Source organism: Mesoflavibacter zeaxanthinifaciens DSM 18436, assembly GCF_000422365.1.
Taxonomy (GTDB): Bacteria; Bacteroidota; Bacteroidia; order Flavobacteriales; family Flavobacteriaceae; genus Mesoflavibacter; species Mesoflavibacter zeaxanthinifaciens.
The window spans coordinates 403,701-519,043 of record NZ_AULQ01000001.1 but is presented as its reverse complement, the minus strand read 5'-3'; the positions used below and the strand labels follow the sequence as shown (position 1 = coordinate 519,043).

Here is a 115,343-nt window from a genome sequence, read left to right as displayed (position 1 = left end):
ATGTCTTAAATTTGATTTTTAGCAAAAACATCCTAACTCTTATGAACGCTAAGCTTCAAGCACTTTCCAAAAACTTAGACGGAACACTTCATTTTGACCAACTATTAAAAACATTATACGCTACAGATGCTTCTGTTTATAGGATTTTACCACTTGCGGTTGCTTATCCAAAAACAGTAAATGACATAATTAAACTTATTGATTTTGCTAAAAACAACAAAACTTCATTAATACCGCGTACTGCAGGTACATCACTTGCTGGTCAATGTGTTGGTAGCGGAATTGTAGTTGATGTTTCAAAGCATTTCAATAAAATAATAAGTTTAGATAAAAATAATAAAACAGTAACCGTACAACCTGGTGTTGTTCGTGATCAATTAAATAATTATTTAAAACCCTTTGGGTTATTTTTTGGTCCAAATACATCTACGTCTAATCGTTGTATGATTGGCGGAATGGTTGGTAACAACTCGTCAGGAACAACATCTATTAAATATGGAGTGACAAGAGATAAGGTTATTCAACTAAAAACTATTTTAAGTGATGGAAGTGAAGCTGTTTTTAATTCAAAAACTAAAAGTGAAATTCAGCAATTAAAATCTAATAATACCTTAGAAGCCAATATTTATAAGGTTTTAGATGAAATTATTTCTTCAGAAGAAATCGTAAACGAAATAAAAAAGAACTTTCCAAAACCTGAAATTCATAGAAGAAACACTGGTTACGCAATTGACGAACTAATAGAAAAAGAAGATATTAACGTCGCTAAATTATTATTAGGAAGCGAAGGTACATTAGCGTTTACCACCGAAATCACCTTGCAATTAGACGCTTTACCACCAAAACATCGCGTCATGGTTGCTATGCACTTTAAAACTATTGAAGATTGTTTAAATGCAGTAAAACCTGCAATGCAACACGATTTGTTTAATTGCGAAATGATGGATAAAACCATATTAGATTGTACAAAAGCCAATAAAACCCAACAAGAAAATAGAAGCTTTATAGTAGGTGATCCTGTGGCAATTTTAATGTGCGAAGTTAGAGCAAACACATTAACAGACGCCAAAGACAAAGCAAATGCTTTTATTATTGATATTGAAACACATAATTTAAGCTACGCTAATCCTATTTTAATAGAAGATGAAATAGATAAAGCTAACAATCTAAGAAGTGCAGGTTTAGGATTATTAGGTAATATTGTTGGCGATAAAAAAGCGGTTGCTTGTATTGAAGATACAGCTGTAACTGTTGATGATTTAGCCAATTACATTAATGAATTTACTGCTTTAATGAAGCGTTACAACCAGAATGCAGTGTATTATGCGCATGCTGGTGCTGGCGAACTTCATTTACGTCCAATTTTAGATTTAAAGCAATCTGAAGACGTTAAATTATTTAGGCAAATTACAACCGATGTAGCCAAATTAGTGAAAAAATATAATGGCTCTTTTAGTGGCGAACATGGTGATGGTATTGTACGTGCAGAGTTTATCGAGTTAATGATAGGTAGCAAAAATTACCAAACACTAAAGCAAATAAAGTACACTTTTGATCCTGATAATATTTTTAATCCTGGTAAAATTGTAGATGCATTACCAATGGATAAAAACTTACGCTATCAACCCGATAGAGTAGAACCTAGTATTGAAACTAAACTTGATTTTTCTAAATCTTTAGGGATTTTACGCGAAGCTGAAAAATGTAACGGATCAGGAGATTGTAGAAAATTGCCAGAATTTGGCGGTACAATGTGTCCAAGTTACAGAGCTTCAAAAAACGAAAAAGATACCACAAGAGCTAGAGCCAATGCGTTACGTGAGTTTTTAACGACTTCGGATAAAGAAAACAAATTCAATCATAAAGAATTAAAAGATGTTTTTGATTTGTGTCTAAGCTGTAAAGCTTGTGCTAGCGAATGCCCAAGTAGTGTTGATGTTGCTAGTTTGAAAGCCGAGTTTTTATATCAATATCAAAAAGAGAATGGAGTTAGTTGGCGCACCAAATTGTTTGCTTACAACAATCAATTAAATGTATTTGGAAGACGTTTTAAAGGTGTAACTAATTTTATGTTTTCTAATAAAATTTCAGCTTCATTAATTAAAAAAAGTTTTGGAATTGCGTCTAAAAGAAGTTTGCCTTTATTATCAAGTGTTAGTTTAGATAAATATTACCTAAATGCTAAAAATCAATTAATTGAAAATAATTTAATAAAAAAAGTATATTTATTTAATGATGAGTTTACCAACCAATTAGATAGCCAAATAGGTCAAGATGCAATAACAGTGTTAAACGCGTTAAATTATCAAGTTGAAATTGTAAATCATACCGAATCTGGTCGTTCGTTTTTATCCAAAGGATTATTGGACCAAGCAAAAACCGTAGCAGATAAAAATGTTGAAACTTTTAAAAAGTTAATTACTGAAAACACACCTTTAATAGGCATAGAACCTTCAGCTATTCTAACGTTTAAAGATGAATATTCTAAGTTAGTAGATGATAAAATTTCAGCAGAACGTATTGCTAAGCACACCTTTTTAATTGAAGAATTTATTAGTAATGAAATTGCTAAAGGACACATCACTTCAGATCAATTCACTCTTGAAGAAAAAACAATAAAATTTCATGGGCATTGTCATCAAAAAGCATTGTCTAATCAAATACATAGTTTTAACGTTTTAAACCTTCCTAAAAATTATAAAGTTACAATCATACCAAGTGGTTGTTGCGGAATGGCAGGAAGTTTTGGGTACGAAAAAGAACATTTTGATATAAGTATGCAAATAGGCGAGCAAACTTTATTTCCAGCAATAAGAAAAGCTGATAAAACTACTGTAATTAGTGCAAATGGTACTAGTTGTAGGCATCAAATAAAAGATGGAACTCAGAAAACTGCATATCATCCAATAACTATATTAAAAGAAGCTTTATTGTAAAGTGTAACTTGTCAATTCTTGTGTGTTTAATATTGACGTGCTTGTTGGTAGCATGCTTAAATCTACACCTAGTTGCTGTAAAATGGTTACTGTATTTTCGTTTAAAGAATAACCAATATTAGCATTAGCGGTAATCAATCCTATATCTTTTGCATAAAACGCATCTACAGATAAGACATTTTGAGTATCTAAAAGACTTATGGTTTGCGTTAAACCAAATACAGACACTTCTGTAGATACAGATAATTCAAGTGAAATATTAGCAGATGTTACAGTATCAAAATTTGCACCTAAAACTTCCAAATTTTCTAGGTTTTCTAACTGTGTGCTAAACAAAGAATAATTAATAGTTATTGGGTATCCTTGAAAGTCTTGAGCAAAAGTACCTGACTGTGTATATAGTATTTCGCCATTTGGTGCTTCAGTATTGTATAATAACGCATTTTCTAAAACAATATTAAAATCAAATCCGTCAATAGGTAAGCCTATTGTTCCGTTAGAAACTAAAGTGGTTTCTGTTAAAGATAAATCTCCAGTGGTTAAAATGCCACTCATAGTTCCATTAGCTACGCCATTATCATTAACTGATAAAGAAAATCCTGAGGCATTTTCACTTTCAACCTTTAAAACGTCTTGACTATTTGTAGTTTCGTTTGTATTGTTATTTGTGTTTTCTATATCATAATTCCATTGGTTATCAATGGATAATGGTAAAAACTCACCAGAAAATTGAATTTGATTATTTATTTCTGAATCATCACTATCATCAGAACAATTAAATAAAAATAGACTTAAAAATAAGAGTAAAATAGATTGCGTAAGTTTCATGTGGTACGTTTTTTACAAAGTAAAGAAACTTAATCTATTTTAAAAAACCGAATTATTTCATTGGTTTCATAACTGTAATTGCCGCAATCAATTCGGCTTCTGTCATTTCTTTAAGATCTTCATCAGCATAAAAAGCAGAAAGTTTATCTTCGCTGTATTTGTATAGTTTCCAGCGTTTAAACTGATATTCTAAAGCAGTAAAGTTTTCAACCCAATCACCAGAATTTAAATAGTGTGTTTTTCCTTTTTTAGACTCTACGATTTCATTTTTTGGCTGGTGTATATGACCGCAAATCACATAATCGTAACCGTTTTCTATAGCTAAATCAGTAGCTGTCTTTTCAAAATTACTAATGTATTTAACTGCAGATTTTACGCTGTTTTTAATACGTTTTGATAAAGAATATCTTTCTTTTCCTAAGTTAACTAACATCCAATTAGTAAAACGGTTTATTAAAATTAAAAGGTCATAACCATAACCACCAAGTTTTGCTAACCATTTAGCATTTTGGATTGAGGCATCAAAAACATCACCATGAAAAATCCAAGCTTTTTTATCGTCTAATTCTAAAACTAATTTATTAACAACTGCAATGTTACCAATTTCGGTATCAGTAAACTTTCTAAGCATTTCGTCATGATTTCCAGTAATGTAAGTTACTTTTGTTCCTTTTGCAGCAAATGATACAATTTTTTTAATCACTTGCATATGTGATTTAGGAAAGTAACGCTTACTAAACTGCCAAACATCTATAATATCGCCATTTAAAATTAAATGTTTTGGTTCTATACTATTTAAATAGGTAAGAAGTTGTTTAGCATGGCAACCATAAGTACCAAGATGCACATCAGATATAACTACAATTTCAACTTTTCTTTTAAATTTCAATACTTTAGATTTTTTACATTACAAATATTGATAATGATTGTTAATTCAACGTGTCTAGACAATTATTTAATTATCAGTATATTGTTAAGTTAATATTATCAATTTTTTAAAGTTGAAATAAAACCTGTTTTGTTTAGGCATTTTTTATGATTACATTAGCGTAAATTAAATATTTATGGCAGGAAATAGCTTCGGAAACTTATTTAAACTTACCACATTTGGTGAGTCACACGGAACTGCAATTGGCGGAATTATAGATGGTTGTCCACCAGGAATTGAATTAGATTTTGAAGCAATCCAGCACGAAATGAATCGTCGTAAACCAGGACAATCAAAAATTGTAACTCAACGTAAAGAACCAGACGAAGTCAAATTTCTTTCTGGTATTTTTGAAGGTAAAACTACCGGTACACCAATTGGTTTTGTTATAGAAAATGCCAATCAAAAATCTAAAGACTATTCGCATATTAAAAATGCATACAGACCAAGTCATGCAGATTTTGTATACGATAAAAAATACGGGTTTAGAGATTATCGTGGTGGCGGACGCAGTAGTGCTAGGGAAACTGCGAGTAGAGTAGTAGCTGGAGCAATTGCTAAGCAAATGCTTAATACTATACAAATTCATGCTTATACATCTTCTGTTGGTGATATTTTTCTTGAAAAACCGTACCAAGATTTAGACTTTTCTAAAGTAGAATCTAATATTGTACGTTGTCCAGATGAAGAATATGCTGATAAAATGATTGAAAAAATCAAGCAAATCAGAAAAGAAGGTGATACTATAGGAGGAACAGTAACTTGTGTATTAAAAAATGTGCCAATTGGATTAGGCGAGCCTGTTTTTGATAAATTACATGCCGAATTAGGTAAAGCTATGCTATCAATAAACGCCGTAAAAGGCTTTGAATATGGTAGCGGATTTTGCGGCGCTAAAATGAAAGGTAGTGAACATAACGACCAATTTAATATTGACGGAAGTACCAAAACAAATCTTTCTGGTGGTATCCAAGGAGGAATAAGTAACGGTATGGATATTTATTTTAGAGTTGCTTTTAAACCTGTAGCAACAATTATGCAAGATCAAACCACTATTGATAAAGAAGGGAATGAAGTTGAAATGCAAGGTAAAGGAAGACACGATCCTTGTGTTGTACCTCGTGCTGTACCCATTGTAGAAGCTATGGCTGCACTGGTTTTAGCTGATTATTTTTTGATCAATAAAATTTACTAAAAATATAATAAGCTTATAAAGAACTATAAAATAACTAATTACAGAATTTATCTAAGGAAAAGAAATATATTATATGAAGAAACTAGCGTTACATTGGAAGATTATTATAGGAATGATACTAGGGATAATTTTTGGTTTTTTAATGAATACCATTGATGGCGGAAAATTATTTACAACAAATTGGATTGCACCATTCGGTAAAATTTTTATTAATCTTTTAAAGTTAATTGCTGTTCCTTTAATCTTAGCATCATTAATTAAAGGAGTTTCCGATTTAAAAGATATTTCAAAAATTAAAAAAATGGGCTTACGTACCATTGGTATTTACATAACAACAACTTTAGTAGCTATTGTTATTGGTTTAAGCATTGTAAATATTGCAAAACCAGGTACAGGAATGCCAAAAGATACCATCGAAAAAATTAAAATGAAGTATGAAAATGATGCAGGTGTTGTTGATAAATTAAATAAAGCAAACGCAACTAAAGACGCTGGTCCTTTACAACCTTTAGTAGATATTTTCCCGAGTAATATATTTCAATCTTTTGCAGACGCTTCAATGTTACAAGTCATATTTTTTGCGTTATTTGTTGGTATCTGTTTGTTGCTAATTGGAGAGAAAAAAGCCAAGCCTATGGTAGATTTTTTCGATTCACTCAACGAAGTCATAATGAAAATGGTCGATTTAATTATGCTTTTTGCTCCATACGCAGTATTTGCACTAATGGCAAACGTAATTATAGCTTTTGATGATACAGAAATTTTACTAAAACTTTTATTATATGCATTATGTGTTGTTGGAGGATTGTTTTTAATGATTTGTTTTTACTTGATTTTAGTTAGTGTTTATGCTAAAAAATCACCATTATGGTTTTTAAAACAAATTAGTCCAGCACAATTATTAGCATTTTCCACCTCTAGTAGTGCAGCAACTTTACCAGTAACTATGGAGCGTGTTGAAGAGCATCTTGGTGTAGATAAAGAAGTTTCTGGATTTGTATTACCTGTTGGTGCTACTGTCAATATGGACGGCACAAGTTTGTACCAAGGTATAGCAGCTGTTTTTATTATGCAGGTAATTTGGCCAGAAGGATTAACTTTTACCAATCAAATTGTTATAATTTTAACCGCATTATTAGCTTCTATAGGTAGTGCTGCTGTGCCAAGTGCAGGTATGGTAATGTTAGTTATTGTTTTAGAGTCTATTGGTTTTCCCGCGGAATTATTACCAATTGGATTAGCCTTGATATTTGCAGTAGATAGACCTTTAGATATGTGTCGTACTGTGGTAAATGTAACTGGTGATGCTACTGTATCAATGTTAGTTGCAAAATCGTTAGATAAATTGCATGAGCCACATCCAAAAGAATGGGATGACAATTATGAAGATGTAAAATAATCATGTATTATAATTATTCTAAATTTAAACAGATAAAACTTAATATCTAATTATGGATGGTTTTGATAATATTGTTTCTGTAAAGTGGTTAAAAGATCATTTAAGCCATCCAAACGTTGTTGTTTTAAATGGAACGATTCAAAAAGTTTCTAGCAACTTTCAATCAGAAGAACAACAAATAGAAAATGCTAGATTTTTTGATATAAAGAATGCTTTTAGTGATGCTTCAGCAGAATTTCCTAATACAATTCCTTCTGAAATTCAATTTCAAACCGAAGCACAAAAATTAGGAATAAATCACGATGATTTTATTGTTGTTTATGATGAATTTGGAATATATTCAAGTCCGCGTGTTTGGTGGTTATTTAAAACATTTGGACATAACAATGTAGCTGTTTTAGATGGAGGTTTTCCTGAATGGAAGGCTCAGAAATTTCCAACAGAAGTTAAAACTGAAAAACAATATAACTCAGGAAATTTTATAGCTAAATACAAACCAAATAACATTGTCTATTTTGAATCTTTAGAAGCTATAAATAAAGATCCAAATTTTAAGATTATCGATGCAAGGTCTAACGATCGTTTTATGTGTCGCGTACCAGAACCAAGAGAAGGTTTACGCTCAGGACATATACCAAACTCGGTTAATTTACCATATCAAAATATCTTAAACGAACATAAATTTCAGCATAAAGAACAAATAGCTTCAACTTTTAAAGATTTAGCAAACAATAATCAACATTTAGTGTTTACTTGTGGCTCTGGTATTACAGCTTCAATTTTAAGTTTAGCTGCAACACTATTAGGTTATAACAATAGCGTTTACGATGGTTCGTGGACAGAATACGGAACTTTAACAACAGGAAACATGCAAGATCCTAAACAATGGTCTAAAGAAGAATTATTAGCATACATTTTAATTTTTGTAGCTCATTCTGATTTAGAAGAAACCAAAAAAGAAAAAGAATATATTTTATCTAGAGTTGATAAGGATATTTACAAAAGAGTAGAAGAGAAGTTTAACCAAGATAATGACTACCAAAGCATACAAAATATTATCGAAGCTGTAAAAACACATGATTATTACCGTAATGATTTAGCAGATTTATTTGCTGATATAAAATTAATGGCTTTTGCAGATGGTGGTTTTGATATCATGGAAAAAGAAGCTTATCATTATCTAAAAAAGATTTTAAAATAATTAAATGTTTAAACCTCTTTACCTAAAAAATAAATCTCAAAACATTACATTGTCCATTAGTAACCTAAGCTAAACAAACGGTTAGACATGCCTTTTGTTTAGAACTTAACTCGTTCCTTACTAACAGAAGTAAGGGTTAAGTTAACAGTAATGCTTTGAGATCTTTTATTACTTACTCTCAATGCTAAATTAATTTGAAAGTATAAACTAAAAAAATTGTAATTAGGGAAGTGAACTTTTTATTAAGTAAACTTATACTTTGGGTGAGATAAAGCTTTTCGATGCATTTTTCTCATTCTTCAAAAAACACTCGAGGTGTCGTGGTTTTATATATCTTAAACTCGTCGATTCGAGTATTGCGACAATAGAAGTATTGTATCGAGAACAATATTACTCCAAAAATTTGCTCTTTAACTCTGGTGTAGGAATCATACAAGCTTCTTTTTTACCGTACCATTTGTAGCGGTTTTTGGCTATAAAATCGTAAACCATATTTCTGATAAAAGCAGGAACAATTAAAAACACAGAAAGTAGAGCGTAAGGAAATCCTAAATCTTTAGCTATATATAATGCTGCTGTAGATTTCAACTTAAGTCCTTTTTCTTCAGAATATAATAAAATTGAATCTTTTTTTGCGGTATTAATATTGTATTTTCTAATGATTTCTTGTCCAGCCTTACCTTGTAAAGGAGCAAACATAAACTGATTCTTTTTGTCATGCTTTATTACAAATTGAACAGAGTTATTGCACAGGTTGCAAACGCCATCAAAAAGTATTAATTGTTTATGCTTTGGTAAGTGATTCATAATAACAAAAATAATTTAATATATTTACAAAAACCAATTATATGAGAACAGCTAAAGAATGGTTTGATAGTTACGCAGTAAGCCATCAAAATCCAACAAATATTTCTATTCACTTTATTTGTGTGCCTGCAATTTTTTTAAGTATAGTTGGTCTGTTTATGTCTATTCCTAGTGGTTTTTTAAGTCGTTTTTTACCACATCCTATTATTGCAAACTGGGCTTTTGTTGTATTAGCTTTTGTTTTAGTGTTTTTTTATTTTAGAATGTCTTTAAAAATTGGTTTACAAATGCTGTTTTTTTCTGCATTTTGTCTAATAGTAAATTACTTTATAGCTCAATATTTTAATTTAGCAATTACATCTATAATAATTTTTGTCTTAGCATGGATTGGGCAATTTTATGGACATAAAGTAGAGGGTAAAAAACCTAGTTTTATTGATGATTTACAGTTTTTATTAATTGGTCCAGCTTGGGTTATTTACAAAATGTTTGGTAAATAATTTACTTTTTTACCGCTTCTACCAATTCTAATTGGTCTAAGCTTACGTTAGTTGTAAACACACCATAATTAACAATAGCTTTACCTTTATCGTCAATATTATCAATACTTCCTACTGCTTTACCATCTTGCATACGTACGCGGTCTCCAACTTTTAAAACTGGTTTTGGTGGTGCAGGTTTTTCGGCTTCTTTTTTCTTCGCTTCTTTCTTTTTCTTACGTATAGCTTCTACCTTTTTCTCTGCTTCTTGTTTTACTTTTTGTTGTTTTGCTTTTTCAGCTTTTGCTTGTTTGGCAGATTGTTTTTTACGTTTAGAATTTTCAATTTGGACAAGCTTAAACAGCTCAGCCATCAATTCGCGTTTACGTTTATTGTTAAAGTAACCTTCGGCTAAATCATTTACTTTTTGACCTAAATAAATTAAACGCTGATTGCTATCATACAATTCTTGATAGCTTTCTAATTTTTTCTGAATTTTAGCATTAATTTCTTCTAACTTATCTGCTTCAGATTGTTTTTTCTTTTCGTTTTTCTTTAGGTTTTCACCTGTTTTTTCAAGCTTTGCGCGTTCTTTTTGAAGTTTAGCAATTGTTGCGTCAAAACGTACTTTGCTACGTTCTATCTTCTTTTTAGCGCGATTAATTAAACTATATGGAATTCCATTTTTTTGTGCAACTTCAAAGGTAAAACTACTTCCTGCTTGTCCTAATGCTAGTTTGTACATTGGTTCTAAAGTACGCTCGTTAAACATCATGTTGGCGTTTATCATTTCGTCTTTTTCATTAGCTAACAGTTTTAAATTAGCATAATGTGTTGTGATTATTCCAAATGCTTTACGGGCATAAAACTCTTCTAAAAATGTTTCGGCTAACGCGCCACCAAGTTCTGGATCCGATCCTGTACCAAATTCATCTATTAAAAACAGTGTATTCTTGTTTATTTTCTTCAAAAAATAATTCATCTGTTTTAAACGATAACTGTAAGTACTTAAATGATTTTCAATAGATTGATTATCTCCAATATCGCTAACAATACGGTCAAATAAACAGACTTTACTGCGTTCGTGTACCGGAATTAACAATCCGGATTGTAGCATTACTTGTAATAAACCAACAGTTTTTAAGGTGATACTTTTTCCGCCAGCATTAGGTCCAGAAATAACTATAATGCGACTATCTTCTTTAAGCTGGATAGTTTGCGGATGTGTTGTTTCCTTTTTTTCTAAATTATTTAAATAGAGTAGTGGATGAAAGGCATCACGTAAGTATAGCTCACGATTTTCTGTGATTTCTGGTAAAATCGCATTCATCGATTTGGCATATTTTGCTTTTGCCGAAATCACATCTATTTTAGTTAAAAACGATTGGTATAACTCTAAAAGCGGTAAATAAAACCTAATGTAATTGGTTACTTCTTTTAAGATACGTACAACTTCTTCGCCTTCTTCGTATTGTAAATTGTTAAGTTCTCTAGTGTGTTGTAAGGTGGTTTCTGGCTCTATATAAACAATGCTTCCTGTTTTGCTTCCGCCCATAATTGCGCCTTTAACCTTGCGTCTGTACATTGCTTTTACAGCCAATACACGTTTATTATCGACTACAGATTCTCTAATATCATCCAGATATTCTAAATTATGATAATGGTTTAAAGCGCTGGTAAAACTAGAGTTTATTTTACCTTTTAACTTGTTTATTTGTTGACGTAACTCATACAAGGTTGGTGAAGCGTCGTCTTTAACCTCATTAAATCGGTTTACTACACTATCTATTTTGTTTATAATATCTGTAGTAACTTCAATTTTATTGCTAAACTGTTGTAAAGTTGGATAATAGGTTTCAAACTTTTTAAAAAATTTGATTAAATCGTTACTGGTTAATGATATAGAAACTAATTTTTTTAGACTATGTGGCTCTAAAAAAGTGTTTTCAATTTTTAGTAGTTTTAATTCTTTTGTAATTGAATCGAAACCGTGATTTGGTATGCGATTATCGTTATAAAAGGACGAAATATACTCGTTAGTTAATTGTAACGAAAATAGTAAGGTCTCTTTGTCTTTGTATGGCGAAATAGAAAGCGCAGCTTCATTACCCAAAGCAGTGATACAATACTCACTAACTTGGTTTAAAACGGTTGCAAACTCTAAGTCTTGTAATGTTTTTTGATGAATGTTTATCATGTCTATCCTGTCTGCTTTTGCAGAACTTTCAACGCTAGGTTAATTCTTATATAGCGTTGCAAAGGTAGGGAATTGTGGTGGGAAAATTAAAATCATTAAACTCTAATAGGCATGTAATCTTTTTTTGTGTTTATAAGTAAAAGTTTTTTTAAATTTTCAGAATCAATTTTTACAAATATTAAATTATCTTCTTTCATTAAATTAACAATATCTTTTTCACCTCTAATATCAATTAAATTTAATAGTAATTGTGATTTTGATTTTTCTGTGTGATAAATAACTACTATTTTTTTAATTTGTGATTTAACACTATTTATAAAACTGAAGACTTCATCTATATATTCTTTATCAGATTTATCTAAAGAATGACCCCAAAAGAAAATCATATAATAATTACTTTTTTTGTTTTCAAATTCTTTTAAAAATTTAAAATCAGTATCATAATCTAATTTTTGATACGTCTTGGTAAAAGGGATAAAATATTTATTTTCTAAAAAGCTTTCATCAATTTTATTAATACCTAATACAATTTTATTATTTTCAGAATTTATATTACCATGTAAATAATTTACATTGGTGTTTTTTAATTCAACAAATCTTTCAAATGTTGGGGTATAATTAAAAGTATAGTAATTATTGAAATCTTTAAAAAACAACTTATCTATTACATTCTTTTTATTTTCATAAAAAGGGAAAACAAAAATTTCAAAATAATAATTGAAAATTTTTTTAAAATTATATAGACTTTTTTTCAAACAATTTGAAATTGCTTCAATATCTAAATCTATATGGTGATCATATTTGTTTACTAAAAACTCTTCGTTTAAAACAAAATAACCACTACGTAAATCTCTGTATGAAATAATTTTAAAATTTTTTAGTAATTCTAAATGTTCGATATTGTTTTTAAAATAGGTGAAAGGAAAAGATTCATTGTTTTTTATTAATATCGATTTTTTATCAAAAATTTTATCTTTTATAATTTCAGCAGTTTTAAATATTATACTTAAAACTTTTTCAATTCTATTTTCAAAATCAATCCAAGAATCAATTTTATATTCATTACTAAAAAAATTAAACCATAAATTATCATTCAATAATTTTTTTAATTTTTCAATTCGAATAGTATCTAATTCAAATGAATTGTAATCATTTACAATGTCTTGATATTTGTTAATTTTTGAATATATTTTGTGAAATTCATAATTTTTATCTCTTTCGATAAAATTTAATATATTAATGAAATCAGAATAGTGAGTTGGTAAATTATAATTTAAATCAAATCCATTTCCTGTAATTAAAATTTTAGGCATAAATCTTTTATTTAATCACTAATTTAACAGAACAATTAATCAAACACAATCGATTAAGTGAATAAGTTATTGAAAGTTATTAACTCTTAAAAAAAATTAACAGCTAATTTTTTATAACAAAATTAAAAAGTAAACCAACAGCTATAGCGATACCAAAGCTTAACAAGGTTCCTATTAGGACATATTCGGTAAGTTTTCTGTTTTTAGCTTTAGATAAATCACCAAATCTAAATACAGATTTTGCAGTTATTAGCAATCCAATAGCGCTCCATTGATTTAACACGATAAATCCAAAGACAAACAAACGCTCTAATATGCCTATGTATTTTCCTGCTTTATCTAAAGAGTTTTCTGCATCGTCTTCATCTAACTTCCATTTATTCATTATTAGTTGCATAATTACGGAAGAAACTGAAGTTAATGTCATTAATGCTAATAACAAAGTTATGACTTCTTTAGAGTAAATACTATTAATATCAAACTTATAGTTTGTATATAAAGCTGAAACAATTAGTATTACTATAATATGTGCTATTTGGTCTGCAATAAACAGATAGTGTGCTTTTATTTTATTATTTAGATAGAGTTTTATTAAATCTATTATATAATGAGATATTGTAATAACTAAAATACCTATCCAGAAACTAAATTTAAACTTTAAAAGAATTATTAAGGCTAAAGCATGTATAAGGACATGAAAATAAAGGTATTTTGATTTATGCTTCTTTTTATTTTTTTGCTTGACCCATTTTTTTGGTTGTAACACAAAATCACCAATTACGTGAGCTAATAATAGTTTTAATAAAAGTACAATCATAGGTTTAAGATTTGTTCTTTATAGAACGTGTTTAACTGCATAATTTCTTCATATCCACCTCTTTTTAAAGCTTCGCTAATGGTGCTTTGAGATTTTCCTAAAAGTAAAGCAATGTCATTTTGGTTTTTTTCAGGATTTTCTATCACTGTACTAATTACCTTTGCAACAGTATTACTCCAATTATTGGCTGTTAACAAAGCTAGATTAATCATAATATTAATCGTGTTGTCCCATTTTTTGTTTTCAGATACAACTGTTAATGTTTGTTTTTTAAGAGATTCAAAACCTTCACCAGAATTAACAAAAGCAGTTCCGTTAGATTCAGATATAGTTTTACTATCATAAGATTGTTCTCCTAAACCTATTGCAATACGTACGTCATAAGGTTTTACTTGTTTTATTACAGCCTTAATATGCAAAGCTATACGTAATGCATTTTCTGGATTTGTTTTTAATTGAAAACTATCGCCTCTAAATATTTCCCAATCTTTTGGTGTCTGTCCATAAAGATTAAGCGTTGATTTTAGTTGATTTAACCACAACGATGTTTGACCTTGTCTAGAATTAATAATATCTCCTGTTAATACTGCTATCATGTATATTTTTTTATAAAGATATCGTTTTAAAACACGATTACCAAAAAAATCGTCTTTAAGACCGATATTTTAAAATATCGTCATTTAAGACTATAATTATAAGTAGCAAGATATTGTCATTACGATTAATGTAAAAACAACTAGAGTAATAAATAGAGGCATTATAAACTTTAACCATTTATCAAAACCAATTTTCACTACTGCTAAAGAGGCTAATATTAAACCTGTAGGATTAATCATGTAAAATAATCCCATACCATATTGGTAAGCATTAACTACAATTTCTCTTCCAATTCCCACGCTATCTGCTAACGGAGACATAATAGGCATAGTCAACACAGCCATACCAGAACTACTAGGTATAAAAAAAGATAAGCCTGCGTAGATTGCAGTCATAGTGCTTGCAAAAACACCTTTATTCATGCCTTCTGTTGCAGAACTAGCGTAATATAATAAGGTGTCACTTATCAAACCATCAGCCATAATTACGGTAACACCACGAGCAATACCTATAATTAATGCAACACCTAATAAATCACTTGCGCCTCTAATAAAAGTATCTATAAAGTCACTTTCATTAATTTTTGCAATAACACCTATAATAATTGATCCAACTAAAAATGTAGTAGTCATTTCTATAAACCACCATTCTAAAAAGACAACACCATAAATCATAATTACAAAACATAATGCAAATACAAATAAGGCTAAACGTAATCTGCTATTAAAATTAACTTTCTTTTTGTCATGTTTAAATAGCGCAGCGATTTGTTGTTGCTGGTCGTAAACTATAGATTTAGTAGGATCATTTTGTACACGTTTACCATAACGTATAATATATATTAATGAGATGGTTAAACATGCTAAAAGCATTATAAATCTTCCCCAAATACCTGTTGTCCAACTAATACCAGCAGCATCGCTTGCTATAATAACACTAAACGGATTAACTGTAGAACACATGGTGCCAATTGTACTCCCTAAAAAGATACACGCAATACCAACAATAGCATCATATCTAGCTGCTAAAAACACAGGGATTAAAATAGGGAAGAAGGCAATAGTTTCTTCAGCAAAACCAAAGGTTGTTCCTCCAGCAGCAACCAATATTGTTACAAAGATGATTAGGATAAATTCGCGTCCTTTTAATGCATTAGCCAACCAACCAATTCCTGCATCAAAAGCTCCTGTACTATTAATAATACCAATTAATCCACCAATAATTAATACTAAAAAAATGATATCTGCTGCTTCTATAACTCCTTTAATTGGCGACTTTACAAAATCAAAAAAGCCTTGTGGTTTAGCTTTTAATTGATGGTAAGTGTTAGGAATATTTATTGGTTTATAAATATCTCCGTTAGTAAATTTTTCTAAAGGAATTTTAATATTTAAGTTTTCTAAAGTTTGTTGAGTTGCTGGTAAATTTTCAGTTTCAGTGATACCAGTTTTAGTAAATGTATTGTCAGCACTGTTATAGCCTAAAGTTTCATATTTACCTGCAGGAATTACCCAAGTTAATAAAGTTACTAATCCTGCAATGATTAGTAAAATAGTTTGTGCTGAAGGGAATTTTAGTTTTTTCATATAGAAGAAATACTGTAAATTTTAAAAAATAAAGATAGTATTATTTTTATCTTTGAAAGTACTTCAGTAATTAGAAGACTACCATTTTATTTACAAACTTATGAACGTTGATATTAACCCTAGCTGGAATCCTTTTTTACAAGACGAATTTGATAAACCGTATTTTAAAAAATTAGCTGAATTTGTAAAGAAAGAATATAGAGAACATCAATGCTTTCCGCCAGAAAACCTAATATTTAATGCGTTTAAAAAATGTGCGTTAGATCAATTAAAAGTCGTGATTATTGGTCAAGATCCTTATCATAATTACAATCAAGCAAACGGATTATGTTTTAGTGTAAATGATGGTATTGCGCATCCGCCATCTTTAGTTAATATTTTTAAAGAAATTGAAACAGATGTAAAAAAAACATATCCAAAAAGTGGAAATTTAGAACGTTGGGCAGAGCAAGGTGTGTTTTTATTAAATGCAACGTTAACTGTTAGAGCGCATGAAGCTGGCAGCCATCAAAAACACGGTTGGGAAACTTTTACAGATGCTGTTATTAAAACAATAAGTGATCAAAAAGAAAATGTCATATTTTTACTTTGGGGCGGATTTGCTAAGAAAAAAGTCAAACTAATTGACAGTGAAAAACATCATGTTTTAACATCAGGTCATCCGTCGCCATTAAGTGCTAATCGCGGATATTGGTTTGGGAATAAACACTTTAGTAAGACTAATGCTATTTTAAAGAACAATGGGTTAGAGGAGATAGAGTGGTAATCATTTTAAAACACGTTTACCAATCAAAATCACTAGAACTAACGGTATAAAATAGACTATGAGCTGAAACCAAAGTGTTGATGATAATTCAGTTGTATTTGTTTTTGAGTCAAATAAAGAAAAGGAGATTTTAATTAAAAGATAAACTATAAAAAGATAGAGTAGTGCTAAGCCAAATATTTTAACAATTGTTTTCATATTCTACAATTCGGCAACAAGGTCTTTATAACTCCACTTTTCTTCTATAATATTCAAATCAAATAGTTGATCTTGTACTTTTTTTATAGTCGCTTCAGAGATGTTTTCTTGGCTCCATTCGGTTAGACTTAACCATTCTTGTACATCTTCTAATTCTTGCTCATATCTATTAGCAATCATACGATCAATACTTGGTATATCTTTAAACTCAGATGTAGTAGCGTTTACAATATCTAAAATGGTTTTTACTTCTTCTTTATTCGTTTTTAAAAACTCTTCTCTAACCGCTATTACAAAGCATGGCCAAGGCGAAGGACAATTACCAACGCGTCTAAACGTACCGTTATCTACTAAAGGTTTTGTGGTAAATTTTTCCCACATAAAATAATCGGCTTTACCTTCTGTAAGACCTTCAACAGCGCCATCTAAGTTTTTTATGACTTCAAAATCAAGATCTTTTTCTAAATCCCAATTATTATTTTTTGCGTTAACATAAGCCATTAAATGAGAACCAGATCCGTATCTACTTATTGCTGCTTTTGTGCCTTTAAGACTTTCTATTGTATTATAATCTGATTTAGAAGCTACGTGAATTCCCCAAATTAATGGTGACTCTACAAAGACTTGAACAATTTTAGACTTATTACCTGCTATTATATCTTTAATAATCCCTTCTGTTAAAATAACAGCCATATCTATATCACCATCGCGTAAACCTTTGTTCATTGCGCCTGTTCCGCCAAAATAATCTTTCCAACGTAGATTTATGCCTGCATCTTTATATTCTCCATTTTTTAAGCCTAAATACCAAGCCAGATTGAAATGTTCTGGTACGCCACCAATGTTTATTTGTTTCATTTAATGTATTGTTATGTTTTTCCGCGAAAGCGAAATACTTAGATATGTTTATAAAGTTTAATTACTTAACAAACTTATCAAGCGTGTATTCTATTAAGTTTTCGACTACTTTTTTTGGATCTTTACTGAAAGTTCCATTAGCACGATTTGCAATTATTGCATTAAGTGATAGTGCATTGTGGCCTAAAAGTTTTGATAGACCGTAAATTACAGATGTTTCCATCTCTAGGTTTGTGACTCTAAAACCTTCATGGTTAAATGTATCCATTTTTTGGTTTAAATCTGCATCAAAAAGAGGTAATCTTAATACTCTACCTTGTGGACCGTAAAATCCTCCAGCTGTTGCTGTCATGCCTTTAAAAATATTTGACCCTTCAAATTGTTTTTCTAAAGCTTTGCTATTATTTATGATAATTGGACGTGCTTTTTTACTGTCCCAATTTGTAAAGTTTATAAATGCATCTTCGATTTCTGGGTTACTAATATGATCTATCTGATAAAAGTGTAGCATTCCGTTTAAATCTAAACCGTGAGACGCCATTACAAAAGAATCTACAGGGATATCTGCCTGCAAAGAGCCAGAAGTACCAACACGAACAATGTTAAGTGATGTTAATTGTTCTTTTGGTTGTCTAGTCTTTAAATCGATGTTTACTAAAGCGTCTAACTCGTTTAAAACAATATCTATATTATCTGGTCCAATACCTGTAGAAATAACGGTTAAGCGTTTTCCTTTGTAAGTGCCCGTTTGTGTTTTAAATTCTCTTTTTTGAATAGAAACTTCTACGCTGTCAAAGTGTTTTGTTATTTTTTCTACTCGGTCTTGATCACCAACAAAGATGATGGTATCTGATATATGTTCTGGTTTTAAATTAAGGTGGTAAACACTACCATCTGGATTTAAGATTAGTTCTGATTCTTGTATTGCCATTATTTGATGGTATTTACTAATTTACTTTCGGTTTTTAAATATTGGAAATCTGACTTTTTTACGCCTCCAAATTGGAAGTCTGATTTCATTTCTTCAAAGAAGTTTTTTTGATGCTCTAAAGCTAAATGTCCATTTCTGTTAAGGGTTAACTGTTCTTCTTTTTCGTCATAGAATATTGAAATATTATCAATTATTCTTTTTATTTGGATATCTCCATAACCGTAATAACCTTGATAATGCAAGCCATAACCAAGTAAATGATGGCGATCTTTTATTTTATACTCATTAATTAGCTTTAAAAGATTATACTCCATCATATTTAATCCTGATCTTGTATCTGGAAAACGTTTCATGTGCGCTTTTAAACAATTGCTCATGTAAATGTAATTTGATGGACGTACGATTAATTCTTTTAATAAATTATGGTCGTTTTCGCAGTAAATACGCCATGCTTTTTGAGCAAAAGCAATATCGTCAACATTTAATTGAATTCTGTTTTCGTAATTTAACTGAATTTGTTCTGGAGTTAACTCACCAAAGCCTTTAAGTTGTTTTTCTCCTTCAATTTTCCCACAATTAACTAAGTAAATAGGTAATTGACATTTTTTTTGTTTTAGAAGACTTATTGCGGCTATCATATTGATATGGCAAAACAGATCATATTCAAACCAAAGGATAACTTCTTCGTAACTTTCTAATTCTGCAAGTTTATCTAGCTCTTTTTTAAAAACTTCTGCTTTGTAAGGAATATTATAAGTAGACTCGATAAAATTTTTTCTAATACTGAAAAAATTATCATTATCTATTTCTTTTGTAGTAGGTCCAACGCATAACATTTCGTGCCATGTTAGCATGTCGCCTTCAAAATCTAATTTGGTTAAATACTCTGTTAATACACCACCATTTGTAATATGAAGCGTTTTTTTACTCATAATTAGCCTCCAACACGTTTTACATTAAAACCTTTATCTTTTAATATTTCCATAATTTTATCACGATAATCACCTTGAATAATGATTTTATCGTTTTTAAAACTACCACCAACGCTTAGTTTTTGTTTTAACTCTTTGGCTAGTAGTTTAAAATCTTCATCAGCACCAGTATATCCTTCTAAAATTGTAATGGGTTTTCCTTTACGTTTTTCGTATTTACAAATTATAGGATCATCTTGTAACCAAATGTTGCTTTCTTCTTGCTGTTCTTCGGTTTCTTCAGGGACGTGATCAGGAAATAGATTTTTTAATTGATCTTGTAAATCCATGTTGTTTAGTTTACAGTATCAGTTTGCAGTCACAATTATTTAGAGGAAACAACTAAGACTGCGACTGAAAACTATTTTTTTAATCCTAATTCTCTTAATCGTTGGTCTAAAAATTCTCCAGCAGTAATATCTTCATATTGCTTAGGGTTGTTTTCGTCTACACAACTATCTAATACATCTAATTTCATTTCGCTAATTGGATGCATAAAGAAAGGAATAGAGTAGCGAGATGTACCCCATAATTCTCTTGGCGGATTAACAACACGGTGAATTGTAGATTTTAATCTATTATTAGTATGGCGTGATAACATATCACCAACATTAATCATTAATTCATCAGGTTCAGCAATAGCATCAATCCAATCTCCATTATGGTTTTGAACTTGTAAACCACGACCTTGTGCACCCATTAATAAAGTGATTAAATTAATATCACCATGTGCTGCTGCACGAACCGCATTATCTGGTTCTTGAGTAATTGGTGGGTAATGAATTGGTCTTAAAATTGAATTTCCGTTATGGATATAATTATCAAAATACGTTTCTTCTAAACCTAAGTGAAGCGCTAAAGCACGTAATACATACTTAGCCGTTTTTTCTAAAGTTTGGTATGCTTTTTTTCCAACGACATTAAAATTAGGAACTTCTTTAACTTCTACATTTTCTGGGTATTCTTTGGCGCGTTTTGGATCATCTTCTACGTATTGTCCAAAGTGCCAGAATTCTTTTAAATCACCTTCTTTTTTACCTTTTGCACTTTCTTTTCCAAAAGACACATATCCACGTTGTCCACCAATGCCAGGTATTTCGTATTTCTGCTTAGTTTCTACAGGTAATTCAAAAAAGTTCTTTATTTCTTCGTATAAATCGTCTACTAATTTATCGTCTAAAAAATGACCTTTAAGAGCTACAAAACCTATCTCTTCGTAAGCCTTACCAATTTCATCTACAAATTTTTGTTTTCTCTTAGGATCATCAGATAGAAAATCCTCTAAATTAACACTAGGTATTTTATTCATAATGTGTAAAAATTATAATCTTCTAACTACAAATGTAACGAAAACTAAGCAAAAACAGTAGTTTATTTTATTCGTAATTATACTATATTTGGCATAGTATATATTATCATATTTTCAATTTTTGAAAGCTTATTAATGAAATTTGACAAATCAACCCTAAATAACGATACGCTGTTAGATCTTTACAAGCGTTTACTTAAACCTAGATTAATTGAAGAAAAGATGCTTATTTTGCTTAGACAAGGTAAAATAAGTAAATGGTTTTCTGGTATTGGGCAAGAAGCCATAGCTGTAGGAGTAACATCTGCTATGCAAGACGAAGAGTATATTTTACCAATGCACCGTAACTTAGGTGTTTTTACAACAAGAAACATCCCGTTATACCGTTTATTCTCGCAGTGGCAAGGAAAAGCTAATGGGTTTACAAAAGGTAGAGACAGAAGTTTTCATTTTGGTACACAGCAATATAAGATTGTAGGTATGATTAGCCATTTGGGACCACAATTTGGTGTAGCAGATGGTATTGCTTTAGCTTCTAAACTAAAAAACAAAAACCAAGTAACTACAGTGTTTACAGGTGAAGGCGGAACAAGTGAAGGCGATATACACGAAGCCTTAAACGTTGCTTCTATATGGCAATTACCTGTGCTATTTTGTATAGAAAACAACGGTTATGGTTTGTCTACACCAACAAAAGAGCAATACAACTGTGAGAATTTAGCAGACCGTGCTATTGGTTACGGTATGGAAAGTCATATTATAGATGGCAATAATATTTTAGAGGTTTACACAAAAATTTCTGAAATTACAGAAAGCATCCGTAAAAATCCTCGTCCTGTATTAATTGAATTTAAAACCTTTAGAATGCGTGGTCATGAAGAGGCTAGTGGTACCAAATACGTACCGCAAGATTTGATGGATCAATGGGCTAAAAAAGATCCAATTGAAAACTATCAAGAATTTTTAAAAAATGAAGGTATTTTAACCGATGAAGAAGAAGTTAAAATTAAAGAAGATATTATCCACGAAATAAACGAGCATTTAGAAATCGCTTTCGCGGAAGAACCAATTACGCCAAATTTAAGTACTGAATTAAATGATGTTTTTCAAGGGTTTAAATACCAAGAAGTTAAGCCAAAAGAAAACACGTCAGAATTACGTTTAGTAGATGCTATTTCTGAAGGGTTAAAACAATCTATGCAACGTCATGAAGATCTTGTAATTATGGGACAAGATGTTGCAGAATATGGTGGTGTTTTTAAAATAACAGAAGGCTTTGTCGAAGCTTTTGGTAAAGAACGTGTTCGTAATACTCCTATTTGTGAATCTGCTATTATAGAATCTGCAATGGGATTAAGTATTGCGGGTATTAAAAGTGTTGTAGAGCTACAGTTTAGTGATTTTGTAACCTCAGGTTTTAATCCAGTAGTTAATTATTTAGCAAAATCACATTACCGTTGGAGCCAAAATGCAGATGTGGTATTACGTATGCCATGTGGTGCAGGTGTTGCTGCTGGACCATTTCATAGTCAAACTAATGAAGCTTGGTTTACAAAAACACCAGGTTTAAAAGTTGTGTTTCCAGCGTTTCCTTATGATGCAAAAGGTTTATTAGCTACAGCTATTAATGATCCAAATCCTGTATTGTTCTTTGAGCACAAAGCGTTATATAGAAGTATTAGACAAGATGTACCTACTGATTACTATACATTACCGTTTGGCAAAGCTTCATTATTAAAAGAAGGTAATGATATAACAATTATTACTTACGGTGCAGCTGTACATTGGGCTTTAAATACATTAGACGTACATCCTAACATCTCAGCAGATGTTATAGATTTAAGAACACTTCAACCTTTAGATACAGAAGCTATCTATACTTCAGTAAAAAAGACAGGTAAAGCTATTATTCTGCAAGAAGATTCTTTATTTGGTGGTATTGCTAGTGATATTTCATCTTTAATAATGGAACATTGTTTTGAATATTTAGATGCACCAGTAAAACGTGTAGCCAGTTTAGATACACCAATTCCTTTTATAAATCAGTTAGAAGAACAATATTTAGCAAAAGGAAAATTTGAAGAAGAACTATTAAAATTATTAGAGTATTAAAATAAAAAAGCAAGTGAGTTTCACTTGCTTTTTTTATTAGTGTGCATAGCGCTTAACGCCTCGCCATAATCCGTTTTTTGTACAACTAAACCTAAAGATTTCTCTATTACAGTGTACGTTTGATAAAGTATTTTGATTTAGTCTTCTTATAATTTTTGGTGTTTTCATGATCTTTGTGGTTTAGTTGTTATTTACTTAGTGTCTATAACGTCTTTTACTATTCCAAACGTTACTTTTAGTTCCTTTTAAAGTTTCTGATAATTGATTGTTGTTTAAAGTTCTCATAATTAATAGTTTTATTTGATTGATTTAAAATGATTTACACCTATATGACGAGTATAAAACAAAAATGTTACAGTACTTTGTATAACATAATACTGTTTTAACAATTTTTAACATTTATGTATATTGTAAAAAAATTAATAAAACCCTTTTGCTTATAGTGTTAATAGTAAATTAACAAGGATTAATATAATTTTAGTATTTAGGTATAGTTTTTGAATTAATTTAGTACCAATTAATTTAAACATGAAGATTTTAATTTCATTCTTAATATTTTTTTCAATAACAGTATCAAGTTTTTCTCAAATTGATAGTGAAAGAATTGGTATTGCAATACCTGCTGAAGAAACTGAAGATCCAAAAGATGATCCAGAATTAATTATTGAACCTGTAGAAGAGCAGCAAAATGATATAAAACCAGACGATAACGATAATGTAGTAGCTGCACCAAAAGATGCTAAAACAGAAGCTCTACCTAAAAAAGAATTTTCTATGGTAGAAAAAAATAATTTGAGAAATCCTGGTGAATTATTTAAAAAACAACTTGATAGGCAATTAAAATTTAAAGAAGACGACGAAAAAAGTAATAACGGTAGCTTAGTTAATCAGTTTTTAGGTGAATATCGCACCACAGCAAAAGCTGTAAATATCATTTATCGTGATCATCAATATCCTGATGGTGATAAAATTAGAGTATTTATTAATAAAGACATTGTTGTACCTAGCGTTGTTTTAACATCTGGATTTAATGGGTTGCTCTTACCTTTAGATGAAGGTATTAACGAAATAGACTTTTTAGCTTTAAACCAAGGGACTTCTGGTCCTAACACAGCAGAGTTTCAGGTGTTAGATGAATTTGGCAATGTTATTGCTGTTAACCAATGGAACTTAGCAACAGGTGTAAAAGCAACGATTATTGTAGTAAAAGAAAAAGATAGTCCGCTAAAACTAAAGTCTCAAAGCGTAGAAAAAAATGATTCTACACAAACTTCAAATAATAAATCTAATTAGGTAATACGCCTAAACTATTAAACAATTTTGCTTTAGTTGAAAGAAATTTATTTTCAAGTTTTACAGCTTTAACCTGTACTTCAATTAATTTATTTTCTCGTGTATTAATTAAAAATACAGAGCTTTCTCCGAAACTAAATTTACGTTCTTCTGCTTTTAACATAGCATCATAATCTTGGACTATGTCTTTAATAAGTTTGTTTTGTGTAACGTAAGATTCTAACTCTTTAGTAATAGCATCTATTTTATTTTTTAATTGTAATTCTGTATCAGATAATTCAAAATTAGCATCTTGTACTTTTAGTCTAGATAGTTTTAAATCACCACGTTCTTTTCTTAAAAACAAAGGAAACGCAGCGCTTATTTTTGCTTTGTATGCTGATGAATTAAAGGAATTTGAAATATCTGGTGTTTCGGTTAAAAAGTTATATTCTAAATCTATTTTAGGTAGTAATTTATTAGCTTTTAATTTTTGATCTACGCCTAAACCATCTATTTTTCTTTGCAAAGCAATTAGTTTTGGATGATTATTTAATTGAAAACTTTCTAATTGATTTAAAGCTAAAACATTATCAATTTCTTCTTCATTAATTGTTACTGGTTTTACAGTTTCGCTAATATCTACAGGTGTTTGGTTTAGCCAAATGTAATTTGAAGCTTCAAGCCTTGCTTTCATTAATTTAACTTTAGCTTGTTCTAATTCTAATTTTCTGTTTTTCACTGTTATACCAGACTCTAAACTATCAATAGCTGCTTTATCTCCAGCTAAAACACTTGATTTTACACCATTAAATCTAGTTGTGGCGTTATTTAAAAAATTCTCATAAATTTTAGTTTCATTATAGGCTTGAACCCAATTAAAATAGGCTATAGAAGCATTATAAATAACCTCATTAACCATTAGTTTACGCTCTGCAACAGTTTGTTCTCTAAAAAATTTGGCTTTTCTTAAATCTGCCATTCTTTTATTGATAAATAACCCTTGTCCAACCGAAAAAGCTACACCAGCACTAAATAAGCCATCTTCAGGAACTGTATTTTCTGGATTTAAATAATATCCTGAATTTTCTTCAAAGTTTGCTTTTAACTCTATACCGTACCATGTTGGGACTTTAAAAGTTGCGTTTAGTCTTTCGTAATATTCTGTGTTTTTGTAGTCTTTTTCGTTAAAACTACCTTCAACTTTAGGGTCAAATCCTCCACGAGCTTTTAGTAAAGTCGCTTCACCAGATGCCAACTTTAAATCTGCTTGTTTTGCTATAGGATGATATTGTTTTACATAACCCAAATATTCGGTATAACTTAAACTATCTAAAGTTTGACCTAGTAATAGGATAGGTAAGAGGCTAAATATGAAAATAAATTTGTTTTTCATTTTTATTTTTTAGTCTTTGTGTTTGATGCATCTTCAGGTTGATAGTAATTTGGAGGGAAATCATTAAGCTGTCGCCATAATTCAAACCAAATAGGCACATCTTCTAATAAACCTATTGTTCTGGCTCCAGAACCAACTCTAATAGCTTCTGGCCAATCATAATCGTTTTCATCTGGAGCTAATAGTATTCTAAACTTGCCGTTTGGACTTATAAAACGTTCTATAGCTACAACTTTTGCACCGTATGTTCCATAAGATACGTTAGGCCAACCACTAAATATTATTGCAGGCCAACCATCAAACTGTACTCTAAATTCTTCACCTAAATGTACTAAAGGTAAATCTATAGGGTCTACAAATGTTTCTATAGCTATATCATATTTAGAAGGCATAATACCTACTAATTGCTCTCCTTCTTTAAAAGTTTCGCCAATACCACCTTTTATAGCTTTATTAATAAAACCATCTTGTGGTGCTTTGATATAATACATATCATTACGTATAGAATAATTTGTGTAGTCGCTTTCTAATTTTGATACTTGAGCTTCGGCGTCAAACTGATTAGATTGCGCAGTAAATTTATCACTTCTTGCTTTTGAAATTTTATCTGCATACTCGGCATCTATACGATTTAACTCTACTTGTGCGTTAATAATTTCATTTTTAGATGCTAAAAATTTATTTTCTTGCGATATTAATTTTGCTTGAGTTTCTTGTAATTTTAATCGTTTAGCTTCTACATCTGTAATTGCTTTTAAACCTTCTGACTGTAATTGTTGTGTACGATTAAATTGAGTTTCAGCAATATTTAGATTTGTTTTTGCAGCTTCAAAATCTATACTATCACTTTTGGTTTTTAATCTTGCCTGTAATAGTTTGTTTTCTGCTTGTTGCAACTTTAACTTCTTTTCGTTACTTAATGCAGCTATCTGTGTGTTAAGCGCTTTAACTTTTTCGCTGTAAGATGAAACTGAAGATGATTTGGCTTTTATTTGTTGATCGGTTCTTTCAACTAAATTAGGGTCAAAATATTCATTCTTAATTTCAGAAATATGAAGTATTGTATCTCCTTTTTTTACAAAATCACCTTCTCTTACGTACCATTTTTCTATACGACCAGGTATTGGTGATTGAATAGTTTGCGGACGTTGATCTGGTGTTAAGGTTGTAACCTTACCTGCTGCTGTTATATTTTGGGTCCATGGTAAGAATAATATTATTATACCTACAACACCAAAGGTTACTAAAAAGCGGTTAAACGCTTTAAAATGCTCTTTACCAAATGCTTTTTTACCGCACTCGTACTTGGTTAAATCTAACCTATTATCAAGCTTATTATTTGAAATATTTAACATCTTATTTATTGTTAATTATTTGACCGTTATCTAATGATACTACTTTACTTAATTTGTTTTCCCAAAGTTGATTTTGGCTAACAACAATTAATGACCAATCATGCTTTTTGTCTATTAAAAAGTCTATTATTTTTGACGCTTCTTTTTGATCAAAATGATCTAATGGTTCCTTTAAAACTAATAGTTTTGGCTTTTTTATTATGGCTCTTGCTAAAATGATTTTTTTAGCTGTAGTGTAAGAGATTTCTTTTCCTTCTGGACGTAAAATAGTATTTAAACCTTTTGGTAAGTGCTTAACATAATTAGATAATCCTACACTTTGTATTGCCCAATCTAAGTCTGACTTTGATATTGACGGATCACCAAAAGTAATATTATCTTTTAACGTACCTTCAAAAGGAGTTTCTTCTTCTAGTGTTTGCCCTAAATGAGCACGATATTGATTAAGGTTTAAACTAACAAGAGAATGATTATTAACAAAAACATTTCCTTTTGTTGGTTGAATGATGCCAGATATTAGTTTTAATAAACTTGTTTTACCAGATCCATTTGTACCGTTAACTAAAATTCTATCTTTATTATTAATTTTAAGGTTTATATTTTGTAGGATAGGTGTTTCTTTATCAGGTACTTCGTAATAGATGTTTTCAAATTCTAAATTGAATTCTTTATTATCAAAATCTATAATCTCTCCATCTTGTGGCTCTAATTCTTTATCAACTACTTTTCCTAATTTTTCAATAGAAGTAAGTACATCATAAAACGTTTCTAAACCAAGTATTAATTTTTCTACAGAATTAATTACTAATAGAATAATAATTTCGGCAGCAACAAATTGACCAATATTCATTTGCTGATTTAAAACCAATGCGCCACCTATAACTAAAAGCCCAAAAGTTACTAAGACTTTAAAACCAATTAATTGCATAAATTGCATAACCAGTACTTTAAAGTGAGATTCTCTTGCGTCTAAATAATCGGTGACTAATTGGTCGTTTTTAGAAAGCGCTAAATTTGTTTTTCCTGAAAGTTTAAAACTAACTATAGATCTTGCTATTTCTTCTAACCAATGTGCAACACGGTATTTGTGATCTGATTCTTTTATGCTTGTCTTTAAGCCTTTTTCTGCAGTATATTTAAATACAATATACATTAGTACTATTAGTAATACACCATATATGATAAAAAATGGATGGTAAAATGATAGTAGTAATAGGCCAAAAATAATTTGAAGTATAGCAGCAGGAAAATCTACTAAAATCTTTGCTAATCCTTTTTGAACAATTACGGTATCAAAAAAACGATTTACTAGTTCTGGAGGATAATAACCTCTTAATGCGCTCATTTTAATTTTTGGTAATCGATATGCAAAATCAAAAGATGCTCTTGTAAATATTTTTTGCTGAATATTTTCTATTATTCGTATTTGCATTAATTGTAAAACACCAACAAATATGACTCCTAAGGTTACTAAAATGACTAAAACAATCCAAGATGTACTTACTTGAGCTGCTTGTAACAAATTAATAATTGCCTGAATACCTAAAGGTAAAGATAGGTTAACTAATCCAGCAAAAATGGCGTAGAAAAAAACTTGTTTTAAATCTTTTTTATCAAGCTTTAATAGGTTGATAAAGCGTTGCCATGCTGTTAATATTTTTTTACTCATTAGGTGAAATATTTAAAGTGTTAAACACTAAATCTTTATAAAATTCTGTCGGAGCTTCATTTGGTTTTAATCCAGAAATGGATTTAAAATGATCTTTTAAATATTGCTGATGTAAAGATCCTTCTATAACTGTATTAGCTAAACAAAAAGCATATTTATAGTCTTTATTCGCTTCTTGTATTAATTCTTTAAGCCTAATTACTAGTCTTTTGTAAATCGAAAAGTAACCTTCATCGTTATCTAAGTCGACCTGTTTTGTTAGATAGGATTTACTGTATTCGTTAATAATAATGCGTTTTAAAACAACTTCGTCTATATGTTTAAAAGTGCTATCTAAAGTTGTAGTCTTTGTCAAAACTTCTATAGCTAAGTCTAATTTTTTTAAAGGATCTGCAATATTGTTTATAGCAAATACTAATTGGTATTCTGTCCAACTCCAATACCATGATGCTAAATAGACTAGTAAATTATGCTTGTTTTCAAAATAACGATATATACTACTTTCATTAGAGCCAATTTTAGCTCCTAATTTTTTAAAAGTAAAATCGTCAAAACCTATTTCGTCAATTAATAAAATGCTGTTTTCAACAATACGTTTTCCTAAATCTGAAGACTCTGGATCTTTTAGAAAAATATTCTCGTTAATTGTAATTTTTAAATTAGATAGTAACTTTTGCATATAACATCTATTTATTTGCAAATTTAATAGTATTACTATCGGTTTTGAAATTAGTTAACTATAAATTAACGTTTCCCTTGTTACTTAGACTTTTAAAAGTTGAATTATCTGGAAATTCAAAAATTTCTAAATCAAAATAAGGCACTGCTGCTAAAAAGTGATCAAATAAATCACTCATAACATATTCGTAATTTTGCCAACGTTTATCTTTACTAAAGCAATAAATTTCTATAGGAATACCTTCTGCAGTAGGTTGTAGTTGTCTTGCCATCAATAACATTTGGTCATTTATCGCAGAGTGTTGTTCTAAATAGGTTTGTATAAATTTTCTAAAAACACCTACATTAGTTAGATTTCTACCATTAATTAATAAAGACTTATCTGCATTGTTAGCTGTATTATATTGCTCTATTTTTTGTTGCATATTAGTTAGGTAGCTTTCTATAATTTGAATACCTTTTAAACGTTCTATATCTTCATCAGTTAAGTATTTAATAGAATTTTGCTTGATTAACATATGTCTTTTAATACGTCTACCATCAGAATTTGTCATACCACGCCAGTTCTTAAAAGAATCTGAAATCATGGCATAAGTAGGTATTGTGGTTATGGTATTATCCCAGTTTTGTACTTTAACCGTTGCTAGATTAATTTCGGTTACTTCACCATCTGCACCATATTTTTCAAAAGTTATCCAGTCTCCAATTCTAACCATATCATTTATAGCGACTTGAATACTTGCTACAAAACCTAAAATAGTGTCTTTAAAGATTAATAAGATAATGGCAGATATTGTACCAAATCCTGCTATAAACTTTGTTAACGACAACTCTATTACAACAGCTATTGCTAATAAAATACCAGCAGACCAAGCAAAAATCATAAAGACCTGTATATAGCTATCTATTGGTTTATCTTTAAGTCTTGGCAGAGTTTTAAAATAACTTTTTAAAGTATTTAGTAAGCTTCTAACTATCCAAAGACCTAAAATTATAGCAATGATTGTAGTTATTTTTTCAAGAACAATATGAAGGTTTTCAAAGTCATGAAAAACAATCGGAATACTCTCATGCACTAAATATAAAGCAGGCACATGCGCCGTATTTGCAGGAACACGATTAGAAATTAATAAATCGTCAAAATTAGATTTTGTAGTAGAAGCAATTCTTGCCGAAATAAATCTTAGAATCGTTCTTACAATCAAATCGACAATAAATATACCTACCAAAGCTATTACAAATAGCAAAAGCATATTCATGTATTTTGCAGAAGTGTCTGTAAAACTTAATTCTTTAAAATAATCGTAAAAAAAGTGTTGATATTTATTCATGTTAATTGTTTGTAACAAGCAAAAGTACAGAGTTTTTGATTATTTAAACAACTAAATAAATTAAAGATACGTTAAAGTATTTCTGGTAAATTTTCTAATAAAACTACATCTCCAGATTTCATATTTTCTAGAAGAATATTGCCAATTCTAACACGGACTAATCTTAATGTTGGAAAGCCAACAGCGCTAGTCATTTTTCTAACTTGTTTAAATTTACCTTCTGTTAAAGTTATAGATATCCAGGTAGTTGGTCCATGTCTTTCGTCTCGTATTTTTTTAGTACGTTGCGGTAGATTAGGAGTAGATTCTAAAATTTTAGCTTTACAAGGCTTTGTGTTATATTTTATTCCGTCAAAACCAATTTTGACTCCAGTTTGTAAATCTTGTATCGCTTTCGCGGAAATTGCGCCATCAACCAAAGCATAGTATTCTTTTTCTATTCCAGATTGGTTAATGTGATTACTCAATTTTCCATCGGTAGTTAATAGTAATAAACCTTCACTTTTTTTATCTAATCTGCCAATTGGCATTGTACCATCTGTAAATGTATCAAGCTCTGATAAAAAGCGTTTTTTTTGCTCATGCTTAGCATTGCTGTCAAACTGACTAAGCATTCCGTAAGGTTTATATATTTTAAAGTGTTGGTGTTTAGTTTTCATTTAAAATTTTAAAAACCAACTCTTTAGTTAGTTGCTGTCCTTTTGCTTTCTCTCTTATTAAATCGTAGCTAAACCTGAAATCGCAACCATTTTTATAGTCGCTACAACCATAAGCGGTTTTTCCTTTTATAATTGTACCTTTTTTACATTTAGGACAAGTTTTTTCTTCTACGTTTGTTTTTGTCGCTTTCGCGGAAATTTCTTTTTTAGGCTCTAATTTTAATTTAAAATTATCATCAAAACGAAGCAAACCTTCAACAGAAGCCTCTTTAACCTTAAATCCTTTTAAGTTTACAGTAGATCCTTTATCTAATAAGCGTTTGTATTGATTTTCTGATATTTTTTTTGAAGCATATTCAAAAGGTAAAACAAAATCACAATCTTTTCCATATAGTGTGCAACCGTAAGCCGATTTTCCTTTTAATAATTGTCCTTTTTTACATTTTGGACATGTTTTACCTACAATACCTTTTTTTGAAGTTTTTTTAGAAGATGATTTACTGGTGTTGGCTGGTTTATTATTGGTGTAACTTAATTTAGCTTGAACCTTTTCTGTTCTAACTTCATACACCAAATGGTCTACCATTTTTTTCATGTTATTGATAAATGCTACAGCGCTATATTCACCTTTTTCTATGTCTTTTAGTTGTTTTTCCCAAAGTCCTGTTAGTTCTGCAGATTTTAATAATTCATTTTGAATTAAATCAATCAATTGAATACCGGTAACTGTTGGCAACACCTGTTTTTTATTACGTTTTATGTATTTACGTCTAAACAGCGTTTCAATAATATTGGCTCTTGTTGAAGGTCGTCCAATACCATTTTCTTTCATTAAATCACGTAACTCGTCATCATCTACTTGTTTGCCTGCGGTTTCCATTGCACGTAATAAAGATGCTTCCGTATATTGTTTTGGTGGCTTGGTTTCTTTTTCTAAAAAAGAAGGCTCATGCGGACCTTTTTCGCCTTTTTCAAACTTGGGTAAAATACCGGTTTCCTTGGTTGGTTTGTCATTTGTTTCAAAAACAACACGCCAACCTTTTTCAAGAATTTCTTTACCTGTAGTTTTAAAGTTTACAGCTTCTGCTTTACCAATTACGGTTGTGTTTGAGACTTTACATTCTGGATAAAACACCGCTATAAAACGTTTGGTAATAATATCGTAAACCTGTTGTTGATTATACTGCAAATTGGTTTGTACACCTGTTGGAATTATCGCATGGTGATCGGTTACTTTAGCATCGTCAAAAACCTTTTTAGATTTTTTAATTTTTTGACCTAAAAGTGGCTGAATTAATTGACTGTAATTAGTCAAGTTTTTCAAAATCCCAGGTACTTTAGGATAAATATCGTTTGGAAGAAATGTAGTATCTACACGTGGATAGGTTACCACTTTCATTTCATATAACTTTTGAACTATTTTTAAAGTTTCATCTGCCGAAAAGCCAAATTTTGTATTGCAATACACCTGTAAACCTGTTAGATCAAACAGTTTTGGTGCAAATTCATTCCCCTTTTTTTTGGTAATGCTTACAATTTCAAAATCGTGTTCTTTAACGATATTTGCTAATTTTTCGCCATCTTCCATTTTTAGAAAACGTCCTTCTTCATAACTAAATAAGGTGTCACGATAAAGCGTTTGTAGTTCCCAATAGGGTTGTGGTTTAAAGTTTTCTATTTCTTTCCAACGGTTAACAACCATGGCTAGCGTTGGTGTTTGCACACGACCAATAGACAAGACTTGTTTATAACCACCATATTTTACGGTGTATAATCGGGTAGCATTCATCCCTAAAAGCCAATCACCAATTGCTCTAGAAAACCCAGCATAGTATAAGTTATCGTATTTTGTGCTAGCTTCTAATTTTTCAAAACCTTCTTTTATGGCTTCTGTGGTAAGAGAAGATATCCATAATCGTTTAACTTCACCTTTATAATTGGCTTGGTCTAAAACCCAACGTTGTATTAATTCTCCTTCTTGACCGGCATCACCACAATTTATTACAACGTCTGCTTTATCAAATAAGGATTTTACTATTTTGAATTGTTTTTTAATACCAGAATCGTTTGATACTTTGGTTTCAAACTTATCAGGTAACATGGGTAAGTTGTTTAAATCCCAACTTTTCCAATAGGGTTTATAATCGTTAGGTTCTTTTAGTGTGCATAAATGACCAAACGTGTAAGTTACCGCATAACCATTACCTTCAAAGTAGCCATCACGTTTGGTTTTGGCGCCTAAGACTTGAGCAATTTCTCTTGCTACACTAGGTTTTTCGGCTATACAGACTTTCATTTATATTAAAAAATTTAGTGTTGCAAATTAAATGAAATTGTTAAGTTTTGGAAGCAGTTTTATGACTAAGTTATTAACGGTTAATCACCACCAAACCATAAAACTTTTTTTAATTTCTCCGTTTGGAAATTTTAACCAAAGCATTTGCGCGTATTTTTCTTCATAAAATGCTTTTAATTGAGGAAGCATTTGCTCATAGTTATTCCAGTTTACATTTGGGTTTACATCTACTAACCAATCTAATTTTTTAGGAATATAAAATTTACAGTGTTTAAAATTTTCTAAGTTATTATAGTTGAAATAAAAGCCATAAACACAATCATTATTTAGTGTTTTAAGCATGATATTTTTGCCATAAGGCATAAAAATTTGAGCTTTGAAATAGATGTTCTGTTTTATATCTACTGGTTTTAGATTTAGTTGTTTTAAGTAAGGTGTTGTTGTGTTAGAATAGAGTAGTGGTAATTGCTTGTCTTTTAGCTTTTTTAGTTTTTGTGTTAAAGTATCTTTACGGTTTGGTCCAATACAATGCTCAATTTCTGTATCTCCAACAGTGGTATCAAATAGGTAGAATTTATATTGAATTTCTAGATGAAATGGCTTCTCTTCATCCAAATAAATAGCATCAATCTCTCCAATTGTTACTTTATTTTTATTTATAATTTGAAGGTTTTCTGATAATATTTTGATTGAATTAAATTGTTTTAATTCTTCAAAAACAAAATGTTCTACCAATTGTCCTAATCTTAACTTTTTAGTTATCAGCTTTGTAAAAGCAAATTGTTGTGGTAAGGTTTTAGTAAAAGGTGTAATCCCTAGTACATCAGAATTAAATAGATGTGGCGTTTTAAAAAAACCACTAAAGTTATCTTTATAATTTTCAATTATTCTTGTCATATTATGGGATAAATGTAATCAATAATTTTTTTTCGCTAATTATTCGTCATAAGTCTATTATCATTGTATTTTTGCACATCTTAAATTTTATAGAACTATTAATTAATGTCAGTCCAAACACAAGAATTACAAGAACGTACAGAAGGGAAAAGTTTATATAATTATCAAAAAGGAGCCATAGATAAGATTTTTACTTGTTTTGAAGAAGCACCAGATAATTATCACTTGCTTTATCAATTACCAACCGGTGGTGGTAAAACAGTAATCTTCTCTGAAATTGTTAGACAATATCTTAAAACTAGAAAAAAACAAGTTTTAGTAATGACGCATCGTATAGAGCTTTGTAGACAAACCTCAAGAATGTTGTCTGAGTTTGGTGTGTCAAACAAAGTTATAGATAGTAAAGCAGATTTAAGTGATCAAGGTGACTATAATTGTTTTGTTGCAATGGTAGAAACTTTAAATAACCGTTTAAATGATAATAAACTTGATATTTCAGATATAGGTTTAGTTATTATTGATGAAGCACATTATAATAGTTTTACCAAATTATTTAAGTTTTTTGATAATTCATTTATACTTGGTGTTACAGCAACACCTTTAAGTAGTAATATTAACCTTCCTATGAAGGATAATTATAATGAATTAATTGTAGGAGAAACCATACAATCCCTTATAGAAAATGAATTTTTAGCACGTGCCGAAATCTATAGCTATAATGTAGGTTTAACATCTTTAGTTGTTGGTGCTAATGGTGATTATACTGTAAAATCTTCAGAAGATTTATACACCAATACAGACATGTTGACTAAGCTTTTACAAGCTTATGAAGAGCGTTGTAAAGGTAAGAAAACATTAATATTTAATAATGGTATTAATACATCTCTGCATGTTTACGATACCTTTAGACGTGCTGGTTATAAAATTGCTCATCTTGATAATAACAATACAAAAAAAGAGCGAAAGGCTATTTTAAAATGGTTTAAAGAAACACCAGATGCTATCTTAACATCTGTAAGTATCTTAACTACTGGTTTTGATGAGCCTACAGTAGATTGTATCATGCTAAACCGTGCGACAAAATCATTAACATTATACTATCAGATGATTGGTCGTGGATCTCGTATTTTAGATAAAAAAGACAAGTTTACCGTTATAGATTTAGGTAATAACGTACATCGTTTTGGAGCATGGGGCGCAGATTTAGATTGGCACAAAATTTTCCGTTCTCCTAACTATTATTTAGATGGAATTTTAAGTGATGAAGAACTTGAAAATAATTTTAAATACGAAATGCCAGATGACATGCGTGAGCAGTTTAAAAACTCAGAGCATGTATATTTTGACATCAAAAAAACCTATATAAACTCAATTAGAGCAGGAGAAAGCTCTAAAGTAGTATTAGAACGCTCTATTGCACAGCATGCTCATATTTGTGTAGAAAATAGTGAAGATATGTGGGACGCCTTAGCTTTAGCAAAGCTTTTAGGAGATGATATTGATTATAGAATTGGTAGATACACAAAATGTATTAGTAAAAGTACACATAACTTTGTAGATTGGCTTAAAGACGATTACCGTAAAAAATTAAATGCTAAAATAAGATCTGAATTTGACGACATCTATGAAGAAATTCATGGTTTTCCTCCTCCAGAAGAAGAATAAATTAATATATTAACAAGTCTAACGACTACAAATAAAATAATATGACTTTTAAAGACTTAGGCTTAGATAAAAACTATACAAAATCTTTGAAAGAGATTGGTATTAAAACACCAACCGAAATTCAAGAACAAGCCATACCTATACTATTAAGCAGTAATACAGACTTTGTTGGTTTAGCCCAAACAGGTACTGGTAAAACTGCAGCTTACGGTTTACCTTTACTACATAAAGTTGACCCTAAAAAAAGTCATGTTCAAGCATTAGTCTTATCTCCAACTCGAGAGTTAGTTCAACAGATAAAAAAACAACTTTTTAAGTTTACTAAGTATAATACAAACCAAACTTTTGTAGAACCTGTTTATGGTGGAGAAAAGATTGATATTCAACTTAAAAATTTAGCTCGAACTACACATGTTATAGTGGCTACTCCTGGTCGTTTAGTAGATTTAATGCAGCGTGATGCTGTAGATTTATCTAATATTAAAACAATAGTTTTAGACGAAGCAGATGAAATGCTAAGCATGGGTTTTAAAAACGATTTAACAACTATACTAAACGCTATAAAAAGCAAAAAAAATACTTGGTTGTTTAGTGCTACAATGTCTAACGATTTAAAAGATATTGTAAAAAGATACATTGCAGATAATGCTATCCGTATTGAAATTGACAGAAATAGTATTGTCAATAAAAATATAAGCCACTTTTTTATAGAAACTTCAATTCATCAAAAAGCAAGTACAATAATGCAAATTTTAGATGAAAGAGCAGAAGAACGTGGTATTATATTTACACGTACAAAAGCAGGTGCACAAGCTTTAAAGCATCAACTACAAGTAGAAGGTTTTAATGTAGATGCATTAGAAGGCGATATGCCCCAAAAAGATAGAGATAAGGTTATGCGTTCTTTTAAAAACGAATCTTTACAATTTTTAATTTCTACAGATGTTTCGGCAAGAGGTATAGATGTTAATGATGTTAGTTTTATTATTCATCATCAACTACCAGAACATTTAGAATATTATACACATCGTAGTGGTAGGACAGCAAGAGGCGGTAAAAAAGGAGTTTCAATTGCTTTAATTTTACCAAGTGAACACAGCGAAGTAACTAAGGTAGAACAAGCTCTAGGTATAAAAATGAAACAAATAACAGTTTAATATAACAATAAAAAAAGCGACCTATTTGGTCGCTTTTTTTATTGTTATGTATTAATGATGGGTTTTCATTTTACCCTTTCGCTTAGCTAATTGATTATCTAATTCTCTAACAGCTTCACTTACACTTTTATGAAAAGTATCTTTACTGTCTTTAGCAAATAATCTAGGTCCTGGAGCACTTAATCTAATACTAGATATCATTCCTGTTTTATCATCACTAGTGTTTTCTACTTTAAAAAAAACATCAGCTCTAACTAAAAATTCATACTTATTAAAAAGTTTTTGTACTTTTTCTGTTGTGTATTCTTCTAAAGCCTTACTTGCCTTTACATTGTCATATTCAAATTTTATATCCATATTATTTTGGTATTAAAGTTCCTTTTAAAGATAATTAAAATAGATTTTTTTTCATATCGTTTTATTAAAAATTTATGACAATTAAATATTGTTTATCTTTAGACTTCAATCAAATATATAATTTAATGAGACTCTTAAAAACTTTATCCGTTTTGTCTGTATTTGCATTTATCTCATGCAACAATTCAGACTCAAAAACGCAAGTATCTAAAGCAGATACTGCTGTAGATTTTAAAATTGATTATGAAAAATTCACTTTAGATAATGGCTTAGAAGTTATTCTTCATGAAGATCATTCAGATCCAATTGTTGCTGTTGCAACCATGATGCATGTTGGATCTAACCGAGAAAAACCAGGTAAAACAGGATTTGCCCACTTTTTTGAACATATGAGTTTTAACGACTCTGAAAATGTACCTGTAGGCGCTAACAGAAAAATGATTCCAGAATGGGGCGGAAGTCGTAATGGAGGAACATGGAGTGACGGTACCGTATATTATGAAGTTGTACCAAAAGACGCTTTTGAAAAAATATTATGGATAGATTCAGACCGTTTTGGATACATGATTAATACGGTAACCAAAGAGGCTTTAGAGCGTGAAAAACAAGTTGTAAAAAATGAAAAACGTCAACGTGTAGATAATTCTCCTTATGGATATACAGATGAAGTTATTAGAAAAAATTTATATCCAGAAGGACATCCTTACAGCTGGACAGTAATAGGATCTTTACCAGATTTGCAAGCAGCTACATTAGAAGATGTAAAAGAGTTTTATAATCAATACTATGGCGCAAGTAATGCATCTTTAGTAATTGCAGGTGATATTGATGTAGAAGAAACTAAAAAATTAGTAAAAAAATGGTTTGGAGAAATACCAAGCGGACCAGAAGTTGAAGAGTTAAATTTTGAACCTGTTAAATTAGATAGTGTTAAAGCATTGTACTTTGAAGATAACTTTGCAAAATTACCAGAACTACGTATGGTAATCCCAACAGTTAAAGAATATCATGAGGACACTTATGCTTTAAATATTTTAGGGCAAATATTAAGCGGAAGTAAAAAATCGCCTTTATATAATGTTATTGTAGAAGAAGAAAAATTAGCTCCTGGAGTTAGCTCTTACCAAAGCAGTAGTGAACTTGCAGGAGAATTTGTATTTAGAGTTCGTGCAAATGCTAATACAGATTTAGATAGCGTTAAGCTAGCTATTGAAGAAGGCTTAAAACGTTTTGAAACAAATGGAGTAAATGAAAAAGAATTAAAACGTATTAAAGCAGAGTTAGAAACTCAGTTATATCAAGGTGTTAGTACGGTTTTAAATAAAGCATTTCAATTAGTGCAAGATAACGAGTTTGGTGGTGATCCAAGCTACATTACAAAAACAGCAAATTTAACTAATGCTGTTACAGCAGAAGACGTTATGCGTGTTTACAACCAGTATATAAAAGGTGAAAACTACGTAATGACCAGTTTTGTGCCTAAAAATCAAATAGATTTAGCAGTAACAAATAGCAAAGAAGCAGAAGTTTGGATTGAAGAAGTAAAACAAAACGTTGCTAACGAAGAAGTAAGTCAAGGTGAAGAAGCTGTTTACGAAAAAACACCAAGTAAATACGATAGAAGTGAACCGCCTTTTGGAGAATTACCAGTATTTAAATCTCCAGACATTTGGAAAGGTCAATTAGCTAACGGTATGGATTTATATGGTATAGAAAATACAGAAGTTCCATTAGTTCAGTTTGATATTACAATTCCAGGCGGACAACTTTTAGACCCAAAAGGAAAAGAAGGTGTTGCAAGCTTATTTAGTGATGTAATGATGCAAGGTACTTCAACAAAATCTCCTGCAGATTTAGAAGAAGCTATTGGATTGTTAGGTGCTAATATATATATGTATAGCAGTGATGAAGATTTTCATATCGCTGGTTCATGTTTAACTAAAAACTTTGAAGAAACTATTAAGCTAGTTAAAGAGATTATCTTAGAACCACGTTGGGACGACAAAGAATTTGACCGTCTAAAACAAGCTTTAGAAACAAATTTAAAAGGACGTGAAGCTAATCCAAATGCTATTGCAAGCAATGTATACAGTCAATTGTTATATGGCGAAGATAGCCGTTACGGTATCCCAAGTTCTGGTACTTTACAAAGCACTAAAGACATTACTATGGAAGACATGAAAACTTATTACAAAAATTTAGTACCAAGTCAAGCTACTTTCCATATTGCTGGAGATGTTAATAAAGACGAAACTGTTGCAGCACTTCAACCATTAAACCAATGGAAAGGAGAAGCGATTTCTATTCCAGAAGCTGATGTTAAAACAAATGACACTGCAGGAAAACTATATTTTGTAGATGTTCCAAACGCAAAACAATCTGTATTATATATAGGTAAACTAGCCTTATCTGGTAAAGATGAAGATGCTAATAACTTAGATTTTGCTAACGAAATTTTAGGTGGCGGCTCTAGCGGAAGGTTATTCCAAACCCTAAGAATTGGTAAAGGATATACTTACGGTGCATATTCTAGTATTTCGCAAGCTAATATTATTAGTCCTTTTACAATCAGAACAAGCGTACGTGCTAATGCTACTTTAAAATCTTTAGAAATTATTAAAAATATGGTTAAAGATTATGAAAATAGTTTTTCAGAAAATGAAGTAGAACTTACTAAAAACAAAATCTTAAAAGGAAACACAAGAGCATACGAAAGTTTAGGTGCACAATTAGGCATTTTAAGACAAATGAGTAAATACGATAGAGCAGAGGATTACCTTGATAAAAATCAAGAAGAGTTAATTAACATGACACTGCAAGACTATAAGTCAATTATTAATAAATATATGGATGAAGAAGACTTAACTTATTTAGTCGTTGGTGATAAAGCTACACAGTTTGAAGAAGTTAAAAAGCTTGGTAAACCTGTTATAGAACTTGATATTTATGGTAATAAGCTATAAACATAAAATATATTAGTAAAAAGGCGCAACTTAGGTTGCGCCTTTTTTTTATTTCTAAATATTAATAACTGTTAAACCTTTATAGTTAAATATTAAAGTTTGCTTAAATGATTTGACAATGCCTTTAAATCAAAGTATATTATTGTAAACCAAAAAATTACAGTTATGAAAAAGATACTTACCATTTTAGCATTTTTAATTACCACATCAATTTTTGCACAAGATACTTTCACTCAAAAACATTCTGAAAAATTAGATAAAAGAGCTACAGAAATTGCTAAAGCATACGACAAACAATTAGAAATGTCCACCAAACAATTTATGCTGTTTGAAAAGAAAGTAGAGGAGTTTTTAATAACAAGAAATAAAATAGAAAATAACTTCACAGGAAAAACCAAATTAGCCAAATTATACAATATGCAGCGTGAAGAAACTGCAGAAATGGCAGATATTTTAACATCAATTCAATTAGATGTTTATAAGCAGATTAAAGATGATATTCAGCCATTAGAAACCATTAATAAAAAATAAAAATTATGAAGTTACTTAAAACATCAAGTTTGCTTTTACTAGTCATTTTATTTATAAGTTGTAATAACACAGTAAATGGGCAAGTGCCTAAAACCGTAAAGACAGCTTTTAAAAATAAGTATCCAAGTGAAAAAAATCCGAATTGGGAAAAAGATTCACATGGAAATTTTGAGGCACATTTCAAAAAAGATGGAAAAAAATACCGCGCAGATTTTTCGCCTAAAGGAAATTGGATTGAAACAGAATTAAGCATTAATAAAGAAGATCTACCCAAAGCAATTAAACAAGTAATTAATAGCAAGTTTAAAGATGAAGATATAACAGAAGTAGAATATGTGCAAAGTGCAACAAAAGGTATTTTTTATGATGTAGAATTTAAACAAAAAGGTAAAAATAAAGATGTAGAATTTAGAGAAAATGGACAAATCATTAATTAATGTATATGTCATTAAACTAATTTAAACACTCAAGCTTTCAATATATACATATGTAAAACACTTATAAAATTAAGTTAAATCACTTGGAAATATTTTCCATGGTATTTATTTTTAATAAAAATTTAAAACATGACTTTATATAACGATTACAATTTAAAAAACATAACGCTTAAAAATAGAATAGTAATGGCTCCGATGACGCGTTGCAGAGCAATAGATAATATTCCAAATGATTTAATGACAGAATATTACAGTCAAAGAGCAGGAGCAGGATTAATTATAAGTGAAGGAACTTCTCCTTCAGTTAACGGGCTTGGTTATGCGCGTATTCCTGGCGCTTTTAGCCCAGCACAAATTGAAGGCTGGAAACAAATAGCAAAAGGAGTACATAAAAATGATGGTAAAATTTTTGTACAACTTATGCATTGTGGAAGAATGGCTGTAGATGAAAATATTCCTGATGGTGGAGAAGTTTTATCTGCAAGTGCAATAAAAGCTGATGGCGAAATGTATACCGATACAAAAGGAATGTTGCCACATACTACACCAAGAGCAATGACATTAAAAGATATAGAAAGCACCCAAAACGAATTTGTTAATAGCGCTAAAAAATTAATAGATGCAGGAATTGATGGTATCGAATTACACGCTGCAAATGGCTATTTATTAGAGCAGTTTTTAAATCCAAAATCAAACGTTAGAGATGATAATTACGGTGGAAATTTTGAAAACAGAGCTCGTTTTGTGCTAGAAACTACACAAAAAGTTGTCGCAGCTATTGGTAGTGATAAAGTAGGAATTCGTTTATCACCATACGGTGTAAACGGAGACGTACAGTATGATTATGACGATTTAGTAGAGCTATACAACTATTTGGCTTTAGAGCTTAAAAAACTAGATATAGCTTACATACATATTGTAGATCATACAGCAATGGGCGCACCAGAATTTAAAACAGATATTAAAGCAACCATTAAAGGAAGTTTTGCAGGTACTGTAATTTCAGGTGGTGGCATTGCTAGTGAAGCAGATGCTCAAAAAGTTTTAGATGAAGGTATGGATTTAGTTTACGTTGGTAGACCATTTATATCTAATCCAGATTTAGTTGAAAGATTTAAAGATCATAAAGAATTACAAGACCCAAATCCTGATACGTTTTACACACCAGGAAAAGAAGGTTATACAGATTATTAAAAGTGAATCCCTTAGAGTATATACGATTAATAGTTTAGATTAATTAGTTTAAAAACGCTTAGAGGTAATCTAGGCGTTTTTTAATTCTTATATATTATAATTATAGAGTACAATCAATAAGTCTCTATTTTACATAATATAAATTATAGAACAATTATAATAGTTAGCGTAATAACACGAAGTGCTATTTTACATAGTCATCGATATAATGTCTTTAGACTTATATCGTAAATGATTATTAAAGCTAAATATTTTCAATCCAAAATAAATATAATTGTCATTCCGCACTTAATGCGGAATCTATATCTCAAAATATAATAAATCAACTAATCAGTGAAACTATCATAAAATTTAATTTTAGAAATAATGTGATTTCTCACGTTGTTCGAAATGACTTTAAAAACCATAAAAATGGTCATATTTCATAATTCTCATAATTTTAATATTCTGTATAAATGACAATAAATTTTTAAATACGCAATTCTCAGCGATTAGAAAAAATAGTAATTTAAAGGATTAATTATAACAAATCATTTTTTATATTAATTCTATTTTACATAATTATTATTTGTCATTTCGCACTAGATACAGAATTTATTTTTTTAGAGAAATTTTATCATAAAAAAACGCTTTAGAATGTTCTAAAGCGTAATTCATTATAAATCTAATTGTTGATAGATTCTTTTATTATGTGATTTCTCACTGCGTTCGAAATGACTAAAAATATATTAGTTTATTCCAACTACTTCTAAATCAAAGATTAAATCTTGACCAGCTAACGGATGATTAGCATCTATAACAATATGATCTTCATTAACTTCTGCTACACGTAATTGTTGTTGTGATCCATCTGGTGCAGATGCAACTAAGCCCATGCCAACTTCTGGAGTAATTTCTTTTGGTAATTCTTCTTTTGCTACTTTTTGAAACAATTCTGTACGCACATCTCCGTAAGCATCTGCTTTGGCTATTGTTACAGTTTTCTTTTCGTTAACTGCCATATCAATTAAAGCGTTTTCAAAACCAGGTATTAATTGTCCTTGTCCTAATTGTGCTTGTAACGGTTCTCTTTCTGCAGATGTATCAAACACTTGTCCATTGGTTAATTTACCTGTGTAATGTACTTTTACAGTATCGTTTGCTTTTACTTTACTCATAATTTTTGTTTATAATTTGTAAATAGTTGCAAAGGTATGGCTCTTATATTGGTTTGACGAATTTTATTGAGGCTTATTATTTTTAGATAACTTTTTTTGAACATCTCCAACATCAATTCTATTGTTAAATTTTAAATATTGACTTTGAATTTTATTCTTTAAAAACCTTTTATCTTCATTAGTTAAAGTGTTTTTAAAACCAAGATAATAGTTCAACTTTAAAATAAAAGAATATTTAATGATAGGAATTTTAATTAAGGGAATAACTTCTTCTAAAATTCTTTTATGTCCATTATAATTAATATCTAATAATAAAAATGAATAAATAAAAATTTTAAATTGGTTATTTTTTGAATCACTTTTAGCCTCAATAAGTCTATTTAAAATTATTTCTTCTAGATTAACATGACCAATCATATCATATAATCTAACTTGAACAATAGTTGGAATAACACTTGAAATAAGTTTTAATAAAGCTTGTGCTTCTCCTTTAACTCCTTCTTTAAGAATTTTTGACATATCCATTTCTCCAAATTCATCTAATAATTTGTAACTCCATAAACATGCATTATTGATAATATAATCGAAAATTTCATAAACTAAGTCAGAATCATCAATATCATCAATATTTCTATAAACTTTACCTAATATTTTAAGGGTTTCTTCTAACCTTTCAGCAGTGTCACTAAATGATTTTGAAGTCTTCATTTTTACTTCACTATGTGATTCATCAATCCTCATCTCTTTAATCATCTGCTCCTCTATTTCATCTTGTTGTGCTTCACTTAAACCTTCTTTTAATTTATTTGAATATTTTTCAATTAATTTACCTAATTGATCTGCTTCATGCACTTTACTTATCAATAAACTGTCAATAGAGTTCTCTTTAATATTGTAGAGCTCATTTAATTGATTAAAATTAGCTTTAGTTATTGAATAAATTTTATTTAAAAAGTCAATATTATCTCTTTTAAACCCAGCAAATAGTTCAAATTCATTAGCAAATGATAAATAATAATTTTTATCATTTAATGACTTATTTAAAAATGAGTCATCTAAAGTCATATAATAAGCTATAAAATATTCGAAAACACCATTTAATCTAAATGAATACATATCTGGCTCTCTTTTTCTTAAAAGACCTTTGCCATCTAGATATTCAAATATTTCTTTAGGATTTGTACTTTTTCTTGGGTTTTTATCTAATTGTTTTTGGATAAAATCAATTATTTGAGAGTATTTTGCATAATGGGATGTTATACGATGGTCAACCAACAAAAAGTAAGCAAGATTTGCTAATAGTTTTTTATAGTTATTATAAGTAAATGTTGATGCAGTAACAGTAAGCTGTTCTTTTTCCAATAACTTTTCTATATATAAATTTATTAAATCAACATCGTTATGCAAATTATTATTAGCATCCTTATTAAAAACCCATAGAAAAATTGAAACGGTCCAATAATTAAATGGAATAGAGAGTTTTTTAAATATGCTATTTATTTTGTCTACTATTTGCTCTTCTTTGTCTTTTGGTAAGTTATAGTTTTTCTTAGTTAATTCTTTTATGTGGATTTTACGTAGTCTATGAAAATATAGTTTATTTAAATCTCTACCATCGAATCTAGTATTATCTAAAGTGTTTAAAAGTCCTGTTGTAGAACATAAAACTAATTTAAAATTATCATGATTAGTTACTTGTTTTTCAATTTTATCCTTAATAGCTTTATCATTAACATGAAAGTTATCTATTAGTAAAACAATTTTTTTTTCTTCTAATAACTTTTTTGCAACTGTTTGATTTATATAATAATATTTTGCAAACTCTTTTTCAAAATTAAATATTTGATTAGATATATTCCATGATTTTAAATCTATATAGTATGGCATATAATCATGTCTTGAAAAGTCTTTAAGTAATTCTAACTCTATTTTTTTTAATAAAATTGTTTTACCACATTTATCCTTTCCAAATATTATGTAATCCTTATCAAACTTAAAGAAATCAGACCAAATAAAATCTGGATGTGATTGCTCATCATCATTTAATATTTCAGATAATGATTTACTTTTTAAAACTGGATTTGTACTTAATTCAAGTAAATTTTTACTTTCGCTGCTACTTCCACTTTCTACAAATAGACTTTTTGAATTTTCAATCTCCTCTAAAAACCTATTTCTTATATTTATTCTTAATCTATTCTGTTCTTTTTTAATCTCAGTTGTAGGTATTTTATCTTTTTTTATAGGTAAAGGATAAAAAATCTCATTTTTTTTATCATACATCCTAAAATTAACCTTAAACTCTAATTCTTCGTAATCTATGTCAATAAGAGAATAACCTATTTGTGAATCTCTATCAAAACTCAAACTTGCAGAGGAACCAAATTTTACAACACCATCATTTTGAGTTATGTCCATGCTTACACTATTTTTATGTATATGTCCACTAAACATAAAATCAAATCTTTTGTGAAGTAAATCTTCTAAATCATACAAGTTAAATGGCTTCAAATCATTTAATGGATGGTGATGTATTGCTATTTTAATGTCACAATCTAAAACCATATCTAATGCTTCATCTATTTTAGATAATGGAAATAATAGATTATTATCATCATTAATTCCAATTGATCTCCATGCTGTATTAAAACAGACAAAACCAACTTTTCCTTCTTTAGTGTTTCTTTTATGAATTGAATACATTAATTCAACATGGTCATCACTATTATTAGAATCAAAATATTTTTTTACAAATTTTCTATAATTAGAAAGTGGTTTATGGCTTGCTATTAAATCAGGATTATCATTTCTGAAAAAATCATTCAACTTATCATTGTTATTAACTTCTTCATCTAAATATTTAACAACAGATCTTGATACATTATTTCTATCTACATCATGATTTCCCGGACATATGAATAAGTTAGTTTTATTAGTATTTAAATATTCTATTGTCTTTAATAAAAAATTTTCACCCGCTAATTCAAAATCTTTAAATTCTGAGCCTTTACTAACTAAATCACCTGAAAAAATAACAAAATCAACCTCTTTTACATTCTGTTCTAAATCATTTAAATAATTTTCAATTAGTTTCTGTTGTTTTGTTCTTCCTCCTATTTTATTTGTAAAGTGTAAATCTGTAATGTGTAATATTCTAATCATTCTTCTTAATTATATAGTTTTAAATCTAAATAATTAAAAAATAAAAACAGTTTATTTTTTGAATAATTCGTCAAAATAACCTAAAACAAAGATAAAAGGTTAGGTTTTAATCAGCAACTACTCCACTTCCAATTTATAACCAACACCATGCACGTTGGTTAGTTTAATACTTTGGTCTTCTTGTAGTTTTTTACGCAGTTTAGAGATGTAAGTATCCAAACTTCTACCAACTACTACTCCATGGTCTTCCCAAACACGTTTAGATAAAGTTTCGCGTTTAATAACTTGGTTTGGTTGTGCTATAAAAATGCTAAGAAGCTCGCATTCTTTTTTAGATAAAGTAATTACTTTAGCCTGTTTAATTAGCTTGTTTTGTTCTGGATAAAAGGTATAACTACCAATAGTTTTAGCATTTGTACTTATAGGTTGTCTTATTGCTTTGGGTTTAGATCTCAACTTTATAAACCATAATAATCCTATAATTAATAAGGCTAACGGTATAGTATAATAACCAAAAGAAGTTGTGGTTTTTATTGTATAAAACGCTACGGTTATAGTGTAGCAATCTTGTTTTAAAGCTCTGCCGCCACAAGGTACAATACCTTGTTCTATATCTTGTTTCATTTGGTAGCTATACGCTACTTGGTTATCGCTACAACGCTGTACTTCGGTAATATAATTATTAGGTAAATTAGCTTTTTTAAAACTTGTTTTTACTTGCTGTACTAAACTATCAGGATGTATGCTTAACCGTGTATTAAATTGTAATTGGTAATGGTTATCGCCCAAATCTTGTATCGGCGGTACTACCGTTGTGCTGTCTTGATTACTTAATAATAGTTGGTGACCAACATCTCTTAAAGCTATTTTTACTACTTGGTTTGTTGCTGGTTCTTGTGTTTTTGTGCAAGATTGTAATACCATACTAACCAAAATTAGTACGATTATAGGTTTTAAAAATAGGCGAGTTAACTTCATAAGTATTGTAAATAACATACATTTTTATGAGATTTTACAACAGTTGACACTTCTTTTACACTTTTTTGACACTTTTAACGGCTTATCGCTATAGTTTTATAATATCAAATTTTTTAAATCTCATTAATCATTAAATTTAAAGTTATGAAAAAACAAATTTTAATCCTTGGTATAGTAATTTTTGCGTTTGTATTAACAGCGTTTACCGTTTTTAAAAAAGACATTAAAGACGTTGCACCAACGCAAATAACCATTACTGAAACTGAAGACGTAATTTATGGACCTAAGGAACACGATCCAATTATTAAAAATGAAGTCTTTGAAGATTTTATCTATGAAATTGGCACACGTTTTATGCCCATTAAAAAATCAGTAGTCATCAATGCAAAAAAACTAAAAGATGTTTACGACATAGAAACACTAAACAGTATGAAAACTTTACAAGCTGTACGATTACTAAAAGTGGTTAACGATAGACAACAAGATTTAAATTTAGCCGGAACAACTACAACTTTTACTACAGAACAACTTAATTACTTACAAACGTTAGGTTATGGCGACAATATTGTTTTTAGAACAGAATTTATAGATAACTATTCTGGCGCTTATAATTACTCTACACCACATCATACCATTGTACCTGACGTGCAAGCACAATATTCTGAAGGTTTTAATGCATTAAAAACCTATTTTAAAAATGAAACCGAAACAGTTAGACAAGATGTTGATCCTAAACAGTTAAAAGCTGGTAAACTGTATTTTACAGTAACAAAAACAGGTGAAATTGAAAATATACATTTGGATCATAGTTCTAACTACCCAAAAGTTGATAGGCAACTTATTAAATTATTGAAAGATTTACCTAGTACTTGGACACCAGCAAAAGATGAAAACGGTAACACTGTTGACCAAGAGTTAGTTATTTCTTTTGGGTTAATGGGTTGTTAGATTTTTTCAAATAAAAAACCTCTTTAATTTTAAAGAGGTTTTTATTAATATTTTATGTAGTGTTATATTTTAGTAACGTTAACAGCATTCATACCTTTCATACCTTTTTCTAGTTCAAAAGATACTTTGTCATTTTCAGCTATTTGACTTTTAAGTCCGCTTACGTGACAAAAATATTTTTCATTATTTTCAGAATCGATAATAAATCCAAAACCTTTAGATGTATCAAAAAAAGAGACTTTACCTTGTCTTATAGGATCTTCTTGTTCTCCTTCTTCCTTTTTTGGTACACCAAGTACAATTTCTTCAGAATCTATTTTCTTTTTCATATCTGGATCTGGTGGTGTATCTACCAAATTTCCGTTATGATCTACATATGCAAATTGTATACCGTTAGAACCACCATTAGCTTCTTTTTCGGCTTTGCGAGCTTCCATTTTTTTACGTTTATCTTCTCGCTTTTTTAAACGTTTTTTTTCTTTTTCACTTTTGTTAAATGTTTGTTGTGATTTTGCCATTAGCGTATTTTAAGTTTTTAATTATTTCATTTAAAAGAAAGTAATTAATGCGATACGCTTAAAAATTCTGAATAGTTAGTGAAGTAAAGAATTAGAAAGGATTACTTGCTATAAATGAGTATACAAATATACGGTTAATTTATTTAATATTTTTTCGGTTAATTAAGTTTCAGGGTTTATTTTTGTTTAAAATTTTTTGAATGAGTTTACTTAGTATTTTCAGAATTGTCGCCTTATTAGAAGGTGTATCTTATATATTATTACTTTTTATTGCAACACCTGTAAAGTATTTTGCAAACGACCCTACATATGTTAAGCTTTTAGGTATGCCACATGGGTTATTATTTGTAGCTTATATTGCTTTGGCTGTGTTGTTAAAACCAGAACAAAAATGGAATAACCGTACATTTTTAGTTGTACTTGTTGCTTCTTTAATTCCTTTTGGGACTTTTTACGTAGACAAAAAGTTTTTAGCTAAAAAAAAGTAGGCTTCTCTCCTACTTTTTTAATCGGTCTTTAACGTATTCTATTTGTGTTTTTCCGTGTGGTTTAGGTTTTCCATCTTCACCTAAATTTACCATGATAATATCTTCTACAGTAATAATAGTTTCGCGTGTACGCATATTACGCACTTCACATTTAAGGGTTAACGATGTGCCACCAAACTTTTTAACATCAATACCAATCTCTACAATATCACCTTCGGTTGCTTTACTCATAAAGTTAATTTCACTCATGTATTTAGTAACCACTTTATTGTTTTCTAATTGTACTATGCTGTAAAGTGCTGCTTCTTCATCAATCCAAGCTAGTAATTTACCACCAAACAAAGTACCGTTTGGATTTAAGTCTTCTGGTTTTACCCATTTTCTTGTATGAAATCTCATAGGCTAAAATAAATTTTGTTGTTGAGCTTCGTTAGGGACTTTTAATTGAGCGCCTAATTCTGCATTTAATTGTTTTATAAAATATGCTGAAAGTAAAGGTGATTCTTTTTCTATGTTTTGATGTATAAAAAAATCTATCTCTTTAATTCCTTGTGTTTTCCAAGTTTTTAATCGTTTTATCCAATCGTCAAGTCGTGTATAATCTGTAGGATGATTTGCGCCAACGTAACGCACAAAAGCAGTTGGATTAGTTAATCGCATATGCATTAAATCGCGTCTTCCTGCTGTATCAACAATAACATTTGATATGTTATTAGTTTCTAAAAGTTGAAATAACTCTTCTGAAACAGTTGGATCATTATACCAATCGGTATGTCTAAACTCTACTGCTAATGGAATTTCTTTTGGCCAATCTTCAATAAAATTAACAACACGATTAAAATCTTTTGGCGCAAAATTATTATGCATTTGCAAAAAAATAGTTCCTAATTTTTCTTCTAAATTAATAGCAGAATATAGATAGTTATCTACGACTTCTTTAACTTCGTTAAGACGTTTCCAATGACTAATTTCTTGATTTAGCTTAGGAAAAAACTTAAAATTTGATGGTGTTTTTTCTCTCCATTTTTCAAATTGTTCTGGCGGAAAAATTCGGTAAAAAGTTGCATTAAGCTCTATACTATTAAATTGTGAAGAATAATACTCCAATTCGTCTTTTGTGCCTCTTGGATAGAAGCCTTTTAGGTCTGCTCTATTCCATTTTGCGCAACCAACATATATTTCTGGTTCATTATCATCTTTTACCAAATTAAGCACACGTTTTGTGTCTTTATGGTCTTCTGGTAAAGTAAAATCTATATCTTCTGGGTTAGTAACGCTTCCAAATTTCATTTAATCCATATTTATTTCAAAATTACAATTTATAGATTGTTAATAAGACCGTTAAAAACAATTTTTTACTATGTCTGTATTGCTATTATTTATCGATAATTTTAGTAAAAATTACTATCATGACTACGCGAGATCAACAACTGTTAGCTGCAAGACCAATTATTGAAAGTATTATTATTAATGAAACAATGAGTAGTGAAGAACGTTTTCAAAATGAAACGTTAAGACCAGTAATTAAATTGCAAAATGATTTATTTATTGAGGTTTTTAGAAATTACATTGCAAAACATAAAAATGTATTTTACCAATTGACATTAGAAAAGCGTTTAAATTATATTGAAAATGCTATACATAAAGACATTAAGTTTAGAAACAGCCTTAAAGGTATGGTGATTGGTCAATTTACAGTAGATGAATATTTGACGTATATAAAAAACTCGTCTTCGCTAAATAAACGTATGATGAATATTGTAAAACAACGTTTACAAAGCAATATTCAATTATTTGAAAAGCCTAAATATTTATCTGCGGTTTAAGATAAAATGACAACAAAACAACAACTTTTACAGATTTGTAATACACATGTAGATAATCGCATAAAGGATTACAAAAACGAGATTGAACTTTTAAAAGAATCTTTAGAAAATAACGATAAACCAAATAACGAAGACGACGATTCTGGTAACGGTAAATTAATGAATGACCTTGAAAAAAACATAGGTTATTTAAACGAAGCTAGAAAAACACAAGAATACCTTAAGCTTGTTAAAACCAATTTACTATCGCCTAACGTGGCTTTAGGAAGCTTAGTAAAAACGGATAGTTTGCAATTTTTTATTGCTATTAGTTTAGGTAAAATAGAATTAGATGGTGATACGTTTTATGTTATTTCTTTACAATCTCCAATAGGTCAATTATTAAAGCAAAAAACAGTTGGTGATCGTTTTGAATTTAATGGCACTAAATATATCGTTACCGAAGTAGACTAATCGTTAAGTATAGAAACACCGTTAAGATCTGTAGTTAAGACATCGCTCATATAATCAAAAAATGGACGAATGGCTTTAAATGCTGTATCTACTTCATTTATAAAGTTATCTGATAAAACTTGATTGTCTGTAAACGGTTTAGTAAAAATATACTGTTTACGACGAATTAAATCTATTGCTGGATGTTCTTTATCAAAACCTTTTGGTGCTGTTTTAAGGCTGTCTCCTTTAAAATCTCCCCAAATAGTAGAAAAGCTTTTATCGTTTAAAATATTGCGCATCTCTTGATCGTCTGTTTCAAACTCTTTTCTAATGCGTAGTAAATCTTCTTTATTTGGATCCCAAAACCCTGTAGCAATAAAACTTTCGTCATTTGGCTGAATATGAATATAATATCCACCTCTAAGTTTAGGTTTTACACGATTGAAGGAACAACCAAAATGGGTTTTATAAGGTTGTTTGTTTTTAGAAAATCTTACGTCTCTATATATTCTAAACTGCTTTAACTTATCTACTTGGTCATGTTTATTAATTAGAGTAAATAATTCTTCATTAAACGCTTTTACTTCCTTTTCTATAGTTTTAAATTCTGGTTTTCTTTCATTAAACCAATCTCTATTATTATTTTTTTCTAGTTGTTTTAAAAATGTGAATACGTGTTTAGATATAGTCGATTTCATTAAGATTTAATTTTTATTAAAATTACAAAAAAACCTCAGTTTAAACTGAGGTTTTTTTGTTTCATAGCAATTTATGTAGTTATTAATCTACTGCATCTTCTACATCATCTGCAACATCTTCTACAGTATCTTCTACTTTTTCTCCTGTAGATTTTTCTTCTCTACAAGATGTAAATGCTGCTGCTAATGAGAACATTAAAATAAATGCATAAATAGATTTTTTTAAAGTAAATTTCATAATATTTGGTTTTTAGTGGTTAATATTTATTGTTCATCAGTCATTTCTTCGACTTCTGCTTTGCTTTCTTCTTTAACTTCTTCAATTTCATCTTCTACGTCTTCCATTGCATCTTTAACATCGTCTGAAGCTTCATCAATGTCGTCTTGCATTTCATCCATAGTTTCTTCAATTTTTTCTTCTGGTGTTTTCTTTTCTTCTCTACAACTTGTAAACACTGTGGTTAGTGAGAACAAGATTAAGAAGGTGTATACTAATTTTTTCATCGTTTTTTGGTTTTTATTGGTTAATAAATAGAACTAATCAGCTAGCTTATTTTTGCTTCTAAATTATTTTAAGTAACTGATTAGTTGACTAGTATTTATCTAGTTGCTCCTCTTAATAGTGATACTACAAATAACACTAAAAAGACAAAGAATAAGATTTTAGCAATTCCTGCAGCTGCTCCTGCAACGCCTCCAAATCCTAAGATTCCGGCTATAATTGCGATAATGATAAATGTGATTGTCCAACGTAACATAATTTTTTGGTTTTAAATGGTTAATATTAAACTAACAGCACTTTGCTTTTAGTTGTTAGAGAATTGTTTCTCTAAATTTTGTGCTTCAAATGATAACTTATTATCAAATTGAAGTGTTCTGATAGGGAACGGAATGTTAATGTCCGCCTTATCGTATGCTTTTTTAATTTCTATAATTGCTGTACTTTTTGCTCTTAATTTTTCTAGAGCATTTTCGGCATCAATCCAGAATCTGCATAAATAGTTGATTGAACTTGATCCGTATTCTGTAAAATAAAACTCTACATCTTCTGGTTTTTCTATCTGATCAAATGTGTTACAGATTGTTTCTTTAGTTAATTGCTCTACTTGTTCTAAATCCGACTCATATCCAACACCGCACTCTAAAAACACTCTCATTTTTGTTGTTAGTGTATAGTTTTTTAGTGGGTTTTCTAAAATCTTCTTATTAGGAATAACTACAATGTTATTATCTGCTTCTTTTAAGGTGAAATCTTTAAGGTTAATATCCATAACCTCTCCAGAAAATCCATTAGTTTCTACCCAATGTCCTATTTGTATTTTCTTTCTAAAAGACAATACAATACCCGCAAAGGTGTTAGATAATGTACCTTGTAAAGCTAATCCAATTGCTAATCCAGCAACACCAGCACCAGCTAATAATGAGGTTAATGTTTTACTAAGATTTAATATACCTAAGGCTAAAAATAATCCAGCTAATACTACAACTACTGCAGAAATGCGTCCTACCATATTAGTTATAGAGTTTTGTTCTACTCTTCTAGCCATTAGCTTGCTTACATATTTGTTTACATATTTTGAAACAAAATATGCGGCAAATAATACTAAGATTGCTAAAATTAAGTTTGGTATATTGGTTACTATTATATTAAACCAGCCTTCTAATTTATCTATCAATAAATTATATGCTTCGGATAATTGATCTTTCATAATTTTAAATTTTTAAGGTTAGTACTGTATCTAAATTGCTAAAATATTAGCTAGCTACTGCTTCTTCCTTTAATTGCTCTGTAGACTTTTTTGTCCAAGCATTTAACATCCAGCTAGTTTTTTCTAATTCTCTTATATAAGCACCAACTAAATCAATTGTACCTTCATCTCCTGCATTTTCAGCAGAATCTATAACACTAGACATTTGCGCTAAAATAATTTTGTGGTCGTTTAAAAGAGTTTCTATCATTTTTTGGTCAGAAATCATAGCGCTTTCCTCCTGTACAGTAGCTATTTTAATGTAATCACTAAATTTACTAACAGGATGATGTCTAAGTGTTAAAATTCGCTCAGCTATTTCATCAATTTTAATTTGTGCATCATTGTACATGTCTTCAAACTGTTCATGTAGGTCAAAAAAGTTTTTTCCTAATATATTCCAGTGAAAACTTCTTAGTTTTTGGTAGTACATATGGTAGTCAGATAATAATGTATTTAAATCCATTACTACTGGTAATAATTTTTCATCTTGCATATTCAAATAACTCATAATCAATATTATATTTTGGGTTGTTTATTTTGTTTAACAGTTCTAAATTACAATTAAACAATATTGATTACTAGCCATTTAACTAGCTTTAACTAATAGCTAAGTCTTTTAACATAAAATTGTGTTAAGAAAAAAATGAGTTGTTAAAACGATTAACAGTTTAATCAAACTCTAACTTATGAAGAATAAGTCCAGATGCAGGAGCTACATAATCTATAGCAACAGTGTTTTCGGGTGTTAAGCTAGATTTAATGTCGTTTAAAGTAAGTTCTCCTTTACCTAAATTGATTAATGCACCCATCATTAATCGTATTTGATTACGCATAAAACCTTTACCTCTAACACGAAGCATATATGTCTTTTCTGGAAAGAAATTTGCAGAGTAAAGTGTGTTTTCTACGATTTCGCAAGTATCAATTTCTCTTTCGTAAACACCATGATCTGTTGGTCTAAAACAATAGCTTTTTAGATAATGTCTACCTTCAAAAAGTTTTGCGCCTTCTTTCATCACTTCAATATTCAACGGATCTAAAATAGTAGTCATTATTGGTGCACAAAACGGATGAAATTTACCACCAAATGCAAAAATGTATATGTATTCTTTTGTTTTTGAAGATTGAATAATATTAAATTTATTATCTACTTCTTTTATAGATTTAGCACGAATGTCTTGAGGTAAATTGTAATTAAACAACTCTAAAAACGCTTCAAAATCTTCAATAGGTTCTTCTAAAAATAACTCAAAAGCAGCGTTTTCTGCACTAACCATAGCATCAGTACGACCAGAAACTAAGGTTTTAAATGGTTTTTTATTTAAAATGAAATTTAAAGTACGATCTACCATTAAATGTAACGTCTTTACATTGGGTTGTTTTTGCCAACCGTGAAAACGATAGCCTAAGTATTGAATGGTGATAACGTAAAAAAATTTCTTTTTCATAATTATTGCCGAAAATAAGTTATTACATTTCAATTGGCAAAAATTTTATAAATTGTATATCATTAAAAAACTAACTAAATTTTAAAATTATGACAACCACCACACAAAAACCTCCAATTTGGTTCTGGATAATAAGCATTATTGCTTTATTATGGAATGCAATGGGCGTATTAGCTTATATTGGACAAGCATTTTTAACCGAAGAAGCTATCGCTGCAATGCCACCAGAACAACAAGAAATTTATAGTATAGATTTTCCTGCTTGGTATACTGCTGCATTCGCAATTGCTGTTTTTGCTGGATTTGGAGCATGCATCCTATTATTATTGAGAAAAAAACTAGCTAACATCTTTTTTATAGTTTCTTTTATTGCTGTAATCGTTCAATCTATTTACACGTTTTTCATGTCACCAATTTCAGATAAAATGTCTGGATTTGATACAAGTATGTCAATTTCAATACCTATAATAGCTATTCTATTAATAGTATTTTCAAATAAAGGAATTGCAAAAGGTTGGCTTAAGTAATAAGTTTTAACTCCTATAAAAAAGCATTAGAAATTTCTAATGCTTTTTTATTTATTAATAAATCTTAGATTTGTTTATCAACATTTATAATTATGGTTTTATCTACTTTAGATTGGGTAATAATTGTCTTTTTTTTAATTCTATTTGCAGGAATAGGAATTTTTGTTTCTAAACAAGCAGGCAAAGACACAAAATCTTTTTTCTTATCAAGCCGAAACATGCCTTGGTGGTTACTTGGTGTAAGCATGGTTGCAACAACATTTGCTGCAGATACACCAGGATTAGTAACAGAATTAGTTAGGACAAACGGTGTTTCTGGAAACTGGGTTTGGTGGGCAATGCTACTAACAGGTATGTTAACCGTATTTTTTTACGCTAGATTATGGCGCAAAAGCGGAATAACAACAGATCTAGAGTTTTACGAGTTACGCTATAGCGGAAAAACTGCTAGTTTTTTACGCGGATTTAGAGCTATCTATCTTGGTGTAATTTTTAATATTATTACTATGGCTGGCGTATGTTTGGCTGGTGCAAAAATTGCAAATATTTTATTAGGAATATCACAAGAAGAAATGTTGCTTTACGCCTCTATTATTGTAGTTGTTTACTCTACTTTAGGAGGATTAAAAGGTGTATTAATTACCGATTTTATTCAATTTATTATTGCAATGGTTGGAAGTATTTGGGCTACAATATACATAGTTAACATCCCTGAAATTGGTGGAATAGAAAATCTTTTAATCAATGAAAATGTAGTAGATAAATTAGCATTCTTTCCTGATTTTAGTAACACAGAAGCATTAATTACTTTACTTATTATTCCGTTAGCAGTACAATGGTGGAGCACGTGGTATCCTGGTGCAGAACCTGGTGGCGGCGGATATATTGCGCAACGTATGCTAGCTGCTAAAAACGAGAAACACGCGACTTGGGCAACTCTATTTTTTAATGTAGCACATTATGCAATTCGTCCTTGGCCTTGGGTTGTGGTTGGTTTGGCTTCAATTGTTGTTTTTCCTAATTTAAATGCCATCTCAGAAACCTTTCCCAACCTTACAAAGCAAATGCAAGGTCACGATGTAGCTTACGCAGCAATGATGACGTATTTACCTGCAGGATTAATTGGTATTGTTTTAACATCACTTATTGCAGCGTTTATGAGTACTATTTCGACACAATTAAATTGGGGAAGTTCTTACATAGTAAACGATTTTTACAAACGATTTCTAAAACCAGAAGCTACGGATAAAGAGCAGGTTTTAGTTGGACGTATCTCTACAGTATTATTGATGTTATGTGCTGCATTATTTTCATTTTATTTACAATCGGCAGCAGATGTATTTAATTTATTACTTCAAATTGGTGCTGGAACAGGATTACTTTTTATTTTACGTTGGTTTTGGAGCAGAATTAATCCGTACAGTGAAATTGCAGCTATGGTAATCTCGTTTTTAATTGCTGTTTTCTTCTTTATAAACGGAAAATTAGATACACCAATGGTAACAATTGCTGGACATTGGCAATTAGTTTTAGGTGTAGTAATTACGACTTTTGGTTGGATTATCGTGACTTTACTAACACAACCTACAGATGCAAAAACTTTAGCTACTTTTAATGCTCTAATTTTTGGTAACGAATCAAAATTTAAAGGATTTGGCAACAAAACAATTAGTTTTTTCTGTGGTGTTTTTGGTGTATATGCGTTATTATTTTCAATTGGAAGTTTTATTTATGGCAATACCTTAAAAGGATTTGTTTTATTAGTTATTACAACTGTTTTAGGATTTATTATTTATAAATTGAATAAGTTTTAATTATGAACTATCCTTTTGATCCAAAATTAAAACACCATATTATTATAGGTTTATTACTTGCTATTTGGATTTTTGTCTTTCTTTATTTTACAGAACCTTTGGACGTAGACGAGTTTGGCGATACAGAAAAACTAATATACTTGCCTGGATATGGCATAATTGGCGGTATTTCTTATCTTTTATTTTTGCCTTTACAATACAAACTATTGCCTTATAAGATAAAAAAATGGACTATTGCTAAAGAAATTTTTTTTCTGCTTACCTATACCATTATAACTCTAACGTTTGTTAGATTGTACTACTTATATGTAATTATGGACGGCATTCCAAACCCTTACACTTTGGGTTACATGCTTAAAGCTATTTTACTACCTGCAGCTGGTACTATTATACCTATAATCATAATCGCTAGATTTGCTTTTGGTAAATATTTTGAAAAACAAGTTGAAGATCAAAAAATAGAAATTAAAGGTGAAGGTAATTTTGAAGGTATAAGATTGCATTTAAATGACCTGATTAGCATACAATCTTCAGATAATTATATTGAAGTATTATATCTATCAGGAAATGAATTAAAGAAAACCTTAATAAGAAATAAACTTTCAGTCATAGATGAAACTTTTGACGAATTGATTAGAACACATCGTTCATATCTTATTAATCCATATCATTTTCAGCAATGGAAAACCGAAAAAGGAAAGTATTTTTTAATTTTAAATCATGCTATCCAAATTCCTATTTCAAAAACATATTTAAGTAGCATAAAACAACGGTTTAATTCTACCACAACAGCATAACATTTCGCCCCAAAGTCAATAAAACAAAGGGTTTTATCAAGATTAGATTTTAATTTAGCAGTATCAAAGTTTAATCAAAAATTTAATAAAGATGAAATCTATTGTAATGCTAATTTTAATCGTTTGTCTATCTATTTTCAACCTAAATGCACAACAACAAGTACAAAAAGAAATTGTTTTAGTCGGCACAATGCATAAGGTTCCAAAAATTGTAAAGCATAGTTATAAGCCTATGCTAAGACGTGCCAAAAAATATAATCCGACAGCAATATATGTAGAGAGTCCTAAAGGAAATGACAGTTTAAGTTGGGCATATTTAAAAAATGGATGGTCAAAAAGTTATAAGCAATTCTACCATTTGTCAGATTCTATTAAAAACGTTTTTAAGCCAGATAGTGTTAAAGTTTTATCTCTTTTAGAAAAAGACTTTTCAGCCATGACCAAACAAGATTTACAATATTTACAGAAAACATTTGCTTACCATAGAGACGATGCTAATTTTGGATTTTACAGTTATATTTTAAAGCACGGCGTAAAAGGAAGTAAAAAACCAACCCGTTATGAAGATGGTGATCTTACTTATAAATTAGCCATACATCAAAATATTAAACTATTAAATGCTATGGATGATCAACGAACCAACGATAAATATCATGAAGGTTGGTCTAAATGTTATAAAGAGGGAAAAAATAATGGGAATAACGCTATTATGAAAAAACTAAATAAAAAGGACTATAACTCGGCAATTTTACCTGCAATATTTAGAGGTTTGGGTAAACACACTAATAAGAGAAAATCTTTAAAAACAAGCCATCAACTAGCTTCATTTACTTACACAAAAAATATGACTGATGGTTGTAAGCAAGGCGAAAAATACTGGAACGAAAGAAATATGCGTATGGCAAAAAACATAGGTGATAGTGTTATAGCCTCAGATAAAACAAGAAATATTGTTATTGTTGGTGCTGCTCATATAATTGGGCTAGAAAAGGAATTAAAAGAAAATTATCCGCAGTTTAAAATAACCCTTGTTAACGAATTATAAAGCAAAAAACGCTAGATGCCTATCTAGCGTTTTTTTTATCTCTTTGTTTTAGCACATTTATAACATCTTCTAATTTAAAGCTCTTAGCCTGCAACAACATTAAATAGTGAAATAACAAATCGGCACTTTCATTTAAAAATAAATCGTCGTTATTGTCCTTAGCCTCAATTACAACTTCTACAGCTTCTTCACCAACTTTTTGAGCTACTTTATTAATTCCTTTTGCAAATAATGAAGCTACATACGATTTTTCTGTGTTACCGGCTTCTACTCTACTTTGTATGGTGTTTTCTAATTGGGTTAAAAATCCATAAGTTTCGGTATTATCTTCATTCCAACACGTATCGCTTCCTGTGTGGCACGTTGGTCCTTTTGGATTTACAGTTACTAACAAAGTATCGTTATCGCAGTCTAGTTTAATATCTACTAAGTTTAAAACGTTACCACTTTCTTCTCCTTTGGTCCAAAGTCGGTTTTTTGTACGGCTAAAAAAGGTCACTAACTTCGTGTCTTGGGTCTTTTTAAACGCTTCTTCGTTCATATAACCCAACATTAACACATTTTTGGTTGTTGCATCTTGAATGATTGCAGGGACTAATCCGTCGTTGTTTTTATTGAAATTTATGTTCATTATATTTTTACGCTTTATGAGATCCTGAATCAAGTTCAGGATAAAATTTATAATCTAACAGAAATACCTTTCTGCTTTAATTCTTCTTTTAAATTTTTTATTTCAATTTCACCAAAATGAAATACACTTGCAGCCAAAGCTGCATCTGCTTTTCCTTCTTTAAATGTATCTGTAAAATGCTGAATAGTTCCTGCGCCACCAGAAGCAATTATCGGGATATTTACAGTTTCTGACAGTTTAGCTAAAGCTTCGTTTGCAAATCCGTTTTTTGTTCCGTCGTTATTCATTGAGGTAAATAAGATTTCGCCTGCGCCTCTTGTTTCAACTTCTTTTGCCCAATCAAATAAATCTAATTCGGTTGGAATACTTCCACCAGCTAAATGTACTTTCCATTGTCCATTAACTTGTTTGGCATCTATAGCAACCACAACACATTGACTGCCAAATTTACTTGATAATTCGTTTACCAATTCTGGTCGTTTTACTGCTGAAGAATTGACAGATATTTTATCTGCACCAGATTTTAAAAGTACATCTACATCTTCAACACTGGAAATTCCACCACCAACAGTAAATGGAATATTAACTTGTTCGGCGACTTTCAGCACCATTTCAATCATTGTTTTTCTACCTTCTAAAGTTGCAGAAATATCTAAAAACACCAATTCGTCTGCACCTTTTACCGCATACTGTTTTGCTAATTCTACAGGATCGCCTGCGTCCCTTAAATTAACAAAATTAACGCCTTTAACGGTTCGACCGTTTTTGATATCTAGGCAAGGTATGATTCGTTTTGTTAGCATAAATTCTATTCGTCATTGCGAACATAGTGAAGCAATCTTTTACAAAGAATGAGATTGCCACGCTTACACTCGCAATGACATTAATTTTTTATTATAAAAAGCGTTCTAATTCTTTCAAACTTATTCTGTTTTCGTAAATGGCTTTTCCGATTATGACTCCATCGCAACCTATGTCTGCTAAAACTTCAACATCTTCAATAGTTGTTACTCCGCCAGAAGCAATTAGTTTTACAGATTGATCTGCGCTACCATTGGTACATTCGTTGATTATTTTTTTATACAAATCTACTGATGGTCCTTGAAGCATTCCGTCTTTTGAAATATCTGTACATACCACATATTGAATACCATTTTTTTGATAGTCTTGTATAAACGGAACAACCTCTAAACTACTTTCTTCTAACCAACCAGAAATAGCGATTGTCTCGTTTTTACAATCGGCACCAAGAATGATTTTTTGGGTTCCGTATTTATTAATCCATCGTAAAAAAGTGTCGGTGTTTTTTACTGCTATACTACCACCTGTAATTTGTTTAGCACCAGAATTAAATGCTATAAATACATCGTCGTCGGATTTAAGTCCACCACCAAAATCGATTTTTAAATTGGTTTTTGTCGCAACCTTTTCTAACACTTTATAGTTGACTACGTGGTCTGCTTTAGCGCCTTCTAAATCTACCATATGCAAGTATTCTATACCTGCATCTTCAAATTGCTTGGCTACTTCTACCGGGTTTTCATTGTACATTTTTGTGGTGCTGTAATCGCCTTTAGTTAATCTTACGCACTTTCCTTCTATTATATCTATTGCTGGTATTATTCTCATTTTTTCGCCTTTTGCTTTTAGCTAATCGTTTTATTATTTTATAAATTGATGAAATTTCTTAAGATTTGTTCGCCTGCCAAGGATGATTTTTCTGGATGAAATTGCACACCGTAAAAATTATCTTTCTGTAATGCTGAAGCGTATTCTACATCATAAGTTGTTGTTGCGATTGCGTCTTTGCATTGTTCTGCATAAAAACTATGCACCAAATACATAAATTCATTCTCTTTGATATCTTTAAGCAAATCTGATTGAAGATTATTAATCGTGTTCCAACCCATTTGTGGCACTTTTACTGTGTTTGAAAAGCGTTTTACATCTACATCAAAAATGGCTAAACCTTTTGTATGTCCTTCTTCTGTAGATTTACACATTAATTGCATACCTAAACAAATTCCTAAAACTGGTTGTTTTAACTGCGGAATCAAATGATCCAAACCTGATTCTTTTAGCTTTTGCATTGCACTACTCGCCTCGCCTACACCAGGAAAGATCACTTTGTCTGCTGCTTTAATTTCTTCAGGATTATTAGTTAACAACGCTTCAAAACCTAAGCGCTTAAAAGCAAATTGAATGCTTTTGATGTTTCCTGCACCGTAATTTATGATGACTATTTTCATTTATTGTCATTCCTGCGAAGGCAGGAATATTATTAATTATTGTTCATTTTTTTTAGATTCCGTATCAAGTACGGAATGACAAGTACTACAACATTCCTTTTGTACTTGGTAAAATCATTTTTTCAACATCGCGTTTTACAGCCATTTTTATTGCTTTAGCAAATGCTTTAAAAATTGCTTCAATTTTGTGATGCTCGTTTGTGCCTTCTGCTTTGATGTTTAGGTTGCATTTTGCACCATCTGTAAAGGATTTAAAGAAGTGAAAAAACATTTCGGTTGGCATTTTGCCAATCATCTCGCGTTTAAAATCGGCTTCCCAAACCAGCCAGTTTCTACCACCAAAATCTATTGCTGCTTGCGCAAAACAATCGTCCATTGGAAGACTAAAACCGTAACGTTCTATCCCTAATTTGTTCCCTAAAGTAGTTGCAAACACTTCACCTAAAGCTATTGCTGTATCTTCAATCGTGTGATGCTCGTCTACTTCTAAATCACCATCAACCTTAATGTTTAAATCTAATTGTCCGTGACGTGCAATTTGGTCCAACATATGGTCAAAAAAAGCAATGCCAGTATCTATATTACTTTGTCCTGTTCCGTCAAGATTTAAATCGATTTTAATCTTGGTTTCATTGGTGTTTCGCTCGATGCTTCCTGTGCGTTCTTTAGCTTTTAAGAATTTATAAATTTCTTCCCAATCGTTACTTTCTAAAGCGATAAACTGGTCTAAAGCGTCTCGTTGTACCGTGATTTCGTCTGTTCCTAAATTGGTATTATCGTTAATAAAAATACCCTTCGAACCCAGATTTTTAGCTAATTCAACATCGGTTAAACGGTCACCAATGACAAACGAATTCTCTAAATCATAATCTTCACTAAAATACTTGGTTAGCAAACCTGTATTTGGTTTTCGAGTTGGTGCGTTATCCTTAGCAAAAGTTCTGTCGATAAATTGTTCTTCAAAAATAACACCTTCGTTTTCAAAAGATTGAAGCACAAAATTATGAACAGGCCAAAACGTATTTTCAGGATACACATCCGTTCCCAATCCATCTTGATTAGTAATCATCACGATTTCAAAATCTAATTCTTTGGAGATTTTACTTAAATATGTGAAGACTTTTGGGTAAAACACCAACTTCTCAAAACTATCGATTTGCTCGTCTGCTGGTTCTTTAATTAACGTGCCGTCACGGTCTATAAATAGTACTTTTTTCATTTTTTTCTATGTTTTCGTCAGTTCGAGTGAATTTCTTTTGAAAATCACATCGAGAACTTTTACATCTCGATACAATTTCTCATTCTTCGAAATCACTCGATGTGACGTTTATATATTTTTTAATACTGCAATCAATTTCTCATTCTCATCACTCGTGCCAACAGTAAAACGCAAACAGTTGTTGCAAAGTGGTTGATTGGTTCTATTACGAACAACAATGCCTTTTTCTACTAACTGATTGTATCTTTTAGTCGCATCATCAACTTTTACTAACACAAAATTGGCTTGTGTTGGATATATAATATCAATCCAAGTAATCGCCTTTAGGGCTTTAATTAACAAGCTTCTTTCTGAAATTATATTCTGAATTTCGTTTTGAACCTCTTGTTGCTTTTCTAAACGTTGAATTGCCTTTTGCTGCGTTAGTTGATTGACGTTATATGGTGGTTTTATTTTATTTAAAATTGAAATAATTTCGGTAGATGCATAACAAATCCCTAGTCTGATCCCTGCCATTCCGTAAGCTTTAGATAGCGTTTGCGTAACTATTAAATTTGGAAAATCTGATAATTTTGATATCCAACTTTCGTCTTCTGAAAAATCGATATATGCTTCATCAATTACTACAATTCCATTGAAATTAGTTAATAATTTTTCAATTTTTGAAGCTTCAAAACTATTCGCTGTTGGATTGTTTGGAGAGCATAAAAACAATAGTTTGGTGTTGCTATTTTGTGTATTTAAAATGTCGTCTACTTTTGGTTGAAAATTTGTATCCAATTCAACCTTTAAAACGTCGATAGCATTTGTATTTGCTAATACGTCGTACATACCGTAAGTTGGCGGTAATGTGATGATATTATCTTGATTAGGCTCACAAAAGGCTCTAAAGATTAAGTCTAACACTTCATCACTTCCGTTACCTAATAAAATATTTTCGGTTGGAATGTTTTTAATGTTTGATAATAACGATTTTACATCTTTTTGTTGAGGATCTGGATAACGATTTACACCATTTTCAAACGGATTTTCATTTGCATCTAAAAAAATCATTTGGTTTGATGTTGCATCCTTAAACTCATCTCTCGCCGAAGAATACGGTTTTAAAGCTGCAATGTTTGGTCTGACTAAGTTATTTATGTTGAAATTTGTTTTCATTTAATTTGATTTTCGTCAGTTCGAGTGATTTTCTTTTGAAAATCGTATCGAGAACTTATACATCTCGATACAATTTCTCATTCTTCGAAATCACTCGATGTGACGTTTGCTATATATCTTTTAATCTAATTGAAACTGCATTTTTATGCGCTTGTAAACCTTCAGCTTCTGCCATTAGTTCTATGGTGTTTCCTATATTTTTCAAACCTTCTTTTGTGATGTTTTGAAATGTAATTGCTTTTGTAAAACTATCTAAATTTACGCCAGAATAGGCTTTGCTAAATCCATTAGTTGGTAAGGTATGATTGGTGCCAGACGCGTAATCGCCAGCACTTTCTGGTGTGTAATTACCTATAAATACCGAACCTGCATTTTGAATGCCATCAACATAAAAATCGTTGTTTTTAGTCGCAACAATAAAGTGTTCTGGACCGTAATCATTGATTAAATCTAATGCTTCTTCATTAGTTTTTACTAAAATAGATTTTGAATTATTGATAGCTTGTTGTGCAATGTCTTGTCTTGGTAATGCTTTGATTTGTGTGTTGATTTCAGTTTCAACTTCATTTATCAAATTTTCAGATGTTGATACTAAAATCACTTGACTATCAGTTCCGTGTTCTGCTTGACTTAATAAATCTGAAGCTACATAACTTGCATTGGCGCTATCATCTGCAACAACCAACAATTCGCTTGGTCCTGCAGGCATATCGATAGCAACACCATATTTAGTAGCCAATTGCTTTGCTACGGTTACAAATTGGTTTCCTGGACCAAAAATCTTATAGACTTGCGGAATAGTTTCTGTTCCAAATGTTAATCCTGCAATCGCTTGAATGCCACCAACTTTTACAATTTTAGTCACACCACAAAGTTGAGCTGCATATAAAATTTCGTTAGCAATTTTACCGTCTTTATTTGGTGGCGAACATAACACAACTTCTTTACAACCAGCGATATTTGCAGGAATTGCCAACATTAAAACTGTTGAAAATAAAGGTGCTGTACCAGCAGGAATATAAATTCCAACTTTTTGAATGGCACGTTTTTCTTGCCAACAGGTAATTCCAACAGATGTTTCTACACTTACCTTTTCTGTTTTTTGTGCTTTGTGAAATGTTTCAATATTTGACTTTGCTTGGTTAATCGCAGATTTTAATTCTGTAGATAATTCTGCAGATGCGTCTTCAATTTCTTGCTCAGTTACAAGAATATATTGTAAATCTGCGCCATCAAATAAGCTAGTATACTTTTTTATTGCTGCATCACCATTGCGTTGTACGTCTTCAAAAATTTGATTAACTGTACTTTCTATATCGTTAACGGTTTGTGTTGGTCGTTTTAAAAGCTCTGACCACGTATTTTTATTTGGGTATTTTATTGTTTTCATTTCTTCTCGATTAATTAGGCTTCGACTGCGCTCAGCCAGACATTAATTTAAAAATTAGATTCCTGCTTGTGCAGGAATTTAGAGCACCATATTTTCAATTGGACAAACTAATATACCTTCTGCTCCATTGGCTTTTAATTCGTCTATAATTTCCCAGAAATCGTTTTTATTGATTACCGAGTGTAGTGAACTCCAACCTTCTTCGGCTAGTGGTAAAACAGTTGGACTTTTCATTCCTGGTAAAATATTTATAATGTCGTCTACTTTATTGTTTGGCGCATTAAGTAACACATAGCGTGAGTTTCTTGCTTTTAAAACCGATTGTAATCTAAACTGTAACTTGTTTAAAATCGCTTGATTATCAGAAGAAATTTGAGGTGAAACTGCAAGTACAGCTTCAGATTTTAAAATGACTTCAACTTCTTTAAGATTGTTTTTAAATAAGGTGCTTCCGCTAGAAACGATGTCTACAATTGCGTCTGCTAGTCCAATGTTTGGTGCTATTTCTACGGAACCATTAATAATGTGTAAATTCGCGTTAACATTGTTATCTTTTAAGAATTGGTTGACAGTGTTTGGATACGATGTTGCGATACGTTTTCCTTCTAAATCTTTAATAGAATTGTAGCTTTCCCCTTTAGGAATCGCTACAGACACTTTACAGCTAGAAAACCCTAATTTTTCTGCAATAGTGATATCTTGCCCTTTTTCTACTAAAACATTTTCACCAATAATAGCGACGTCTACAACGCCATCTTTTAAATACTGCGGAATGTCTCCGTTACGCAAATAAAACACTTCTAGTGGAAAGTTTTTAGCCGATGCTTTGAGTTGATCTTTACCATTATCGATAGATATACCAACGTCTTTAAGGATTTTCATAGAATCCTCATTTAATCGTCCTGATTTTTGAATTGCAATTTTTAGTTTACTCATTTTTCTTTTTTTGTTAAAGTGTTTGAGTAAATCTTGGTGAAGTTTTTAGTTATAAAAAAAACCGCTTGATTTACTCAAACGGTTTTAAAAATATTTTGGTTTTATTCAATACATTTCTAGCTCGCTTGAGTGCAAGTATGGAAATGATGATGATGTAATTGAATAAAAGTCATGTCTAGTTTTGTTCTGTACAAAGATTGTAAATTAATATTTAAAATTCCAAATTATGAAATGTTAAAATTAATTTAATTATTATTGATTACCTAAAATAATAGGCATTCCACTTTCACCAGAACCTATTATAACTACTTTACTATTAGGTGATTCTGCTAATTTATTAGTCGCTTCAATACCCTTATCTTGAAGGATTTTATCTGTTAAAGAAGCGCTTAAAATTCTATTAGCATCTGCTTTACCTTGTGCCTCAATACGTTGTTTTTGAGCTTCTTTTTCAGCAGTAACTAATCTAAATTCATACTCTAAAGATTCTTGTTCTTGTCTAAGTTTTCTTTCTATAGCTTCTTTAATTGTAGGTGGTAACGTAACATCTCTAATCAAAACATTGTTAAGTTGAATGTATTGACTTTCTACAATTTTTCTAGTTTCTTCAAAAATTTCTTCTTGAATAGCATCTCTTTTAGTAGAATATAATTGTTCTGGAGTATAACGACCTACTACACTTCTTGCAGCACTTCTTATAGCAGGTTGTAAAACTCTGCTTAAATAATTTTCTCCTTTCTCATTATGCAATTTTCCTAAGTTTTTAACATCTGGTTCGTATAACACCGATGCATCTAATTTTATATCTAATCCATTAGATGATAATACAGACATTTTTTCTGGAATTTCTTGCTGACGTGTTTCATAATCTATAACTCTATTCCATGGAGCAATTATATGAAAACCTGGACCTAAAGGTGCTTTATTAGAGTCTACACCATCTCCTAAAGTTTCATATAAAACAGCAGCATGACCGGCATCTATGGTGACAGCAGATTTAGCTATTATAATTATAAATATAACTCCCGCAATAATAAAAGGGAATGCAATTTTTGGTAATCTTTCCATTGTAATTTTTATTTTAAATTAATCCTTTATATTTCCTGATAAACCATTCTAAAGCTAAGCACAATGCTATAAAAAATAGTAGATAATACCAGTCTATCAAAGGTACAACTCTTTTATTGGTTTTAAGAATTGGCTGATAACGATTATCTGATAATAAACTATCTGCCAAAGTAGAAGTGTTATCAATAAAATAAGCTTGACCTTTACTATTAGTAGCAACTTGTTGCAGCTTTGTTACATTGGCGTTTAAAAATTGTTGTTCTACATTAAATGGTATAATTTTAAAATTACCTGACGATGATAATTTATCTGTAGTAGAACTAACTGTAAAACTGTAATCTCCAGCGTCTAAACCATTTAAATTAACTTGATAACTGTTGTTTTTTAATATTAATGGTCTAGATATGGCTTGATCAGTTTCCTTATTATTAAGTGAAATATTTAAGTTTTCAGTTGCATCAAATTCGTAGTTTTTATTGAAATATTGTGCGCTGATAACAATATTATCACTACCGTTATAAAATGAATTATAATCGACTGTTAACCTATTTTTACGTTGATTTGAAGCTAAATACTGTACCATTTTTCCAATAAAAGCATCAAACGCTTCAAACGACTGATCATTTAAATAGTTTTGAGAACGCCATTTCCATAGGTTTTCTCCAAAAAGAATCGCTTCTCTTCTACCATTAGTTTCAAAAGTGGCTAAAAGTGGCTCGTTTGTTGGAATACCAGAAACAGTTTTGTTTAAAATAGATTGGTAAGACACTGAAAAATCTGGTGCGCCAAAGTTAGATTTTAAAGGTGGAAAGCTTTCAAAATCGATATCATCTACAATAAAATTGCTATAATTTTGATTAAGGTTAGCTTGATAATCTTCGGTTTGAGATGTGATTTCTAAGTTATAATTTTTGGATACCGAATTTAAGAATCGTAAATCTGTTTTTACTCCAGAAATCACCCATTTATTTTTATTTTGATCTTCTAAAGCTTCATATAATTGTTTAAATGAATTGTTTGGCTGATATAGTATAATTAATTGAAAATCATTTAATTGATTTAAAGTTTTATTTGGTTTTAAAAATGAAACTTCGCGCTGTTCATTGCTTTCAATGCTTTTTTTAATAGCACCTAAATCTGGATGCAAAACAGTGCTAACAACTGCAACTTTTGTCTTTTGATCAATAACTTCTACAGCAAAATTTTTATAATTATTAATCTTATTTTTTTCAGTTGAAATTGGAACTATTTGAGCTTGATAACTTTTAACACCAACAGAAGATGCTGGTAAAGTAGTATTAATTATTTGTGATGATTTGTCTTTTGAAAATGTAATTGTCTTTGAATATACCGCTTTACCATTTTGTGTAATAGTAAAGTTTTTGGTTACTGTTTCATTTCCGTTATAAACAATTATAGCTTCAACTGGAAATCTATTTTTTAAATACGCATATTTATTAACGTTTAACTGACTAATTTTTAAATCAGAATACGTAATGGTATCACCTAGTATGATTGGATAAATCGGTTGTTTATAGTTATTAGCAGAGAATTGATAATCGCTACCTATAGTTTGATTTCCATCAGAAATTAATAGTGTTGGAGCTGTTGTATTTTTATAGATTTCTGATAAATCTCTAAATACTTTATTTAGGTTGGTTTGTTGGTCTTTAAAATTTAAATTACCTGATGTGTTTAACTGATTTCCAAAAGTGAAATATTCAACATTAAACTTATTATTAATCTTTTGATTTTCTTTTAGTTGACTTATAAATTCAAGTTCTTTTTCATTTTGTTTTAAATGAGAAATAGACGCTGAATTATCTGCAACAATAACTAAATTAGGTTTTTCTGTATATGTAGAATTTTGCTCAAATTTAGGATTAATTAAAAGCAAAAACACAGAAAAAAAGGTGAAAAACCTTAAAAAAACAAAAAACGCATTGTCTTTTAATGCGCTTTTTGTTTTGTATTTATACTGGAAAAGCGCTAAAAGTAGCGCTATAAATCCTGCTAATATGATTAATAATATATCTTGTGTAGACATCTTTTAATATATGAAGTACTATTTTGTTATGGATAAATAGTATTTCAAAAAAAAATCTAGGATGAAAATTTACGTTAACATTCCGCCATCAACGTTAATCGTTTGTCCTGTTACGTAAGCAGACATATCACTAGCTAAAAATACACAAGCATTTGCAATATCTTCTGGCGTACCACCACGTTTTAATGGTATAGCATCACGCCAACCTTGCACAGTTTTTTCGTCTAATTTTCCTGTCATTTCAGTTTCGATAAAGCCAGGTGCAATTACGTTACTTCTAATATTTCTAGAACCTAACTCTAAAGCTACAGACTTAGAAAAACCAATAATACCAGCTTTACTTGCTGCATAGTTAGTTTGTCCTGCATTACCTTTAACACCAACAACAGAACTCATATTGATAATAGATCCTTTACGTTGTTTAAGCATAGTACGTTGTACAGCTTTTGTCATGTTAAATACAGATTTAAGATTTACTTCGATTACTTTATCAAAATCTTCTTCGCCCATACGCATTAACAAGTTATCTTTAGTAATACCGGCATTATTTACTAACACATCAATGCTACCAAATTCTGCTAACACATCTTCTGCTAATTTTTGAGCTTCTTCAAAACTAGCAGCGTTACTTTGATATCCTTTAGCTTTAACACCTAGAGCGTTTAACTCTTCTTCTAATTCATTTGCTGCTTCAACAGAAGAGCTATATGTAAATGCTATATTTGCTCCGTTTTGAGCAAAGACTTGTGCTATTCCTTTTCCTATTCCTCTTGAAGCACCTGTAATAATAGCTGTTTTATTTTCTAAAAGTTTCATTTATAATTCTGTTTTCAATTAGTATTTCAAATATAGTTATTTAGAATGTTATTGATAAGAAAAAGCCTCATAATTGTCATAAAATTATGAGGCTTTAAATAGTTTATGTTATTGGGCTTACCCCATAACTTCAGCTACTTTTTTACCTATTTCTGCTGGAGAATCTACTACGTGGATTCCGCAATCTCTCATAATATCTTTTTTAGCTTGAGCTGTATCATCAGATCCACCAACAATTGCTCCTGCGTGCCCCATTGTACGACCAGCTGGCGCAGTTTCACCTGCTATAAATCCAACGATTGGTTTTTTACTTCCTGAAGCTTTATACCAATTAGCTGCGTCTGCTTCTAATTGTCCACCAATTTCACCAATCATAACAACGCACTCGGTTTCTGGATCATTAATTAATAATTCTACAGCTTCTTTAGTTGTAGTACCGATAATTGGATCACCACCAATACCAATTGCTGTAGTAATACCTAAACCTTGTTTTACAACTTGGTCTGCAGCTTCGTAAGTTAATGTTCCTGATTTAGAAACAATACCTACTTTTCCTTGTTTGAATACAAAACCTGGCATGATACCAACTTTTGCTTCACCAGGTGTAATTACACCTGGACAGTTAGGACCTACTAAACGACAGTCTTTACCTTTAATATAATCTGCAGCTTTAATCATGTCTGCTACAGGAATTCCTTCTGTAATACAAATAATTACTTTAATACCAGCGTCTGCCGATTCCATAATAGCATCTGCTGCAAATGCTGGTGGAACAAATATTATTGAAGTGTCTGCTCCTACTTTTTCTACAGCTTCTGATACTGTGTTAAATACAGGTCTATCTAAGTGAGATTGACCACCTTTACCTGGTGTTACACCACCAACAACGTTGGTACCGTATTCTATCATTTGACCAGCGTGGAAAGTACCTTCGCTACCTGTAAAACCTTGAACTATTATTTTTGAATCTTTGTTTACTAAAACGCTCATGTTTTGTATTATTAAGAATTTTTAAATGTTTTTATTTTTTTGTGTAACAAAAATAAGTTTTTGATTGCTATTACTAAAGTATTTTTAAACTTTAATTTCAGAAAATGAGTTTAAATTTTGAGAATTTTCGTCTGCTAGCTGACTTATTTCATGTCCTCTATAAAGTTGTCCATCTTTAACTTCCCAAATTGAAATAAAATGCGCTAAAGGTTCTTCATCTTCTGGTTTTTCAATTGAAGTTACATAAATGGTATATCTTGCTGTTACTGTATTATTATCCTCTAGCAAATGACTAAGCTTGTAATTAAACGAATGAAATGCTTTTTTTAAGGTTTCTATTCGCTCTTTAATCATTTTATAATCAGAACACATATAGCCTTTACTGCTATTCCAATGTAATAAGCAATCTTTATGAATATGCTTTATGGCTTCGTTATCTTTAGCTAAGTCTAAACTATAAAATGTTTTTACAACCTCTTTTGCTGTCATTACTTTTCTTTTAATTGTTTTAAAATTTCAGGAATTTTTTTGACGTACGCTAAATCTTTCAGTTTCTCTCTAGATTCTTCTATTGGCGTACCAAAATACGATTTTCCGCCTGCAATAGATTTTGTCACACCTGTTTGCCCTAAAACATTTGCTTTTTTTCCAATAGTTATACCACTTGTTGTACCAACTTGTCCCCAAAGCGTGACTTCATCTTCAATAATACAACAACCTGCAATTCCTGTTTGAGATGCGATTAAGCATTTTTTACCTATTACAGTATCGTGACCAACTTGTATTTGGTTATCCAGTTTAGATCCTTCACCAATTGTTGTATCACCAGTCACACCACGATCAATACTACACATAGCACCAATATCTACATGGTCTTTTATTACAACTCTACCTCCAGATTTTAATTGATCAAACCCTTCTGGTCTATTTTTATAATAAAATGCACTTGCACCTAAGACACTTCCTGCATGAATAGTCACATTATTACCAATAATCGTATCATCATAAATACTAACATTAGAATGAATGACACAATTATCACCAATAATTACGTTGTTTCCTATAAAACAGTTTGGTTGAATTATGGTATTTTGTCCAATTTTAGCAGTATCTGAAATTGCAGAACTTGAAGGTGTAAATGGTTTAAAATGATTAGTTAGCTTATTGAAATCTCTAAAAGGATCATCACTAATTAATAAAGCTTTTCCTTCTGGACAATCTACTTCTTTATTAATAAGTATTATTGTTGCTGCGCTATTTAAAGCTTTGTCGTAATATTTTGGATGATCTACAAATACGATATCTCCAGGTTCTACAACATGAATTTCATTCATGCCTAAAACTTCAAAGTTTTCATTGCCAACAAACTCGCAATTAATTAGTTGCGCTATTTGCTGAAGTGTATGAGGTTTTGGGAATTTCATTTTAAAAAAACAAAAGAGTTAAATTATTCTTTAACTCTTTCTTTATAAGTTCCTTTTTCTGTTTCAACCTTAATTTTATCACCTTCATTTATAAATAAAGGTACATTTACAGTTGCACCAGTTTCTACAGTTGCTGGTTTTGTAGCATTTGTTGCTGTATTACCTTTAACTCCAGGTTCTGTTGCTGTTACTTCTAAAATTACTGTAGCAGGCATATCTACAGAAAGTGGCATATTATCTTCAGAATTAATTTGAATTGTAACCACTTCTCCTTCTTTCATTAAATCTGGTCTATCTAAAGCAGATTCTAAAAGTCTAATTTGTGTATAATCTTCTTCATTCATAAAATGATAGAATTCTCCATCATTATATAAGAATTGAAACTTATGAGTTTCTACTCTCACATCGTCTAATTTATGACCTGCAGAAAATGTATTATCTAATACTTTACCTGTAGTTACACTTTTTAATTTTGTTCTAACAAATGCAGGACCTTTACCAGGTTTTACATGTAAAAATTCAATGATTTTATATATATCATTGTTATATCTAATACATAAACCGTTTCTAATATCTGATGTTGTTGCCATTATTTACTTTTAATTTGAATTTTTAATTTGATGTAAAATATCCTTTCATAATTCCACGATGAGAATTTTTGATAAACTGAAGGATTTCGTCTCGTTCTGGAGTTGCTTCCATTTCAGCTTCAATAATTGCAGCTGCTTGAGAGTTATTATAATTTTTTTGATAAAGAATTCTGAAAATATCTTGAATTTCTCTAATTTTTTCGGTTGTAAAACCACGTCGTCTTAAACCAACAGAATTTATACCTACGTAAGATAGAGGCTCTCTTGCTGCTTTAACAAAAGGCGGAACATCTTTACGAACTAAAGATCCACCTGTTACAAAAGCATGATTACCAATTGAACAGAATTGGTGTACTGCTGTCATACCTGCTAAAACAACATAATCACCAATTGTTATATGTCCTGCTAAGGTGCTATTATTAGAAAATATACAGTTGTTACCAACAGTACAGTCGTGTGCTATATGGCAATACGCCATAATTAAACAATTATCTCCAACAACAGTTTTCATTTTATCTGTTGTACCTCTATTAATAGTAACACATTCTCTAATGGTTACATTATCACCTATAATGGTTAATGTGTCTTCGTCGTTATATTTTAAATCTTGTGGTACTGCAGAAATAACTGCACCAGGAAAAATGTTACAGTTTTTTCCTATTCTAGCACCTTCCATGATGGTTACGTTACTACCTATCCATGTGCCTTCTCCAATTGTAACATTATTATGGATAGTAGCAAATGGTTCTATAACTACATTTTTTGCAATTTTCGCTCCAGGATGAACGTATGCTAATGGTTGATTCATTTTTTAGTCGTTTTTAACTTTAGTTATTTGCGCCATTAATTCGGCTTCTGCACATAATTTACCGTTTGCATAAGCGTAACCTTGCATATGACAAATACCACGACGTATTGGTGTGATTAATTCGCATTTGAAGATTAAAGTATCACCTGGCATTACTTTTTGTTTGAATTTAACGTTATCCATTTTCATGAAAAATGTTAAATAATTTTCAGGATCTGGTACAGTACTTAATACTAAAATACCACCGGTTTGCGCCATAGCTTCTACTATTAAAACACCAGGCATTACTGGTGCACCAGGAAAGTGACCTCTAAAGAAGTCTTCATTCATGGTTACATTTTTTGCTCCTATTACATATTGATCTGTAAGTTCAAAAACTTTATCTAATAATAAGAATGGCTGTCTATGTGGTAACATATCCATAATTTGATTAACATCCATTAAAGGTGTTTGGTTTAAATCAACTTTTGGAACGTTGTTACGTCTTTCGTTTTTAATTAACTTGGACATTTTTTTTGCAAATTGTGTATTTACAAAATGTCCTGGTTTATTAGCTATAACTTTCCCTTTTATATGTGTTCCTATTAAAGCTAAATCCCCTATAACATCTAACAATTTATGTCTAGCTGCTTCATTTGGATGATGTAAGGTTAAGTTATCTAAAATACCATTTGGTTTAACTGCTATAGTATCTTTGTTAAATGCTACTTTAAGTTTTTCTATAGTGTTAGGCGATATTTCTTTATCTACATACACAATTGCATTGTTTAGATCGCCACCTTTAATTAAACCATGTTCTAATAAAGATTCTAATTCGTGTAAAAAACTAAAAGTCCTTGAACAAGAAATATGATCTTTAAAATCTGCCATTTTATCTAAAGTAGCATTTTGAGTTCCTAAAACTTTAGTTCCAAAATCTACCATTGTTGTAACCTTGTAATCTGAAGCTGGCATAACTAAAATTTCGCTACCAGTTTCTTCATCTGTATAAGAAATAACGTCTGTAACTTCAAATACTTCTCTTGTTGCTTCTTGTTCTACAATACCAGCTTTTTCTATAGCTTCTACAAAAAACTTAGACGAACCGTCCATTATTGGTGGTTCAGAATTATCTAATTCTAATAAAGCATTATCAATACCCATTCCTACTAATGCCGCTAAAACATGCTCACATGTCTGGATTGTTACTCCATTTTTTTCTAAACAAGTACCGCGTTGTGTATTAGTAACATAGTTAGCGTCTGCTTCAATTACTGGAGCGCCTTCTAAGTCTATACGTTTAAAAGCAAAACCAGCATTTTCTGGCGCTGGCTTAAAGGTTAATGTTACATCTTTACCTGTGTGTAAACCAACACCTGTAAGAGATATTTCACTTTTAATGGTTTTTTGTTTGACGTCTGTATTAATTATTGCCATTATTGTTTTTTTCTAAGTCGTTTACAGTTTTAACTATTTTTGGTAAGTTTTTAAAATATACATACGATTTATTAAAATCACCGTAAGATAATGCTGGTGAACCTTGTAATACTTCATTGTCTTTTACATTTCTACCTATACCAGATTGTGCTTGTATTTTTACATTATTACCAATGGTAATATGTCCTACAATACCAACTTGACCACCAATTTGGCAATTTTCGCCAATTTTAGTAGAACCAGCAACACCTGTTTGGGCTGCTATTACAGTGTTTTTTCCTATTTCTACGTTGTGAGCTATTTGTATTTGGTTATCTAACTTTACGCCTCTTCTTATAATTGTAGATCCTAAAGTCGCTCTATCTATTGTTGTTGCTGCTCCTATGTCTACAAAATCTTCTAAAATAACGTTACCTATTTGCGGTACTTTAGAATATTCTCCGTTTTCATCTGGTGCAAAACCAAAACCATCTGCGCCAATTATGGCTCCAGAATTAATCACACAGTTTTTACCTATTATCGATTCTGAATATACTTTTGCTCCAGAAAAAACAACCGTATCGTCTCCTATAGTTACATTATCTCCTATGTAACTACTAGGAAAAATTTTCACATTATTACCTAAGGTAACATTATTACCTATATAAGTAAATGCACCTATGTAAATATTATCTCCTTGCTTTACATTATCTGAAATATAAGAAGGTTGCTCTATTCCTGATTTATTAAGCTTTACTTGATTGTAGTATTCTAATAATTTAGAAAATGCTTTATAAGCGTCATCTACTTTTATTAGTGTACAACTAATGTCTTGTTCTGGTATAAATGTATTGTTTACAATAGCAATTGATGCTTTTGTAGAATATATATAATGTGTGTATTTAGGGTTTGCTAAAAAGGTTAATGCACCTTCTTCCCCTTCTTCTATTTTTGATAATTTAGAAACTTCTACTTGAGGATTTCCCTCTACGACACCTTCTAAAATACCAGCTATTTGTTCTGCTGTAAATTTCATTATTGGCAAAAATAGAAAAAATGAATTAAAGTTTCTGCTTTGGATAACATATATAATGTTTTGTTACCTTTTTTGATAGCGCTTTTAAATTTAATTGGTCAGAAGCTTTGACTACATCATCAACTTTTCCTGACTTATAAAGAATCTTTATATTCTGCTTACTTCTGGTATATGCCTGATTACTTATTTCTCCTTTAAACACAAAATATTTCGCTTCATCCTCTGTAATATTATATTTATCCATTAAAGACTTTAAGTGAGTAGATAAAATGTTTTCTTTTATAGGTTTCTTTTTAATCTTTACTTTAAGTAGTTGTCTATCAATTATCATTTCACATAGATTACTCAACACAAAATCTTCATGATGCTGCCAAGATTTCATTGCAGAAATGATATCATAATCATCTAATTTGGCAAAAGTATCTAAGCAATTATCATCAAATTCGTTTAATGTTATTTCATTTTTTAAGAAAAACTGTAATGGTTTACTAGCTTCTAATTTTACGCCTTGCCTACTTAGTTCTTTTGCTCTTTTTAAAACTCTTATTACAAGCTGTTCTGCTACTAAACTTGTTTTATGTAAATAGACTTGCCAATACATAAGACGCCTTGCTACTAAAAATTTTTCGACACTATAAATACCTTTATGTTCAATAACCAGCTCATCATCTTTTACATTAAGCATTGTTATTATACGTTCGCTATTTATATTTCCTTCAGAAACACCTGTATAAAAACTATCTCGTTTTAAATAGTCTGCTCGGTCCATATCTATTTGGCTAGATATTAACTGAAGCATAAACTTACGATGATAATCGCCTTTAAAAATCTTTATTGCTAGTGTTAAATCGCCGTTAAATTCTTCGTTTAACTTTTGCATAAAAAGCACAGAAATTTCTTCATGAGATACACCATTTACTATGCTATGTTCCATTGCATGAGAAAATGGACCATGACCAATATCATGTAACAAAATAGCTATATATAGCGCTTCCTCTTCTTCTTTAGAAATTTTAACACCCTTAAAGCGAAGTACTTGTACCGCTTTTTGCATTAAATGCATACAGCCAATAGCATGATGGAATCTTGTATGGTGCGCACCAGGATATACCAAATATGACAAACCCATTTGCGAAATACGTCGCAACCTTTGAAAATATTTATGCTCTATTAAATCAAAAATTGTCGAGTTTGGTATAGTAATAAATCCGTAAATTGGATCGTTTAATATTTTAAGTTTGTTTATTTTTCTCAAACTAAATCTTTACATTATAATTAGATAACAAATATACATGAACAATATAAATATTCTTTGGGTAGACGACGAAATTGATTTACTTAAACCACACATCATATTTTTAGAACAAAAAAACTACAATGTTACAACTTGTAATAGCGGTACAGAAGCATTAGAAATTTTAAATGAAAAGAATTTTGACATTGTCTTTTTAGATGAAAATATGCCAGGATTAACAGGACTTGAGACTTTAAATGAAATTAAAGAAATAAAAGATACCATTCCTGTTGTAATGATTACCAAAAGTGAAGAAGAATACATTATGGAAGAAGCTATTGGTAATAAAATAGCCGATTATTTGATAAAGCCCGTAAATCCTAATCAAATACTACTAAGCCTAAAGAAAAATCTTGATCATTCAAGATTGGTTAGCGAAAAAACAACTTCAAATTATCAACAAGAATTTAGAAAAATAGCAATGGATCTTGCTATGGTTAATAGTTATGAAGATTGGGTTTCGTTATATCAAAAACTGATTTATTGGGAAATTCAACTAGAAAATATTGAAGACCCAAGTATGTTTGAAATCCTAGAATCTCAAAAAAACGAAGCCAACATACAATTTGGTAAGTTTATAGATAAAAATTACCCTACTTGGTTTAAACCTAACACAGACGCACCAATATTATCTCATACGCTTTTTAGAGAAAAAATTGCTCCAGAACTCAGTAAAGAACAACCTACATTACTTATTGTAGTAGATAATTTAAGGTATGACCAATGGAAAGCATTTGAGCCAACTGTAGCTAATCATTATAAAAAAGAAAATGAAGAAGCGTTTTATAGCATTTTACCAACCGCTACACAATATGCTAGAAATGCTATTTTCTCAGGGTTAATGCCTGCTGATATGGAAAAGCTTCATCCAAATCTTTGGAAGAATGATACAGATGAAGGAGGAAAAAACCTATATGAAGCAGATTTTTTAGAAGCTCAAATCAAAAGATTAGGCTTGACACATTTAAAACATGAGTTTTATAAAATTACAAACCTTAAAAGCGGCAAACAATTAGCAGACAATTTTAAAGGTCTTAAAGATAACGATTTAACTGTTGTTGTTTATAATTTTGTAGACATGCTATCTCATGCAAAGACAGATATGGAGGTTGTTAAAGAACTGGCTTCTAATGATAAGGCATATAGATCCTTAACCCAAAGTTGGTTTAAAAATTCACCGTTATTAGAGATGATCCAACAAGCACAACAACTTGGTTTTAAATTAATCATTACAACAGATCATGGTACTATAAATGTTAAACATCCTTCAAAAGTAATTGGAGATCGTGACACCAGCTTAAACCTACGATACAAAACAGGACGAAGTTTAAGCTATGAAGAAAAAGATGTTTTAGTAGCTAAAGATCCTAAAACAATACACTTACCTTCTATTACGATGAGTAGCTCTTTCATTTTTGCTAAAAGCGATTTGTTTTTTGCATACCCTAATAATTACAACCACTATGTTAGTCATTATAGAAACACTTATCAACATGGTGGTGTATCTTTAGAAGAAATGATTATTCCTTTTGTTGTACTAAATCCTAAATAAACTAATTTTGCAAAAAAATTAATAGTGAATTTTACATATACATTAGATCAACTAGAAGAGGCTTCTAATTTTGTTTTAAAAAATGCTAAATCCAAAATCATCCTTTTTGAAGGCGAAATGGGTTCAGGAAAAACCACTCTAATTAAAAAACTTGTAAAGCAACTAGGAAGTCAAGATACTGTAAGCAGCCCTACTTTTTCTTTAGTAAACGAATATGAAACCAATGATAATATCATTTATCATTTTGATTTATATCGCGTAAACGAAGAAGAAGAACTTTATAATTTTGGAATAGAAACATATATATATAGTGATAAGTATGTTTTTGTAGAATGGCCTGACTTATTAAAACCTATGTTACAAGAAGAATACACAGTTTTAAGTTTTACAACCACAAACAATAGTTCTAGACAAATTAAATTGACTAACACTAAATAAAAATTCTCTTCTTTTTTTAACAAAAAAATGTATTTTTGGTGCGTTTGCGGTTTTAACCACAGCAAAAAATTGGAAAAATATATTTTTTAACATTATTTTAACATTTAGCTTGAAATCATATTAGTTTTCAACATACTTTAGCGGTATTAATTAATTAAATCCCTAACATTATGAAAACTAAAAAGTATGTAATTGCCTTAGCAATTTTTGGTGGCGTTTTATTCACTGCACAAGCGACAAATCTTATTGATTTAAATGAACAACAAACAACAAGTATCGAAAAGTCAAGAATTAAAGTCCCTGGACAAGGTAAATAAAAGTAAAACAAATGTAATATATGGAAGTATAATAGCTACTATAATAGCTCTAACACCATTATTATTTAATGCTTATGTAAGTGTTCCAGATCAAAAAATCTGGAACACTTATTTTTTTACATATAACAGCGAGTATTATCAAAGCGCTTTTGTAATGGCTTGGACGTTAATGAGCAAGCTTATTCCTTTGCTTTTAATGTTTATATGGATTTTTACTTGTAGACATTGGTGGTATCATGCTATATTAATTCCTATAGGCATGTTTATATATCAAATCATCGTAATTTTAGATGACGATTTGTCTTTTGCAGACCAAAACGAAATGCTTGTATTACTTCCAGTTATGATAATTATTATACCTTCTATCTACCTTGTTAGAGCGAGAATATTCAATAGGATAAATTCTGTAAATAAATCCACTCAAGAATTAGAAGACGAATTAACTTTTAGACCAAAATCGCTTTGGGGAAAAATTAAGCAGTATTTTTAATGTTTAGCAATTACAATTTATTTCGTAATTTGTTTCATATTTAAAAACTGACTTATCAATGTCTAAATCCATAACGCCGTTTTCTAAAGCACAACTGATCCCTCAAGAAGAAACTTTAGAAATTTATAAGCATAAAAGCGAACTTTTTATCGGTATACCAAAAGAGACTGCTTTTCAAGAAAAACGTGTATGCTTAACTCCAGATGCTGTTTCTGCTATAGTTAATAATGGACACAGAGTTCTTATAGAATCTGAAGCTGGACTTGGCGCTAATTTTTCTGATAAAGATTATAGTGAAGCTGGTGCCGAAATCACAAAAGATACAGCTAAAGTTTATAGTTGCCCTATGATTCTAAAAGTTGAACCACCCACTCTAGAAGAATTAGATCTAATAAACCCTCAAGCTACTCTTATCTCTGCACTACAAATAAAGACTCAAACTAAAAAATATTTTGAAAAACTAGCAGCAAAACGCATAACAGCACTAGCTTTTGAATTTATAAAAGATGATGTAGGTGCTTACCCTGCTGTTAGAGCTTTAAGCGAAATTGCTGGTACAGCATCTGTGCTTATAGCATCAGAACTATTAAGTAGCTCTAGTCAAGGTAATGGTCTAATGTTTGGCAATATTAGCGGTGTTCCTCCAACAGAAGTTGTTATACTAGGTGCAGGAACTGTTGGCGAATTTGCAGCAAGAAGCGCTATAGGATTAGGAGCTAATGTAAAAGTATTTGATAATTCTATAACAAAACTACGTTGCTTACAAACTAACTTAAATCGTACAATATATACGTCTACTATTCAGCCTAAATATTTAAGTAAAGCTTTAAAGAGATGCGATGTTGTAATTGGTGCTGTAAGAGGAAAAGATAGATCTCCTATTATAGTTACAGAAGCAATGGTTGAAAACATGAAAAAAGGCTCCGTAATTATAGATGTTAGTATTGATATGGGAGGATGTTTTGAAACCAGCGAAATTACATCTCATAACAAGCCAACATTTAGAAAACACGATGTTATTCATTATTGTGTCCCTAATATTCCTGCAAGATATTCTAGAACAGCTTCTGCTTCTATCAGTAATATATTTACTCCTTATTTATTAAAAATAGCAGATGATGGCGGTCTTGAACATGCCATTAGATTTGATAAAGGCTTAAAAAACGGTCTTTACTTTTATCATGGAATTTTAACTAGTCGTGCAGTTGGTGAATGGTTTGATTTAAAACATAGCGATATTAACCTTCTTATTTTCTAAAAATACTTTTAGAATTTATTATTTAAGTGAAATCATTTTACGAATTTTGCTCAAATTTTAAACTTCATGAAATTTATTCACAGATTAGGATATTACCTTGGTGGTTTTGCTATCGGATTAGTATTATTAGCTTTTTTTTTAAACGGAAGTAAAACGTCTTGCCAATACGATTATGGTCCAGAATCTAGAGTATTAAAGGATATAAATAATAAAGTCTTAAAATACTCAGCAGATAGTCAAATTTTACTGCAGAATAAAGAAATTGATACTACTACCATAAAAAACATACTAAAAGAAGGTGATGTTGTTTTCTCTAAAAGCGAACCAAGAAAAGAACCTTGCGGCATCTATCATATTGAAAAAGAAAAGGATAATAAAACTATTATCCTTACTGTAATAAATTGTAAAAAAACTGTCACTTTGCAATCAATAAAGATTGAAGATTAAGCATTTTTTCTTCTTTGTCTTTCTTTTTTAATCAATGTTAATTCCCTACTGGTTTGTCCTGCAACAGATGTGTTTTCTTCTGCTCTTCTAATCAAATAAGGCATAACATCTTTAACAGGTCCAAATGGTAAGTACTTGGCAACATTATATCCTTTAGCTGCTAAATTAAAACTAATATTATCGCTCATACCGTAAAGCTGTCCAAACCATACACGATTATCTTTTATATCTATATTTAAAGTCTCCATAAGTTCCATAGCAATGTAATTACTAATTTCATTGTGTGTTCCTATGAAAACTGAAATATCATCAATATGATGTAAAATATAAGTTAAGCAGTCATTAAAATTAGCATCTGTAGTTGCTTTATCTTTACAAATTGGACTTTCGTAGCCTTTTTCTTCTGCACGTTCTCTTTCTTTTTCCATGTAAGCGCCTCTTACAATTTTGTATCCAAGTTTAAATCCTTGCTCTTTTGCTCTTTTATGAGAAGCTTTTAAAAACTCCAACCTATCATGACGATAAGTTTGTAAAGTATTATAAACTATTGGAATATCTGTATTGTAAGTTTTCATCATTTCTTCAGCTAACTCATCTGCAGCATCTTGCATCCAACTTTCTTCACCATCTATTAAAACTTCTACATCTTTCTGTTTTGCTAGACTACAGACGTCATGATAACGCTGTACTATTCTATCCCATTCTTTTTGTTCTTCTTCTGTAAACGGTTTTCCTTCTCCTTTTTTCTGAAATAAGTAAAAACGACCAAACCCAGTAGGTTTAAATACAACTATTGGCATTGCTTCTCTTTCTTCACAAAATCGAATTATTTTAATGATTTTTTGAGCTGCGTCATCAAAATGAGATTCTATTTCTTTTCCTTCTACAGAGTAATCCAAAACAGAGCTTACTTTAGCTTCATACATCTTATCTATAACATCCAAACAATCTTCTTCACTTACTCCACCACAAAAATGATCAAAAACAGTTGCTCTAATAAGACCTTCAATAGGTAAATGAGCTTTTAAAGCAAAGTTTGTTGCTGCTGTACCAATTCTAACTAACGGTTCGTTAGCTATCATTTTAAACAAAAAGTAAGCACGATCTAATTGAGAATCACTTTTAAGTTTAAAAGCTATCTCTGTATTTTCAAAAAGTTTTTTATCGACCATTATCAAAAAAATTATGTGCAAATATAAATGAACTATAATAGAAATTATTTAAAAAACTCCTTATTTTTACACTTCATTATACACAATATGACAGCTATCCAAACACAAGATTACACTATTTATTTTAATCAAAAATCTTACGATAATCTTAACCAACAAATAAATAATAAAAATTACTCTTCAATTTTCATCTTAACCGATAGCAATACTAATGAACATTGCTCATCACAACTTTTAGCCAATATAAATACAGATATTAGAATTGAGGTTTTAGAGATTGAGCCTGGAGAACAGCATAAAAACTTAGATACTTGTAGTAGTTTATGGAAAGCTTTAAGCGAACTTGGAGCAGACAGAAAAAGCTTAATGATTAATTTAGGTGGTGGTGTTGTTACAGATTTAGGTGGTTTTGTTGCATGTTGCTACCAACGTGGTATTGATTTTATAAATATACCCACTACCCTATTATCTATGGTAGATGCGTCTATTGGAGGCAAAAATGGTGTAGATTTAGGGGCTTTAAAAAACCAAATAGGTATAATAAAAACACCTGTTATGGTTTTAATTGACACCTCATTTTTAAACAGTTTATCACAACGCGATTTGCGTTCTGGATTAGCTGAAATGATTAAACATGGACTAATAAATAACCCAAAGCATTATAGCGATTTACAAAACTTATCTAATTTAACACTTGAAGATTTAGATTGGTTAATTTATGACTCTATTAATGTTAAAAAAGAAATTGTTGAAAAAGACCCAACAGAGCAAAACCTAAGAAAAACTTTAAATTTTGGCCATACACTTGGTCATGCTATAGAATCTTACTACTTAAACCAAGTAGATAAAGCGTTATTACATGGTGAAGCGATAGCTATAGGAATGATTTTAGAAAGTTATTTATCACACAAAATACTTGGATTAGACATTAATTCTGTCGAAAAAATTAAGTCATTTTTAATTAAAACATTTGGTCAACCTAAAATTAACCCTAAAGACTTTGAAGGAATTATAGGGCTTATGAAACATGACAAGAAAAACGAAAATGGTAAAATTAAATTTGTGCTTTTAGAAAATATAGGAACCTGTAAAATTAATCAAGAAGCACCTAATGATCTGGTTATCAAATCTTTTGAATTTTATAATAATTAACACCTTTATATTAAAATAAATTGTAATTTTAAATACTTTACTTTTTACATGACTACACTAACCTCTTAATTTATAAATTATTAGGTATGAAAAAAGTTATTGTCGATTACAAAAAATTAACGCCTGAAGTATTACAATTACTTACAGAAAAATTTCCTGATGGTTATGGAGATGATGATATTATCAAGTTTGATGATCATCACAACCACAGTATTGAAGCTATTGAAGTAAAAACAAAAGATGCTATTTATCTTGTAAAAGTTAGTAGTAAACTACACTACACCATGACAAATTTTGATAGCAATTTAGATTTTACAACTAATAGCGACGGACATGTTGTGATGGATTTTAATAAAGACACAACACTAAGTAATGATATCGTTTTAATTGATGAGGAAGAATAAAAAAAACGCTTCAGATAATTATACCTGAAGCGTTTTTAATATTTTAAAAATGAAAAAAGCTTAAAGCTCATTAAAAATACTGTGCATTAAACGCTTTTTATCATTAATACTTTCTTCCATAGATATCATTGTTTCTGTTCTATAAACACCTTCAATATCATCTAGCATAAAGATTACATCTTTTGCGTGTTCTGTATTTTTTGCTCTAATTTTACAGAATACATTAAATTTTCCTGTAGTAATATGTGCAACAGTAACAAAAGGTATTTCGTTTATACGCTCTAAAACAAAAGTAGTTTGAGATGTATTTTGTAAAAAAACTCCTACATAAGCAATAAAAGAATATCCTAATTTTTTATAATCTAAAGTTAAAGAAGACCCTTTAATAATACCTGCATCTTCCATCTTTTTTACTCGTACATGAACTGTACCAGCAGAGATTAATAATTTTTTAGCGATATCTGTAAAAGGAACTCTTGTGTTATCGATTAACATATCAAGAATTTGATGATCAATTTCGTCTAATTTAAACTTTGCCATTTTATTGAATTAATAGATTTTAGGCAAAAATAGTACAAAATCTTTGATTATTCTGTATTTTAAACAAAGATTTTTAGTGTTTTAATGATTTTTTCACATTATTCATAAAAACGAAATCGTTTTCGTAACCTTCATATAACAGTTCCTTATTTACTGTCCTTACCTCTAAATTATTGGCTTCAATCCATTTATGAGCAAAAAAAGAATCATTTTTAAAAATTTTCTCAACTTTAGGAATAAAATTCAGCTTATTATCAATCAATTTTTCTTGAAATTGAATTGCAACATCTTTAATTTCTCCGTCTATTAATGCGTCTTTTATAATAACATCATAAAATAGTTTTTGATTTTCTGGTATATCAAAATAAGCCTTATAATTGTCACCTTTCACATCTTCCTTAGTTATAATTAATAACCCTGCTATTATAGCTTGATATGTAAATCGTCTTACTTCTTCCCTATTATAGTCATCTTTGTAATGTCCAGCTTCATATAAAATTGTTGGAGTTTGTTTCATTTGAAAGCTATCACCAACACAATTAGCATTAAAATCGTCATCATAACGACCAATTTGATTAGGTAACTCGGTTTGCATAAAACTATTAATCGAGGCTATAATCTGCATAGATATAGCTCTTGTGCTATTAATATCTCTTTCTTTGTTTACTGCTGGAGATAAAAAAGACAATGTTGCAACATTATTTGTTTTACCTGCACTAAATATGGTACGTTGCCCATGCAAATTAAAACAAAAGTCAGGCTTAAAAGCATTATAACAATCTAACAGTACTTTACTTTCTGGTTGTGATAAATCCTGAGCGTCTCTGTTTAAATCTACATTATTAGCATTTAATCTAGTATAAGCTTTAGCCCCATCAGGATTAAGCATGGGTACTATTTTAATAGTACAGCATTTTAATATATCATCAAAATAATTGTTTTTAAAGCTGTTTAATAAGTCAAAAATTGCTTTGGTGGTTGTAGACTCGTTACCATGCATTTGCGACCACATTAGTATTTTTTTTGGTCCATTACCAATAGTTATAGCATAGATCTTTTGATCTAATACAGAACGTCCAATAATTTCAGTTATAAAATTTGAAGGTAATTTATCTATTAAAGGAGCTATGTCATTTAATGAAATATAACGCCCAAATAAAGTGTATTCTTTATCTTGTTTATGTCTAGTGTTTAAGTCTGTAATTGTCATATTAAATTTTATACGTTACAAATGTAAACAAACTAAATTTTACAAATGTAAACAACATAATTTACAATTGTAATTTACGTTTGTAAACACCTGCAATCAATCTTAAAGGCTTTTTTAATTAAGAAAGTAGTTGAAAGCTTTATTAAACAAATAACACACATTAATAATTGTTTATCAGCTATTTATGTAGTTTATTTAAAGTTTAAGTTTAAATATTTTAACTGTAAATAAGCAATAATATTTACATAATTAACTATTTTTTTACAATTGTAACATTGAAATTTGAACTGCTTTGTTTACATTTGTATCACTATGATAAACAATACAGAATTTGCTAAAAGACTTCAAAAAGTCATAGATTATTACGGTGAAAGTGGCTCTTCTTTTGCTGAAAAAATCGGTGTGCAACGCTCAAGTATTTCGCACATACTATCTGGTAGAAATAAACCAAGTTTAGAATTTGTTTTAAAAGTCCTATCCTCTTATCCTGAAGTAGAATTGTATTGGTTGTTAAATGGCAAAGGAAATTTTCCTGCTGAAAAAAATTCAACAGAAATTAAATCTGAAATTCCTACTCGACCAGAATCACAAAATTTATTTTCTGAAGTTGAAGAGAAAACTCAAGAAACAAATTCGACTTCAATTTCACGAATTGAACAAAATTCAAAAAAAGAAATTGATCGTATTGTGATTTTTTATAAAGATGGTAGTTTTCAAAATTTTGAGAATTCGTAACTAAGTCCATAAAATTTTCAAATACGAAAGTTATAAGTAGGTGAAAAATTATACGTTTTTAATAAGCTAGTTTTGTAATTTTGTAGTAAATATTTTTTTATGAAACATTTTATCCTTTTGCTTTTAACATTAAGTTTATTTAGTTGTTATCAGGTTGAAAGAAATTGTAAAGATTTTAAAACAGGTAAATTTACAAGTGAAGTAACCATTAATGATAAACTGTATAAGTCTACATTTTTTAGAAATGATACGCTACAAGTAGAAACTTACGAAGGTAAAACCGATAGTTCTTCTTTGCGATGGATTAATAATTGCGAAGTTATTTTTAAAACCATAAATCCAAAGAGTATGGCTGAGCAAAAAGATATTCACTTAAAAATATTAACCACAACAGATTCTACTTATACCTTTGAATATTCTTATGTTGGCGAATCTAAAAAGCAAAAAGGTATAGCTTATAAACAACAATAATCATGATAGAGTTTTTAACCTCTAGTGATGCCATTTTTGCATTACTAACGCTTACATTTTTAGAGATAATTTTAGGAATAGACAATATTGTGTTTATCTCTATCGCTGCAAACAAACTTCCTGAAGAACAACGTGGTAAAGTCACAAATATTGGACTTTTACTAGCAATGGTACAACGTATTATTTTGTTGTTTTTTGTGTCTTTTTTAGTTGGTTTATCTAAGCCTTTTTATACTTTAGATTTAAATTGGATGCATTTAGAGTTAAGCTGGCAAGCCATAATTTTATTTGCTGGTGGATTATTTTTAATATACAAAAGTACTTCTGAAATAAGAGAAAAAGTCTCTGATCCAAAACATGATGAAGATGAAGTTAAAGGCAAAGCTATTAAATCTTTACAACAAGCTATAATTCAAATCTTAATTATAGATTTTATTTTCTCTATAGATTCTATCTTAACAGCTGTTGGTATGACTAATGGTTTATCAGACAATCACAACTACAATTTAATTTTAATGATAATTGCGGTTGTTATTTCAATAATAATAATGATTGGATTTGCTAATAAAATTAGACGTTTTATAGACAAAAACCCAAGTATACAAATACTTGGGCTTTCTTTTTTAATCTTAATTGGATTTATGCTAATTACAGAAGCTGGTCATTTATCTCACACAACTTTCTTTGATAAAAAGGTTGGTGCAATACCTAAAGGATATCTATATTTTGCAATTGCATTTTCTTTATTTGTCGAATTTTTGAATCAGAAAATAAGCAAAAAACCTACTAAAAAAGTGTAGGTTGACCGGAATCATCAAGGTTACTTCCTTCTTCTAAATCTTCTGACGGTTTTGAAGAAACATTTTCTTCGTCTATTACATCAATGGTATCTGCTGGAACGTCTTCTGGCGCTTCATAAGGTAAAGGATCTAAAAGACTTATTTGGTTAACCTTATCTTTAGTTAATTGATTACCAAGTGCATTTATACCTTTAATTGCTATAAATTCTTCTAAATTAACTTGAAGATTTTCCTTTCTATCTTTACCTCTTTCTTTAGTAAATTCTACTTCCGCCATAGGTTTCCAGTCGGTAGATACAATTTCTAATTGTGATTTTGGATGTTCTGATATAAATAAATCTTCTTTACTTTCGTTTTCAATTAAAAAACGTTTTACGTAGTAACGTTCTTTATCGCCGTCATAATAAATAGCTGAAATTGGCTTTTTTGGTATCCATTTTTCCAGCACAATCATATCGTCATCAAAATGCGCTGTTACTTCTGGAATTATAGTTTTTACATAACCACGTTGGTTGATTACTAATAGTCGATCTTCACCTCTAAATTCGCCTAACAACTCGCCTCTTCCATCTACATTTAAACGTTGTACTGTATCGTCAAACCATATTTTACGAGGTTTTAGTGTAGATACACCTTTTTCTTTTAATTCTATTTTTTTAATGGCATATTTGGTAACCACATTACCTTTACTTGCTCGACCTTTTATTAAAATGTCTGCAAAATCTATATCCCATTTAAGTTTTTTAATACTTCCAACTTGTCTTAAAAATACCGAAATGACTTCGGCTTCTCCATTAGGGTTTGCAGAGAAATACCAAACTTTACTCGATTTGTTTCCATTAGTCAAGTCGTACTCTTTATCTCTAGTCATGGAAGTTACGGCAAAACGTTTGATATACGAAGGTCCTTTGCTTCCATCGCGATAAATCATATTGTAAATAGTACGTTTGTCTTTCTTTTTAAAGACTGCAACGTGTATAATATTTTTACCAATAAAGGTTTTGCTATCTACTTTAGTGACCATCATTTTACCTTCGGCAGTAAATACAATAATATCATCTATATCACTACAATCGCAAACATACTCGTCTCTTCTTAACGATGTACCAATAAAACCTTCTTCTCTATTTACGTAAAGTTTTGTGTTTCTAATCACCACTTTTGTAGCATCTACATCTTCAAAAGCGCGTAGTTCTGTTTTACGCTCTTTACCTTCGCTATATGTTTCTTTTAAGCGTTTAAAGTACGCTATTGCGTAATCTATTAGGTTAGCTAAATGATGTTTAACTTCGGCGATTTGATCTTCTAAAGCATCAATTTTTTGTTGCGCTTTATCGATATCGAATTTAGAAATACGTTTAATTCTAATTTCGGTTAAACGTACAATATCTTCTTCTGTAATGGCACGTTTTAAATGTTTTATATGTGGCTGAAGTCCTTTGTCTATTGCTTGGATAACACCTTCCCAAGTTTCTTCCTCTTCAATATCACGATAGATACGGTTTTCTATAAAAATACGTTCTAACGATGCAAAATGCCACTGCTCTTCAAACTCGTTAAGTTTGATTTCTAATTCTTGTTTTAATAACTGAACTGTGTTGTCTGTACTACGACGTAACATTTCAGAAACACCTATAAATAACGGTTTGTTATCTTCAATCACACAGCCTAATGGCGAAATAGAGATTTCGCAATTTGTAAATGCGTAAAGTGCATCTATAGTTTTATCTGGTGAAATTCCTGACGGTAAATGCACCAAGATTTCTACTTCTGCAGCAGTATTATCTTCTATTTTTTTGATTTTGATTTTACCTTTGTCGTTCGCTTTTAAGATAGAATCTATTAACGACGATGTTGTTGTACCAAAAGGTACTTCGGTAATTACCAATGTGTTTTTATCGTATTGCGAAATTTTTGCACGCACACGAACTTTTCCGCCACGCATACCGTCGTTATAATCGCCACAATCTGCAATACCTGCTGTTGGAAAATCTGGTAAAATTGTAAAACGCTTACCTTGAAGATGCTTGACAGACGCATCGATAAGCTCTATAAAATTATGTGGTAATATTTTTGTTGATAATCCTACTGCAATACCTTCTCCGCCTTGCGCTAACAATAACGGAAACATTACTGGTAGATTGATTGGCTCTTTACGCCTACCATCGTAAGACGCTTGCCACTCGGTAATTTTTGGATTATAAACTACGTCTAAAGCAAATTTAGAAAGACGTGCTTCGATATAACGTGATGCTGCTGCGCTATCTCCGGTAAGGATATTTCCCCAGTTACCTTGCGTATCAATTAACAGGTCTTTTTGACCAATTTGTACCATAGCATCTGCAATACTGGCATCACCATGCGGATGATACTGCATGGTATGACCAACAATATTAGCCACCTTATTGTAACGACCATCATCTAAGTCTTTCATAGAATGCATGATACGACGTTGCACTGGTTTAAAACCATCTTCTATTGCTGGTACTGCACGTTCTAAAATAACATAAGACGCATAATCTAAAAACCATTCTTTATACATACCAGTAATCCTGGTAATGGTTTCGTTTGCGTCTTGGTTTTGGTCGTTTGTTAAGTCTTCGTTTTCTTCTTCTGCCATATTGTTATTCCTGTTTAAAGGAAATTATTTATTTAGACTTAAATATAAGTTTTAATTATTCGATAGTTAAATAATATTCTACATCTATCAATTCAAAAGTATTTGATATACCTGTTGAATGTGGCTCTTCAACATCATATGTAATAACACAACTTGAATTTGCATCAATTGATGTACAAGAATTTATGCCATAATTAGTTGAAAATTGGATATTATCTGAATTAATAGTTATTCTTTGTATACCTTCTACTGGTTGGTCGCTAAGGTTATTTAATTGAATTTCAAATTGTAATCTAGACGTATTATTACCTGTGTCTTGTGTGTATTCAAACTGAATTACATCATAGCTAAAGTCTTCTAATTTTTGAGGTTCTATTTGTTCTGCACTAGTTGGCTCTGAAAAATCACAAGGCACTTCTTGTTCTGTGTTATAGCTGTAAGATGCTCCGTCAAGAATATAAAACTGAGTTATGGTTATTGTTTTTGTACAACTTTGAATTGAATCTTCGTTTTCATCGCTAGAAGAACAATTAAAACATAACAATAAAACAAATAATAAATTTAATATAGCTTTATATTTCATCCTACTTCTCTTCTATTAAATCCATTTCAACCTTTAAGTTATCTATAATAAACTCTTGTCGCGATGGTGTGTTTTTACCCATGTAAAAAGACAATAATTCTTCTATAGACATATTATCGTCAAGCATTACAGGATCAAGTCTTATATCGTCACCTATGAAATGTTTAAATTCGTCTGGACTAATTTCACCTAAACCTTTAAATCGTGTAATTTCTGGTTTTGGCTTTAGTTTTTCTATAGCGTTACGACGTTCTTCTTCACTGTAACAATAAATAGTTTCTTTTTTGTTTCTTACCCTAAATAATGGTGTTTGTAAGATGTAAAGATGTCCGTTTTTAATAACTTCTGGAAAAAACTGTAAGAAAAAAGTAATTAACAACAGTCTAATATGCATACCATCTACATCGGCATCGGTTGCAATTACGATGTTATTGTAACGTAAATCTTCTAAAGATTCTTCTATATTTAAAGCTGCTTGAAGTAGATTAAACTCTTCGTTTTCGTAAACTATTTTTTTGGTTAAACCGTAACTGTTTAGTGGTTTTCCTTTTAAACTAAAAACGGCTTGCGTATTAACATCTCTAGATTTTGTGATACTTCCCGAAGCCGAATCTCCCTCAGTTATAAATAAGGTGGTTTCTAGATTTCTTTCGTTTTTTGTATCACCAAAATGCACACGACAATCGCGTAATTTTTTATTATGAAGACTTGCTTTTTTAGCACGATCTTTAGCTAATTTTCTAATACCAGAAAGCTCTTTACGTTCACGTTCGGCTTGTAATATTTTACGTTGAAGCTTTTCGGCTGTTTCAGTATTTTTATGTAGAAAGTTATCTAAGTAAGTTTTGATAAAATCGTTAACATAAGTTCTAACGGTTGGTAAATCTCCACCCATATCTGTCGAACCTAATTTTGTTTTAGTCTGACTTTCAAAAACTGGTTCCATTACCTTTATGGCAATTGCAGAAACAATAGACTTTCTAACATCTGAAGCATCGTAATTTTTGCCATAAAAATCTCTAATGGTTTTTACAATTGCTTCTCTAAAAGCGTTTAAATGCGTTCCTCCTTGTGTTGTGTTTTGTCCGTTTACAAAACTGTTGTAATCTTCGCTATATTGTGTTTTACTGTGCGTTATTGCTACTTCAATATCGTCACCACGTAAGTGTATTATTGGATAAAGTTGATCGTCTTCTTTAATTTTTTCTGAAAGAAGATCTTTTAATCCATTTTCACTAAAGTATTTTTCGCCATTAAAAACTATGGTTAAACCAGGATTTAAGTACACATAGTTTTTAAGCATTTTTGCTACATACTCATGACGAAACTTGTAATTTTTAAAGATAGTTTCGTCAGGAATAAATGAGACTTTTGTTCCTTTTCGTCTTGACGTTTCTTCTAAAAACTCTTGATCTACAAGGTTTCCTTGTTCAAAATCGGCAGATGCACTTTTACCATCACGAGATGATTCTACTCTAAAATATGTTGATAAAGCGTTAACTGCTTTTGTACCAACACCGTTAAGTCCAACCGATTTTTTAAAGGCTTTAGAATCGTATTTACCACCGGTATTCATTTTAGACACGACGTCTACAACTTTTCCTAATGGTATACCACGACCATAATCGCGTACGATTACTTTATTGCCTTGTATGGAAATCTCAATGGTTTTTCCTGCGCCCATAACAAACTCGTCTATCGAGTTGTCTAATACTTCTTTAAGCAGAATGTATATACCGTCGTCTGGCGAAGATCCATCACCAAGTTTACCAATATACATACCAGGTCGCATACGGATGTGTTCTTTCCAGTCTAACGAGCGTATATTGTCTTCGGTATAATTTGTTTGTTCTGACATAAATTTAGGTGCAAAATGTGAGATATGTTGCTAATATAATACAACCCAGTAAAAAATGAAATAGTAGACTATGAAATTAATTAACAATATATTTTGATAAGTAGTAAACTATTTTTTATCGACACAAATTTCACGAATTTTCAAAAATCATCTAGTGTTTTACATTTTAATTCAATCACTTCTAAACAAAAAACGAGATGAATTTTCATCTCGTTTTTAATGTCTTAAATCTTAATATCTAATTGTGAAGCAATCTAAAATGTAAATTACACATTGAATCTAAAATGCATCACATCGCCATCTTTTACGATGTATTCTTTACCTTCAACACGCATTTTACCAGCTTCTTTTACTTTAGCTTCACTACCAAATTGTACATAATCATCGTAAGCAATAACTTCTGCTCTAATAAATCCTTTTTCAAAATCGGTATGAATTACTCCTGCAGCTTGCGGTGCAGTTGCACCGACATTTACAGTCCAAGCTCTTACTTCTTTAACTCCTGCAGTAAAGTAGGTTTGTTGGTTTAATAATTTATAAGCAGAACGGATTAATTTAGCAGATCCAGGCTCGTCTAATCCTATATCTTGTAAAAACATTTGGCGCTCTTCGTAATCATCTAATTCATTGATATCTGCTTCTGTACCTACTGCTAGCACTAAAACTTCAGCATTTTCATTTTTTACGTTTTCACGAACTTTTTCGACATATTCATTACCAGAAACAGCACTACCTTCGTCTACATTACACACATACATTACTGGTTTTTCTGTAATAAACTGTAATGGTTTTACGTAAGCTTTATGGTCTTCTTCAGAAAAATCTAAAGCTCTAATTGATGTTCCTGCCTCTAAAGCTTCCTTAATTTTTAATAAAACAGCTTCTTCTTTTTGAGCTTCTTTATCGCCTGTTTTTGCAGCTCTTTTTACTTTGTCAAGCTTTTTTTCTACTGTTTCTAAGTCTTTTAATTGCAGCTCTATATCTATAGTTTCTTTATCTCTAATTGGATCAACACTACCATCTACATGTACAATATTATCGTTATCAAAACAGCGTAACACGTGTAAAATTGCATCTGTTTCTCTAATATTTGCTAAAAATTGATTACCTAAACCTTCTCCTTTACTAGCTCCTTTTACTAATCCTGCGATATCAACAATTTCTACTGTTGCTGGTAAAACACGTTCTGGTTTTACTAAACTTTCTAACTTTTCCAACCTTGGATCTGGTACATTTACCACACCAATATTAGGCTCTATCGTACAAAACGGAAAGTTTGCGCTTTGCGCTTTTGCATTAGATAAACAATTAAATAAAGTCGATTTTCCTACGTTTGGTAAGCCTACAATTCCTGCTTTCATTGTTATATTTTATTTTTAACGAGTGCAAATGTACACATTAATCCAATAAAAAATCCCAAGTGTTAACTTGAGATTTTAAATTTTTAGATAAATATTATGTTATCCATCAGGATGCATAAATTTTTGTTTACCAAGTAAGGTTTCTTCATTTTCTACATGATCATCATCAGGTACACAACAGTCTACAGGACAAACTGCAGCACATTGTGGCTCTTCATGAAATCCTTTACATTCTGTACATTTATCAGGGACAATGTAATAAATCTCATCACTTAAAGGCTCTTGCGCCTCATCTGCATTAACTTCTTTTCCATCAGGTAAAACTAATTTACCTTCTAAACTTGTTCCGTCTTTATATCTCCAATCGTCAGCACCTTCGTAAATTGCAGTGTTTGGGCATTCTGGCTCACAAGCTCCGCAGTTTATACATTCGTCTGTTATAATAATTGCCATAGCGTAATTTCGTTTTTGTTTACTTAACTTTGTACAAAAATAAAGCCAAAAATACGGTTATACAAATTATAATGGGTAACAAATATTACATAACTAAAGCTTTCGCCGAATTAGGCCAATTTTTAAGCCAATTTACCACTAAAGGAATTGAAAAAAAAGAAAATGTTCTACATAATGACTTGTTTTTTGATGGATTTAAACATCAAATAAAATTAGCCAAAGAACATAATGGCTGGTTTACTGAAAACAATATTTTATTCGCTTTAGAAGGTTGGGCTAATTTATTGACTGAAAATAATTTAAAACAATGGTTATCAAGTTATAATTTAAGTGAAGTCCAACCAAAAAAAGTAGCTATTATAATGGCAGGAAATATCCCTTTGGTTGGATTTCATGACTTTTTAAGTGTTTTAATCACTGGACATGATGTGTTGGCAAAACAATCGTCTAACGATAAACATCTTTTACCTTTTTTAGCTAAATATTTAGAGTATGTTTCTCCTGAATTAAAAGGAAAAATAACATTTACCGAAGACAAACTTCAAGATTTTGATGCTGTGATAGCAACAGGAAGCAACAATACTGCTAGGTATTTTGAGTATTATTTTAAAAATAAACCATCAATAATTAGGCAAAACAGAAATTCAGTAGCAATTTTAACTGGTGATGAAACTGAAGATCAACTTAATGACTTATCAGAAGATATTTTTAGATATTATGGATTAGGTTGTCGCAACGTTTCTAAATTATTTGTTCCAAAAAATTACAATTTTGATGGCTTTTTTAACGCGATGTATAAATGGCATCCTATAATTGAAGAGGCTAAATACGCTAATAATTATGATTATAATAAAGCAGTCTATTTAATGAGCGAATTTGACATGTTAGAAAATGGTTTTTTAATGATAAAAGAAGACCAAAGCTATGCATCTCCTATCGCAACTGTTTTTTATGAATACTATGATAGCTTAGAACAACTTCAAAACAAACTAAACATTGATAAAGATTTAATTCAATGTGTTGTGTCTAAAGGGCTAACCGAAAACGATGTAGATTTTGGTATGACCCAAAAACCACAACTTTGGGACTACGCAGATGATATTAATACTATTGAGTTTTTGTTAAAAATATAGTTGATAAATTATCATATTAATAACATTTTTTACAGTATTAATTAGCACCTTTGTAATGCTAAACAAACTATATATACTGTAAATCTTTTACAGTGTATGCATAAAATATTAAAAAATGCAAAGACACAATTTTAGCGCAGGACCATGCGTATTGCCTCAAGAAGTATTACAAAAAGCCTCTCAAGCGGTTTTAGATTATGACAACGGATTATCTTTAATTGAAATTTCTCATAGAAGTAAATCCTTTGTAGATATTATGGAGCAAGCAAGATCTTTGGCTTTAGAATTACTTGGTTTAGAAGGCAAAGGTTATAAAGCTTTATTTTTACAAGGTGGCGCAAGTATGCAATTTTTAATGGTTGCTCAAAATATGTTAGAAAAAAGAGCTGCGTATCTAAATACAGGAACTTGGTCTGACAAAGCTATTAAAGAAGCTAAAATCTTTGATGACATTATTGAAGTTGCGTCTTCTAAAAATGCTAATTACAATTATATCCCTAAAGGATACGAAATCCCAGAAGATTACGATTATTTTCACTGTACATCTAACAATACCATTTTTGGAACACAAATAAAAGAGTTTCCAAACTCACCAATACCAATGGTCTGTGATATGAGTTCTGACATATTTTCAAGAACCTTAGATTTTTCAAAATTTGATATTATTTATGCTGGTGCTCAAAAAAATATGGGTCCTGCTGGTACTACTCTAGTTATAGTAAAAGAAGATGTTTTAGGTAAAGTATCACGCAAAATACCTTCTATGTTAGACTACAAAGTGCATATTGAAAAAAGCTCAATGTTTAATACGCCTCCAGTATTTGCAGTATATACAAGCATGTTAACATTACAATGGTTAAAAGATTTAGGAGGTATTAAAGCAATTGAGGAAGAAAACGAAAAGAAAGCGCGTTTAATTTATTCTGAAATAGATTTAAATCCTCTATTTAAAGGATTTGCAGCTAAAGAAGATCGTTCTTACATGAATGCAACTTTTACATTAACAAACGACGATTTAAAAGAAACTTTTGATACCATGTGGAAAGAAGCTGGTATTAACGGACTTAACGGACACAGAAGTGTTGGTGGTTACCGTGCAAGTATGTATAATGCTTTATCACTAGACAGTGTTAAAGTATTAGTAGAAGTTATGAGCGAATTAGAAAGTAAAGCTTAATCATTTTTAAACAGAAAAAGAAAATATAATAATGAAAGTATTAGCAAACGATGGTATATCAAATAGCGGAATCGAAGCTTTAGAAGCTGCTGGATTTGAAGTTAATACCACTACTGTAGCACAAGAACAATTAATAAATTATATTAATAACAATAATATAACTGTACTTTTAGTAAGAAGCGCAACAAAAGTTAGAAAAGACATCATTGACGCTTGTCCAGAACTAAAAATAATAGGTCGTGGTGGCGTTGGTATGGATAATATAGATGTAGACTATGCACGTAATAAAGGTATACACGTAATCAATACTCCTGCAGCATCTTCTCATTCTGTTGCAGAACTAGTTTTTGCTCATCTTTATGGTTTAGCAAGATTTTTACATAATGCCAATAGAGACATGCCTTTAGAAGGAGACACTAAATTTAAGGCATTAAAAAAAGCTTATGCTAAAGGAACAGAATTAAAAGGTAAGACACTAGGTATTATTGGTTTTGGTCGTATTGGACAAGCTACAGCAAAAGTAGCTATTGGCGCAGGAATGAAAGTAATTGCTTTTGATCCATTTATTGAAAAGGCTGATTTAGAATTAGAGTTTTTTGATGGTCAAAAACTAAATTTCGATATTAAAACTGTGTCTAAAGAAGAAGTTATCAAAAACTCAGACTTTTTAACACTTCATGTACCGGCACAAAAAGAATATGTGATTGGTAAAGACGAATTTGATAAAATGAAAGAAGGTGTTATTATTGTAAATGCAGCTCGTGGTGGCGTTTTAGATGAAATCGCTCTAGTTAATGCTATTGAAAGCGGAAAAGTAGCAAGAGCAGCACTAGACGTTTTTGAAAAAGAGCCTCAACCAGAAATTCAATTATTAATGAATAGTAGCTTATCTTTAACTCCGCATACAGGTGCAGCAACTAACGAAGCACAAGACAGAATTGGAGTTGAGTTAGCAGACCAGATTAAAAGCTTGCTTTTAAACGATTAAAATTTACCTTTTATCGGATTTCTTTTAAAAAAATTATTAATTAAAGTCTCAAGAATAGCTTGGGACTTTTTTTTTGTAATTTACAATCACAAAATTTAAACAAACTTTAAAACATAATAAAAATGGCAGGTATTTTAGACTTATTAAATTCAGATTTAGGAAAAACAATAATTAGTGGTGTTTCTGGATCTACAGGAACAGACGAAAACAGAACAGGAAGCGTATTAACTATGGCTTTACCTGTATTAATGAAAGCTATGGAGCGTAACGCTTCTGCATCTCCAGAAGGCGCACAAGGATTACTTGGAGCTATAATGGATAAACATGATGGTAGTATTTTAGATAACCTTGGTGGATTATTTAATGGTGGTGTTGATGAGTCTGTAAAAACTGATGGTGATAAAATTTTAGGTCATGTTTTAGGTGCAAAAAAGCAAGGTGTAGAACAAGTAATAGGCCAAAAAGCTGGTTTAGATGCTGGTTCTGTTGGTAATATCCTTAAAGTAGCTGCACCTATTTTAATGGGTGTTTTAGGTAAACAAGCAAGACAAAACAACGTTAGTTCTACTAATGATTTAGGAGGTTTACTTGGTGGTTTACTTGGCGGTAGTGAAGCTAAAGAAGAACAAAGCTTTTTAGAAAAAATATTAGATGCAGATGGAGATGGTAGCGTTGTAGATGACGTAGCTGGTATGGTTTTAGGAGGAGCTAAGAAAAAAGGCGGTCTTGGCGGACTTTTAGGAGGATTATTTGGAAAATAATTATTATTAAATATTTCAAGAAAAAGCCAAACAAAATGTTTGGCTTTTTTTATCCTATAATTTTAGTAACTTTAGTAAAAACAGAACGATGAAAAATTTAGCTTTAGCTGCTTGCATTATCTTAATTGCTTATAGTTGTACTACATCTAAAAAAACTGTAGAAGCAGATAATAGTTCTGCACAAATTGGAGATACTATTAAAATAACTAGTGATAAAACAGAATACGAAATAATCATAATAGAACCAGGTTTTAATGTTTGGTTAAATACAACTGCAAGACCAGAAGGGTTTTACAATCAAACTTATTTAGAAAATAAAAATATTTTCTATGTACAAGCATGGAATAACAGAGTTTTGCAACCACAACGTTACAATCCTAATTTATATGAAATGCAAATTGACTATAGACAGAATATTGATTATGGTTATGAGCTTAATTATAAATTGTATAATTACTTTATTTACTTCCAAAATAAATATAATCAAAATCTTTTAGGTGGTCGTGTGCCTCCTTTTTAAATCGTTTTGTACTTTTGCAGACTTAAAAAACAGCTATGAAAGTATTTAAACAACGCTGGCAAATTCAAAAAAATTGGCAGCTTCTATTTCCTATTTTAGGCTTATTAGGTTTACTTTATTCTGGATATAAACTAGCTAATTTATTTTTTGAAAATATTTACCTAAAAATTGGCTTTACTATTATTATTACCTACCTATTATTAAAGGTTACTTTATTCTTGTTTAGCAAATTAGAAAACAAATGGAAAGTAACTTATAGATGGGAATTAATAGCTATCTTTATAGTATTTGCTATTACAGGATCTTCCTCTGTGTTTATTGGAAGACCTTTAATAAAATATATAGGAATTACTAAAGAAAACTTAAATCCTTTTATTTATTGGATTTTATATATTATTATTGGCCTCATTTTTTACCAAGTTTTACTAGTATTTTATGGTTGGTTATTTGGTCAATTTCAATTTTTTTGGAACTTTGAAAAGAAAATGCTAAAACGATTTGGTTTAGGACGTTTTTTAAACGAATAAATGTACACTATTAAACACATCATATCAAAAAGCTTAGCGCTTATACTTGTTGTTACGGTATTACTACCTGCGACAGTAAAAGCATTGCATGTGTTTGAAAATCATAAACATGAAGTTTGTACAGAAAAAACTAGCGACCACCATTTACACCAAGTAGATGTAGACTGCGAGTTTTATAAGTTTAAACTAAACAATACATACTACCACTTACCTACTTCATTTGATATAAGTTTTAATGATAATATTTATTCTACAAATTATCATTACTATAAATTTCTTTTTAATCATCAGCAATCATATACGTATTTAAGAGGACCACCAAGTTGTTAATCTGTTTGTAGATTAAAAACTCATTCACTTAAATATTTAAAATGAAATACTTGCTAATTATTTTAGCATTTGTAGTACCAAAAACTATAAGTGCTCAAAACTGTACATATACTTTTATAGGAGAGATTTCAGATTTTCATGATGCAACGCCTATTGTTGGTGCTACTGTACATATAGAGAATTTGGATAAATACGTTGTATCTGATATTAATGGAAAATTTAAAATTGAAAACCTATGTGAAGGTAATTTAAATTTGACCATAAGTCATGTCGCTTGTGATACAAAATCTGTGTCATTTAGCATTAATTCTGATACTTATGAAACCATTTTGTTAGAACACCATATTGAAGATTTAGAAGAAGTAACAATTAACGGTAAAACTGTTAAAGAAAACACTAATTCAGGTCAAGAAACTATCATAAAATCTCAAGATATTTACAAATACAACACTTTAAGCTTAGGTGATGCTCTAAAAGAAGTACCTGGTGTATCTTCAATAAATACAGGAAGCACCATTGTAAAACCAGTTATTAACGGTTTACACAGTAGCAGACTAATTGTTTTAAACAATAATGTTAGGTTACAAGACCAAGATTGGGGAATTGAGCACGCGCCAAATATTGATATAAATTCGGCAGATCAAATCTCTGTAATTAAAGGTTCTGGTACATTAGCTTATGGTGGAGATGCTATTGGAGGTATAATTGTTGTTAATCCAAACCGTGTTATTGTTAAAGATACATTATACGGTAAAACCTCTATTAATGGTTATAGTAATGGTCGTGGATTTTTAATAAATTCATCTTTAAACAAAAGCTTTAAAAGTGGTTGGTTTGCCAATGTACAAGGAAGCTTTAAAAAAAGTGGCGATTTAAAGTCTCCTGATTATTATTTAACCAATACAGGTTTAAATTCTAAAGGAATAACCCTAAGAGCTGGTAAAAAATCTTTTGAGTCTGGTTTTGAAGCTTATTACAGCTATTTAAATAGCGAAATAGGTATTTTAAGAGCATCTCATATAGGAAATATTAACGATTTAATCAATGCTATTAATTCTAACCAACCTTTAGTTGCCGAAGATTTTAGCTATGATATTAACAATCCAAAACAAGACGTTACACATCAAATTTTTAAGGCTAATTATTACAAGCGTTTTAAAAACTTTGGTAAAATTGATATTCAGTATGATTATCAAGAAAACCAACGATTTGAGTATGACATAAGAGTTGGTGATGATCGTGATAAACCTGCTTTAGACCTTAATTTAACAACGCATACACTAACAAGTAATATACTTTTAGATGCTAAGAATAATTTTGAGCACAATGCAGGTGTTTTATTTAGATTTCAAGATAATTTTGCTAATCCAGATACTGGTGTAAGACGTTTAATACCAGATTACGAAAAATATGATTTTGGTGCCTATTTTACAACTAATTGGAATGTAAATAGTAACTTAAGTCTTGATGCTGGTATAAGATACGATTACAACTTTATAAATGCATACAAGTATTATAAAACAAGCAGATGGGAAGAACGTAATTATGACCAAGAGTTTAATGATTTAATTATTGATGATCTTGGTACACAATTATTGGTTAATCCAGAGTTTACGTTTCATAATATATCGCTTAGCGCTGGTGCAAAATATAATTTAAATAGCAACTCTTATATAAACGGACAGTATAGTTTAACTACACGTCCACCAAACCCATCAGAGTTATTTAGTGATGGTTTGCACCATTCGGCAGCAAGAATAGAATTAGGTGATTTAAGAATAAAACAAGAAGTTTCTAACAGAATTTCTTCAACTTACAATTACTCAAAAAATAAGTTTCAACTAAATATTGAAGGTTTTTATAATCACATAAATAATTTTATTTATTTAAAGCCAACAGGTGTAGAGTTTACTATAAGAGGTGCATTTCCGGTATGGGAATACCAGACCACTAACGTTGCTTTGTACGGTTTAGGTCTAGCGGTTAACTATCAATTAAATGATAGGTTTAGTATTACAAACAAGTCTTCTTTTACAAAAGGAAACGACTTAAGCGATAACCAAGACCTTATTGATATACCACCAATAAACATATCTAATCAAATAAAGTACTTTAATTCAGACTTAAATAATTTAAGTATTAGTCTAAAAAGTGAATGGGTTTTAGAACAAACGGATTATCCAAATTTTAATTTTGAAACACTAAACCCAACAACAAACCAAAATGTATTAGTAGACATAAGTACGCCGCCAAGCGCCTATCATTTATTACACTTTGATAGTAATGTAGATTTTAAAATAACAGAAAATTCTAGATTAAATCTTGCGTTTGGTGTATCTAACTTATTAGACACAAAATACAGGTCTTACTTAAACAGATTACGTTTTTTTGCTGATGACGTAGGAAGAAATTTCACTTTAAAAATTCAGTATAATTATTAAAAACACAAAAATGAAAACTTTAAAACATTTATCATACTTATTAATCGCTTCTTTAATCTTTGTATCATGTTCTGATGATGACGACAACAACAACATTCCTGATCCTGTAAACGAAGAAGAAGTAATTACAACTGTAACAGCTACATTAACACCTGCTGGTGGTGGTACAGTTGTTACTTTACAATCTCAAGATTTAGATGGAGACGGACCAGATGCACCTGTAATTACTATATCTGGTAATTTAGCTGCAAATACAACTTATAGCGGTAGCTTAGATTTATTAAATGAAACAGAATCTCCTGCTGAGTCTATTACAGAAGAAATTGAAGAAGAAGCTTTAGAGCACCAATTTTTCTTTGATGTATCTAACGATTTATTTAGCGTAGCTTATAATGATATGGATGCAGACGGTAACCCAATTGGATTAGATTTTATCGTTACAACAGATGCTACAACTGGTACAGAAGCATTTACTATTACTTTAAGACACGAGCCTAGTAAAGATGCAGCTGGTGTAAGCGCTGGAGACATTACAAATGCAGGTGGAGAAACAGATGTTGAAGTAACTTTTAATGTTACTGTACAGTAATTTGTTAAACACTTTTATATTAAAAAATCCCGCAAATAGCGGGATTTTTTAGTTAACAAGCTTTTTGATATAAACAATATAACTGTTAATAACATAGTGAAGATTACTTCAAAAAAATCCCACCTTAGCGTTGGGTTTTTTTTATATTTATTAAATTATAAATATTAAATAAATTTTGGAGAATATTTTAAATTGGTTAAATAGCTTCGTAAGAGACAATTCTTTAACTTCAGTTCTTTTAGTTTCATTAGTTTTAAATATAATATATGATCTACTAAAAAAACTTTTCTTTTCTATAATAAAATTCTCCATAACTAAAACGAATAGATGGTCATTAAAAAATATTGAATTTTTAGTTAATCATTATAAAGATGAATTAAAATCACTTAAAAAGATATCTGAAAATAATAATGATGAATTGTTAAATTTAATTGAGGAAACTTATAACTACTTTTTATTTTGTTTAATAATTGTAATCTCTCTTTTATTTATTAATAAAGTAACTAGTGACCTGTTTTTTTACAGCTTTCTTGGAACTTCAACTACTCTAATTATGAAAATTATTGGAAGTATAATTTACAATTATAAATTAGTTAAAAAATCAAAAAAAATTGAATTCCATGAGAAGAGAATTAAAAGAAAAATTAAAACTTTAAAAGAATTAATAAAAAAACATGAATAAAAAACACCTCAAAAAGAGGTGTTTTTTTTATAATTCAGCGTTAAAAAATTAATCCTATTTCACTTCAATAGTTTTATCTTGTTTTTTACCTGAAAACACATAAGTGTATAACCACATAATGGTAAAGGTTGGTATAACGTCAAAACCAGGTAACGCCTCTTCTATAAAAGATACTACCGCTGCTACTCTACCCGTTTTACCTTTATAAAGTTTGGTCATTAACCATGCAGATGCTGGTGCCCAAATAATATCTCCAAATTCGCCAATACCAGGTATAATAAAAGTAACATATCCTAAAGCATCAAAAAGCAAACCTAAAAACAGTTTTGTGTATTTGTTTGTGTTGTTGTTCATTTATAAGATTTTAAATTCTAACAAGTTATAAGCAAATAGTGTTCCAAAATAAACAAGATAAAATAGTAGTAAATTACTAACCTTAATTAGTCACCATTATTACTCACTATTAATATAAATTGTTCTTTATAAAGATCAATTTTTGACCTCTATATTAAAATCTTTGACATAACATAATGTCAAATCACTTTACAATAAAAATAGTGTTTTCTGTTAATTTACAGGTTATAATCTATAGTTTCAAAAAAGATTTTAACGTTATATTATGAGAAAAGTATAACAACAAAGTTAGTTTTGTGTCTTTAAGTGTAACATTTATATTTTAGTTTACTCTTTATTGAGAATACCGAAATTTTTAAACCATCATGAAAATTTTATTTAAAGCGCTATTTTTCATTTTTATAAGTTGTCAATTACAAGCTCAAGACAAAAAAACTTATCAAATCAAACGTACTGATATAGCTCCAAAAATAGATGGTATTTTAGATGATATAGCCTGGAATGACGCACAAATAGCTACAAATTTTACCGAGTTTAGACCTGATTTAGGCGACCTACCTAGTAAAGAGAAAAGAACAGAAGTTAAAATGACTTATGATGATTCTGGAATCTACATTGCTGCTTACTGTTATGATAAACCAGAAGATATAATGACGCAGTTTACACAACGTGATAATTTTGGACAATCAGATTTTTTTGGTATTATTTTTAATCCAAATAATGATGCGCAAAACAACACTAATTTTTTTGTGTTTAGCTCTGGCACACAAGCAGATGCTGTAGAAAGCCCAAATAATGGTGAAGATTTAGGCTGGAACGCCGTTTGGGAAAGTAGTGTAGAAATGCAAAATGACGGTTGGATTGTAGAGGTTAAAATACCATATAGAGCTTTACGTTTTACACAACAAGAAAACCCAACTTGGGGTATACAATTTCATAGACATTATCGCAATACAAGAGAACAAATGACATGGAATCCTTTAGATCCAACAAAAGGAAATAATGGACTATACCATGCAGAATTAAAAGGATTAAAAAACATTACGCCTCCAACAAGACTTAGTTTTTTTCCTTACGCATCTGGTTTAACAAGCTCTTTTGACGGAGAAACAGAAACCGAACTTGCTGCAGGTATGGATGTAAAATATGGGATTACAGAAAATATTACTTTAGATGCTACTTTAATACCTGATTTTAGCCAAGCTGGTTTTGACAATGTCATATTAAACCTTGGTCCTTTTGAGCAACAATTTTCAGAAAGACGCCAGTTTTTTACAGAAGGTATAGATTTATTTAGCAAAGGTAACCTCTTCTACTCTAGACGTATTGGTGATGCGCCTAGCGGATTTCCTATTTTAGATGAAGATGAAGATATTGTTGAATATCCTGAAAAAGTTCAGCTATTAAATGCAGTTAAAATTTCCGGACGTACAAAAAACGGTTTAGGTATTGGTTTTTTTAATGCTATTACAGAAAAAACCTATGTAGATATTGAAAAAACTGAAGTTTTAAACCCAAATTCTGAAGCTGAAGAAATTAGAAAATCTAATAGGCGTGCTATAGTAGAGCCATTAGCAAACTACAACATCATGGTTTTAGATCAGCAGTTTAATAAAAACTCGTCTGTAACTTTAATCAACACCAATGTTACAAGAGATGGCGATTTTAGAGATGCTAATGTTACTGGTTTTTTAACCAATATCGTTAATAAAAAGAACACTTATGGCGTCTATGCTAACGGAAAGATGAGCACGTTTAATGACGTATCTAACAAACAAAATGGCTATGCTGTAGAAGCAGGAATTGGAAAAATTAGTGGTAAATATCGTGTGTCTTTAGACTATAACTATGCAGATGTTAATTTTGATCCAAACGATTTAGGTATTCAATTCAGGAATAACTACAGTAACTATAGTTTTGATGCTAGCTATCGTATTTTTGAGCCAACAAAACACCTAAATAACATGTATTTAGGCACATGGTTTAATTATAACATGCTAGCTACGCCAAACGTATACACAGGAAAAAACACTGGTTTTAACTTTAATGCTACCAATAAAAAACTACACAGTTTTGGTATTAATGGTAACTGGAATATTGGCGAACAACATGATTATTTTGAGCCTCGTAATGGTTTTAATAGCTTCTTTACAACCAAAAATTACGCTCAAGCAAACATGTGGATTTCTTCCAATTACAACAATTTTTTTGCTATAGATGCTAACTTTGGTTACGGACGATTTTTTGATAAAGAGCGTGATAATTTTAATAATTATTGGTTTGGTATCAATCCAAGGTTTAAGTTTAATGATAAGTTTTTACTATTACTAGGTTTTGATTATGACGATTACACAGCAGATAGAGGTTATGTAAACGGACAACAAATTTACGATCGTATAATTTTTGGTCAACGCGACAGAAAGCAAATAACCTCAAATATATCCGGCAGCTACAATTTTAACTCTTTTAACGCATTAACACTAAGTTTTAGAAACTATGTAAGTACTGTAACTTATGACACTGAAATGTATGTACTACAAAACAACGGTAGTCTTGTACAGTCTGAAGTTTATACTAGGGATAACATAAGTTACAATCCTAATTTTAATCCAGATATTAATTTTAATACATGGAATTTAGACTTAAGCTATACTTGGCAATTTGCACCTGGTAGCCAATTAACCGCATTATATCGTAATCAGATTTTTAATCAATCTTCTAACTCAGAAGATAGTTATTTTGATACTTTAGACGATTTGTTTAAGCAAAAGCAGCGTAACACTGTATCTTTAAGAATGGTTTATTTTATAGATTATAACGATTTAAAAAAGGTATTTACTAAAAAAAGTAACTTAATCTAAACTTGCTAAAGCTAATTTAAAGTAGTAATTTTCAAGCTTTATATAAGCCTATGATTAAAGCAAAAAACATTCATAAATATTATGACGATTTACATGTCTTAAAAGGTGTAGACGTTACTATTAAAAAAGGTGAAATTGTATCTGTAGTTGGTGCTTCTGGAGCAGGAAAAACCACCTTACTTCAAATATTAGGCACTTTAGATTTTATTGATAAAAACTCAGAAACAGAGCTAATTATTAATGATAAAAATATTACAGAATTAAACGAAAAACAATTAGCTGAATTTAGAAACAAGCACATAGGTTTTATTTTTCAGTTTCATCAATTATTACCAGAGTTTACAGCTTTAGAAAACGTATGTATTCCTGCATTTATAAAAGGAACTAATAAAACAGAAGCTAACAAACGCGCTAAAGAATTATTAGACTTTTTAGGTTTGTCACACAGATACAACCATAAACCTAACGAGCTTTCTGGAGGAGAACAACAACGTGTTGCAGTAGCAAGAGCACTAGTTAACAACCCAGAACTAATCTTTGCAGACGAACCTTCTGGTAATTTAGATAGCGAAAGTGCAGAAAACCTTCATAATCTATTCTTTAAACTTCGTGATGAATTTGGACAAACCTTTGTGATTGTAACACACAACGAAGAGTTAGCCAATCTAGCAGATAGAAAACTTACAATGGTTGATGGAAAAATTGTTTAACTTTTTTGTTATCCGTGTTTATATTTTTACTAATTTAGTTAAACAAAATTTCTGACTCTCAAAATAATGCAGCTAAACACGATTCCTAAAAATGATAAAGAAAGGCTTTTAGCTGTAAAAAGTTATAAGCTAAACAGATGTCAAAAAGACATTAGTTTTAACAATATAACTGCACTGGCTACAAAAATAACCAATATGCCTGTCTCATTAATTTCTATAGTAGATAAGGACGAAGTTTGGTTTAAATCTGCAAAAGGCATGCAAATTAGCAGCTCTGAAAAAGAATTATCCTTTTGTAGTTATGCAATAGCTAGTGATGATGATGTTTACATAGTAGAAAACACAAAAAAAGATTTGCGTTTTGTAAACCATCCTTTTACTAAAAACGGAGATAAATCTATAGCTTTTTATGCAGGTGTATGTCTAACAGATAAAGATAACCATAAACTTGGTACTTTATGTGTGATAGATCATAAACCTAATGCAATAAACAAAGATCAAAAAGAAGCACTAAAACTACTAGCACAACAAGTTGTAAAATTAATAGAGCTTAATAAAAGTAATCTTAATCTTAAACAAACTAAGAAAAAACTAACTAAAAAAAATAAAATGCTAAAAGGATTTGCATCTCAAGTAGCACATGACATGAAGATGCCTTTAGCAAATATGATTTTAACAACAGACATATTAAAATCTAAATACAAAAAACATATAGATGATACTGGTATTAATTATTTACAAAACATTAAATCTTCATCTTTATCATTAAGTAGCTATATAAATAACCTATTAAACTATTACGAAAACAGTAATACATCTTCAACTTCTGTAGATACTTTTTCTTTTAATCATTTACTAGAAGAAGTTATAGATATTATAAATATCAAAGTAGACTGCACCATTAATTTACCCGAAAAAGACTTTGATATAACAAGTAACAGAGCTGCTTTAGAGCTTATTTTACTTAATTTAATTACCAACAGTCTTAAATACAACGATAAAGAAGAAACTATAATAGATGTAGAGTTAGACACAACCCAGGAAGATCTTAACTTTATAACAGTAAAAGATAACGGTATTGGTATACCTAAAAAAAAGCAGAAAAAAATATTTAAGTTATTTTCTACCATTGAAGAGACCGATAGATTTGGTCAAAAAGGTCATGGTATTGGCTTATCAACAGTAAAAAAATTAGTTACTAATTTAGGTGGAAATATAACAGTAAATTCTAAAGTTGGTGTTGGTAGTACTTTTAAATTTTCTATCAAAAAATAAAAATTGAAGACTATAGATAATCTCAAAGAGTTTTTAGACGAAAAAGTTATTCTTTATAATAATCCTAAGTTTATTGATAGTGACCCAATACAAATTCCGCATAAATTTTCTAAAAAAGAAGATATTGAAATAGCAGGTTTTTTAACCGCTACAATTGCTTGGGGAAATCGTAAAAGTATAATCAATAACGCTAATAAATTAATGGATTTATTAGATCATTCACCACACGATTTCATTTTAAACCATAAAGAAGAAGACTTACAACGCTTTGACAACTTTGTACATCGCACTTTTAATAATGTAGACTGTATTACTTTTATAAAAGCACTTCAAAATATTTATAATAATCACAATGGTTTAGAAGCTGTTTTCAGTAAAGGTAATAATGAAAATTTACAGCATTCTATTTCTCAATTTAAACAGATTTTTTTTGATATTAATCACCTACCAAGAACTCAAAAACATATTAGTGATCCCTTAAAAAATAGTGCAGCAAAACGTATTAACATGTTTTTACGCTGGATGGTAAGACCTAACAATACAGGTGTAGATTTTGGCATTTGGAAAAGCATTAAACCTTCAGAATTATCTTGTCCTTTAGACGTGCACTCTGGCAATGTAGCTAGAAAACTTGGGCTTTTAAGCAGAAAACAAAATGATGCTAAGGCTTTACAAGAATTAGATAAAAATTTAAGACTATTAGATCCTATAGATCCTGTTAAATACGACTTTGCTTTATTTGGTTTAGGAGTTTTCGAAAAGTTTTAACATAATTAAAATCCAAGATACTTATATTTACGTAAGCTTATCAAAACCAAAGCTTACCTACACACATAATGATTGGACCCAAATTACCAAAAAACGAAAAACAACGTTTAAAAGCAGTAAAAGAATATAAACTACTAGACACATTACCAGAAGAAGATTTTGATAATATAACTAACCTTGTAGCTAATATTTGCGATGTACCAATCTCTTTAATTACACTTATAGACGCTGACAGAAATTTTTTAAAATCTCATTATGGCATACCTTTTAATGAGTCACCAAGAAATATATCTTTTTGTGGTCATGCTATTTTAGAAAACAATTCCATTTTTATTGTTGAAGATGCTACTAAAGATCAACGTTTTTACGACAATCCTTTAATAAAGGATCACAACGTTAAATTTTATGCAGGTGTACCATTAATCAATCCAGAAGGTTTTCCTTTAGGAACATTATGCGTTTATGATGTAAAACCCAAAAAACTGACAAAACAACAACAAGAAGCTATGATTATTTTAGCTAAACAAGTTGTTAATCTATTTGAGTTAAGATTAAAAAACAATCAGTTAACCAACGCATATTATTTGTTAGATGAAAGGCATCAATCCTTAAAAACTTTTGCAGGAAAAGTGTCTCATGATTTAAAATCGCCTTTAGCAAATATTACATCATTATCTCAATTATTTAAAGATGAATTAAAAGCGTCTAATCCTGAAATAAATTTAGAATATTTAGACTTTATTGAAGAGTCTGCTGATACGTTAAGAGCATACATAGACGGAATTTTAAAACATTATAAATCTGAAGCGTTACTACAAGATAAGAAACAAACAATAGATTTGTCTAATATTTTTAATGATGTAAAACAGATGCTTAGCTTAAAAGATACTCAGTTTAAGTTAAAAAACAATCCAAATTTAGGAGATATCAATAAATCTGCTATAACTCAAATTATTCTTAATTTGGTAGATAATGCAGTTAAATATAACACAAACAATAATCCATTAGTTGTTTTAGATTATAAGGAAAATGAAACGCACCATCACTTTTCTGTTTCAGATAATGGTAATGGTATTCCTGATAGTAAAAAAGAATCTTTATTTGACCTGTTTAATACAGCGCATGATTCAGATAAGTATGGAAATAAGGGTACAGGAATTGGATTGTATACTGTAAAAACTTTAGTTGAAAAATTAGGTGGTGAAGTTAGTCTAACATCAAAAGTTAATGAAGGAACGACTTTTAGTTTTTCTGTAGAAAAATAAAAAAAGCCTGATATTATTATCAGGCTTTTTCACAATATTATAATGTTTTATTTATTTCATTTCTTTTTTAAGCTTTTTGGATAATGTAGCTTGATCCTTGTATAATTTACCACTCATGCCTAAACACTGCCCATCTTTAAGCATCGTTTTGTCTCCATCTTTTGTAATATAACTTCCATCAGTTTTAACAACTGTTCCATTATTTAATTTTAAATCAGATTTGAGTAACTCTACACCTGTTTTTTTATAATGAAAAACTTTTTCATTTAGTAAAATAACATAATTGGCGTCTTCTACCTGCATTTTATCTTGAGCCATAACTGCTCCAGTTGTTATAAACAGAGCAAATATAAAAAGGAATATTTGTTTCATCTTATTTAGATTTTAATATTAATAAATATAATAATTTTTTACTGTTTGATTTTACATTTAACTTATTATTCACTTATTATACCAAAATAAAAAGCTTGGTGTAAAACCAAGCTTTTCAAGTTATTATAAATAATTTACCACTTGATTAACCTTTTAGCCAAGCTTGTCTAATTTCTTTTTGTTTTTGTGTTGCTTCAGGGTTTTCGGTAATATTTTTTCCTGTAGTATAAGACTGTGTTAGTTTTGTTTTTACAGTATATTCTTTACCATTTCTATCAATAACAACTTCTACTTCTTGTCCTGGTTTCCACATATACATATCTGTTAAGATTTTTTGCGCAGTCATAAAAGAAAAGGCTTCACCATTTACGGTTTTCATTACATCACCAGGTTGTACACCATTATCTGCCCAAAAACTGTTGTTTTTTACAGCTTCAGAAAATGGAAGTTTCATGGTTTCTTGATTAGGAGCAAAAATTAACTCGCCACCATTCTGAATGTAGTTAGTTTTTACTTTTCCTTCACTCATCATTAAGCCTACTTTTTCAAAATATACATTATAGTCTATTGGTGTTCCTCCAACTACATGTGTATTTAAAAATTCTCCAACGCTTGGGTAAGTCATTGCTGTAATTTCGTCTATTAATTTATCGTCTTCAAATGGTTTATTTTTTCCGTATTTGTTAGATAATTCTTTCATTAAAGATAAAATACCACGCTGTCCATTACTTTCTTCACGCATAATGATATCAATACACATACCGATTAAAGCACCTTTCATATAAACGTTATAATATTGTG

The 115,343-nt window shown here is 30.2% G+C and carries 114 protein-coding genes (1 of these 114 only partly in view); 48 read left to right on the top strand and 66 right to left on the bottom strand.

Annotated elements, in window-relative coordinates:
• Positions 1–41 precede the first annotated feature (41 nt).
• Positions 42–2,936 (top strand): FAD-binding and (Fe-S)-binding domain-containing protein, encoded by a 2,895-nt coding sequence (locus tag H574_RS0102480; protein ID WP_027879038.1) that lies wholly within the window; start codon positions 42–44, stop codon positions 2,934–2,936.
• On the opposite strand, the gene H574_RS0102475 is transcribed toward H574_RS0102480, so the two are convergent.
• Positions 2,928–3,764, bottom strand: a complete 837-nt coding sequence (locus H574_RS0102475; protein ID WP_027879037.1) for a hypothetical protein — start codon at positions 3,762–3,764, stop codon at positions 2,928–2,930. The two genes, H574_RS0102480 and H574_RS0102475, sit on opposite strands and share 9 nt — an antisense overlap.
• A 52-nt stretch (positions 3,765–3,816) precedes the next feature.
• Complete coding sequence (locus tag H574_RS0102470) at positions 3,817–4,653, bottom strand: UDP-2,3-diacylglucosamine diphosphatase (RefSeq protein ID WP_027879036.1); 837 nt, start codon at positions 4,651–4,653, stop codon at positions 3,817–3,819.
• A 175-nt stretch (positions 4,654–4,828) separates the two neighbouring features.
• Between H574_RS0102470 and aroC the strand changes: the two genes are divergently transcribed.
• From aroC to H574_RS13865, 3 genes are all read left to right on the top strand, one after another.
• The gene (aroC, locus tag H574_RS0102465; protein ID WP_027879035.1) at positions 4,829–5,887 is read left to right on the top strand and encodes a chorismate synthase; all 1,059 of its coding nucleotides are present in this window, start codon (positions 4,829–4,831) and stop codon (positions 5,885–5,887) included.
• A gap of 73 nt (positions 5,888–5,960) precedes the next feature.
• Positions 5,961–7,286, top strand: a complete 1,326-nt coding sequence (locus tag H574_RS0102460; protein ID WP_027879034.1) for a dicarboxylate/amino acid:cation symporter — start codon at positions 5,961–5,963, stop codon at positions 7,284–7,286.
• 52 nt (positions 7,287–7,338) lie between these two features.
• Positions 7,339–8,487: a sulfurtransferase gene (locus H574_RS13865; protein WP_081653161.1), complete on the top strand. Its 1,149-nt coding sequence runs from the start codon at positions 7,339–7,341 to the stop codon at positions 8,485–8,487.
• Between the two features lie 390 nt (positions 8,488–8,877).
• Here H574_RS13865 and H574_RS0102450 read toward each other — a convergent pair whose 3' ends face one another.
• The gene (locus tag H574_RS0102450) at positions 8,878–9,294 is read right to left on the bottom strand and encodes a thiol-disulfide oxidoreductase DCC family protein (protein ID WP_036226925.1); all 417 of its coding nucleotides are present in this window, start codon (positions 9,292–9,294) and stop codon (positions 8,878–8,880) included.
• A 41-nt stretch (positions 9,295–9,335) separates the two neighbouring features.
• Here H574_RS0102450 and H574_RS0102445 point away from each other — a divergent pair, with 41 nt between their 5' ends.
• A complete protein-coding gene (locus tag H574_RS0102445; RefSeq protein ID WP_027879032.1) occupies positions 9,336–9,794 on the top strand; it encodes an Mpo1 family 2-hydroxy fatty acid dioxygenase in 459 nt (152 codons plus the stop codon).
• 1 nt (position 9,795) lies between these two features.
• Here H574_RS0102445 and H574_RS0102440 read toward each other — a convergent pair whose 3' ends face one another.
• The 5 genes from H574_RS0102440 to H574_RS0102420 form a co-directional block, all read right to left on the bottom strand.
• Positions 9,796–11,970: an endonuclease MutS2 gene (locus H574_RS0102440; RefSeq protein WP_027879031.1), complete on the bottom strand. Its 2,175-nt coding sequence runs from the start codon at positions 11,968–11,970 to the stop codon at positions 9,796–9,798.
• A 95-nt stretch (positions 11,971–12,065) separates the two neighbouring features.
• On the bottom strand, positions 12,066–13,283 hold the full coding sequence (locus H574_RS0102435; RefSeq protein ID WP_027879030.1) for an AbiH family protein: 1,218 nt from the start codon (positions 13,281–13,283) through the stop codon (positions 12,066–12,068).
• Between the two features lie 103 nt (positions 13,284–13,386).
• A complete protein-coding gene (locus tag H574_RS0102430; protein WP_027879029.1) occupies positions 13,387–14,100 on the bottom strand; it encodes a DUF3307 domain-containing protein in 714 nt (237 codons plus the stop codon).
• Positions 14,097–14,696, bottom strand: a complete 600-nt coding sequence (locus H574_RS0102425) for a SatD family protein (RefSeq protein WP_027879028.1) — start codon at positions 14,694–14,696, stop codon at positions 14,097–14,099. The genes H574_RS0102430 and H574_RS0102425 overlap by 4 nt, the downstream gene beginning before the upstream one ends.
• 96 nt (positions 14,697–14,792) lie before the next feature.
• On the bottom strand, positions 14,793–16,283 hold the full coding sequence (locus H574_RS0102420; protein WP_027879027.1) for a YfcC family protein: 1,491 nt from the start codon (positions 16,281–16,283) through the stop codon (positions 14,793–14,795).
• A 100-nt stretch (positions 16,284–16,383) separates the two neighbouring features.
• Between H574_RS0102420 and H574_RS0102415 the strand changes: the two genes are divergently transcribed.
• Positions 16,384–17,049, top strand: a complete 666-nt coding sequence (locus H574_RS0102415) for a uracil-DNA glycosylase (protein ID WP_027879026.1) — start codon at positions 16,384–16,386, stop codon at positions 17,047–17,049.
• A 201-nt stretch (positions 17,050–17,250) separates the two neighbouring features.
• Here the strand turns inward: H574_RS0102415 and H574_RS0102410 are convergent, their stop codons facing one another.
• The 5 genes from H574_RS0102410 to H574_RS0102390 all read right to left on the bottom strand — a co-directional run bounded on the left by H574_RS0102410 (position 17,251) and on the right by H574_RS0102390 (position 21,316).
• Positions 17,251–18,105, bottom strand: coding sequence for a substrate-binding domain-containing protein (locus tag H574_RS0102410; protein WP_027879025.1), 855 nt, complete (start codon positions 18,103–18,105; stop codon positions 17,251–17,253).
• Positions 18,106–18,166: 61 nt separating this feature from the next.
• The gene (locus H574_RS0102405) at positions 18,167–19,036 is read right to left on the bottom strand and encodes a nucleoside phosphorylase (RefSeq protein ID WP_027879024.1); all 870 of its coding nucleotides are present in this window, start codon (positions 19,034–19,036) and stop codon (positions 18,167–18,169) included.
• Positions 19,036–19,968, bottom strand: coding sequence for a DUF1835 domain-containing protein (locus H574_RS0102400; RefSeq protein WP_027879023.1), 933 nt, complete (start codon positions 19,966–19,968; stop codon positions 19,036–19,038). The genes H574_RS0102405 and H574_RS0102400 overlap by 1 nt, the downstream gene beginning before the upstream one ends.
• 2 nt (positions 19,969–19,970) lie before the next feature.
• A complete protein-coding gene (locus H574_RS0102395) occupies positions 19,971–20,297 on the bottom strand; it encodes a translation initiation factor (protein WP_027879022.1) in 327 nt (108 codons plus the stop codon).
• 71 nt (positions 20,298–20,368) lie between these two features.
• The gene (locus tag H574_RS0102390) at positions 20,369–21,316 is read right to left on the bottom strand and encodes an isopenicillin N synthase family dioxygenase (RefSeq protein WP_027879021.1); all 948 of its coding nucleotides are present in this window, start codon (positions 21,314–21,316) and stop codon (positions 20,369–20,371) included.
• 135 nt (positions 21,317–21,451) lie between these two features.
• On the opposite strand from H574_RS0102390, the gene H574_RS0102385 reads away from it, so the two are divergent.
• Positions 21,452–23,428, top strand: coding sequence for an alpha-ketoacid dehydrogenase subunit alpha/beta (locus tag H574_RS0102385; RefSeq protein WP_027879020.1), 1,977 nt, complete (start codon positions 21,452–21,454; stop codon positions 23,426–23,428).
• Between the two features lie 36 nt (positions 23,429–23,464).
• On the opposite strand, the gene H574_RS14840 is transcribed toward H574_RS0102385, so the two are convergent.
• Positions 23,465–23,596, bottom strand: a complete 132-nt coding sequence (locus H574_RS14840) for a hypothetical protein (protein ID WP_255593076.1) — start codon at positions 23,594–23,596, stop codon at positions 23,465–23,467.
• 360 nt (positions 23,597–23,956) lie between these two features.
• Between H574_RS14840 and H574_RS13860 the strand changes: the two genes are divergently transcribed.
• On the top strand, positions 23,957–24,721 hold the full coding sequence (locus H574_RS13860) for a hypothetical protein (RefSeq protein ID WP_051169810.1): 765 nt from the start codon (positions 23,957–23,959) through the stop codon (positions 24,719–24,721).
• Here H574_RS13860 and H574_RS0102375 read toward each other — a convergent pair.
• The 8 genes from H574_RS0102375 to H574_RS0102340 form a co-directional block, all read right to left on the bottom strand.
• The gene (locus H574_RS0102375) at positions 24,714–26,096 is read right to left on the bottom strand and encodes a TolC family protein (RefSeq protein WP_027879019.1); all 1,383 of its coding nucleotides are present in this window, start codon (positions 26,094–26,096) and stop codon (positions 24,714–24,716) included. The genes H574_RS13860 and H574_RS0102375 overlap by 8 nt on opposite strands.
• 2 nt (positions 26,097–26,098) lie before the next feature.
• Positions 26,099–27,451 carry an HlyD family secretion protein gene (locus tag H574_RS0102370; RefSeq protein ID WP_027879018.1) on the bottom strand — a complete coding sequence of 451 codons (1,353 nt, stop codon included), beginning with the start codon at positions 27,449–27,451 and terminating at the stop codon, positions 26,099–26,101.
• A 1-nt stretch (position 27,452) separates the two neighbouring features.
• Positions 27,453–29,120 carry a peptidase domain-containing ABC transporter gene (locus tag H574_RS0102365; RefSeq protein ID WP_027879017.1) on the bottom strand — a complete coding sequence of 556 codons (1,668 nt, stop codon included), beginning with the start codon at positions 29,118–29,120 and terminating at the stop codon, positions 27,453–27,455.
• Positions 29,113–29,799 carry a TetR/AcrR family transcriptional regulator gene (locus H574_RS0102360; protein ID WP_036226918.1) on the bottom strand — a complete coding sequence of 229 codons (687 nt, stop codon included), beginning with the start codon at positions 29,797–29,799 and terminating at the stop codon, positions 29,113–29,115. Before H574_RS0102360 ends, H574_RS0102365 begins: the two co-directional genes overlap by 8 nt.
• Positions 29,800–29,857: 58 nt before the next feature.
• Entirely contained in the window at positions 29,858–31,129 is a 1,272-nt protein-coding gene (locus H574_RS0102355) for a mechanosensitive ion channel family protein (RefSeq protein ID WP_027879015.1), read from the bottom strand.
• 71 nt (positions 31,130–31,200) lie between these two features.
• Positions 31,201–31,788, bottom strand: coding sequence for a pseudouridine synthase (locus H574_RS0102350; protein ID WP_027879014.1), 588 nt, complete (start codon positions 31,786–31,788; stop codon positions 31,201–31,203).
• Positions 31,778–34,084, bottom strand: a complete 2,307-nt coding sequence (locus H574_RS0102345) for a type IA DNA topoisomerase (protein WP_027879013.1) — start codon at positions 34,082–34,084, stop codon at positions 31,778–31,780. The genes H574_RS0102350 and H574_RS0102345 overlap by 11 nt, the downstream gene beginning before the upstream one ends.
• Positions 34,085–34,168: 84 nt before the next feature.
• Positions 34,169–34,981 (bottom strand): DUF1853 family protein, encoded by an 813-nt coding sequence (locus H574_RS0102340; protein ID WP_027879012.1) that lies wholly within the window; start codon positions 34,979–34,981, stop codon positions 34,169–34,171.
• Positions 34,982–35,086: 105 nt separating this feature from the next.
• Between H574_RS0102340 and H574_RS0102335 the strand changes: the two genes are divergently transcribed.
• Complete coding sequence (locus H574_RS0102335) at positions 35,087–36,646, top strand: DEAD/DEAH box helicase (protein ID WP_027879011.1); 1,560 nt, start codon at positions 35,087–35,089, stop codon at positions 36,644–36,646.
• Positions 36,647–36,687: 41 nt separating this feature from the next.
• Entirely contained in the window at positions 36,688–37,803 is a 1,116-nt protein-coding gene (locus H574_RS0102330; RefSeq protein ID WP_027879010.1) for a DEAD/DEAH box helicase, read from the top strand.
• 51 nt (positions 37,804–37,854) lie between these two features.
• On the opposite strand, the gene hpf is transcribed toward H574_RS0102330, so the two are convergent.
• Positions 37,855–38,160: a ribosome hibernation-promoting factor, HPF/YfiA family gene (gene hpf / locus H574_RS0102325; RefSeq protein ID WP_027879009.1), complete on the bottom strand. Its 306-nt coding sequence runs from the start codon at positions 38,158–38,160 to the stop codon at positions 37,855–37,857.
• A 125-nt stretch (positions 38,161–38,285) separates the two neighbouring features.
• On the opposite strand from hpf, the gene H574_RS0102320 reads away from it, so the two are divergent.
• The 4 genes from H574_RS0102320 (at position 38,286) to H574_RS0102305 (ending at position 43,285) form a co-directional block, all read left to right on the top strand.
• Positions 38,286–41,123: a M16 family metallopeptidase gene (locus H574_RS0102320; protein ID WP_027879008.1), complete on the top strand. Its 2,838-nt coding sequence runs from the start codon at positions 38,286–38,288 to the stop codon at positions 41,121–41,123.
• 165 nt (positions 41,124–41,288) lie between these two features.
• Positions 41,289–41,654 (top strand): hypothetical protein, encoded by a 366-nt coding sequence (locus tag H574_RS0102315; protein WP_027879007.1) that lies wholly within the window; start codon positions 41,289–41,291, stop codon positions 41,652–41,654.
• A gap of 5 nt (positions 41,655–41,659) precedes the next feature.
• Positions 41,660–42,091 carry a PepSY-like domain-containing protein gene (locus H574_RS0102310; protein ID WP_027879006.1) on the top strand — a complete coding sequence of 144 codons (432 nt, stop codon included), beginning with the start codon at positions 41,660–41,662 and terminating at the stop codon, positions 42,089–42,091.
• A gap of 129 nt (positions 42,092–42,220) precedes the next feature.
• Positions 42,221–43,285: an alkene reductase gene (locus tag H574_RS0102305; protein ID WP_027879005.1), complete on the top strand. Its 1,065-nt coding sequence runs from the start codon at positions 42,221–42,223 to the stop codon at positions 43,283–43,285.
• Positions 43,286–44,013: 728 nt separating this feature from the next.
• On the opposite strand, the gene H574_RS0102300 is transcribed toward H574_RS0102305, so the two are convergent.
• The 3 genes from H574_RS0102300 to H574_RS0102290 form a co-directional block, all read right to left on the bottom strand.
• Positions 44,014–44,442: an FKBP-type peptidyl-prolyl cis-trans isomerase gene (locus tag H574_RS0102300; protein ID WP_027879004.1), complete on the bottom strand. Its 429-nt coding sequence runs from the start codon at positions 44,440–44,442 to the stop codon at positions 44,014–44,016.
• Positions 44,443–44,505: 63 nt separating this feature from the next.
• The gene (locus H574_RS0102295) at positions 44,506–47,604 is read right to left on the bottom strand and encodes a metallophosphoesterase (protein ID WP_027879003.1); all 3,099 of its coding nucleotides are present in this window, start codon (positions 47,602–47,604) and stop codon (positions 44,506–44,508) included.
• Between the two features lie 117 nt (positions 47,605–47,721).
• Positions 47,722–48,528, bottom strand: a complete 807-nt coding sequence (locus tag H574_RS0102290; protein WP_051169809.1) for a helix-turn-helix domain-containing protein — start codon at positions 48,526–48,528, stop codon at positions 47,722–47,724.
• A gap of 198 nt (positions 48,529–48,726) precedes the next feature.
• Here H574_RS0102290 and H574_RS0102285 point away from each other — a divergent pair, with 198 nt between their 5' ends.
• A complete protein-coding gene (locus H574_RS0102285; RefSeq protein WP_027879001.1) occupies positions 48,727–49,530 on the top strand; it encodes an energy transducer TonB in 804 nt (267 codons plus the stop codon).
• A 62-nt stretch (positions 49,531–49,592) separates the two neighbouring features.
• On the opposite strand, the gene H574_RS0102280 is transcribed toward H574_RS0102285, so the two are convergent.
• Positions 49,593–50,048 (bottom strand): cold-shock protein, encoded by a 456-nt coding sequence (locus H574_RS0102280; protein WP_027879000.1) that lies wholly within the window; start codon positions 50,046–50,048, stop codon positions 49,593–49,595.
• Positions 50,049–50,248: 200 nt separating this feature from the next.
• On the opposite strand from H574_RS0102280, the gene H574_RS0102275 reads away from it, so the two are divergent.
• Positions 50,249–50,536, top strand: coding sequence for a DUF3817 domain-containing protein (locus tag H574_RS0102275; protein ID WP_027878999.1), 288 nt, complete (start codon positions 50,249–50,251; stop codon positions 50,534–50,536).
• 9 nt (positions 50,537–50,545) lie between these two features.
• Here the strand turns inward: H574_RS0102275 and H574_RS0102270 are convergent, their stop codons facing one another.
• The gene (locus H574_RS0102270; protein WP_027878998.1) at positions 50,546–50,935 is read right to left on the bottom strand and encodes an acyl-CoA thioesterase; all 390 of its coding nucleotides are present in this window, start codon (positions 50,933–50,935) and stop codon (positions 50,546–50,548) included.
• Positions 50,936–50,938: 3 nt separating this feature from the next.
• The gene (locus tag H574_RS0102265; RefSeq protein ID WP_027878997.1) at positions 50,939–51,826 is read right to left on the bottom strand and encodes a DUF72 domain-containing protein; all 888 of its coding nucleotides are present in this window, start codon (positions 51,824–51,826) and stop codon (positions 50,939–50,941) included.
• A 119-nt stretch (positions 51,827–51,945) separates the two neighbouring features.
• Here H574_RS0102265 and H574_RS0102260 point away from each other — a divergent pair, with 119 nt between their 5' ends.
• Both H574_RS0102260 and H574_RS0102255 read left to right on the top strand, forming a co-directional pair.
• Positions 51,946–52,362 carry a hypothetical protein gene (locus H574_RS0102260; RefSeq protein ID WP_027878996.1) on the top strand — a complete coding sequence of 139 codons (417 nt, stop codon included), beginning with the start codon at positions 51,946–51,948 and terminating at the stop codon, positions 52,360–52,362.
• Positions 52,363–52,368: 6 nt separating this feature from the next.
• Positions 52,369–52,815 (top strand): hypothetical protein, encoded by a 447-nt coding sequence (locus H574_RS0102255; protein WP_027878995.1) that lies wholly within the window; start codon positions 52,369–52,371, stop codon positions 52,813–52,815.
• Here the strand turns inward: H574_RS0102255 and H574_RS0102250 are convergent.
• The 7 genes from H574_RS0102250 to H574_RS0102220 form a co-directional block, all read right to left on the bottom strand.
• The gene (locus tag H574_RS0102250; protein WP_027878994.1) at positions 52,812–53,495 is read right to left on the bottom strand and encodes a DUF2461 domain-containing protein; all 684 of its coding nucleotides are present in this window, start codon (positions 53,493–53,495) and stop codon (positions 52,812–52,814) included. The genes H574_RS0102255 and H574_RS0102250 overlap by 4 nt on opposite strands.
• A gap of 82 nt (positions 53,496–53,577) precedes the next feature.
• Complete coding sequence (locus H574_RS14735) at positions 53,578–53,733, bottom strand: hypothetical protein (protein ID WP_169558268.1); 156 nt, start codon at positions 53,731–53,733, stop codon at positions 53,578–53,580.
• Positions 53,734–53,759: 26 nt separating this feature from the next.
• Complete coding sequence (locus tag H574_RS0102240; protein ID WP_027878993.1) at positions 53,760–53,999, bottom strand: DUF2746 domain-containing protein; 240 nt, start codon at positions 53,997–53,999, stop codon at positions 53,760–53,762.
• A gap of 95 nt (positions 54,000–54,094) precedes the next feature.
• Positions 54,095–54,253, bottom strand: a complete 159-nt coding sequence (locus tag H574_RS14525) for a DUF1328 family protein (RefSeq protein ID WP_027878992.1) — start codon at positions 54,251–54,253, stop codon at positions 54,095–54,097.
• 48 nt (positions 54,254–54,301) lie between these two features.
• On the bottom strand, positions 54,302–55,204 hold the full coding sequence (locus H574_RS0102230; RefSeq protein WP_027878991.1) for a mechanosensitive ion channel family protein: 903 nt from the start codon (positions 55,202–55,204) through the stop codon (positions 54,302–54,304).
• A gap of 46 nt (positions 55,205–55,250) precedes the next feature.
• Complete coding sequence (locus tag H574_RS0102225) at positions 55,251–55,754, bottom strand: Dps family protein (protein WP_027878990.1); 504 nt, start codon at positions 55,752–55,754, stop codon at positions 55,251–55,253.
• A 160-nt stretch (positions 55,755–55,914) separates the two neighbouring features.
• Positions 55,915–56,694, bottom strand: a complete 780-nt coding sequence (locus H574_RS0102220) for a tRNA pseudouridine synthase A (RefSeq protein WP_036226912.1) — start codon at positions 56,692–56,694, stop codon at positions 55,915–55,917.
• An 89-nt stretch (positions 56,695–56,783) separates the two neighbouring features.
• Between H574_RS0102220 and H574_RS0102215 the strand changes: the two genes are divergently transcribed.
• The 4 genes from H574_RS0102215 (at position 56,784) to H574_RS0102200 (ending at position 60,877) form a co-directional block, all read left to right on the top strand.
• Complete coding sequence (locus tag H574_RS0102215; RefSeq protein WP_027878988.1) at positions 56,784–57,221, top strand: hypothetical protein; 438 nt, start codon at positions 56,784–56,786, stop codon at positions 57,219–57,221.
• A gap of 92 nt (positions 57,222–57,313) precedes the next feature.
• Positions 57,314–59,035, top strand: a complete 1,722-nt coding sequence (locus H574_RS0102210) for a sodium:solute symporter family protein (protein WP_027878987.1) — start codon at positions 57,314–57,316, stop codon at positions 59,033–59,035.
• 2 nt (positions 59,036–59,037) lie between these two features.
• Positions 59,038–59,832 (top strand): LytTR family DNA-binding domain-containing protein, encoded by a 795-nt coding sequence (locus tag H574_RS0102205; RefSeq protein WP_027878986.1) that lies wholly within the window; start codon positions 59,038–59,040, stop codon positions 59,830–59,832.
• A 91-nt stretch (positions 59,833–59,923) separates the two neighbouring features.
• Positions 59,924–60,877 (top strand): DUF5694 domain-containing protein, encoded by a 954-nt coding sequence (locus H574_RS0102200; RefSeq protein WP_027878985.1) that lies wholly within the window; start codon positions 59,924–59,926, stop codon positions 60,875–60,877.
• A gap of 19 nt (positions 60,878–60,896) precedes the next feature.
• On the opposite strand, the gene hisIE is transcribed toward H574_RS0102200, so the two are convergent.
• From hisIE to H574_RS0102105, 19 genes are all read right to left on the bottom strand, one after another.
• Positions 60,897–61,508, bottom strand: a complete 612-nt coding sequence (gene hisIE / locus H574_RS0102195) for a bifunctional phosphoribosyl-AMP cyclohydrolase/phosphoribosyl-ATP diphosphatase HisIE (protein WP_027878984.1) — start codon at positions 61,506–61,508, stop codon at positions 60,897–60,899.
• Between the two features lie 47 nt (positions 61,509–61,555).
• Positions 61,556–62,311: an imidazole glycerol phosphate synthase subunit HisF gene (gene hisF / locus H574_RS0102190; protein ID WP_027878983.1), complete on the bottom strand. Its 756-nt coding sequence runs from the start codon at positions 62,309–62,311 to the stop codon at positions 61,556–61,558.
• 91 nt (positions 62,312–62,402) lie between these two features.
• Positions 62,403–63,137, bottom strand: a complete 735-nt coding sequence (hisA, locus tag H574_RS0102185) for a 1-(5-phosphoribosyl)-5-[(5-phosphoribosylamino)methylideneamino]imidazole-4-carboxamide isomerase (protein ID WP_027878982.1) — start codon at positions 63,135–63,137, stop codon at positions 62,403–62,405.
• 38 nt (positions 63,138–63,175) lie between these two features.
• Positions 63,176–63,757: an imidazole glycerol phosphate synthase subunit HisH gene (gene hisH, locus H574_RS0102180; protein ID WP_027878981.1), complete on the bottom strand. Its 582-nt coding sequence runs from the start codon at positions 63,755–63,757 to the stop codon at positions 63,176–63,178.
• Between the two features lie 85 nt (positions 63,758–63,842).
• Complete coding sequence (gene hisB / locus H574_RS0102175) at positions 63,843–64,976, bottom strand: bifunctional histidinol-phosphatase/imidazoleglycerol-phosphate dehydratase HisB (protein ID WP_027878980.1); 1,134 nt, start codon at positions 64,974–64,976, stop codon at positions 63,843–63,845.
• A 108-nt stretch (positions 64,977–65,084) separates the two neighbouring features.
• Complete coding sequence (gene hisC, locus H574_RS0102170) at positions 65,085–66,134, bottom strand: histidinol-phosphate transaminase (protein ID WP_027878979.1); 1,050 nt, start codon at positions 66,132–66,134, stop codon at positions 65,085–65,087.
• Between the two features lie 109 nt (positions 66,135–66,243).
• Positions 66,244–67,524: a histidinol dehydrogenase gene (hisD, locus tag H574_RS0102165; protein WP_027878978.1), complete on the bottom strand. Its 1,281-nt coding sequence runs from the start codon at positions 67,522–67,524 to the stop codon at positions 66,244–66,246.
• A 78-nt stretch (positions 67,525–67,602) separates the two neighbouring features.
• The gene (gene hisG, locus H574_RS0102160) at positions 67,603–68,460 is read right to left on the bottom strand and encodes an ATP phosphoribosyltransferase (RefSeq protein WP_027878977.1); all 858 of its coding nucleotides are present in this window, start codon (positions 68,458–68,460) and stop codon (positions 67,603–67,605) included.
• 252 nt (positions 68,461–68,712) lie between these two features.
• Positions 68,713–69,528 carry a prohibitin family protein gene (locus tag H574_RS0102155; protein WP_027878976.1) on the bottom strand — a complete coding sequence of 272 codons (816 nt, stop codon included), beginning with the start codon at positions 69,526–69,528 and terminating at the stop codon, positions 68,713–68,715.
• Between the two features lie 13 nt (positions 69,529–69,541).
• Entirely contained in the window at positions 69,542–71,575 is a 2,034-nt protein-coding gene (locus tag H574_RS0102150; RefSeq protein ID WP_027878975.1) for a hypothetical protein, read from the bottom strand.
• Positions 71,576–71,644: 69 nt separating this feature from the next.
• On the bottom strand, positions 71,645–72,391 hold the full coding sequence (gene fabG, locus H574_RS0102145) for a 3-oxoacyl-[acyl-carrier-protein] reductase (RefSeq protein WP_027878974.1): 747 nt from the start codon (positions 72,389–72,391) through the stop codon (positions 71,645–71,647).
• 117 nt (positions 72,392–72,508) lie between these two features.
• The gene (gene sucD / locus H574_RS0102140) at positions 72,509–73,381 is read right to left on the bottom strand and encodes a succinate--CoA ligase subunit alpha (protein WP_027878973.1); all 873 of its coding nucleotides are present in this window, start codon (positions 73,379–73,381) and stop codon (positions 72,509–72,511) included.
• Positions 73,382–73,465: 84 nt separating this feature from the next.
• Positions 73,466–73,870, bottom strand: coding sequence for a nuclear transport factor 2 family protein (locus tag H574_RS0102135; protein WP_027878972.1), 405 nt, complete (start codon positions 73,868–73,870; stop codon positions 73,466–73,468).
• Entirely contained in the window at positions 73,870–74,805 is a 936-nt protein-coding gene (locus H574_RS0102130; RefSeq protein ID WP_027878971.1) for a UDP-3-O-(3-hydroxymyristoyl)glucosamine N-acyltransferase, read from the bottom strand. The genes H574_RS0102135 and H574_RS0102130 overlap by 1 nt, the downstream gene beginning before the upstream one ends.
• A gap of 23 nt (positions 74,806–74,828) precedes the next feature.
• Complete coding sequence (efp, locus tag H574_RS0102125) at positions 74,829–75,395, bottom strand: elongation factor P (protein ID WP_027878970.1); 567 nt, start codon at positions 75,393–75,395, stop codon at positions 74,829–74,831.
• 22 nt (positions 75,396–75,417) lie between these two features.
• Positions 75,418–76,203: an acyl-ACP--UDP-N-acetylglucosamine O-acyltransferase gene (gene lpxA / locus H574_RS0102120; RefSeq protein WP_027878969.1), complete on the bottom strand. Its 786-nt coding sequence runs from the start codon at positions 76,201–76,203 to the stop codon at positions 75,418–75,420.
• 3 nt (positions 76,204–76,206) lie between these two features.
• Positions 76,207–77,619, bottom strand: coding sequence for a bifunctional UDP-3-O-[3-hydroxymyristoyl] N-acetylglucosamine deacetylase/3-hydroxyacyl-ACP dehydratase (locus H574_RS0102115; protein WP_027878968.1), 1,413 nt, complete (start codon positions 77,617–77,619; stop codon positions 76,207–76,209).
• Positions 77,606–78,634 (bottom strand): UDP-3-O-(3-hydroxymyristoyl)glucosamine N-acyltransferase, encoded by a 1,029-nt coding sequence (lpxD, locus tag H574_RS0102110; RefSeq protein ID WP_027878967.1) that lies wholly within the window; start codon positions 78,632–78,634, stop codon positions 77,606–77,608. The genes H574_RS0102115 and lpxD overlap by 14 nt, the downstream gene beginning before the upstream one ends.
• Positions 78,635–78,659: 25 nt before the next feature.
• A complete protein-coding gene (locus H574_RS0102105) occupies positions 78,660–79,889 on the bottom strand; it encodes an HD domain-containing protein (protein ID WP_027878966.1) in 1,230 nt (409 codons plus the stop codon).
• A 37-nt stretch (positions 79,890–79,926) separates the two neighbouring features.
• On the opposite strand from H574_RS0102105, the gene porX reads away from it, so the two are divergent.
• The 6 genes from porX (at position 79,927) to H574_RS0102080 (ending at position 84,430) form a co-directional block, all read left to right on the top strand.
• On the top strand, positions 79,927–81,480 hold the full coding sequence (gene porX, locus H574_RS0102100) for a T9SS response regulator signal transducer PorX (RefSeq protein ID WP_027878965.1): 1,554 nt from the start codon (positions 79,927–79,929) through the stop codon (positions 81,478–81,480).
• A gap of 24 nt (positions 81,481–81,504) precedes the next feature.
• Complete coding sequence (gene tsaE / locus H574_RS0102095) at positions 81,505–81,918, top strand: tRNA (adenosine(37)-N6)-threonylcarbamoyltransferase complex ATPase subunit type 1 TsaE (RefSeq protein WP_027878964.1); 414 nt, start codon at positions 81,505–81,507, stop codon at positions 81,916–81,918.
• Positions 81,919–82,088: 170 nt separating this feature from the next.
• On the top strand, positions 82,089–82,235 hold the full coding sequence (locus tag H574_RS14730; protein WP_169558267.1) for a hypothetical protein: 147 nt from the start codon (positions 82,089–82,091) through the stop codon (positions 82,233–82,235).
• Positions 82,174–82,725: a hypothetical protein gene (locus tag H574_RS0102090; RefSeq protein ID WP_027878963.1), complete on the top strand. Its 552-nt coding sequence runs from the start codon at positions 82,174–82,176 to the stop codon at positions 82,723–82,725. The genes H574_RS14730 and H574_RS0102090 overlap by 62 nt, the downstream gene beginning before the upstream one ends.
• Positions 82,726–82,783: 58 nt before the next feature.
• Positions 82,784–83,983 (top strand): alanine dehydrogenase, encoded by a 1,200-nt coding sequence (locus H574_RS0102085; protein ID WP_027878962.1) that lies wholly within the window; start codon positions 82,784–82,786, stop codon positions 83,981–83,983.
• A gap of 66 nt (positions 83,984–84,049) precedes the next feature.
• Positions 84,050–84,430, top strand: coding sequence for a DUF4258 domain-containing protein (locus tag H574_RS0102080; RefSeq protein ID WP_027878961.1), 381 nt, complete (start codon positions 84,050–84,052; stop codon positions 84,428–84,430).
• Here the strand turns inward: H574_RS0102080 and H574_RS0102075 are convergent.
• Entirely contained in the window at positions 84,427–85,602 is a 1,176-nt protein-coding gene (locus tag H574_RS0102075) for a proline dehydrogenase family protein (RefSeq protein ID WP_027878960.1), read from the bottom strand. The genes H574_RS0102080 and H574_RS0102075 overlap by 4 nt on opposite strands.
• A gap of 87 nt (positions 85,603–85,689) precedes the next feature.
• On the opposite strand from H574_RS0102075, the gene aroB reads away from it, so the two are divergent.
• Complete coding sequence (gene aroB, locus H574_RS0102070; RefSeq protein ID WP_027878959.1) at positions 85,690–86,754, top strand: 3-dehydroquinate synthase; 1,065 nt, start codon at positions 85,690–85,692, stop codon at positions 86,752–86,754.
• A gap of 86 nt (positions 86,755–86,840) precedes the next feature.
• A complete protein-coding gene (locus H574_RS0102065) occupies positions 86,841–87,158 on the top strand; it encodes a hypothetical protein (protein WP_027878958.1) in 318 nt (105 codons plus the stop codon).
• 60 nt (positions 87,159–87,218) lie between these two features.
• Here the strand turns inward: H574_RS0102065 and H574_RS0102060 are convergent, their stop codons facing one another.
• Positions 87,219–87,698 (bottom strand): Lrp/AsnC family transcriptional regulator, encoded by a 480-nt coding sequence (locus H574_RS0102060; protein ID WP_027878957.1) that lies wholly within the window; start codon positions 87,696–87,698, stop codon positions 87,219–87,221.
• A 73-nt stretch (positions 87,699–87,771) separates the two neighbouring features.
• The gene (locus H574_RS0102055) at positions 87,772–88,908 is read right to left on the bottom strand and encodes a M14 family zinc carboxypeptidase (protein WP_027878956.1); all 1,137 of its coding nucleotides are present in this window, start codon (positions 88,906–88,908) and stop codon (positions 87,772–87,774) included.
• Positions 88,909–89,220: 312 nt separating this feature from the next.
• Here H574_RS0102055 and H574_RS0102050 point away from each other — a divergent pair, with 312 nt between their 5' ends.
• From H574_RS0102050 to H574_RS0102040, 3 genes are all read left to right on the top strand, one after another.
• Entirely contained in the window at positions 89,221–89,643 is a 423-nt protein-coding gene (locus H574_RS0102050; RefSeq protein ID WP_027878955.1) for a helix-turn-helix domain-containing protein, read from the top strand.
• A gap of 99 nt (positions 89,644–89,742) precedes the next feature.
• Positions 89,743–90,114, top strand: coding sequence for a hypothetical protein (locus H574_RS0102045; RefSeq protein WP_027878954.1), 372 nt, complete (start codon positions 89,743–89,745; stop codon positions 90,112–90,114).
• A 2-nt stretch (positions 90,115–90,116) separates the two neighbouring features.
• Positions 90,117–90,914, top strand: coding sequence for a TerC family protein (locus tag H574_RS0102040; protein WP_027878953.1), 798 nt, complete (start codon positions 90,117–90,119; stop codon positions 90,912–90,914).
• Here H574_RS0102040 and H574_RS0102035 read toward each other — a convergent pair.
• From H574_RS0102035 to H574_RS0102015, 5 genes are all read right to left on the bottom strand, one after another.
• Positions 90,901–93,534, bottom strand: coding sequence for a DNA gyrase/topoisomerase IV subunit A (locus H574_RS0102035; RefSeq protein WP_027878952.1), 2,634 nt, complete (start codon positions 93,532–93,534; stop codon positions 90,901–90,903). The two genes, H574_RS0102040 and H574_RS0102035, sit on opposite strands and share 14 nt — an antisense overlap.
• 55 nt (positions 93,535–93,589) lie before the next feature.
• On the bottom strand, positions 93,590–94,117 hold the full coding sequence (locus H574_RS0102030; RefSeq protein ID WP_027878951.1) for a hypothetical protein: 528 nt from the start codon (positions 94,115–94,117) through the stop codon (positions 93,590–93,592).
• Between the two features lies 1 nt (position 94,118).
• Complete coding sequence (locus H574_RS0102025) at positions 94,119–95,975, bottom strand: DNA topoisomerase IV subunit B (protein ID WP_027878950.1); 1,857 nt, start codon at positions 95,973–95,975, stop codon at positions 94,119–94,121.
• A 266-nt stretch (positions 95,976–96,241) separates the two neighbouring features.
• Complete coding sequence (gene ychF, locus H574_RS0102020; RefSeq protein ID WP_027878949.1) at positions 96,242–97,336, bottom strand: redox-regulated ATPase YchF; 1,095 nt, start codon at positions 97,334–97,336, stop codon at positions 96,242–96,244.
• A gap of 99 nt (positions 97,337–97,435) precedes the next feature.
• The gene (locus H574_RS0102015; protein WP_027878948.1) at positions 97,436–97,789 is read right to left on the bottom strand and encodes a 4Fe-4S dicluster domain-containing protein; all 354 of its coding nucleotides are present in this window, start codon (positions 97,787–97,789) and stop codon (positions 97,436–97,438) included.
• Between the two features lie 71 nt (positions 97,790–97,860).
• Here H574_RS0102015 and H574_RS0102010 point away from each other — a divergent pair, with 71 nt between their 5' ends.
• The 10 genes from H574_RS0102010 (at position 97,861) to H574_RS0101965 (ending at position 106,937) form a co-directional block, all read left to right on the top strand.
• Positions 97,861–98,922, top strand: coding sequence for an acyl-CoA reductase (locus H574_RS0102010; protein WP_027878947.1), 1,062 nt, complete (start codon positions 97,861–97,863; stop codon positions 98,920–98,922).
• A gap of 115 nt (positions 98,923–99,037) precedes the next feature.
• Positions 99,038–100,099: a 3-phosphoserine/phosphohydroxythreonine transaminase gene (gene serC, locus H574_RS0102005; protein WP_027878946.1), complete on the top strand. Its 1,062-nt coding sequence runs from the start codon at positions 99,038–99,040 to the stop codon at positions 100,097–100,099.
• A gap of 31 nt (positions 100,100–100,130) precedes the next feature.
• Positions 100,131–101,087, top strand: coding sequence for a D-2-hydroxyacid dehydrogenase (locus tag H574_RS0102000; protein WP_027878945.1), 957 nt, complete (start codon positions 100,131–100,133; stop codon positions 101,085–101,087).
• 122 nt (positions 101,088–101,209) lie between these two features.
• Positions 101,210–101,848, top strand: coding sequence for a DUF937 domain-containing protein (locus H574_RS0101995; protein ID WP_027878944.1), 639 nt, complete (start codon positions 101,210–101,212; stop codon positions 101,846–101,848).
• Between the two features lie 88 nt (positions 101,849–101,936).
• The gene (locus H574_RS0101990; RefSeq protein WP_027878943.1) at positions 101,937–102,368 is read left to right on the top strand and encodes a DUF6146 family protein; all 432 of its coding nucleotides are present in this window, start codon (positions 101,937–101,939) and stop codon (positions 102,366–102,368) included.
• Between the two features lie 35 nt (positions 102,369–102,403).
• A complete protein-coding gene (locus tag H574_RS0101985; RefSeq protein WP_027878942.1) occupies positions 102,404–102,895 on the top strand; it encodes a DUF6787 family protein in 492 nt (163 codons plus the stop codon).
• Positions 102,896–103,225, top strand: a complete 330-nt coding sequence (locus tag H574_RS0101980) for a hypothetical protein (RefSeq protein WP_036226908.1) — start codon at positions 102,896–102,898, stop codon at positions 103,223–103,225.
• Between the two features lie 41 nt (positions 103,226–103,266).
• Positions 103,267–105,666: a TonB-dependent receptor gene (locus H574_RS0101975; protein ID WP_027878940.1), complete on the top strand. Its 2,400-nt coding sequence runs from the start codon at positions 103,267–103,269 to the stop codon at positions 105,664–105,666.
• A gap of 10 nt (positions 105,667–105,676) precedes the next feature.
• Positions 105,677–106,255 (top strand): hypothetical protein, encoded by a 579-nt coding sequence (locus tag H574_RS0101970; protein WP_027878939.1) that lies wholly within the window; start codon positions 105,677–105,679, stop codon positions 106,253–106,255.
• 175 nt (positions 106,256–106,430) lie between these two features.
• Positions 106,431–106,937: a hypothetical protein gene (locus tag H574_RS0101965; RefSeq protein ID WP_027878938.1), complete on the top strand. Its 507-nt coding sequence runs from the start codon at positions 106,431–106,433 to the stop codon at positions 106,935–106,937.
• 54 nt (positions 106,938–106,991) lie between these two features.
• Here H574_RS0101965 and H574_RS0101960 read toward each other — a convergent pair whose 3' ends face one another.
• Positions 106,992–107,291, bottom strand: a complete 300-nt coding sequence (locus H574_RS0101960; protein WP_027878937.1) for a hypothetical protein — start codon at positions 107,289–107,291, stop codon at positions 106,992–106,994.
• Positions 107,292–107,656: 365 nt separating this feature from the next.
• On the opposite strand from H574_RS0101960, the gene H574_RS0101955 reads away from it, so the two are divergent.
• The 5 genes from H574_RS0101955 to H574_RS0101935 all read left to right on the top strand — a co-directional run bounded on the left by H574_RS0101955 (position 107,657) and on the right by H574_RS0101935 (position 114,170).
• Entirely contained in the window at positions 107,657–110,152 is a 2,496-nt protein-coding gene (locus H574_RS0101955; RefSeq protein ID WP_027878936.1) for a DUF5916 domain-containing protein, read from the top strand.
• Between the two features lie 50 nt (positions 110,153–110,202).
• The gene (locus H574_RS0101950) at positions 110,203–110,862 is read left to right on the top strand and encodes an ABC transporter ATP-binding protein (protein ID WP_027878935.1); all 660 of its coding nucleotides are present in this window, start codon (positions 110,203–110,205) and stop codon (positions 110,860–110,862) included.
• Positions 110,863–110,928: 66 nt separating this feature from the next.
• Entirely contained in the window at positions 110,929–112,137 is a 1,209-nt protein-coding gene (locus H574_RS0101945; protein WP_027878934.1) for a GAF domain-containing sensor histidine kinase, read from the top strand.
• A gap of 3 nt (positions 112,138–112,140) precedes the next feature.
• The gene (locus H574_RS0101940; RefSeq protein WP_027878933.1) at positions 112,141–112,905 is read left to right on the top strand and encodes a TIGR02757 family protein; all 765 of its coding nucleotides are present in this window, start codon (positions 112,141–112,143) and stop codon (positions 112,903–112,905) included.
• A gap of 68 nt (positions 112,906–112,973) precedes the next feature.
• Positions 112,974–114,170 carry a GAF domain-containing sensor histidine kinase gene (locus H574_RS0101935; RefSeq protein ID WP_027878932.1) on the top strand — a complete coding sequence of 399 codons (1,197 nt, stop codon included), beginning with the start codon at positions 112,974–112,976 and terminating at the stop codon, positions 114,168–114,170.
• A 51-nt stretch (positions 114,171–114,221) separates the two neighbouring features.
• On the opposite strand, the gene H574_RS0101930 is transcribed toward H574_RS0101935, so the two are convergent.
• Together H574_RS0101930 and H574_RS0101925 are read right to left on the bottom strand one after the other, a co-directional pair.
• Positions 114,222–114,542 carry a DUF6799 domain-containing protein gene (locus H574_RS0101930; protein WP_027878931.1) on the bottom strand — a complete coding sequence of 107 codons (321 nt, stop codon included), beginning with the start codon at positions 114,540–114,542 and terminating at the stop codon, positions 114,222–114,224.
• Positions 114,543–114,687: 145 nt separating this feature from the next.
• Positions 114,688–115,343: the final stretch of a M61 family metallopeptidase gene (locus H574_RS0101925; RefSeq protein ID WP_027878930.1), read on the bottom strand. 1,237 nt of this gene lie beyond the right edge of the window; 656 of the gene's 1,893 nt are visible here — the last part of the coding sequence; its start codon lies beyond the right edge, outside the window — the gene reads right to left on this strand; its stop codon occupies positions 114,688–114,690.

What these genes read in the sequence shown, in the direction of transcription:
- H574_RS0102360 (WP_036226918.1), bottom strand. Translation starts at nt 29,799, where the DNA reads ATGCAAAAGTTACTATCTAATTTAAAAATTACAATTAACGAGAATATT.
- H574_RS0102460 (WP_027879034.1), top strand. Translation starts at nt 5,961, where the DNA reads ATGAAGAAACTAGCGTTACATTGGAAGATTATTATAGGAATGATACTA.
- H574_RS0102385 (WP_027879020.1), top strand. Translation starts at nt 21,452, where the DNA reads ATGAAATTTGACAAATCAACCCTAAATAACGATACGCTGTTAGATCTT.
- H574_RS14525 (WP_027878992.1), bottom strand. Translation starts at nt 54,253, where the DNA reads ATGTTACGTTGGACAATCACATTTATCATTATCGCAATTATAGCCGGA.
- H574_RS0102315 (WP_027879007.1), top strand. Translation starts at nt 41,289, where the DNA reads ATGAAAAAGATACTTACCATTTTAGCATTTTTAATTACCACATCAATT.
- H574_RS0101980 (WP_036226908.1), top strand. Translation starts at nt 102,896, where the DNA reads ATGTACACTATTAAACACATCATATCAAAAAGCTTAGCGCTTATACTT.
- H574_RS0102035 (WP_027878952.1), bottom strand. Translation starts at nt 93,534, where the DNA reads ATGGCAGAAGAAGAAAACGAAGACTTAACAAACGACCAAAACCAAGAC.
- H574_RS0102275 (WP_027878999.1), top strand. Translation starts at nt 50,249, where the DNA reads ATGAGTTTACTTAGTATTTTCAGAATTGTCGCCTTATTAGAAGGTGTA.
- H574_RS0101960 (WP_027878937.1), bottom strand. Translation starts at nt 107,291, where the DNA reads ATGAACAACAACACAAACAAATACACAAAACTGTTTTTAGGTTTGCTT.
- H574_RS0102115 (WP_027878968.1), bottom strand. Translation starts at nt 77,619, where the DNA reads ATGGCAATAATTAATACAGACGTCAAACAAAAAACCATTAAAAGTGAA.
- H574_RS14840 (WP_255593076.1), bottom strand. Translation starts at nt 23,596, where the DNA reads ATGAAAACACCAAAAATTATAAGAAGACTAAATCAAAATACTTTATCA.
- H574_RS0102230 (WP_027878991.1), bottom strand. Translation starts at nt 55,204, where the DNA reads ATGAAAGATCAATTATCCGAAGCATATAATTTATTGATAGATAAATTA.
- H574_RS0102435 (WP_027879030.1), bottom strand. Translation starts at nt 13,283, where the DNA reads ATGCCTAAAATTTTAATTACAGGAAATGGATTTGATTTAAATTATAAT.
- hisH (WP_027878981.1), bottom strand. Translation starts at nt 63,757, where the DNA reads ATGAAAATAGTCATCATAAATTACGGTGCAGGAAACATCAAAAGCATT.
- fabG (WP_027878974.1), bottom strand. Translation starts at nt 72,391, where the DNA reads ATGAAACTTTTAGAAAATAAAACAGCTATTATTACAGGTGCTTCAAGA.
- sucD (WP_027878973.1), bottom strand. Translation starts at nt 73,381, where the DNA reads ATGAGCGTTTTAGTAAACAAAGATTCAAAAATAATAGTTCAAGGTTTT.
- H574_RS0102055 (WP_027878956.1), bottom strand. Translation starts at nt 88,908, where the DNA reads ATGACAATTACAGACTTAAACACTAGACATAAACAAGATAAAGAATAC.
- H574_RS0102220 (WP_036226912.1), bottom strand. Translation starts at nt 56,694, where the DNA reads ATGAAAAAGAAATTTTTTTACGTTATCACCATTCAATACTTAGGCTAT.
- H574_RS0102130 (WP_027878971.1), bottom strand. Translation starts at nt 74,805, where the DNA reads ATGAAATTCCCAAAACCTCATACACTTCAGCAAATAGCGCAACTAATT.
- H574_RS0101970 (WP_027878939.1), top strand. Translation starts at nt 105,677, where the DNA reads ATGAAAACTTTAAAACATTTATCATACTTATTAATCGCTTCTTTAATC.
- H574_RS0102355 (WP_027879015.1), bottom strand. Translation starts at nt 31,129, where the DNA reads ATGAATAAATATCAACACTTTTTTTACGATTATTTTAAAGAATTAAGT.
- H574_RS0102270 (WP_027878998.1), bottom strand. Translation starts at nt 50,935, where the DNA reads ATGAGATTTCATACAAGAAAATGGGTAAAACCAGAAGACTTAAATCCA.
- H574_RS0102445 (WP_027879032.1), top strand. Translation starts at nt 9,336, where the DNA reads ATGAGAACAGCTAAAGAATGGTTTGATAGTTACGCAGTAAGCCATCAA.
- H574_RS0102255 (WP_027878995.1), top strand. Translation starts at nt 52,369, where the DNA reads ATGACAACAAAACAACAACTTTTACAGATTTGTAATACACATGTAGAT.
- H574_RS0102350 (WP_027879014.1), bottom strand. Translation starts at nt 31,788, where the DNA reads ATGAAAACTAAACACCAACACTTTAAAATATATAAACCTTACGGAATG.
- H574_RS0102240 (WP_027878993.1), bottom strand. Translation starts at nt 53,999, where the DNA reads ATGAAAAAATTAGTATACACCTTCTTAATCTTGTTCTCACTAACCACA.
- H574_RS13860 (WP_051169810.1), top strand. Translation starts at nt 23,957, where the DNA reads ATGAAGATTTTAATTTCATTCTTAATATTTTTTTCAATAACAGTATCA.
- H574_RS0102330 (WP_027879010.1), top strand. Translation starts at nt 36,688, where the DNA reads ATGACTTTTAAAGACTTAGGCTTAGATAAAAACTATACAAAATCTTTG.
- H574_RS0102065 (WP_027878958.1), top strand. Translation starts at nt 86,841, where the DNA reads ATGAAAAAAGTTATTGTCGATTACAAAAAATTAACGCCTGAAGTATTA.
- aroB (WP_027878959.1), top strand. Translation starts at nt 85,690, where the DNA reads ATGACAGCTATCCAAACACAAGATTACACTATTTATTTTAATCAAAAA.
- H574_RS0102310 (WP_027879006.1), top strand. Translation starts at nt 41,660, where the DNA reads ATGAAGTTACTTAAAACATCAAGTTTGCTTTTACTAGTCATTTTATTT.
- H574_RS0102075 (WP_027878960.1), bottom strand. Translation starts at nt 85,602, where the DNA reads ATGGTCGATAAAAAACTTTTTGAAAATACAGAGATAGCTTTTAAACTT.
- H574_RS0102375 (WP_027879019.1), bottom strand. Translation starts at nt 26,096, where the DNA reads ATGAAAAACAAATTTATTTTCATATTTAGCCTCTTACCTATCCTATTA.
- hisA (WP_027878982.1), bottom strand. Translation starts at nt 63,137, where the DNA reads ATGAGAATAATACCAGCAATAGATATAATAGAAGGAAAGTGCGTAAGA.
- H574_RS0102415 (WP_027879026.1), top strand. Translation starts at nt 16,384, where the DNA reads ATGAACGTTGATATTAACCCTAGCTGGAATCCTTTTTTACAAGACGAA.
- hisF (WP_027878983.1), bottom strand. Translation starts at nt 62,311, where the DNA reads ATGCTAACAAAACGAATCATACCTTGCCTAGATATCAAAAACGGTCGA.
- H574_RS0102085 (WP_027878962.1), top strand. Translation starts at nt 82,784, where the DNA reads ATGTCTAAATCCATAACGCCGTTTTCTAAAGCACAACTGATCCCTCAA.
- H574_RS0102300 (WP_027879004.1), bottom strand. Translation starts at nt 44,442, where the DNA reads ATGAGTAAAGTAAAAGCAAACGATACTGTAAAAGTACATTACACAGGT.
- H574_RS0102010 (WP_027878947.1), top strand. Translation starts at nt 97,861, where the DNA reads ATGGGTAACAAATATTACATAACTAAAGCTTTCGCCGAATTAGGCCAA.
- H574_RS0102390 (WP_027879021.1), bottom strand. Translation starts at nt 21,316, where the DNA reads ATGAATAAAATACCTAGTGTTAATTTAGAGGATTTTCTATCTGATGAT.
- H574_RS0102420 (WP_027879027.1), bottom strand. Translation starts at nt 16,283, where the DNA reads ATGAAAAAACTAAAATTCCCTTCAGCACAAACTATTTTACTAATCATT.
- H574_RS0102015 (WP_027878948.1), bottom strand. Translation starts at nt 97,789, where the DNA reads ATGGCAATTATTATAACAGACGAATGTATAAACTGCGGAGCTTGTGAG.
- H574_RS0102400 (WP_027879023.1), bottom strand. Translation starts at nt 19,968, where the DNA reads ATGAGTAAAAAAACGCTTCATATTACAAATGGTGGTGTATTAACAGAG.
- H574_RS13865 (WP_081653161.1), top strand. Translation starts at nt 7,339, where the DNA reads ATGGATGGTTTTGATAATATTGTTTCTGTAAAGTGGTTAAAAGATCAT.
- H574_RS0102090 (WP_027878963.1), top strand. Translation starts at nt 82,174, where the DNA reads ATGAACAACAAACAACAAGTATCGAAAAGTCAAGAATTAAAGTCCCTG.
- H574_RS0102345 (WP_027879013.1), bottom strand. Translation starts at nt 34,084, where the DNA reads ATGAAAGTCTGTATAGCCGAAAAACCTAGTGTAGCAAGAGAAATTGCT.
- H574_RS0102370 (WP_027879018.1), bottom strand. Translation starts at nt 27,451, where the DNA reads ATGTTAAATATTTCAAATAATAAGCTTGATAATAGGTTAGATTTAACC.
- H574_RS0102285 (WP_027879001.1), top strand. Translation starts at nt 48,727, where the DNA reads ATGAAAAAACAAATTTTAATCCTTGGTATAGTAATTTTTGCGTTTGTA.
- H574_RS0102305 (WP_027879005.1), top strand. Translation starts at nt 42,221, where the DNA reads ATGACTTTATATAACGATTACAATTTAAAAAACATAACGCTTAAAAAT.
- H574_RS0102425 (WP_027879028.1), bottom strand. Translation starts at nt 14,696, where the DNA reads ATGATAGCAGTATTAACAGGAGATATTATTAATTCTAGACAAGGTCAA.
- H574_RS0102475 (WP_027879037.1), bottom strand. Translation starts at nt 3,764, where the DNA reads ATGAAACTTACGCAATCTATTTTACTCTTATTTTTAAGTCTATTTTTA.
- H574_RS0102040 (WP_027878953.1), top strand. Translation starts at nt 90,117, where the DNA reads ATGATAGAGTTTTTAACCTCTAGTGATGCCATTTTTGCATTACTAACG.
- H574_RS0101930 (WP_027878931.1), bottom strand. Translation starts at nt 114,542, where the DNA reads ATGAAACAAATATTCCTTTTTATATTTGCTCTGTTTATAACAACTGGA.
- H574_RS14730 (WP_169558267.1), top strand. Translation starts at nt 82,089, where the DNA reads ATGAAAACTAAAAAGTATGTAATTGCCTTAGCAATTTTTGGTGGCGTT.
- hpf (WP_027879009.1), bottom strand. Translation starts at nt 38,160, where the DNA reads ATGGATATAAAATTTGAATATGACAATGTAAAGGCAAGTAAGGCTTTA.
- H574_RS0102280 (WP_027879000.1), bottom strand. Translation starts at nt 50,048, where the DNA reads ATGGCAAAATCACAACAAACATTTAACAAAAGTGAAAAAGAAAAAAAA.
- H574_RS0101975 (WP_027878940.1), top strand. Translation starts at nt 103,267, where the DNA reads ATGAAATACTTGCTAATTATTTTAGCATTTGTAGTACCAAAAACTATA.
- hisC (WP_027878979.1), bottom strand. Translation starts at nt 66,134, where the DNA reads ATGAAAACAAATTTCAACATAAATAACTTAGTCAGACCAAACATTGCA.
- H574_RS0102405 (WP_027879024.1), bottom strand. Translation starts at nt 19,036, where the DNA reads ATGGCAATACAAGAATCAGAACTAATCTTAAATCCAGATGGTAGTGTT.
- H574_RS0102225 (WP_027878990.1), bottom strand. Translation starts at nt 55,754, where the DNA reads ATGAGTTATTTGAATATGCAAGATGAAAAATTATTACCAGTAGTAATG.
- H574_RS0101935 (WP_027878932.1), top strand. Translation starts at nt 112,974, where the DNA reads ATGATTGGACCCAAATTACCAAAAAACGAAAAACAACGTTTAAAAGCA.
- lpxA (WP_027878969.1), bottom strand. Translation starts at nt 76,203, where the DNA reads ATGAATCAACCATTAGCATACGTTCATCCTGGAGCGAAAATTGCAAAA.
- H574_RS0102155 (WP_027878976.1), bottom strand. Translation starts at nt 69,528, where the DNA reads ATGGAAAGATTACCAAAAATTGCATTCCCTTTTATTATTGCGGGAGTT.
- H574_RS0102320 (WP_027879008.1), top strand. Translation starts at nt 38,286, where the DNA reads ATGAGACTCTTAAAAACTTTATCCGTTTTGTCTGTATTTGCATTTATC.
- H574_RS0102030 (WP_027878951.1), bottom strand. Translation starts at nt 94,117, where the DNA reads ATGAAATATAAAGCTATATTAAATTTATTATTTGTTTTATTGTTATGT.
- efp (WP_027878970.1), bottom strand. Translation starts at nt 75,395, where the DNA reads ATGGCAACAACATCAGATATTAGAAACGGTTTATGTATTAGATATAAC.
- H574_RS0102290 (WP_051169809.1), bottom strand. Translation starts at nt 48,528, where the DNA reads ATGGTATTACAATCTTGCACAAAAACACAAGAACCAGCAACAAACCAA.
- H574_RS0101995 (WP_027878944.1), top strand. Translation starts at nt 101,210, where the DNA reads ATGGCAGGTATTTTAGACTTATTAAATTCAGATTTAGGAAAAACAATA.
- lpxD (WP_027878967.1), bottom strand. Translation starts at nt 78,634, where the DNA reads ATGAAATTTACAGCAGAACAAATAGCTGGTATTTTAGAAGGTGTCGTA.
- H574_RS0101955 (WP_027878936.1), top strand. Translation starts at nt 107,657, where the DNA reads ATGAAAATTTTATTTAAAGCGCTATTTTTCATTTTTATAAGTTGTCAA.
- H574_RS0102050 (WP_027878955.1), top strand. Translation starts at nt 89,221, where the DNA reads ATGATAAACAATACAGAATTTGCTAAAAGACTTCAAAAAGTCATAGAT.
- H574_RS0102265 (WP_027878997.1), bottom strand. Translation starts at nt 51,826, where the DNA reads ATGAAATTTGGAAGCGTTACTAACCCAGAAGATATAGATTTTACTTTA.
- H574_RS0102410 (WP_027879025.1), bottom strand. Translation starts at nt 18,105, where the DNA reads ATGAAACAAATAAACATTGGTGGCGTACCAGAACATTTCAATCTGGCT.
- H574_RS0102205 (WP_027878986.1), top strand. Translation starts at nt 59,038, where the DNA reads ATGAACTATCCTTTTGATCCAAAATTAAAACACCATATTATTATAGGT.
- H574_RS0102000 (WP_027878945.1), top strand. Translation starts at nt 100,131, where the DNA reads ATGAAAGTATTAGCAAACGATGGTATATCAAATAGCGGAATCGAAGCT.
- H574_RS0101985 (WP_027878942.1), top strand. Translation starts at nt 102,404, where the DNA reads ATGAAAGTATTTAAACAACGCTGGCAAATTCAAAAAAATTGGCAGCTT.
- H574_RS0102480 (WP_027879038.1), top strand. Translation starts at nt 42, where the DNA reads ATGAACGCTAAGCTTCAAGCACTTTCCAAAAACTTAGACGGAACACTT.
- H574_RS0102060 (WP_027878957.1), bottom strand. Translation starts at nt 87,698, where the DNA reads ATGGCAAAGTTTAAATTAGACGAAATTGATCATCAAATTCTTGATATG.
- H574_RS0102200 (WP_027878985.1), top strand. Translation starts at nt 59,924, where the DNA reads ATGAAATCTATTGTAATGCTAATTTTAATCGTTTGTCTATCTATTTTC.
- H574_RS0102045 (WP_027878954.1), top strand. Translation starts at nt 89,743, where the DNA reads ATGAAACATTTTATCCTTTTGCTTTTAACATTAAGTTTATTTAGTTGT.
- H574_RS0102260 (WP_027878996.1), top strand. Translation starts at nt 51,946, where the DNA reads ATGACTACGCGAGATCAACAACTGTTAGCTGCAAGACCAATTATTGAA.
- H574_RS0102135 (WP_027878972.1), bottom strand. Translation starts at nt 73,870, where the DNA reads ATGACAGCAAAAGAGGTTGTAAAAACATTTTATAGTTTAGACTTAGCT.
- hisB (WP_027878980.1), bottom strand. Translation starts at nt 64,976, where the DNA reads ATGAAAAAAGTACTATTTATAGACCGTGACGGCACGTTAATTAAAGAA.
- H574_RS0102335 (WP_027879011.1), top strand. Translation starts at nt 35,087, where the DNA reads ATGTCAGTCCAAACACAAGAATTACAAGAACGTACAGAAGGGAAAAGT.
- H574_RS0102365 (WP_027879017.1), bottom strand. Translation starts at nt 29,120, where the DNA reads ATGAGTAAAAAAATATTAACAGCATGGCAACGCTTTATCAACCTATTA.
- hisD (WP_027878978.1), bottom strand. Translation starts at nt 67,524, where the DNA reads ATGAAAACAATAAAATACCCAAATAAAAATACGTGGTCAGAGCTTTTA.
- H574_RS0102295 (WP_027879003.1), bottom strand. Translation starts at nt 47,604, where the DNA reads ATGATTAGAATATTACACATTACAGATTTACACTTTACAAATAAAATA.
- porX (WP_027878965.1), top strand. Translation starts at nt 79,927, where the DNA reads ATGAACAATATAAATATTCTTTGGGTAGACGACGAAATTGATTTACTT.
- H574_RS0102440 (WP_027879031.1), bottom strand. Translation starts at nt 11,970, where the DNA reads ATGATAAACATTCATCAAAAAACATTACAAGACTTAGAGTTTGCAACC.
- H574_RS0101945 (WP_027878934.1), top strand. Translation starts at nt 110,929, where the DNA reads ATGCAGCTAAACACGATTCCTAAAAATGATAAAGAAAGGCTTTTAGCT.
- H574_RS0102450 (WP_036226925.1), bottom strand. Translation starts at nt 9,294, where the DNA reads ATGAATCACTTACCAAAGCATAAACAATTAATACTTTTTGATGGCGTT.
- H574_RS0101990 (WP_027878943.1), top strand. Translation starts at nt 101,937, where the DNA reads ATGAAAAATTTAGCTTTAGCTGCTTGCATTATCTTAATTGCTTATAGT.
- H574_RS0102340 (WP_027879012.1), bottom strand. Translation starts at nt 34,981, where the DNA reads ATGACAAGAATAATTGAAAATTATAAAGATAACTTTAGTGGTTTTTTT.
- ychF (WP_027878949.1), bottom strand. Translation starts at nt 97,336, where the DNA reads ATGAAAGCAGGAATTGTAGGCTTACCAAACGTAGGAAAATCGACTTTA.
- H574_RS0102025 (WP_027878950.1), bottom strand. Translation starts at nt 95,975, where the DNA reads ATGTCAGAACAAACAAATTATACCGAAGACAATATACGCTCGTTAGAC.
- H574_RS0102210 (WP_027878987.1), top strand. Translation starts at nt 57,314, where the DNA reads ATGGTTTTATCTACTTTAGATTGGGTAATAATTGTCTTTTTTTTAATT.
- H574_RS0102080 (WP_027878961.1), top strand. Translation starts at nt 84,050, where the DNA reads ATGAAATTTATTCACAGATTAGGATATTACCTTGGTGGTTTTGCTATC.
- hisG (WP_027878977.1), bottom strand. Translation starts at nt 68,460, where the DNA reads ATGAGTAAACTAAAAATTGCAATTCAAAAATCAGGACGATTAAATGAG.
- aroC (WP_027879035.1), top strand. Translation starts at nt 4,829, where the DNA reads ATGGCAGGAAATAGCTTCGGAAACTTATTTAAACTTACCACATTTGGT.
- H574_RS14735 (WP_169558268.1), bottom strand. Translation starts at nt 53,733, where the DNA reads ATGAAATTTACTTTAAAAAAATCTATTTATGCATTTATTTTAATGTTC.
- hisIE (WP_027878984.1), bottom strand. Translation starts at nt 61,508, where the DNA reads ATGAACATAAATTTCAATAAAAACAACGACGGATTAGTCCCTGCAATC.
- H574_RS0102395 (WP_027879022.1), bottom strand. Translation starts at nt 20,297, where the DNA reads ATGGATTTACAAGATCAATTAAAAAATCTATTTCCTGATCACGTCCCT.
- H574_RS0102215 (WP_027878988.1), top strand. Translation starts at nt 56,784, where the DNA reads ATGACAACCACCACACAAAAACCTCCAATTTGGTTCTGGATAATAAGC.
- H574_RS0102430 (WP_027879029.1), bottom strand. Translation starts at nt 14,100, where the DNA reads ATGATTGTACTTTTATTAAAACTATTATTAGCTCACGTAATTGGTGAT.
- H574_RS0101950 (WP_027878935.1), top strand. Translation starts at nt 110,203, where the DNA reads ATGATTAAAGCAAAAAACATTCATAAATATTATGACGATTTACATGTC.
- H574_RS0102150 (WP_027878975.1), bottom strand. Translation starts at nt 71,575, where the DNA reads ATGTCTACACAAGATATATTATTAATCATATTAGCAGGATTTATAGCG.
- serC (WP_027878946.1), top strand. Translation starts at nt 99,038, where the DNA reads ATGCAAAGACACAATTTTAGCGCAGGACCATGCGTATTGCCTCAAGAA.
- H574_RS0102250 (WP_027878994.1), bottom strand. Translation starts at nt 53,495, where the DNA reads ATGAAATCGACTATATCTAAACACGTATTCACATTTTTAAAACAACTA.